This is a genomic window from Blautia sp. AF34-10 (genome assembly GCF_003477865.1).
In the GTDB taxonomy this organism is placed as follows: domain Bacteria; phylum Bacillota; class Clostridia; order Lachnospirales; family Lachnospiraceae; genus Fusicatenibacter; species Fusicatenibacter saccharivorans.
The window spans coordinates 1-115343 of the sequence record NZ_QUED01000011.1 but is presented as its reverse complement, the minus strand read 5'-3'; the positions used below and the strand labels follow the sequence as shown (position 1 = coordinate 115343).

Below are 115343 nucleotides of genomic sequence, written 5' to 3'. Positions count from 1 at the left end.
TTCGAGGAACTGACGGCACAGGATGCGTCGGTAGCGGGATTTAATCCGTACGAACAGCCGACGGTTCGTGATCTTCTCTATGGTGTGCTGCTGCCATCCGGCGCAGATGCATGTGAGACATTGGCGAGAGCAGTCGGCGGATCGGAAGAAGGTTTTGTGGCCATGATGAACCAGAAAGCAGAAGAACTGGGACTTACCAATACGCATTTTGAGAACTGCACGGGACTACATAACGACAACCATTATTCTACCTGCCGTGATATTGCGGTGCTGATGAGTGAGTGTCTGAAGAGTGATACGTTTCGCGAGATCGTGACGAGGGAGGTTTACACAACGGAGGCTACCGCATCACACCCGGAGGGAATTACGCTGTATGATACGATGCTCCACCGGTTTACCAGCTATGAGATGAGTACGACACTGGAGAACGGGGCAGTCATTGAAGGCGGAAAGACCGGATTTACCGATGAGGCGGGTCAGTGCCTGGTCAGCTTTGCAGAATATGGAGGCGAAGAGTACATACTTGTTACGGCAGAGGCCATGACGGATTCGGGATCTGCGGTGGACAGCATCGCGGATGCGAGTACGGTGTATGGAAGATTACAGTAAATACAGGTGAAAGCGAGAGCTGGAAACGGGAGAAAATTCCCGGTTCCGGCTCTTTTTTTTACGTGAAGCAAGTCGAGAAAATAAGGTGTGGATAACATTGGGGATGTTTTGCACGGAATGCGCAGAAAAGAATTATGTTTTCCACAAAAGAAAGAAGCGCAGGGGAAAAATTGTGGATAACGGAAAGGAAAAATCCGGTTTTTGTGTATAGATCGCGCCGGATGGGAAATACTGCTTACTGTAGAAAAGCAGGAGGAGAGCGAGAAATCGAAAAACGCCTCTGAAATGCTTAAAAAGATATCAGCAGAGGTGGTAAGAACATGAAAAGAGACAAGTTGAGAATCGGCGTGATCACAGCGGCACTGGCAATGATGATTGCAGGCGGAGTGCTGACCTGGCAGCAGGATGCGAGAAACGGTAAGGCAGATCAGGCGAAACAGGGAGAGACGGCACAGCTTACAGAGGACGAAAGCACCGGAACTACAGAACAGCAGACGGAGGAGACGGCGGGAGATGCAGACGGAACGCGTGCCGTACAGGATCAGGCAGATGATGTGGAAAACAGTCTGGAACAGGTGCCGGAAATGGAAGCGGCGTGTGAAGAAGAGGCGGCGGGAAATCCAGAAGCAGATGCAGAGACGGCTCAGAATACACCGGAAGAATCAGATGGGAATACAGAAAGACAGGACGCGCAGGCGGTAAACGGAACAGCGGCGGATCAGAACGGAGAAACAGGATCAGGAGAAACAGCGGCGAATGAAGAAACGAGTGCAGCATCCGGAACTGTGGATTCTGCAGAAAATCAGGAAACGGCAGTTGAGACAGCAGGGGCTGCACAGGATCTGATGTTCAGCGAAGCGACAATCATGGAACTGCCGGTTACTGGAACAGTTCTGATTCCGTATAACATGGAAAATACCGTTTATTTCCCGACACTGGATCTTTACCAGTGCAATCCAGGCGTTGTTTTCTCGGCGGCAGAAGGAACTCCGGTTTTGGCGGCAGCGGACGGAGAAGTTGTGAGTGTGGAAAATGATGCAAGAACCGGCCTCACCGTCACCATGAATCTTGGAAATGGATACGAAGCCATCTACGGACAGCTCACAGACGTTTCCCTCGAGGCAGGCCAGAAAGTTCAGAAAGCAGCACGGATCGGAGCAGTTGCAGCACCGACGAAATATTATGTAAAAGAGGGAAGCAATCTTTTCTTTGAGATGAAAAAAGATGGAAAAGCCATTGATCCTATGGTATATCTCCCGGCAATTTCGGAATAAAAAAGAGGACCTGCACGAAATGGGATGCGGGAAAGTATTATAAAGTGTAGGATTCGCAATCGAATCTTTTTTACAGGTTTTGAATACAAAAAAGGCGGCGCAGACCGCGGATGGTAAAATACCGTTTTTCGATTGCTTTTTATAAAAAAGGCTGGCTGAAAACAGTCAGCTTTACATATAACAAACAGGATTGTTTTGATATAGAAAAAAGGCGGAATAAAAGGAAAGTAACCGGTTACAGAAAATGTGAAAGTTTGTCATTTTAGGGGTTTCGTTTTTGAATGTTATCGGTTAAAATAGATGTAGTGGACAGATCCTGAAAACAAGGAGGATTAGAAAAATATGGAGCTTTTATTTATGGACCGGTGTTCAAAGAAGCAATCTGGGGTGGAACAAAGTTAAGAGACGTATTTGATTACGAAATTCCGAGCGATACAACCGGCGAGTGCTGGGCGATCAGCGGACATGCCAACGGAATGAGCCGTGTGGCAGGCGGAAGATTTGATGGAAAAACATTAGGTGAGCTCTGGAAAGAGGAGCCGGAAATTTTCGGAAATTACCCGGGAAGCCAGGTTCCGCTGCTGATCAAGATCATTGATGCAAAAAATGATCTGAGCATCCAGGTTCATCCAGATGATGCTTATGCAGGAGAGCATGAGAATGGATCTCTTGGAAAGACCGAGTGCTGGTACGTGCTGGACTGCGAACCGGGTACAGAAATTGTTATCGGACACAATGCAAAAGACAAGGCAGAAGTGGAGAAAATGATCCGCAATCATGAGTGGAGCGATTTCATCCGCAAAGTGCCGGTACATAAGGGAGATTTCTTCCAGATCAATCCGGGATGCGTACATGCCATCAAAGGCGGCACACTGATTCTGGAGACACAGCAGAGCAGCGATATCACCTATCGTGTATACGATTATGACAGACTGCAGAACGGCAAACCGAGACAACTTCATGTAGAGCAGAGTATCGATGTTATCGAGGCTCCGTTTAAAACGGCAGATATCGATACCTTTACAGAGGAAATCCCGGGCGCGGTACATACCCATTTTGTAACATGCAAGTTCTACTCTGTAGATAAATACGACATCGACGGTGTATTCACCTTGGATGCGAAAAAATATTATACTAATGTAAGTGTAATCGCCGGAGAGGGTACTGTAAACGGTATTCCGGTTAAGAAAGGTACTCACTTTATTATACCGGCTAATTTTAATGGATGCAGATTTGAAGGAAAACTTTCTGTAATCTGCTCAAATCCAGAAGCATAAGAGAGGAGAAAAACACAATGAGACTTGGAGCATTAGAAGCAGGCGGAACAAAGATGGTCTGCGCAATTGGAAACGCAAATGGAGAAATTTATGAGAGAATTTCTATCCCGACCGAGACACCGGAAATTACCGTTCCGAAAATGATTGAGTATTTCAAAGAGAAGGACATTCAGGCACTGGGAATCGGTTGCTTTGGACCGATCGACCTGAACAGAAAATCCGAAACATATGGTTACATTACCACAACTCCCAAATTAGCATGGAAGAACTACAACATCGTAGGCGCTTTCGCAGATGCACTGGACATCCCGGTTGGATTTGATACCGATGTAAACGGTTCTGCACTGGGTGAGGCTACCTGGGGAATCACAAAAGGTCTGGACAACAGCATTTACATCACCATCGGAACGGGCGTTGGAATGGGAATTATTTCCAATGGCAAGCTGTTGCACGGCATGCTTCATCCGGAAGGCGGACACGTTCTGCTGACCAGACATCCGAAAGATACTTACGGCGGAAAATGCCCGTATCACAGCAACTGCCTGGAAGGCCTTGCTGCAGGTCCTGCCATTGAAGCACGCTGGGGCAAAAAAGGTATTGAGCTGGCAGACAAAAAAGAGGTATGGGAGCTTGAGGCTTACTATATCGGACAGGCACTTGTAGACTGCATCATGCTGCTCTCCCCGCAGAGAATCGTTTTGGGCGGAGGCGTTATGCATCAGGAGCATATGATGCCGCTCGTAAGAGAAGAAGTAAAGAAACAGCTGAACGGATATCTTGTAACAAAAGAACTTGAGGATCTCGACAGCTACATTGTACTTCCAAGCCTGAACGACAATCAGGGTATCATGGGCGCATTGAAACTGGCGGTAGATGAGCTGGCAATGCAGTAAAAATAAAAATGAGAAAACCGTTCGGAGAAATCCGGACGGTTTTTTGCTTACAGGAAACTTCGTTGAATTTTCCTGCGAAGCAGGACTCTTTCTTATTTTTTGGATTGCGCCTAAAAGAACCGAGTGTTAAAGTTACATAGAATACAGATGAACAGAAGGAACGGAATTTGAAATGGAACAGGGGAATTTTACATATATTCTGGAATGCAGCGATGGATCTTTTTATACAGGCTGGACCAATAATTTGGAACGCAGAGTAAAGGCACACAATGCTGGAAAAGGAGCGAAATATACAAAGAGCCGCAAACCGGTAAAACTGGTGTATTTTGAAACCTTTTTAACAAAACAGGAGGCTATGCGGAGAGAATGGGAAATTAAGCAGCTTTCGCGGGTAGAAAAATGGAAGCTGATTCAAGCGAAGAAGCAATAAAAATACAAAAACAGACAGCTCAAACAGGCACAACGGTATGCGTAAGCGAGCAGTCTGTTTTTTTGTGTCAAAGCAGGTCAAACATTTTCAAAAGAAAATAGATATTTTGACTTGAAAAATAATTTTATCCTGCTATAATAAAAGAAACGATGATAAGTAGTAATCAAAACTACATAAAGTAGTAATTGAAATACACAGTGTTTCTGACAGGAAAGGAATGAGCAGGATGAAGTATATCAGAAAAAATGGAATCAAGGATCCTGGCAGTGCGATTACACATGGAACTGCGCTGATCCTGGCGGTGGTGGGAACGCTGCCGTTGCTTTTGAAGGCGGCACGGGAGCCGGATCATCTGCATGTGGTCGCAATGGCAGTGTTTATGCTGAGTATGATTTTGCTGTATCTGGCGAGCACCGTGTATCACACGTTTGATGTAAATGGGAAGGTAAACCGTCGACTGAAGAAGTTTGATCATATGATGATTTCCGTGCTGATTGCGGGAAGCTACACACCGATCTGCCTGATTGCACTGCATGGACGGACGGGAATTGCACTCTGTGCACTGGTGTGGGCGGCAGCGATTGGCGGGATTCTCGTCAAGGCATTCTGGATCAACTGTCCGAAGTGGTTTTCTTCGGTGCTGTATATCGCAATGGGCTGGCTGTGCGTTCTGGCGTTTCATCCGCTGTTTCTGGCCCTCTCGCGGCCGGCGTTTGGATGGCTGCTGGCCGGCGGAATTATTTATACAGTCGGCGGGGTGATTTACTCCTTAAAAATGCCGGTGTTTAATGCAAAACATAAAAAGTTCGGAACACATGAAATTTTCCATCTGTTTGTGATGGGTGGCAGCTTCTGTCATTTTATTGTGATGTATTATTTTGTGGCGGCGATGCCGGTATAAAAACTTGTTTGAAGATAAAACAGTAATGCAAAAATAAAATACTGCGGAACGTATTTTCGTTATACCCGGGTATTAACATTTATTTGGGAAAACTTTACGCTCCGCAGTACTATTTTTGCATTATTTTTTCTTTTGACGGTATTCACTCGGAGAAATTCCGTAGACTTTTTTGAATACCTGTGTAAAATAAGAAAAATTCGTGTAGCCGATATTCGTTGCAATTACACTGACCGGGAGATTGGTTCCCTCAAGCAGGGAAATCGCAATTTTCAGTTTTTCCTGCACGATATAGTCAGAAAGTGAAATTCCTTTTACCTTTTTGAAAAGCCGGGAGAGGTATTCCGGGTTCATGTATACCTGATGTGCGATTTCGGTGCGGGTAACATTCTGGTGAATATTTTTCTGAATAAAATTTATCACCTGGTCGATCTGTGAAACACCTGGTTCTGCGCTAATTTGAAGGCTTTTTAGATAATCAACGGAAAAATCAAGCAGTTTATGCATCTCTTCTATGGAATGACAGGAGTTGTTCAGAGCGTGAATATCGTATTCTTTTTCAAAAACACCGTGTGCACCGATGTGGTGATGGTTCAGAATCTGATAGAAGATCTGAAGAAAATCCTGTAAAAAGAGACTGAGCATTTTCTGGTTTACATGACCGGATTCTTTTTGGCGGAGCAGATAATCATGCATGTCTGCACGGACGGCATCGTAATAACCAGAGGAGAGCATGACATTCCAGTGGACAAAATCCGGAGGGGTGTAGGGAACCTGGGAAATGCTGGATTTCTGATAAAAAATACCACTATAGTTTGCCGCATTTTCACTGCGCTGTTCCAAAAGTTGCTGTATTTTATCTGGTAGCAGAAGAAAATTTGCAGAATGAGCACAGTAGCATGCTATTTTAAAGTGGAGATACTGTGAAGCGGCTTCCACAAAAGTATGCAAATAAATTTGCACCTGATCTTTTGTAAAATTATCGGTTTCGTATAAAATAAGGGCAAAAACCTGTTCGTGGACATGGCAGAAAAGCAGTTTTTTAGTGAACGGCTCAAACAGCTCGAAAACGACATTCTGCAGGATAGAGCGGAGGAGAGAAAGGTCACGAACTGGATGTGGCGTGTCCTGTTCGAGAATATCAATCAAAGTCAGAACACAGGAACAGTCGGGATCGAGTTTTATGGAGATCGTGTCCAGAAAACTCAGGATATTCTGCGGTTCTGCAGGCTGTTTCTGCAAAAATTCATTTAAAAGCACATCAAGAAGATCCATTTCGCGTTTGCTGAAATAGTTTCCATATTCACTGTAAAATTTTTCCTTTCTTTCCTTTTGAATTTGCAGGACTGCTTTCTGAATGGAAACCTCAATTGCACTGTAGGGAGCGGGCTGAATCAGATAATCGAATCCGCCGAGTTGCAGTGCTTTTTGTGCATAGGAAAAATCTTCATGTGAGGTGAGAAAAATACATTTGATTTCTGGAAAATGCTCCGCAACCCATTCATAAAGTTCAAGACCGCTGCCGAGCGGCATTTCGATATCGCAGAGCATGATATCCACGGAATTGTTTGAAAGAATTTCACGCGCACGGATAATGTCGTTAGCACAGAAAACCTGTCGGATGGAAAGCGCATCCCAGTTGATGCCGGAATGAATACCGGCGACAACATCGGGTTGGTCATCAATAATCAATACATTCATTCGGGATTCCTCCTCTTTCTAGGATAATGAAAACAAATTTTCGTTTGAGAGTAAGCTACTTTTAGTTTCTGAACTGGTATTTGGTTCTTCCTGGATGGGCAGGATAATTTCTGTCATGGCGCCGGAGGAATTGTTCATACAGATCAGTCCGGCCTGGTCACCGTAAAGTAAGGTAAGTCGTTGACGGAGATTGTGTATACCGATGTGCTGTCCGGTTACTGCATCTTCTGTATGTTGCAGAAAGGACTGCAGAAATTCGTCCGGAAATCCGGTTCCGTTATCCTGAATACTGATATTTAAATAATTTCCTTCTTCAGTCTCTGTCAGCTGTACGGAAATGTGTACATTGAGCGGCTGGCTGGAGATTCGCCCATGCTTAAAAGAATTTTCGACGAATGTCTGAATGCAGAGCATGGGAACCGGAAACTTTGAAACAGCGGGATCGGCAGAAATGGTCAGCTCAGAAGAATCTCTTGTGTTTAGCTTCTGAAGTTTATAATAATTCTGTACCTGATTCAGTTCCGTCTGCAGTGGCACAAGACTGCTGTTGTCGCGGAAGGTATAGCGGATATACTGGGAAACATATAAAATCATTTGCTGTGCATCGTTTCCTTTATTCTGTTGAATCATACCGTAAAGAGTTTTCAGGCAGTTCAGATAAAAATGAGGCTTCAACTGAATTTGAAAATATTGCAGCTGAGATTTTTGAATGGTCAGCTTATTTTCATAAGTGCGGATTTTCAGATGGTGAATTTCATCCATCATTCGGTTAAAAGTGGAATTAAAGACGGAAAATTCACGGATAAACTGTGTTTCCTGCAGTTTTGAGTTCAATTTACCGTTTCGAATATTCTCCATGGTAGTGATTGCATCTCTTAATGGAGAAAAGTAAATTTTGATGGCCAAAAAACACATGAACGGAATCAAAAGCAGTGCCAGCACAGAGGCAATGATGGCAAACATCTGTGTCGCATTTAAATAAAACTGGCTTCCCTGGTAAGAGGAAAGGTAAAGCATGGTAATATCAGCATATTTTAAGCGATCCTGTACAACAAAAAAGTTTTCTTTTTGTCCTTTTTTGACGTGGTTATTGTCTTCAGGCGAAAAGGTCAGTTTATTTTCTGTAATGGTTTTAGAAGGATTTAATACGGTTCCGTCATTGGAAAGATAGACGAGTGAACTAGTTTTATGCGTTTGTGTGGCGAGGCGAGATGGAGCCATGACCAGGTCAAAATCTACTAGAGAAACACTGTAGGCATTGGAAAAACCGAGAAGGCGAACCAAAAAGTATTTATCACCGACTTTATCGTAAAACCAGGATTTGGAAGTTGATTCAAAATCAAGGGATTTTACATAATTCTGCATTGTTATTAATTCTTCATAGGAATAGCAGTCCTGATAGGCACAGCGGCAGACATCATTGGGAGCAGAATAAATATAGACAGCACCGAGACATTCTGTCAGAGCAAGCTGTTCCCGTGCTTTATTCACAATGGAGAGTGTATTTAAATGAACATCGAGCGGATCAAGTTTATATTTTAGTTTCTGATAATTCCAGTTCTGAGCCCAGTCCTGTGCCATTGAGGTTTCTATCTGGGAAAGATCTGCTTCTAACTGTTCCTGATAGAGAAACAGAGCATTTCGGTTTGCAGAAGCGATTTCGCGGTTCAGCAGGCGAAGCGAGTAGAAATCAAAAAATATCGTCAGAAATGTAAGCGGAATAAGCATGATAAGGCTTATAAGGGTGAAAAAAATTTTTGATGAGATGTAAAAATTTTACGAGATAACATAAGAGCCTCCAAGAATATAACAATATAAGAAAAATCGTGTGAGCGTTCCAATTGTTGGAACATGCCATTTATTCTAATATAGATGTCGTGTGTTTTCAAGAAATAAGTATACAGATTCGTTAAAATAACGAAAGTTACAGTGGTATGTCACAATATATAAAGAGAAAGTCACAGATTTTATAGAGAAAGAGATACTTCTTTGATAGGATATAGCTATTCGTAAAACAAAGAAAAGAACAAAGGAGAGAAATGTAATGAATAAGAAAAAAGCAATGACATTTTTACTTGTTTCTGTTATGGCGGGAAGTATGCTGGCAGGTTGCGGAAGCGATGCAAGCTCTGCACAGGGTTCATCTTCTAAGAGCGCAGAAAGTAGCAATAATGACAGCTATACAGTAAAAATTCTGGCACCTGGTGATGCAAGTACAGATGACTGCGCAAAAATTTCTGAAGCAGCAAGCAAAATCACAGAGGAAAAATTCAATACAAAAATTGAAGTAACAAGAGTTGGTTTTGGAAGCTATGATCAGCAGGTAAACCTGACATTGGCATCTTCTGAAAAATTGGATCTGATGTATGAGTATTGTGGAAATGTAACATCTGCAATCAGCAGCGGACAGATCCTTCCAATTACGGATTATCTGGACAGCTATGGCAGCGATATGAAATCTGAGATCAGCGAATCCGACTGGAAATGTGTAACCTTTAACGGCAATATTTATGGTGTTCCGTCCAATAAAGAGAAAGCAACGGGATGGGGATTTGCTATGAATAAAGAGATGGCAGATGCAACCGGAATTGACTATAGTTCTATTAAAACAGAAGAGGAGTTGGAGCCGCTCCTTGAAAAAGTAAAAGAAATGTATCCAGATGTATATCCCATTGTTTCTCATGTGGGTTCCATGAGCCTTATGGCAAATTCAGATGACCTTGGTGGAGACATCGGATCTTTAGAAAGTGTATCTTCTGACAGCACAGAAGTTATTAATTACTACGCAACAGATAAATATATGAACGAAATGAAACTTCGCTATGACTGGGCGCAGAAAGGTCTGATCATGCCGGATGCTTCCACTTCTACTGAAATGGCAAATAGTCTGATTGGTTCTGGTAAAGGTTTTGGACGTTTTACAAATACAAAACCAGGTATCGAGCAGGAGATCGAAAAAGAGTCCGGAAAAGAAATCGTTGTTTTGGATCTGGTAGAACCATATACTACCACAACACGTGTTGACATTGTATGGTATGTTCCGCATAACAGTGATAAACCGGAAAGAGCTGTACAGGTATTAAACGAAATCTACACAAACCCGGATTTGGCAAATATTCTTATCAATGGTCTGGAAGGAACTCATTATGAGTTTACAGACAAAGACAACGGTGTCATCAACTACCCAGACGGTGTAACAGCAAGTAACACAGGTTATACCAGTCTTCCATGGGCTTGGCCGAATGAGGCAATTTCCTATGTATGGGAAGGAAATGATCCGGACATCTGGGATCAGACCCAGGAGTTCAACAACAATGCGGTTGTTTCTCCGGCCAAAGGTTTTGCATGGGACAACACAGATGTACAGAACGAAGTAACTGCATGCGCAAACGTAACTGCCAAATATGGTCCTGCACTGGAGTGCGGTTCCCTGGATCCAGAAACTACCATTCCGAAATTCCTGGATGAGTTGAAAGCAGCAGGAGCAGATACCATCATCGCTGAGAAGCAGAGACAGTTAGATGATTGGCTGGAAGCCAACAAATAATGGAGGCTGGGAAGATGAAAAGAAATTGGGGTAAAATTCGCAGATTTATTCCCATGTATCTGATGCTGCTTCCGGGGCTTGTATACTTATTTATCAATAACTATATGCCTATGGCTGGAATTATCATTGCATTCAAGAAATATAATTACAGTCTGGGAATCTTCAAAAGCCCGTTTACAGGTCTTAAAAACTTTGAGTTTTTGTTTAAGACAAAAGATGCTTGGACAATTACAAGAAATACACTGGGATATAACATTATTTTTATCGTGCTTGGAACAGTCCTTGCAATTGCAGTAGCAATTCTGCTGAATGAGATCCGTTCCACGATGGGAAAGAAAGTATACCAGACCCTAATTCTGGTACCGTTTCTGATTTCTATCGTCGTTGTCAGCTATTTGGTATATGGATTCCTGAGTACAGATGCGGGATTTATTAACAACAGTATTCTGAAACCGATGGGAAAAGAGGCAATTGGATGGTATTCCAATGCGAAATATTGGCCATTCATTTTGATTTTTGTCAATATATGGAAAAACCTGGGATATAACTGCATTATCTATTATGCAACGGTAGTAGGATTGGATGCCAGTCTTTACGAGTCTGCATCTATCGACGGTGCAAACCGCTGGCAGAGAATTGTACATATCACACTACCGGGATTGAAAACAACCATTATCACCTTGACGCTGATGAGTGTAGGACGTATTTTCTATTCAGATTTCGGACTGTTCTATCAGGTACCAATGAACAGCGGACCGTTGATCGATGTGACTAACACCATCGATACTTACGTATATCGTGGATTGATGGAGCTGAATAACATTGGTATGGCATCTGCCGCAGGTCTTTATCAATCACTGGTAGGATTTGCACTGGTACTGATTGCAAACCTGATTGTTCGAAGACTGGACGAAAACAGTGCATTATTCTAAGCGAAGGGAGAGTATGAAAAATGGTTGAAAGAAATAAAAGCTTTCAGATTGCAGCTAATGTGATTATGATCTTACTGTCCGTTATGTGTATCGTCCCGTTTATTCTGCTGATTATGTCATCAATCACCAAAGAGAACATTCTATTAAAATATGGATATTCTTTCTGGCCGCGTGAAATCAGTTTTGATGCATACAAAACACTGCTGGTAGATTCAGGCAGTATTGTAAGAGGTTATATCATTTCCGCACTGGTAACGGTAGTCGGAACCGTGGCAAACCTGACTCTGACAACATTGTTTGCCTATCCACTGTCAAGAAAAGAGCTTCCGGGAAAAGCATTTTTCTCCTTTATGATTTTCTTTACGATGTTGTTCAACGGTGGCTTGGTACCGTCCTATATGATGTGGACTGGAATCTTTCATATTAAAAATACCATCTGGGCACTGATTGTTCCAAATCTTCTGATGGGAGCTTTCTATGTCATCATGATGAGAACGTATTTCACCACCAACATTCCTGATGCGGTCATCGAGGCTGCAAGAATTGACGGAGCAGGTGAGTGGAGAATTCTGGCAAAAATTGTTCTTCCGATGTCTACGCCGATTATTGCTACACTGGCACTTCTGGTCGGCCTCGGATACTGGAATGACTGGTTGAATGGTCTGTACTATATCAACAACGATAAACTGTACAGTATTCAGGTTCTGCTGAATAAGATGCTTCTGGATGTGCAGTATCTAATGAGCGGTGCTTCAGGAGGAGCATTGACACAAAGCATTACACTTCCGGCAACTGGTATCAAAATGGCCGTTGCAGTTATGGGAGCACTTCCAATTCTGGTTGTGTATCCATTCTTCCAGAAATACTTTGTGAAAGGTATTGTGATTGGAGCTGTAAAGGGCTAATAGAATTCTTATAATAGAAAGCAGACTTTCCAGATACACGCAGGAATGCGTGAGAATGGAAAGTCTGTTTTTTGATGCAACTTTAGTTCAGCTTAATATTTTTAAACAGCGATCCCAGTGTCGTTGTCACTTCCTCTGTCTCCGGGAGTTCGATGGTTTCTTCCTGAATTTCTTCGGCGGCAACGTCGTCGAGTGCCTTCATGGAGAGACTGAGTTTGCCGTCTTTGATGGCAATGACTTTTACTTTGACTTTGTCGCCGACTGCCAGAACTGCGGATGGATGTTTGATTCGTTTGGCGCAGATCTGGGAGATGTGGACGAGGCCGGAGAGGCCGTTTCCGAGGTTGATGAATGCGCCGTATGGCTGCAGGCTTTCCACGGTTCCTTCGGTAACAAGGCCGACTTCTACGTTGGAAATTTTCTCTTTGCGGTCCTCATCTGCTTTTTCACGGAGAAGCTCGCGGGCGGAGAGGATCAGGCGGTCTTTTTCTTTGTCGAGGTCAAAAACCTGTACCTGAATGTCTTTGTTTAAGTATTCATTCAGATCTTCCACGTAGTTCAGGGAGAGTTTGGAAGCCGGGATGAAGCCGCGGATTCCTTCGACGTAAGCGATAACACCGGCGTTTACGATTCCTTTGACTTTTACATCCAGTACGGTTTTCTCTTCTTTGTACTGTGCGAGTTTTTCCCATGCGAGGATATCGTTTGCCTCTGCGCGGGAGAGAAGAATGTTGCCGTGGCCGTCGTCTTTGCGGATCACGGTTGCGGTGATTTCGTCACCGACCTGAACAGCGTCTTTTAAGGAGAAGCCAGGCTCGTTGCTGAAGTCCTCGGCGCGGATGACGCCCTCTGCGTAGTATTTCAGATCGAGAATCACCTCTTTTTCATCTACGGAGATGACGGTTCCGGTGAGCATGTCGCCTTCCTCAATTTTTTTGAAGGAAGCTTCCAGCTCTGCGGAGAAGTCATCCATGGTTAATTTTTCTTCTGACATAATGAAACACCCCTTTTTCGTAAGAATAACAGGAAAACGAGAGGAAAATTGTGGATTTATGAAAAAATCGGGTTCAATTTTGCACGTTTTTCTATCTGCGTTTATCTTAACATAAAAGATTTTCTTTGACCAGATGAAAAAAGGATGGTAATATGTGTGTAGTCGTTACCAAAATTACTGAGACGCGCACTTGCTGCGCGGCTGCAGGAGAAAGTGATTCAGGTGGCCGCCCGGAACTTCGCGGAGCGAATTTGCATGTGCAGGGCGGCGGTTACTGGTCACGAAGTGAGCAGTAACTGTAGTCGTTACAAAAAAAGAAGTAAAACTACCGGGACGAACTTACTGTATACCACAAACATACAGAAGGGAGGAGTACTATTATGAAATCAAATTCAAGAGTTTATGTAATTGGCCATAAAAATCCGGATACGGATTCCATTTGTTCGGCGATTGCCTATGCGGATATCAAGAACAGGACAGATAAAACCAAAACCTACATGGCGCGGCGTGCCGGTCAGATCAATGAGGAGACCGAGTATGTGCTGAAACGCTTTGGGGTGCGTGCGCCGGGCTACCTGCCGAATGCGGGAACGCAGGTAAAGGAAATTGAAATTCACGAGGTGCCGAGCGTGCCGGGTACGATTTCCGTGAAAAAAGCGTATTCCATGATGAAAAACAACAATGTAGTCACACTGCCGATTACTTCGCCGGACAATGATCTGCAGGGCGTGATCACGGTCAGTGATATCGCGGAATCCTATATGGATTCTTATGACAGCCATGTCATGTCACTGGCAAGGACGCAATACCGCAGTATCGCGGATACGCTGGACGGATCTGTCATTGTCGGAAATGAGCATGGATATTTTATCCGCGGAAAAGTCGTTGTCGGCGCATTCCATCCGGATACGATGGAGAACTACATCGAAAAAGATGACCTTGTCATTCTCGGAAACCGTGCGGAAGACCAGCTCTGTGCAATCGAGATGGATGCAAGCTGCATTATCGTCGGACTTGGCGCAAAGGTGACGAAAACGATTCAGAAATTTGCAGAGGAAAAATGCTGTGTGATCATCAGCAGTCCGCATGACACGTATACGATTGCGCGTCTGATTAACCAGAGTATTCCGGTCAAATATCTGATGCGCAGAAGCAATCTGATCACGTTCAACACCGAAGATTTCCTCGATGATATCAAAGAAGTTATGAAAAATCAGAGACACCGCGATTTCCCGATTCTGAACAAGAAAGGAAAATATGTGGGAACGATTTCCCGTCGGAACCTGATCGGAAATGCAGGAAAGAAACTGATTCTCGTCGATCACAATGAGGAATCACAGGCGGTCGATAACGTCAAAGAGGCGGAGATTCTCGAGATCATCGACCATCATCGTCTGGGATCACTTGAGACGATGGCGCCGGTTATGTTCCGCAATGAGCCGGTGGGCTGCACGGGAACGATTATGTATGAAATTTATAAGGAAAAAGAGCTGGAGATCGCGCCGAACATCGCAGGACTGCTCTGCGCAGCCATCATTTCCGATACGCTGATGTTCCGGTCGCCGACGTGTACGTTTCTTGACAAAGCGGCAGCAGAGGCACTGGCGGACATTGCAGGCATCAGCATTCCGGAGTTTGCATCCGAAATGTTCCGTGCAGGAAGCAACCTGAAAGATAAATCACCGGAAGAAATTTTCTACCAGGATTTCAAAAAATTCATCATGGGCGATGTTACGTTTGGTGTCGGCCAGATTACATCCCTCGATGCGGGCGAGCTGGAATCCATCAAGGAACAGCTTCTGCCGCAGATGGAAAGCGAGTGCGGAAAACACGGCATCGAGATGGTATTCTTTATGCTGACCAATATTATAGAAGAATCTACAGAGCTTCTGTATTATGGAAGCGGGGCAAAGGAAGTCATCGAAAAAGCTTTTGAAGATCTTCCGGTCAACGAGGTCAGCTGCGAGCTGAAGGGTGTTGTATCGAGAAAGAAACAGCTGATTCCGGCATTTATGATGGCGCTGCAGAATCAGTAAAAACAGAAAAAATAAAAAAGCGTGGTTCCGGGCCTGAAAACAGATCCGGGGCACGCTTTTTTCGGTCATAAAAGGGTGAAAAAGAGGAAAGGAAAGAAATAAGAATGGGAAAACAGACATGGAAAGCGGGAAATATGCTGTATCCGCTGCCGGCGGTCATGGTGTCGGTGCGCGGAAAGAACGGGGAGGACAACATCATCACCGTTGCCTGGGCCGGCACGGTGTGTACGAATCCTCCGATGGTATCGATCTCGGTGCGGCCGGAACGCTACAGCTATCAGATGATCAAAGAGAGCGGTGCGTTCGTCATCAACCTGACGACGGAGGACCTCTGCTATGCGACCGACTACTGCGGCGTGCGCTCGGGAAGAGATGTGGATAAGTTCAAAGAGATGAAACTGACGAAAGTCGAGGCGGAGGAGATTTCCGCACCGATGATCGGGGAGTCGCCGGTTAATATCGAGTGTAAAGTGGAGCAGGTGCTCGAACTGGGCTCGCATCACATGTTTCTTGCAAAAGTTGTGGCTGTCCATGCGGATGAGGCATACATGGATGAGCGCGGCCGCTTCGATCTGAACCGCGCGAAACCGATTGTGTATTCCCACGGAGAGTACTTTGGAATCGGGAAAAAGCAGGGAACCTTTGGCTGGAGCGTGAAGAAAAAATCGAAAACACCTAATATAAAAACAAAAAACCGCAGCTAATCTTTATTTTCTAAAGAATCAGCACGCGAAATTTTATAGTACTTTCGGTAAAAATATACAAAATCGACAAAAATACTGGGTAAATATTAGAAAACGCTACAAAATCATGATTTATTAGGAATTTTTTGCGTGAAATATTGCAAAAACCGGATATTTTATGCTATAATATCAACCAATCGTTGACCTTATAAAATTAAGTGTTCCGGAGGACGGGAGAATCCACCGGAGACGCGAGAGAGTGCGGAAATGATTTTCTCCACGCTTTAAGGCTGATGAGAACCGCAGATGGATCTTTTAAAGAAATCTTTCTGCACTACATTAAGGGAGAAATTTCAAGGAGGAAACTAACATGTCATACGTAGATGAGGTTATTGAGTCCGTAGTTGCAAAAAACCCAGCTGAGCCGGAATTCCATCAGGCAGTCAAAGAGGTTCTGGAATCTCTTCGCCCTGTTATTGAAGCAAACGAGGAAAAATACAGAAAAGTCGCTCTTCTGGAGAGAATGGTAGAGCCAGAGCGTCAGATCAAATTCCGTGTGCCGTGGGTAGACGATAAAGGACAGGCTCATGTAAACACCGGATATCGTGTACAGTTTAACAGTGCAATCGGACCTTACAAAGGAGGAATCCGTCTGCATCCTTCTGTAAATATTGGTATTATCAAATTCCTGGGATTCGAGCAGGTATTCAAAAACTCACTGACCAGCCTTCCGATCGGCGGAGGTAAAGGTGGTTCTGACTTCGATCCGAAAGGAAAATCTGACAGAGAGATCATGGCATTCTGCCAGAGCTTTATGACAGAGCTTTGCAAATATATCGGCGCAGACACCGACGTACCGGCTGGTGACATCGGAACAGGCGCAAGAGAGATCGGCTTCATGTTCGGACAGTACAAGAGAATCCGCGGCGTATACGAAGGCGTTCTGACTGGTAAAGGTTTAAGCTACGGCGGATCTTTAGCAAGAACAGAGGCTACCGGATACGGACTGCTGTACCTGACCCAGGAGCTGCTGAAACTGAACGGCATCGACATCGCAGGCAAGACCGCTTGTGTATCCGGTTCCGGAAACGTTGCAATCTATGCAATCGAGAAAGCTACTCAGCTTGGTGTGAAAGTTCTCACCTGCTCTGACTCCAACGGATGGGTTTACGATCCAGACGGAATCGATGTAGCTGCATTAAAAGAGATCAAAGAAGTAAATCGTGCCCGTCTGACCGAGTACAAGAAATATCGTCCAAACTCTGAGTACCACGAAGGACGCGGCGTATGGGTTGTAAAAGCAGACCTTGCTCTTCCTTGCGCAACTCAGAACGAGCTGCTGCTTGAGGATGCAAAAGCACTTGTTGAGAACGGATGCACTGCAGTATGCGAGGGCGCTAACATGCCTACTACTCTGGAAGCAACCAAATATCTGCAGGAGCACGGCGTAATCTTCGCACCTGGAAAAGCTGCAAATGCAGGTGGTGTTGCAACATCCGCACTCGAGATGTCCCAGAACTCCGAGCGTCTGTCCTGGACCTTCGATGAAGTTGATGCAAAACTGAAAAATATCATGATCAACATCACACACAACATGGTTGATGCTGCAAAACGTTACGGCCATGAGGGCGACTATGTTATGGGCGCTAACATCGCAGGCTTTGAGAAAGTAGCTGACGCTATGATGGCTCAGGGAATCTGCTAATCTGATTTTGAGAAATCCAAAGGGATCTCCGGTTAAGACCGGGGGTCCCTTTTTGCATAAAAGATAGAAGAAACACAGAAAAATAACGAAAATTACAGTGTACAAAAAACATTACATTTTGCAACGAGACTAGACAGAAGAAATAGACTTTCACGCGGTACCGTGTGAATAAAACGACAGAATATGCGAGTAAGTTGTATTATTATGCATGAATGCAATATACAGGTAAGATAAAAACGTAAGAAAAACGTAAGAAAAAAGATGTTTTATGTTCAGAAATAGAGCGTATAGTAAACAAAAATAATGCAAAAATAATGAAAAGCAGAAGTTGACAAGAGCTTGCGTGAGAAATATAATTATTTATGTATTGATAAAGAACTTGTTTGCATTAATATGTAATGAATTTGCATACAGGGAAGAGGAAGAGAAGATGACATTAAAAGATTGCTACATGCAGATGGGAGCAGATTACGAGGAAACCGTTCAGCGGCTTCGCAGTGAATCTCTAATTCAGCGGATCATTTTAAAATTTCCGCAGGATCCGAGCTATCAGGAGCTTTGCCAGGCACTGGCGGACGGAAATATTGAGGTTGCATTCCGTGCAGCTCATACATTAAAAGGCGTGTGCCAGAATCTTGGCTTTAACAATCTGTACGAGCCAAGCGCCGAGCTGACCGAGCGGTTAAGACCGCTGCAGGAGACCGAGACGGATGATCTGATGCAGAAGGTGACGGAAGAATATAACCGCACCGTAAAAGCGATTGAGGATTTCCAAAACGCTTAAATTGAAGGAAGAAAACAAGGAGACATTGATCTGTGAGATGAGGAACACAGACCGGTGTCTCCTTTTTTATGGAATTCTGTACAAGATGCGGGTTGACGGGAAAAAAGAAACATGATAATCTTTTTACATAAAAGCACAGCTTATGAAGAAGAATTGCTTAAAAAGAAAAACTTATAAGTATCTATAAGAAGAAACAAGGACGCTTTGCCGGAAAAATTCCGGCTGTGCAGGGCATATTCCATACCGAAAGGCAAGGCAGCCCAAATCTACAAAAGCAGGAGAAAAGCAATGAAAAAAGAAAAAAGTTCAGCTATGGGAACCCCGTACACCTTTGAAGGACGGATTCCGCTGAAGCAGGCGATTCCGCTTGGATTGCAGCACGTAATGGCGATGTTCGTAGGAAACCTCACCCCGCTTCTGATCATCATGGGAGCGTGCGGTCTGACGGCGGATGCGGGCTACGGTGCACTTCGTACGGCTCTTTTGCAGAATGCAATGACAGTAGCCGGTATTGTAACACTGGTACAGATGTTTTCGATTGGACCGATCGGCGGTAAAGTGCCGATTGTTATGGGTACATCTTCTGGATTCCTCGGCGTATTCAAGAGCGTGACAGCCGTGCTGGGACAGGGCGCGCTGACGTACGGCGCTATCCTTGGTGCGACAATTGTCGGCGGTCTGTTTGAGGGCGTGCTTGGCGTCTGTTTAAAGCCGCTTCGTAAATTTTTCCCGTCGGTTGTTACCGGCTGTGTCGTTATGGCGATCGGTCTTTCGCTGATTCCGGTTGGAATCAATTATCTCTGCGGCGGTTCCGGAACGAACGATTACGGTTCCATACAGAACCTGTTCCTTGGCATGGTCGTTCTGATTGTAACGCTGGCACTGAAGCACTTTACAAATCCGAAGGGAATCTTAAGCACGGCTTCAATTCTGATCGGTATTTTAGTCGGCTACGTGGTAGCTATTATTATGACCATGGTTCTGCCGCATACCGGAACGGCGGTTCTTGAGGATGGAAGCACTGTTTCCTATACATATTCCTGGGTTGTCAATTTCCAGCAGGTAAAAGATGCGTCCTGGTTCGCACTCCCTGGTATTGCAGGCTTTGGAAAACTGGCTGAGGTAAAACCAGTCTTCCGTGTGGAGGCAATTCTCCCGGTAGCGATCATGTTCATCGTAACAACCGTTGAGACGGTCGGCGATATCTGCGCCTGCGTAGAGAGCGGTATGGACCGCGAGGCAACCGATTCTGAGCTTTCCGGCGGTATCATCTGCGACGGTCTCGGATCCAGCTTTGCAGCAGCACTCGGCGTTCTCCCGAATACTTCTTTTGCACAGAACGTCGGCATTATTTCGATGACAAAAATCGTAAACCGTATGGCACTTTCCTGCGGAGCCATTTTCCTGATCCTCTGCGGACTCTGCCCGAAGATTGCAGCATTTGTATCCATTATGCCGCAGTCCGTACTCGGCGGTGCAGCCGTTATGATGTTTGCGTCAATTCTGGTTTCCGGTATCCAGCTCATCACAAAAGAGCCGATTACGAGCCGTGAGATCACGATCGTTTCTGTTGCACTGGGTCTTGGCTACGGCCTTGGTTCCACAGCGGGAGCAACTTCTGAGCTTCCTTATTATATCCAGCTGATTTTCGGCGGCTCCGGTATTGTTCCGGCAGCTGTTGCGGCGATTGTACTGAATATTATTATTCCAAAAGAGAAGAAAAAAGCAGAATAAAGAACAAAAAAAGAAAAAGAACCTCTTATGTTTCCGGAAAGAAGTATTTCCGGGGAGAGATAAGAGGTTCTTTTTTATTGTGCTGCCCGGCATTCGGAGGGAACTGCCGGTAGAAGGCTCTGCAGGTAAAATGTCTGAAAATACGAGAAATATACAAAATGACGGAAAAAGCACAAAAAATCCGTCAATAGATAAAAGAATAACGAAAAAGAAAAAGTCAAGATTGACTATAAATTTTAAAATAGTGTACAAAATCGACAATATGAATTAAAAAAACGAAATAAATTGTGAAAAATACATAAAAAATGCTTGTCAAAACGGGTGGAAGAGAGGTGTAATTATTGCATAAAAAAGTGTGACGAAAATGTGAAAGTTTTAGGCAAAACGTATGATTAAAAACAATGGATTCTTCGTAAGCCTGGACAAAAGCAACAACGGAGCACGCAAAAAGAACGTAAATCACAAGGAGGACACCAAATGAAAAAGAAAGTAATTTCTGCATTACTGGCAAGCACCATGATCGTAAGCCTGGTAGCATGTGGCAGCACTGGAGGAGACAGTTCTGACACAAACAGCAAGAGCAGCGGCACAACAGCATCAAGTACGGCAGGCGGCGATGAAGCAAAGGATACCTCATCGGACAGCGGCTCCGGCGATGCAGCAGGTTCTGGTGACTGGGTTGCAGCAGCTGATGAAGCAGATGATGCAGTACCGGGTGAAAATGACGATCGTGCGTTTGCAAAATTTGATCATGTCGTAGAAGTACATTATGGATATCAGATCGACCCGAAGGATACCACACTTCCGGACGGCGATTCCGTAGATAACAACCAGTACACCAGATACCTTCTGGATAACTACAACATCAAAGTTGTCTGCGACTGGACTGCAGGTAATGCATCTGACTTCCAGCAGAAAGTATCTCTGGCAATCGCATCTGCTTCCCTTCCGGATGCAGTCGTTGCACCAACCCGTAACTACCTGGTACAGGCAGCAAGAGCAGATCTTCTTGCAGACCTCTGGCCGGAGTTCAACCAGTACGCATCCAAACAGGTAAAAGAAATCATCGAGACTACCGAAGGACGTGCGATCAACAATGCAACCGTAGACGGAACCTTCTGTGCACTGCCAAACATATCGGTAGATACCGATGGTGTTTACCTGTACTTTATCCGTCAGGACTGGCTGGATCAGTTAGGACTGGAAGTTCCGAAGACCGTAGATGAACTCGGCGAAGTAACTCAGAAATTTAAAGACGCAGGTCTCAGCCCGGATTATGCAATCGCAGGTATTGATAACGGCGGAAGAACCTACTCCAACTTCCTGAACTCCTCCAACAACGGATACGGTTTCGATGCTGTATATCAGGCATTCAATGCAACACCGGGGTATTTTCTGAAAGATGATTCCGGCGAACTGTACTGGGGAACTACAACAGATGAAATGAAAGAAGCCCTTACCACCTTACATGACTGGTATGAAAAAGGCCTCATCAACCCGGAGGTTGGAACCACAACCAACGGCGACAATGCAAACTGGCAGGCATATCCGCTGTACACCAAAGACGGTGAGTGGAATATTCATATGAAAGACGTTGGAACCACTTATACTATGGTAAACAAAAACGCATCGGATGATGTGAAGAAAGCCATTGTTATCATGAATAACGTACTCGTTCGTGATGAGTCTACCTTCGATACTTCTGTAGCAATCGGCTGGTATCCGCTGCGTAACACCATGGCAGCTACCGACGAGTGCGAGTATGAGTATGATGCACTGATGGGAATCATCAAAGGCGAAGCAAGCGCAGATGATTATCAGCAGGGCGGAAGCAAATTCAACGGTCTGTACAAGAACCTGGCAAACGATGCCGCAACTCTGAAAGACGTTATCTCTGAGGACTATGACGGATCCAGAGATCTGGCAGTAACCGATATGGATGTCAACACCAACAACGGACAGTTCAACAGATTCTATGCACTGCTGATTGGTGATCGTCCATACGCAACACTTGAGCCGGATCACAAGATCTATTCTGAACTGTACTACACCATCGACGGAATGGATACCTACTGGACCCAGATTTCTGACCTGGAAGACAAGAGTATCCTTCAGTTCATCACTGGTGCGAAGAGCCTTGACGAGTGGGATCAGTTCTGCACCGACTGGCATGTACAGGGTGGTGATCAGATCCTTGAGCTGGTAAAAGATTACCTGGCTGAGTAACTAATGTAAATGTATGATGTGGAGGGTGGGGTACAGGAAAGCCTGTACCCCACTACTTTAAAAAAATGACATCAAAGGAGGAGCTTGCCGTGAAGAAGAAAAAAGGCCATCTCGGGCTGTCAAATTCCTTTCACTATACGTTAATGGTTCTGCCGGGTTATATCTGGCTGTTTATGTTTTCTATCGTTCCGATGGTTGGTATTGTAATGGCATTCCAGGATTACAATCCGAGCAAAGGATGGTTCGGCTCTCCGTGGGTAGGTTTGAAATGGTTTAAATACCTGACCGTTATCCCGGATGCAAAACGGGCACTTGTCAATACTCTGATTATTGCAATCGCAAAGGTTATCCTGAATATCATCATTCCGCTGGTGTTCGCACTGCTGCTGAATGAGGTAAAGAATATGAAGTTCAAAAAGACGGTTCAGACGATCGTATATCTGCCGCACTTCGTATCCTGGGTTATCCTTGCAAACATCATCACCAATATCCTTGGCGCAAACGGAATTTTCAACACGGTCCGCAGCGCAATGGGTGCAACGGATACCGTTCTTCCGATGACCATGCCTAGCATCTTCCGTCAGTTACTGATCGGAACTGATGTATGGAAAGAGTTCGGTTACAACGCAGTTATTTATCTTGCAGCGCTGACCGGCATCAGCCCGAGCCTTTACGAGGCAGCTGCAATCGACGGCGCAAGCCGCTGGAAACGTGTATGGCACATCACCATCCCGGGACTGGTTCCGACCATCGTTCTTCTGACCACACTGGCAATGGGCAACGTTCTGAATGCAGGTTTCGACCAGGTATTCAACATGTACAACCAGCTGGTTATTGAAACTGGTGATATCATCGATACATACGTATACCGTATTGGTATTACAAACATGCAGTTCTCGCTGGCTACTGCAGCAGGTCTCTTTAAATCTGTTGTCAGCTTCGTGCTGGTTGTTACTTCTTATGTTTGTGCTTACAAGTTTGCTGATTACAAGATTTTCTAAGGAGGGCAGAAATTATGATAGAAAGCAAGAGTTTTGGCAGCAAAGCGTTTAAAGTCATAAATGCTATCATCCTGATTCTCCTGGCATTCAGCTGTTTTTATCCGTTATGGTATACGTTCTGCGTATCTATTTCTTCAAAAGCAGCCGCTGAGGGCGGTCTTGTAACGATTTACCCGATCGGATCAAACGTAAAATCCTACAGCCTGATTATGGGTGATTCCGCATTCTGGAATTCCTTCTGGATTTCCATCAAGCGAGTTGTGATTGGAACCATATGGACCATGGTTGTCCTGATTATGATGTCCTATCCGCTGGCAAAGAGCAAAACAGAGTACAAACCGAGAAACGTCCTGATGTGGATCCTGGTATTCTGTATGCTGTTCAATGGTGGTACCATTCCGTGGTTCATCACCGTTAAAAATTATGGTATGATCGATACGATGGCAGCACTGGTTCTGGCTGGTTCTGTTCCGGTATTCAACGTACTCCTGATGATGAACTTCTTCCGCGGCATCCCGGGAGACCTCGAGGAGGCAGCCCGTGTAGACGGCGCCGGCCCGTGGCGTATCCTGTGGCAGATTGTAGTTCCGTGTTCCAAACCGGTTATCGCAACCATCGTCCTGTTTACATCCGTTGGTTACTGGAACGAGTATTTCCAGGGCCTGGTATTAATGAACAAAGAGACGAACTATCCGTTACAGACCTACATCCGTCAGATCTCCGTTCAGATCCCGGTAGGCGTAACCCTGACTGCAGAGCAGTATCAGCAGTTAGCACAGAACTCTAACAAATCACTGGAGGCAGCAAAGGTATTTATCGCCCTTGTTCCTATGCTGATTGTATATCCGTTCCTGCAGAAATACTTCGTAACCGGTATTACACTGGGAGCAGTAAAAGAATAATGAAATACACGAAAAGAGGCTTTCTGAAGAGAAACAGAAAGCCTCTTTTTTGTGCTTTTCTGCGATGGAAAACGGGGGTGGTTTCCGCAGGTTTTTCTTGCGTCCGTGGGGAAAACAGCGTAAGATAAAGAGGTATTGAGACAAAAAAGCAAATTGCTTTTGGAGGGGATTTTAGTATGAAGGTACTTACTTTTGGAGAAGTGATGCTGCGTCTGAAAACACCGGAGCATCTGAAAATTTTACAGGCAGATACATTTGAAGCCAATTACGGCGGCGCGGAGGCGAATGTTGCGGTTTCCCTGGCGACACTCGGGGACGATGTTTCGTACGTGACAAAAGTGCCGGAGCACCAGGTGGGACAGGCAGCCGTCAATGAGATCCGCCGGTTCGGCGTCGATACATCCCGTGTGCTGCGGGGCGGCGGACGCGTTGGTATTTACTATTTTGAAAAGGGAACGAATATCCGCCCGACGAGCGTGGTTTATGACCGCGCTTACAGCGCAATTGCAATGGCAAAGGCAGAGGAATTTGACTGGGAAAAACTGCTTGATGGCGTAGATCTCTTTTATTTTTCCGGTATCACGCCTGCCATCAGCACAGAGATTGAAAAAGCGCTGGAGAACGCTCTGGCGCTCTGCAGAGAGAAAAAAATCCAGGTGGTATGTGATCTGAACTACCGCGGAAAAATGTGGTCCACGAAGGACGCACAGCGCGTTATGCGCCGTCTGATGGCGTATGTGGATGTCTGCATTGCAAACGATGAGGATTTTGAATCATCACTTGGCATTCCGGCGTACGACGGAGATATGTCGCGCGGCATTGAGCAGATCGAGTCTTACAAAGAGGGCATGCTGGAAATCCAGAAGCAGTTCCCGAACTGCAAAGCGGTTGCGAGTGTGCTGCGCAATCTCTACACCGTGGAGGACGGCGACTGGATGGGAATTTACCTGAAAGACGGAAAATTCTACGAGAGCCCGGTTCGTAAAGTACACAGCTTTGAGGCAGTCGGAGCCGGTGATGCATTTGGCGCGGGACTGATCCATGCGATGCTTCATGATTTTGAGCCGCAGAAAGCCATCGACTTTGCGATTTCCGCAAGTGTTTTAAAGCTGATGATCCAGCACGATGCCAATGTGGCGAGCGAAACAGAGATCGAGCAGATCATGAAGCAGGGCGGAACGAATCTGCAGAGATAGGATAGAGAAAAATTTACGAGACAGCAGGAGGAATAAATCTTGAATAAACGGAATATTATCTTAATAGGAATGCCGGGAGCCGGCAAAAGCAGCGTTGGTGTTATTCTTGCAAAGGTGTTGGGATATGAGTTTATTGATACGGATCTTGTGATCCAGCATCGGGAGAAACGTCTTCTGCGCGAGATCATTGCGGATGAAGGAAATGAAGGCTTTCTTGCGATTGAGAATGAAGTCAATGCGACATTGGAAGCCGACAAAAGCGTCATCGCGCCGGGCGGCAGTGCCATTTACGGAAAAGAGGCGATGGAGCATTTTAAAGAAATTGGAACCATCGTTTACCTGAAGCTGTCGTATGAGGATCTGGCGAAACGTCTCGGAAACCTGAAGGGACGCGGCGTCGTGCTGAAAGAGGGCCAGTCGCTGAAGGATCTCTACGATGAGAGAAGTAAATTATATGAGCAGTATGCCGAAATTACGGTTGACGAGAGCGGAAGGGATATCCAGGGCACGATCCTGGCGCTCCGCGAGCAGATCGGCATGTAAAACAGAATTGGTGGAATATTCAGGGAAATTTTGAAAACATACGATTATATCATAATAAGGGAAATGTTCTGAAAGTTAGAAATTACATATAACGTTTCTCTGAATATTCCTGACCGGAAACGATGGAAAAAGACGGAAATAGCACAGAATGTATTAAAATTGATTTACAAAGTATTAGATTTGAGTTAAGATAAGGGGAGACTGAAAAATAACTGCGGGGAGCAGTGCGTTTCAGCGTATCTGGAGTGTGTAAAAAACAGGAAAAAGACTTTGATTCGTTAGATATTGGATAAAACACACTCTTAAGTATGAGAAAGAAAATTTGAGGTGAATATATGGAACAGTATGTCATCAGAGGTGGAAATCCTCTTGTGGGCGAAGTGGAAATCGGGGGAGCAAAAAACGCGGCGCTTGCAATTCTTACGGCAGCAACGATGACCGATGAGACGGTCCTGATCGAAAACCTGCCGGATGTCAGTGATATTAATGTACTTCTGGAAGCAATCGCAGAGATCGGAGCCACCGTGGACCGCATCGACCGCCATACCGTGCGGATCAATGCAGCAACCATCGGAGATCTGAGCGTTGATTATGAATATATCAAAAAAATCCGTGCGTCTTATTATCTTTTAGGCGCGTTGCTTGGAAAATACAAAAGAGCGGAAGTTCCGCTTCCGGGCGGATGTAACATTGGAAGCCGTCCGATCGACCAGCATTTAAAGGGATTCCGCGCACTCGGTGCTGAGGTAAGCATCCGTCATGGCGCAATCGTGGCAAGTGCGGCAGATCTGCATGGAAGCCACATTTTCCTGGATATGGTTTCCGTTGGAGCCACCATCAACATCATGATGGCAGCTTCAATGGCAAGAGGAAATACAACGATTGAGAATGCAGCGAAAGAGCCGCACGTTGTCGATGTGGCGAACTTCCTGAACAGCATGGGAGCAAACATCAAAGGAGCAGGAACCGATGTGATCCGGATCAAGGGTGTCGATACCCTGCACGGAACCAGCTATGCGGTCGTACCGGATATGATCGAGGCAGGTACGTATATGTTTGCAGCAGCAGCTACAAAGGGCGATGTGCTGATTAAAAACGTGATTCCAAAGCATCTGGAAGCAACAACCGCAAAGCTCGAGGAGATTGGCTGCGACGTAGAAGAGTTTGACGATTCCATCCGTGTGAGCGCAAGCAAACGTCTGGGCAGAACACACGTAAAGACACAGCCGTATCCGGGTTACCCGACCGATATGCAGCCGCAGATTGCGGTTACACTGGCACTGGCAAACGGTACGAGTATTGTAACAGAGAGTATTTTTGAAAATCGTTTTAAATATGCGGATGAGCTGGCACGTATGGGCGCCTGTATTAAAGTAGAAGGCAACACGGCGATCATCGACGGCGTAGAGAAATTTACCGGAGCAGAGGTTTCCGCACCGGATCTTCGCGCCGGAGCAGCACTTGTTATTGCAGGTCTTGCAGCAGAGGGTGTTACCGTGGTGGATGATATTGTATACATTCTGCGCGGATACGAGGACTTCGACGGAAAGCTCCGTGGACTCGGCGCTGAAATTGAGCGTGTGAATAATGCAAAGGACATCCAGAAATTCCGGTTAAGAGCGTAAAAACAGTATAAAACAAATGTTGACAAAAAGGACGGTCCAATAAAAGGTACCGTTCTTTTATTTTACTTTATTGCGAAAAAATTGGCTTAAATTTTACTACTATTATTGTGAATTGTTTTTTACCTTTCAAAGCTGAGGCGGTCAGTGTTGGTAAAAAAAGATATTTAAAAAGGTACAAATTTATCCAATGCGTCGTAAAACCCTTGCTTCAGCTATGGGGATATAAGACGCGTCCATCGAATTTACGCAAGTAATTGAGATGGACAAAATAGTAGTCGTATGAAATAAAAAAATATGATATCCTATTCCTATACTGCTGGAAGCAGTAAAACAGTATATTGGAAATCAGAAAACACCGCGGAGACCAAAGGATAAGATGGAATCATGCAAAAAGGGATAAAATTCAGGATCTATCCGAATAAAGAACAGAAAATCTTCATTCAACAGACGCTGGGATGCTGCAGGCTCATCTACAACCGGGGACTTGCCATGCGTAAGGAAGGCTATGAAAAAGGAGAAAAAATCGGCTACAGCCAGACTTCTGCCATGCTGACGGAATTGAAAAAGCGGGAAGAGTTTGCCTTTCTGAAAGAAGCAGATTCCATTGCATTGCAGCAGTCTTTGCGGGATCTTGACCGGGGATTTGTAAATTTCTTTCAAAAAAGAGCTTCCTATCCAACTTTTAAAAGCAAACATAACCGGTTTCAGTCCTACAGAACGGTGAATCAAAAAGACAATATTCGTATTGTAGGAAGATATGTCAAACTTCCGAAACTCGGATACGTTAAAGTGCGTCAGTCGATGGAAGTGGGAAAAATCAATTACGCAACGATTGAGCATACACCATCCGGAAAATATTTTGCGGTGCTGAATGTTGACTTTGAACCGGAACCACGCCCCAATCAGGGTGGAACGATTGGGATTGATGTCGGAATCAAAACATTCTATTCTGACAGTAACGGAAATGCCGTATCGAATCCCAAATATCTGGAACGCGCGATGCAAAAGCTTGTAAGGGAACAGCGCAGACTTTCCCGAAGAGAGAAAGGTTCCCATAACCGCGATAAGCAGCGGATCCGGGTTGCCCGGGTACATGAGAAAGTAACGAATCAAAGGAATGATTTCCTGCAGAAGCAGTCAACGATGCTGGTGCGTGAAAACCAAACCATCTGCATCGAAGACCTGCATGTGAAGGGAATGATCCGGAATCATAAACTGGCAAAATCCATAGCCAGTGTTTCGTGGGCAAAGTTTTTTGAAATGCTGGAGTACAAAGCTGTCTGGTATGGCAATGAACTCCGCAGGGTGCCAAACATGTATCCAAGCAGCCAGACCTGCAGTGCATGCGGATATCAGAATCCGCTGGTGAAAAATCTGCGCATTCGTATCTGGGAGTGTCCAATCTGTCATGCAGTTCATAACCGGGATACGAATGCAGGCATCAATATTCTAAAGAAAGGACTGCAGATGCAGTCTGCATGAAGATAAAAAACTGTACCGCAGGGCATGCGGGAACAGGATAAATATAGCTTGTGGACACTGTGTAAGACATTGCAGTACCGTAAGGTATTTGCCAATGCAGTAGTGGAAGAAACAAGAATCCCCCTGCTTTAGCTGTGGGGAGTGTCAAAAAAAATAAAGAAGGGCATCCTGCAATGTTTAAAGCGACTGCAGATTCAGAGTTTTTGTGTGCCTGCTTTGATTTCACAAATCCGGAATTTCTGGCATGGTATGAGGAACGTGTGAAAAAAATCGTCAGAATGGGTGTATCAGTGATAAAAACAGATTTCTCTGAAGCAGTACCTGAAGATGTTGTATTTTACAATGGCATGAGCGGGCGAGAAGGACATAATCTTCTGACGTATCTGTATGCAAAAAATATTTACACATGGATGAAAGAAATTTGCGACGAACATGGGGAATTGCCAATGCTTTGGGGACGCAGTGGTATGTGGGTTCTCATACGATCCCGGCAGCATGGGCAGGAGATTCTTCCAGTGATAAAGCAAGTCACAGTGCAATTCTTCAGGCCGGACTTGGGATGGCTATGTCTGGTGTATCTTTCTGGGGTTATGATCTTGGCGGATTTTATAACACAGGTTATATCGGAAATGAGGAACGTCCGAATATAGAAGATTACCTTTCCTCTGTGCAGATGGGATTGTGGATGCCATTATCCAGAGCGCACGGTAAAACACCGCGGGAACCATGGCAGTATGGAGATATGGCATTAAAAGAAGTAAAAAAATGGATTAACTTCAGACATCGACTTGTGCCATATCTTTATCACACCGCCTGCCAGAGTCATCAGTCTGGTATTCCAATGATTCGTCCGCTTGTGATGGAATATCCGAAAGATCCAATCGCAAAGACACAGAATCTGTCTTATATGCTTGGTGATGCATTGCTTATTTCACCCGGATTTGACAGAGATGAATATGAACTGTATCTTCCGGAAGGCCGGTGGCAGGATATTGAAAGTAAAGAAGTATATGAGGGAATGACATTTGTTCATATAGAAAACAAAGCTTTTGCTGATGGTGGTACATCTCTTCGGGTTTTCCAGAAGGAAGGAACAAGTATACCGTTGTTTGCTCAAAAAGAAGTATTGCATGTGCCTGCACAACTATGGAAACAGGAAGATCTTGAATTTATGACATTTCAAAAAAAGATGTTGATTAGCTATTGTGCACAAAATAGATGCATAAGAATGTGAAAAATGGATAAAAAGAAAAAAGCTGAAATCATAAGAACTGACTTGACAAAAGAGATTTATCTGTGCTATATTCAACTACAGTTGTAGTGTGTAACTCGATTTTTGGAGGCATTAACTATACATAACAGGAATTGTTTATGTGGGTTAGTGTCTCTTTTTTGTACTCTGTTTCAGAAAAAGAGTACAGACCGGCTAAAAAGATGCAAAACCGCAGAAACTCTTCTTGTAAAAAGTATAAACTACACAAGGAGTAAAAAAATGAGGACAAAATTTTTAGTGTTCTGCAGCGAGTGGGAAGAAGCTTTATGCTCCCGATCGCAATTCTTCCGGTAGCCGGACTTTTACTGGGAATCGGAAGCTCATTTACCAATGCAACCACAATTGAAACGTACGGGCTGACAAGTTTGCTCGGCAACGGCACAATTCTTCATGCACTGCTGGTGATCATGAACAAAGTAGGAAGTGCAGTGTTTGATAACCTGCCTCTGATTTTTGCGGTAGGTGTTGCAATTGGTATGGCAAAAAAGGAAAAAGAGGTTTCTGCCCTGTCAGCCGTTATTGCATATTTCGTTATGAATACAGCGATTAACGCAATGCTGACTATTACGGGTCAGATTCTGGAAAACGGAGAAATTGCAGAATCCGTTCTGGAAGGAACCATCACTTCTGTCTGCGGTATTCAGTCGCTGCAGATGGGTGTGTTTGGCGGTATTATTGTCGGTCTTGGAGTCGCAGCACTTCATAATCGATTTTACCGGATCCAGCTTCCGAATGCACTTTCTTTCTTTGGAGGTACTCGTTTTGTACCGATTATTTCTACGATCGTCTATATGTTTGTGGGAATTTTAATGTATTTTGTATGGCCGGTTGTACAGAACGGCATTTATGCGCTGGGTGGCCTGGTAACCGGCTCCGGTTATGTCGGAACGCTGATTTTCGGTCTGATTAAACGGGCACTGATTCCATTTGGTCTGCATCACGTATTTTATATGCCGTTCTGGCAGACGGCAGTCGGAGGTACCATGGAAGTGGCAGGACAGATGGTGCAGGGCGGACAGAATATTTTCTTCGCACAGCTTGCGGATTCTGCGAATATCGCACATTTCAGTGCAGATGCAACGAGATATTTCTCCGGAGAATTTATTTTTATGATTTTCGGACTTCCGGGAGCGGCACTTGCCATGTACCATTGTGCGAAACCGGAGAAGAAAAAAGCAGCAGGCGGTCTGCTTCTTTCCGCAGCACTTGCGTGTATGGCAACCGGTATCACAGAACCGCTGGAATTCTCGTTCCTGTTTGTTGCACCGGCATTGTTTGTCGTGCAGGTTATTCTTGCGGGAACAGCTTATATGATCGCACACATCCTGAATATCGCAGTAGGTCTTACCTTTTCCGGCGGACTTCTGGACTTCTTCCTGTTCGGTATTCTGCAGGGAAATGAAAAGACAAGCTGGATGAGGGTGATTCCGGTCGGCATTCTTTATTTCTTCCTGTATTATTTTATCTTCAAATTCATGATTAAAAAGTTTGATTTTAAGACACCGGGTCGTGAGGATGATGATGTGGAAACCAAGCTTTATACGAAAGCAGATGTAAAAGCAAGAAAAGAGGCGCAGAACGATGGGGTGGCATCGGAAGATGCCATGAGTGAAGCAATCACAAAAGGTCTTGGCGGAAAGAAAAATATTTCGGATGTGGACTGCTGTGCAACAAGACTGCGCTGTACTGTTCATGATGCAGCGAAAGTCAGCGATGGTATTTTAAAGGCGACAGGGGCATCTGGCGTTGTGCATAAAGGAAATGGTGTACAGGTTATTTACGGACCGAATGTAACTGTGATAAAATCAAATTTAGAGGATTATCTGGAAAAAGCTCCGAATACGTATGCGGAAGCAGAAAATGCAGAAGCAGAAAATGCACCAGCCCAAAAAGAGGCGGAGCCAGCGCAGGAAACAAAAGAACAGAAGGTTGTGGATACCATTACTGTCTGCAGTCCAATGAGCGGACTGGCAGCTGATCTTTCTACTGCGCCGGACGAAGCGTTTGCGGAAAAGATGATGGGAGACGGCGCTGTTGTAACACCGGAAGATCCTTATGTGCGTGCTCCGGAGGACGGAGAAGTTGCGTTTGTTTTTGACACAAAACATGCGATTGGATTTGTAACCGATTCCGGGGTCAGCCTTCTGATTCATGTCGGAATTGATACAGTAAAACTGAACGGAGAGGGATTTGAGGCACTGGTAGAAAGCGGTCAGACCGTGAAAAAAGGTGATCCGATGCTGAAGCTGGATCTGGAATATCTGAAAACACATGCGCCGTCGGTTACATCACCGGTTCTTTGCACAGAGCTGGAGGAGAACCAGAGAATCCGTCTTTTGACAGACGGACCGGTAAAAGCAGGAGATCCTTTATTTGCGATTGAGATTCTCGCGTAAGCTGTGCCTTAAAAACGGGTGAGAAGAATGTACAGGATAGCAAAAACACTGAACCACAATTCATTTATTGGAGTGGAAGAAGAAAATAACCGGGAATATCTGGTCATGGGGAAAGGAATTGCATTTGGGAAAAAAATGGGACAGCGTGTACAGCCGGGAGACGATGCCCGCATTTATTCCCTGACAGAGATGACGGAGCGAGGAAATGCCAGAACCATTGTACAGGGCGTTTCTCCGCTCAGCCTGGAGCTGGCGAGTGCCGTGCTTGACGAGGCAGAAAAGGAATTTGGAAAAATTGACCGTTCCATCGTCTTTCCAATGGCAGATCATCTGGATTTTGCTGTCCGGCGGATTCAGAACGGTGAGCAGATCAGCAATCCGCTCACCGACGATATCCGTGTGATGTTTTACAAAGAGTATAAAGTTGCTTCCTGTATCAGGGAGCTTTTAAAAGAACGGCTTCAGATCGAAATTGATGAACATGAAATCGGCTATCTTGCACTTCATGTTCATTCGGCAATTGTGGAGGAAAATGTTTCACAGGCCATGGAAGTAGCAAGAGCAGTCCGGGAGAGCATTTCTTTGGTGGAGCATATCACCGGGCATACCATCGATGTGATGTCGTTGTCGTATAACCGTATGATGAACCATATCCGCTATATGGTTGCAAGAGCGGTCAGTGGGGAAAAACTGAAAGTAAATATGAATGACTACATGTCCGTAAAGTTTCCGAAAGCCTTTCAGGCGGCGAAACGAATCTGTGAGGAGATGGAAAAGAGGCTGAAACTTCCGATGGAGGAGATCAAAATTGGATATCTCGCTATGCACATAGAACGGATTATGGACAGAGAAGAAGGAGAATAAAAGCATGAAATCATTTGAATATACCATTAAAGATGAACTGGGAATCCACGCAAGACCGGCAGGAATGCTGGTAAAGGAGGCAAAAAATTTTGCATCGGAATGCACCATCACAAAAGATGGAAAAACGAAAAAACTGACTCAGCTGATGATGCTGATGTCACTTGGTGTAAAGCAGGGAGATACCGTAACCGTTGCAGCAAACGGAGAGGACGAAGATGCAGCGATTGAGACGCTGAAAGCGTTTTTCGAAGCAAATCTGTAAAAAGTACGCTCGGAGGATAAAAAATGCAGTATTTTCAGGGGAAATCCGTATATAAAGGAATTGTTATGGGACCGGTTGCGGTTCTGAAGAAAAATGATTACCAGGTTAAAAGAGCCCGGATTGAAGATCCGGAAGCAGAAGTAAAACGTGTGAAAGAAGCCGTGGAGATTTCGAAAAAACAGCTTGGCAGACTGTATGACAAGGCAGTCCGGGAAGTTGGAGAGGCAAGTGCGGCGATCTTTGAAGTCCATCAGATGATGCTGGAGGATGAGGACTATCTGGAATCAATGGAGAACATGATCCGGACAGAACTGGTAAATGCAGAATATGCAGCGGCAGCAACCGGCGATAATTTTGCAGAGATGTTTGCAGCTATGGATGATGAATATATGAAAGCTCGTTCCGCAGATGTAAAAGATATTTCCGAACGTCTGGTCCGCAATTTAAGCGGCGAGGGAGATAACGACCTGAGTTCTATGGAACCATCTGTTATAGTGGCAGACGATTTAAGTCCGAGTGAAACTGTACAGATGGACAAAGAAAAAATACTTGCGTTTGTGACTGTGCATGGATCTACCAATTCTCATACTGCGATTCTTGCGCGAATGATGAATATTCCGGCATTAATCGGCGTCCCGATGGATTTAAACGGTCTGAAAACAGGCATGACGGCCGTTGTAGACGGTTTTTCAGGTCAGGTTATCTTTGAGCCGGAGGAGGATGTGCGGAAGGAAACCGAAAAAAGAATGCAGGAAGAAGCAGAAAAACAGAAGCTTCTTGAGGAGTTAAAAGGAAAAGAAAATATTACGCCGGATGGCCGTAAGATCAACATCTATGCAAATATCGGCAGTGTTGGTGACCTTGGCTATGTGATGGAAAATGATGCCGGTGGAATTGGACTTTTCCGAAGCGAATTCCTCTATCTTGGAAGAAATGATTTCCCAACGGAGGAAGAACAGTTTCAGGCATATAAACAGGCCGTGCAGACCATGGCAGGCAAAAAAGTGATTATCCGTACGCTGGATATCGGGGCAGATAAGCAGGTAGAATACTTTAATCTTGGAAAAGAAGAAAATCCGGCGCTTGGGTACCGTGCAATCCGGATTTGTCTGAAACAGCCGGAAATTTTTAAAGCGCAGCTTCGCGCATTGTTCCGCGCAGCCGTTTACGGAAACCTTTCTGTCATGTATCCGATGATCACATCAACAGAAGAGGTAGAAAAAATCTACGCAATTGTTGCAGAGGTAGAGGAAGAGCTGAAAGCACAGGAAGTGCAGTATAAAATTCCGGAGCAGGGCATTATGATCGAGACACCGGCAGCCGTGATGATCAGCGACCGTCTGGCGGAAATGGTGGATTTCTTCAGCATCGGAACGAATGACCTGACGCAGTATACCCTGGCGATTGATCGTCAGAATGAACAGCTGGATGATTTTTACAACCCACACCATGAAGCAGTTCTTCGGATGATTCGCATGGTGGTGGAAAATGCACACAAATGCGGAAAATGGGCAGGAATCTGCGGGGAGCTCGGTGCAGATCTGACATTGACGGAGCAGTTTGTACGAATGGGAGTGGATGAGCTTTCTGTTGCTCCGTCCATGATTCTGAAGCTGCGGAAGATTGTCCGCGAGATGAAAGCAGAAGAGTAGAAGAAAAGATACAGCAGATAAGAAAACTCTCTGTTCTGGAGAGTTTTTCTTATCTGTTCACAAATAGCAGAAGATACAGCCAAAAAATCAGAAAAAAAGAAACAGTGTTTGGGACAACAGTAAGAAAATGTCTCAATTCCTTTCATTTCCTCTTGACGAATGACGTATTTTGCGATAGTGTATCAGAGGAACAAAAAACAAAATCAAAAATTCAGTTGCTTTTCTCTTATTCAGAGTGGTGGAGATACATAGGATCTGTGAAACCACGGCAACCCCCAGACAGAATGCTCTGTACGGGAAGGTGCCAGCCTGAGCGAAACTTTCGAACAATAAGGGGATTTGAACATTACTATTCAGGTCCGCTAAAAATTGCGGATCTTTTTTTACGAAAAAATGTTCAGGGAAAGCCAAAGCCCACGAACGAAAAGCAAAAGAGAAGAGAAGAAAAAAAGGAGAAAAAGAATGGAAAAAAGACTGTTTACTTCTGAGTCTGTAACCGAAGGACATCCGGACAAAATCTGTGATGCCATTTCTGACGCGATTCTGGATGCGCTGCTTGAGCAGGATCCGATGAGCCGTGTAGCTTGCGAAACCTGTACTACAACAGGATACGTTATGGTAATGGGTGAGATTACATCCAACGCACACATTGATTTCCAGCAGGTTGTACGTGATACCGTTCGCGAAATCGGCTACGACCGTGCAAAATACGGATTTGACGCAGATACCTGCGCTGTTGTAACTGCAATTGACAAACAGTCCACCGACATCGCTATGGGTGTAGACAAAGCGCTCGAAGCAAAAGAGAACAATATGAGCGATGAGGAGATCGATGCCATTGGAGCAGGAGATCAGGGAATGATGTTCGGATTCGCAACCAACGAGACCGAAGAGTACATGCCATACCCGATCTACATGGCACACAAACTGGCTCGCCAGCTGACCAAAGTCCGCAAAGACGGTACTTTAACATACCTGCGTCCGGACGGAAAAACACAGGTAACCGTAGAGTACGATGAGAACGGCAAACCGTTCCGTCTTGATGCGGTTGTTCTTTCCACTCAGCATGATCCGGAAGTATCCCAGGAGCAGATTCATGAGGATATCAAAAAATACGTATTCGACGAAATCATTCCGGCAGACATGGTAGATGAGCACACCAAGTTCTTCATCAACCCGACCGGCCGTTTTGTAATCGGCGGACCTCACGGAGATTCCGGCCTCACCGGACGTAAGATCATCGTAGACACCTACGGCGGATACGCTCGTCACGGCGGCGGAGCTTTCTCCGGAAAAGACTGTACAAAGGTAGACCGTTCTGCAGCTTATGCAGCACGTTACGTAGCAAAGAATATCGTAGCAGCAGGTCTTGCCGACAAATGCGAGGTCCAGCTTTCCTACGCAATCGGTGTCGCTCATCCGACCTCTATCATGATCGACAGCTACGGCACAGGAAAACTGTCCGACAACAAACTGACCGATATCGTTCGTGAGAACTTCGACCTTCGTCCGGCTGGAATCATCAAAATGCTGGATCTGCGCCGTCCGATCTACAAACAGACTTCCGCTTACGGCCACTTCGGAAGAAACGATCTGGATCTGCCGTGGGAGAAACTGGATAAAGTAGAAGACCTGAAGAAATACCTCTAATTTCAGGCTTTTCTGTTTATAGAAAGTTTAGAAAGATTCATCTAAGTTAATGAAAAATCCTCAGGCGTTGTGCTATAATAAATTTAGACTGCGTACTGGGGATTTTTTGTGCGCAAAAGTACGAAATATGTGTTGGAAAACAGGTGGATCTTATATGGAAAAAAAGAAGAAAAGCATGAAATTAAGGACGAGAGTAATCATTTCTTTTTTCATCATCATACTGGTTCCGATCGTGATGTGTGCCTTGACGTTTTACTTTTTTGTAGGGTATAAAGCAAAGATTATCGGTGAAAAATACGGTCTTGCGAACGCAACATACCGGACGATTTCGAACAACACCCTGCTGCTGAATGCGATGACATCAGAAGAGTACGACGAAGTAGAGGATACCGCGAAATCGGATACGGCAAAGCTGGAAGAAACGAATTATCTCTCTGTTCTGAATGCAAGACTGCAGAAAAAACAGTCGTTTATCGCGGTGCGCGAGGATGGTGTTATCATTTACAATGGCTCGGAGGAGCTGTCGTCGGAGGAGCTGGAAAATGAGCTGCCGAAATACGGTGACCCGGGGGCCAATTTGAAGGGCGGCGTTTATTTCCGCAATGAAAAACAGTGGATGGTCAAACAGGTGGACTATGAGAACTCGGACGGAAAAGAATGCAGTGCGTTTATCGTCACCAAGACAGACCAGATTGCGCCGCAGATTACGGGCATGGTAAAAGAGCTAGGCATCGTGATTGTGCTGATTCTGGTGCTCACCAGTCTGGGCCTGAGCTTCTGGATTTACCGCGGTGTGATCGGACCGCTCGAGCAGCTGAAAAAGGCGACACAGAATATCAAAGACGGAAATCTGGATTTCACTGTTGAACCGTGCGGCGTGGCGGAGATTAATGACCTCTGCGAGGACTTTGAGGAGATGCGTATCCGGCTGAAAGAGACGGCGGAGGAAAAAGTCGAGTTTGACAAAGAGAATAAAGAGCTGATCAGTAACATTTCGCATGATCTGAAAACACCGATTACCGCGGTCAAGGGTTATGTCGAGGGAATCATGGACGGTGTGGCAAATACGCCGGAGAAGATGGACCGCTACATCCGCACCATTTACAACAAAGCGAATGAGATGGACCGTCTGATCAATGAGCTGACGTTTTATTCCAAGATTGACACGAACCGCATTCCGTATACGTTTTCCAAGATTCACATTGCGGATTATTTTGATGACTGCGTGGAGGAACTGAATCTGGAGCTTGACGCGCAGCATGTGGATCTGACATACTTTAATTATCTCGAGGACGACCCGGTCGTCATCGCGGATGCGGAGCAGATCAAGCGTGTCATCAATAACATTGTAAGCAATTCCATCAAATATATGGACAAGAGCCATAAGGTCATCAACATCCGTCTGCGTGATGTCGGAGATTTTGTGCAGGTGGAGATTGAGGACAACGGAAAGGGAATTGCGACGAAGGATCTGACGAAGATTTTCGACCGTTTCTACCGCACCGACGCGTCCCGCAACAGCACGAGAGGCGGCAGCGGCATCGGTCTTTCCATCGTGAAGAAGATTCTCGAAGATCACGGCGGAAAAGTGTGGGCCACCAGCAAAGAAGGCGTGGGCACCACGATGTACTTTGTATTAAGAAAATATCAGGAGGTACCTGTTTCATGAGTAAGATACTGATTGTTGAGGATGAGGAATCCATTGCGGATCTGGAGAAGGATTATTTAGAACTTTCGGGCTTTGAGGTAGAGATTGAAAACCAGGGAGACACCGGTCTTGTGCGGGCGGTCAAAGAGGATTTTGATCTGTTGATTCTGGATCTGATGCTGCCGGAGGTGGATGGCTTTGAGATCTGCCGTGAGGTGCGTGAGAAGAAAGATATTCCGATTATCATGGTTTCGGCAAAGAAGGATGATATCGACAAAATCCGCGGACTCGGCCTTGGTGCGGATGATTATATGACGAAGCCATTTTCTCCGAGTGAGCTGGTTGCACGCGTGAAAGCGCATCTGGCACGGTACGACCGTCTGGTCGGAAACGGCAAGAAAGAGAATGATGTTGTGGAGATCCGCGGCATCAAGATTGACAAGACGGCACGCCGCGTGTGGGTGAACGGAGAGGAGAAGCAGTTTACAACGAAAGAGTTCGATCTGCTGACCTTCCTTGCGGAGAATCCGAACCGCGTTTTCACGAAAGAAGAGCTGTTCCGTGAGATCTGGGATATGGAGTCCATCGGAGATATTGCGACGGTTACGGTGCATATCAAGAAGATCCGTGAAAAAATAGAGTTTAATACGGCAAAGCCGCAGTATATCGAGACGATCTGGGGCGTTGGATATCGGTTTAAGGCATAAAGAATCTGTGTTTCGGGGAGAGATAAAATGGGAAAAATTTACTATCTGATGGGAAAAAGTGCGTCAGGGAAAGATCATATTTATGAGCATCTGATCCAGGAGACGGCGCTGGATTTAAAACCGTTTGTCCTGTATACAACACGGCCGATCCGGAGCGGGGAGCAGGACGGAAGAGAGTATTTCTTTGTGGATGAAAAACGGCTTTCGGAACTGCGGGAGGCCGGAAAGATTATCGAGGAGCGCATGTATTCGACGGTGCAGGGGCCGTGGTATTATTTTACGGCGGATGACGGGCAGATTGATCTTGTGAAGCATGATTATCTCGGAATCGGGACACTGGAATCGTATCTGAAATTAAAGGCATATTTCGGGGAGCAGGCGATGGTTCCGCTGTATGTCGAGGTGGACGATGGGCTGCGGCTTTCGCGGGCACTGGAACGGGAAAGAAAACAGACAGAGCCGAAATACGCGGAGATGTGCCGGAGATTCCTGGCGGACTGTGAGGATTTTACGGAGGAGAAAATTGCGGAAGCTGGAATTGTCCGCAGATTTTCCAATAATTCTACGCCGGAAGACTGTTTTTCCGAAATTCAGAATTTTGTGGAACAACAGAAAAAGTTGTGATATACTTAATACAGTATTAGTAAGAAATACAAAAGAACTCCAGGGGGTGATTTTATGCAGGGTTTTCAGAAGGTTGTAGGACATCAGGAAATCATAACGCATTTACAGAATGCCATTTCGATGAATAAAGTATCTCATGCTTATCTTTTTGGCGGAGAGAGTGGATCGGGAAAGAAAATGATGGCTTCACTGTTTGCGATGACGCTTCAGTGCGAGAAGCACGGGGTCGAGCCCTGTATGGAATGCCCGTCCTGTAAAAAGGCACAGAGCCAGAATCATCCGGATATCATTTATGTGAAGCATGAAAAGCCGAACACCATCAGCATCGATGAAATCCGTGAGCAGCTCATTAACGATGTGATGATCAAGCCGTACAGCAGTCCGTACAAGATTTATATCATCGACGAGGCGCAGAAGCTGACACTTCAGGCGCAGAACGCGCTGCTGAAGACGATCGAGGAGCCGCCGGCATACGCAGTTGTCATGCTTCTGGCAGACAACCCGGATGCGCTGCTTCCGACGATTTCGTCACGCTGTGTGCAGTTAAATTTAAAACCGGTGGGAGACCAGCTTGTGAAAGATTATCTGATGAACGAAATGCATGTGCCGGATTACCAGGCAGAGGTTGATGCGTCCCTGGCGCAGGGAAATATCGGAAAAGCAGAGCGGATTGCCCGTTCTCCGGAATACGAGGAGACGCTGGAAAGTGCACTCCGCATGGCAAAGTACGCCGACAGTATGCCGCTGTATGAAATCGTGGAGACGATCAAAAAACTGACGGCCGAAAAAGACAATATTGATGATTACTTCGATATCTTTTCTTTATGGTTCCGCGATGTTCTGCTCTTTAAGGCGACAAAAGAGGTCGATTCCCTTGTGTTCAAGCAGGAGCTGAATGGAATCCGTGAGAGAGCAAATAAGAGCTCATACGAAGGCCTGGAGAAGATTATAGAGGCGATTCAGAAGGCGAGAGCCCGCCTGAACGCGAATGTTAATTTTGATTTAACCATGGAGCTTATGTTCCTGACAATGAAGGAAAACTGATAGCATGATAACAATTATAGGAGTACGTTTTCGAAACGTAGGAAAAGTATATTATTTCTCGCCGAGAGAGCTGGACATCTGCGTGGGCGACCACGTTATCGTTGAGACGGCGCGCGGCGTAGAGTATGGTTTCGTTGTGCTGGGGCCAAAAGAAGTTGACGATTCCAAGGTGATCCAGCCGTTGAAAGAAGTCATCCGCATTGCAACGCCGAAGGATGATGCGCGGGAGGAGAGCAACCGCAAGAAAGAAAAAGAAGCGTTTGAAATCTGCCAGAAGAAGATCCGGGCGCACAACCTGGAGATGAAGCTGATCGATGCAGAGTATACGTTTGACAATAACAAGATGCTGTTTTACTTTACCGCCGACGGAAGAATTGATTTCCGTGAGCTGGTAAAGGATCTGGCGGCTGTCTTTAAGACGAGAATCGAGCTTCGCCAGATCGGTGTCCGCGATGAGACAAAGATCCTCGGCGGAATCGGCATCTGCGGCAGACCGCTTTGCTGCCATACGTATCTGTCCGAGTTTGCACCGGTTTCGATCAAGATGGCAAAAGAGCAGAACCTGTCCCTGAACCCGACGAAGATTTCGGGTGTCTGCGGACGACTGATGTGTTGCCTGAAAAACGAGCAGGAAACCTATGAATACCTGAACCGCAAGCTGCCGGGTGTCGGCGATATCGTAACGCTGCCGGACGGCATGAAAGGTGAGGTTTCCGGTGTGAATGTGCTTCGTCAGCTCGTAAAAGTGCTGGTGGATGTGAACGATGAGAAGGAAATGCGGGAGTGCCCGGTGGAAGAGCTCAAGTTCAAGCCGAAGCATAAGAAGGAAAAAGGCAAAGAGAAGAAAAAAGACAGAAACAGCTCCGGGGAGCAGGCTTCTTCGGAAGAGGCAAAACAGCCGGAATAAGATTGATTTGGAATGCATTTTGAAAAAAGTAAGCGCCGGGTAAAACTGACGCTTCTTTTTGTGTGATGCGGCGCTGGGCGGTCAGCAGGAGGAGGGACTTTCATTGGATAGAAAAGAAGAATTTTTGAAGCCGGGTGAGCGGCTCGATGATCTGCAGAACGGTTACTGGATGATACAAAATCCATCCCTTTTCTGCTATGGCATTGACGCGGTGCTGCTGGCATCCTACGCGAAGGTGAAGCGCGGGGAGCGGGCGATGGATTTCTGCACGGGATCGGGAATTGTGCCGATTCTGCTGAAGGCGAAGACAAACGGAGAGCATTTTTCCGGGCTGGAAATTCAGGAGTACAGTGCCGAGATGGCACAGCGGAGTGTGCGGTACAATCATCTGGAAAATGATGTTGAGATTTTCCAAGGAGATGTGAAGACGGCATCGCAGCAGTTTGGAAAAGAAGTGTTTGATGTGGTAACGTGCAATCCGCCGTACATGACGGGGCAGCACGGGCTGACGAATGCGCTTGAGGCGAAGACGATTGCGCGGCATGAGGTGCTGTGCTCGTTTGATGATATTGCGAAAGAGGCATCGGCGGTTTTAAAGACGAAAGGACGGTTCTATCTGGTGCACCGGCCGTTCCGGCTGGCGGAGATTTTTTCGACGCTGAAAAAATATCATCTGGAACCAAAAAGGATGCAGCTGGTATATCCGTTCGTGGACAAGGAGCCGAATATGGTGCTGATTGAGGCGATGAAGGGCGGGAATCCGAGAATTACCGTGGAGAAGCCGCTGATTGTGTATGAGACACCGGGCGTGTATACAAAGGATATCCGGGAATTGTACGGTGATGGAAGGTAGAAACCCGTACAGACACGCTCTAATACATCGTTATTAAATAGGACACTTGGGGACAGAATTTGCAGGAGTTTTGAAATAGAAAGAAAATTGCCGGAAAAGATCTGGCAAAGAGGAATCAATATGGCAGGGAAATTATATTTGTGTGCAACACCGATTGGAAATCTGGAGGACATGACCTTCCGTGCAATCCGTATTCTGCAGGAAGTCGATCTGATCGCGGCGGAGGATACGAGAAACAGCATTAAGCTGCTGAATCACTTTGAAATTCACACGCCGATGACAAGCTATCACGAATACAACAAATACGACAAGGGACGCGAACTGGTGCAGAAGCTGCTGGCGGGAACGAACATTGCGTTGATTACGGATGCAGGAACGCCGGGAATTTCCGATCCGGGAGAGGAACTCGTAAAAATGGCGTATGAGGCGGGAATTGAAGTAACAAGCCTGCCGGGCGCGTGCGCGTGCGTGACGGCACTGACGCTGTCGGGACTTTCGACGAGAAGATTTGTGTTTGAAGCATTTCTTCCACCGGATAAAAAAGAGCATAAGCTGGCGCTGGAGCGGCTGAAAAATGAGACACGAACCATGATCGTGTACGAGGCGCCGCATCATCTGCTGAAGACATTGCGAGAACTGCTGGAAACGCTCGGAAATCGCAGACTGACGATTTGTCGTGAGCTGACCAAAAAGCACGAGACGGCATGGCAGACTACGATGGAAGATGCCATCACACGCTATGAGCAGGAAGATCCGAAGGGCGAATGTGTTCTTGTGATCGAAGGCAGAAGCCAGAAAGAAATCGAGGACGAAGCGAAGGCTGCGTTTGAGGAGATTTCGATTGAGGAACATATGAAACGGTATGAAGACCAGGGGATTACGCGGAAAGAGGCGATGAAGCTCGTGGCAAAAGACCGTGGCGTGACGAAGAGAGATATTTATCAGTATTTACTGGGAAAAGAATAACGATATGCCGGCGGGCAGGAAAGAGAGGAAGAAGTATGAAAATCTATTATCAGCATCCGAATACCTGGTTTGGAGATTGCATGCCATTTGGAAAGGATGACACCTTTTATCTGTTTCATCAGAGAGATACCAGAGTGCCGTGCCTTTCGGAGAGCCGTTTGGCTGGGATCTGGCAACAACAAAGGACTTTGTGACATATGAGGATTGTGGAGCAGCAATTCCAAGAGGAACCGATGAAGAGCAGGATCAGTTTATTTTTGCCGGAAGTATCTGCGAGGATCGGGAAGGAAAATATCACGCATTTTATACCGGCTACAACCGGGATTATCCCAAACAGGGAAAACCGTCACAGGTACTGATGCATGCGGTCAGCGAGGATCTGAAACACTGGACGAAAACTCAGGATACGGTAAAATTTGCTCCGCAGCCGGGATATGATCCGGATGACTGGAGAGATCCGTTTGTACTGTGGGATGATGAATCGGAAAAATATATCCTGATTCTGGGTGCACGGCTGGAAGGCGACAAGCATAAAACAACAGGAAGAACGGTTTACTTTACATCAGACAATCTTGTGGACTGGGAGTTTCAGGGAGACTTCTGGGCACCGGATCTGTTTACGATGCATGAGATGCCGGATCTGTTTAAGATGGGTGACTGGTGGTATCTGATTACAACAGAATATTCTCATGCTTCCACACAAGTGTATCGAATGGCAAAGAGTCTCAAAGGACCGTGGATTGCACCGGATGACGATGCGTTTGACGGAAGAGCTTATTATGCCGGAAGAACCTTTATGTTAAATAATCAGAGAATTTTGTTTGGCTGGGTTCCTACACGTGCGAATGAGACAGACAGCGCAAATCTTCGCTATACGCCGGATTCGGACAAGGAAGATTTTATCTGGGCGGGAACGTTTGTTGCACATGAGCTGTACCAGAGGAAAGACGGCACACTTGGATGCCGGATCCCGGATACCGTATGGAATGCATTTAAAGATGAGAAAAAAATTGATGATGTAAAACTGGAAAAAGAATCGGGAAGAGCACTGAAACATGTGCTGACACACACCGGTGACTGTTATCGATATGAAGCAGATGTTACGTTTACAGAAGGTACGCGTGGATTCTCGATCGGGGTAAGAGCACAGGAAGCAGATGATGAATTTTATTCCTTTACCTTTGAATGCCCGAAGGATCGTGTGATTTTCGAAAAATCTCCGAACTGGCCATGGCCGCAGATGAACAATATGGGTCTGGAACGTCTGATCCGTCTGACACCGGGGAAAAAATATCATGTACAGATTATTGTGGATGATACAATTGCCACATTATATGTGGATGGAGTTGCCCTGAACACCCGCATGTATACCAGTCCGGGAGAAGGAATCTGTCTGGGAGCCATAGATGGAAGTGTGGTATTTGAGAACCAGAGTATTGCATATCGCTAAAGTGGGAAAAGAATAACAAAAACGGAGGCAGATGCAGGAATACGATTACAGTTCACTTTGCAATGAAGCACTTGTTATTTCACTGCGTAAGAAAGTGATTCAGGCGTGAGCAGCTCTCCATTTGCGAAGCAAAAGGAGGGCTGCGAATGTTACAGTTTGCTAGATATCAGTGAACTGTAACGGATTGCTTCTGGGAAAGAGACAGATCATGGACGAAAAGCGGTAAAAGTTTTGTATTATTATATTTTTTTACAGAGTTGGAGATTTTCCTTGCCCGGTAGCTCCTCCCGTCTGTTATAATGGGCGTAATGAAGTTTTTTTGAGGGAGGAAATTTTTTATGTCACAGTCACAAACTCAGCGGAGTTCCCGGGTTGATCTGCTTCACGGATCGATTCTGAAATCTCTGCTTCTTTTTGCACTTCCGATCATGGCATCCCGTGTATTTCAGCAGATTTACAACACGATGGACACACTGATTGTCGGCCATACACTCGGCGATTCGTCGATTGCAGCTATGGGTGCCTGCTCGTCGATCTATGAAATGATGACCGGATTTACGTTCGGCGTCGGAAACGGGCTCGCGATCGTCACGGCGCGATGCTTTGGAAGACAGGAGACGGAACGGATGAAAAAATCCGTTGCATCCTGTATCGTTATTGGTATTACCGTTACACTGGTGGTCACCGTTCTTGCAACGATTTTCATGCATCCGCTGTTGCGGCTGCTGAAAACACCGGCAGAAATCCTCGAAGAATCCTACAGCTACATTTCAATTCTATCCGTTTTTCTGTTTGTCATGTTTGCCTACAACCTGTGCTCCGGTCTGTTGGGAGCAATCGGAAACAGCTTTATGCCGCTTGTTTTCCTGATTATTTCATCGTTGGTAAACATTGTACTGGATTTGCTGTTTATCCGTTCTTTCGGCATGGGTGTTCGCGGTGCTGCAATTGCAACCGTGATTGCGCAGGGAATTTCCGTCGTGCTCTGCCTGATTTATATTGTTACCAAAGCAAAAATTCTGCTTCCGGAAAAACGTCATTTTGAACCGGATCGCGGACTGTACATGGAGCTTCTGGCACAGGGATTTTCGATGGGATTTATGAGCAGTATTATCTATGTCGGTTCCATCGTTCTGCAGCCGGGCATCAACAGCCTTGGATATGAAACGATTGCCGGACATACAGCTGCGAGAAAGCTGTTTTCCTTCTCGATGATGCCGCTTTCCTCGATGGCACAGGCAGTCAACACGTATGTGGCACAGAACCGCGGCGCGGACAACTGGGAGCGCGTACGGAAAGGCATTCGCTATGCTTATATTTTCTGCTTCAGCGTGACCGCATGCCTGATTCTCCTTGTCACGCCGCTTGCACCGACAATGGTTCATCTGATCTCCGGCTCGTCCGACCCGACTGTCCTCGGAAACGGAGCCCGCTACCTCCGTGTAGCCATTCCGTTCTTCTTTGCACTTGGCCTTGTCAACTGCAGCCGCCTTGCACTGCAGGCGCTCGGAGAAAAGATTCTTCCGCTGCTGTCGAGTTTTATTGAGCTTTTCGGAAAAATTATTTTTGCGATGGTGTTTATCCCGCGCTACCACTACAGTGCCGTGATCTGGTGCGAACCGATCATCTGGTGCTTCATGGCAGCAGAACTTGTGATTTCGCTGTATCGAAATCCTTATATGAGAAAAGGGAAGTCTGGAAACTGATTTTTTTCAAAAACAGAACCCGGGGCAGTCTACAAAAAACGGTAGATTGCCCCGGGTCTGTTTTTTGACTAAATAAAGGAAGTCCCCTGCTTCTATTGCGAAAAACAGCAGATTTACTCTGCCCAGGTACCATTTACAAAAATATCGGTTTCGCTTCCATCTTCGCGGATACCTACGATGTGCAGGTCATCCGATCCAACCATAAAGTCAACGTGGATCAGAGAATCATTCACACCTTTTTCCAGAATTTCCTCGTTGCTCATCTCCAGAAATCCATCGAGCACCTCAGGGAAACCGGCGCCAGCGGCAACGTGGCAGCATGCGTTTTCATCGAAAAGGGTATTAAAGAACATCAGCCCGGACTGGTTAATCGGAGATTCTTTCGGAACGAGTGCAACCTCGCCGAGCATTGCAGCACCGGCGTCCATGGCGAACATTTTTTTCAAAACCTCTTCGCCCTGCTCTGCATGGCAGTCAACGACTTTTCCATCCTTGAAATCGACGGTAAAGTTGTTGATGATCTGTCCCGACCAGCTTAAAGGTTTTGTGGAAACGAGACGGCCTTCACATTTTCCTCTCATCGGGCTGGTGAAGACTTCTTCGGTCGGCATGTTTGGAACGTAGAAGGTGTTGTTCGTATGGTTGATATCACCGGCGCCGCTCCATTTTGCGCCCGGAATCAGCTCAACGGTGAAATCCGTACCGTTTTTGCTGGTGTAATGCAGCTTGTGGAATGCCTGCTCATTCAGCCAGCTGGCTTTCTGGGTCATGAGGTCGCAGTGTGCCTGCCAGATCTTTTCTGCATCTTCGCCGTCTTTTAAGTAAACACAGTCGAAAATAGCATCCCACAGTTTTTCAACAGCAATATCCTCCGGCTCGCCCGGGAATACTTTTTCTGCCCATTTTGGAGAAGCGGCGGCAACGATCAGCCACTGATGCTTTCCATCGAGCTGGTCACGGTATTTTTTAATGACCTTTCCACGCATCTGACGAACGGTGGAGAGCAGGTCCGCAGGAATGCCGGCGAGCTCGTCCGGATCGGAGGAGTCGATGAAAATGCGAACCGGCAGATCAACCGTCATCTGTTTGAAACGCTCTTCTTCCCAGTGCGGAACCGCGCCAAGCGTTTCTGCGGTGGCATACTGATAATGCATTTTGTTGATCTCACCGCATTCCCAGATCACTTCCACATAGCTTGCGCCCGCCTGATAGCACTCCTCTGTCACCATCTGGGTAAGCAGAACCTGATCGACGCCGGCCTGGAGGCGGACACGCTGTCCTTTCTGTACATTTGCGCCGATTTTTACGATCAGCTTTGCATATTCTCTTAATTTTGCCTGAAATTTTGCTTCATTCATGATAAAAGACTCCTTTTTGTGATTTTTAAAACTGAAATGGATCATTAAAGGCTCCATAGTACGAAACCGGTTCGCCCGCGGAAAGCAGATGATGGACATCGCCGACGGTCTGGCAGCGGAAGTATACTTCGCCCAGCTTGCGTTCCTCGCTTCCGACGATTGTGACGGAAGTCGGTGCCAGGAACATGCCCTGCCAGAGCTGTACCGGCGTCATATTCAGCAGATGCGACAGTGCCACACAGGTGACGCCGAGATGGCAGAAGCAGACGATGACGGCTTCGCGGTTTGTTTCATCCGAAGCGTGATAGCGGTAACCGTCGCGTACATAGCCGTAGCGCGCAAGCAGTGCATCGAGTCCGTCGGTCACAAAATGGTAATTCTCGTCCATGTTTCCGGTCTGCATAATCGGATTTTTCGTCCAGAGATCCTGGTCATAGAGATCCCGGTTTGCATCGAGCACATCCGGCAGAAAATCCCATGGAATCCGGCGTTTTCCCGTTTCCGGGTCAATGACAGGTGCATCAAATTCCCGCAGCCATGGAAGAATTTCGGCTTCGCGGCCTGCATTTTTCAGTGTAAAAGAAGCCGTATCTTTCGCACGGCCAAGCGGAGAACAGTAAAAATCGGTGACATTCCATTTTGCTGTGCGTTTCGAAAGCAGCTCGGCCTCGCGCCAGCCTTTTTCGGTCAGAGAATCAATTTCATAATTTGGTTCGCCGTGGCGGATAAAAATAATTTTCATAACGTTCCTTTCTTCGTATGTCGAAAAAATGGTGGATTTCGACATAGAAAGTAAAATTTCGTCCCGAAAGATCTGTGCCGGAGCATAAAAGAATTCAGAACTAAGAGCATTTCATTCAGTATATCATAAATAGTCAGATTTGTGTGAATTTCTTATCGGCCTCTCCCCCAGTTCAGCTCCCCGTTGGTAAACTCAGCCCAGTTGTACTGCGCCATGTATTCGCCATGGTACTGGTTGATCGCGGAAAGTTTTCCCTCGCACCAGTCAAAATAGTCACAGGAGACTTCTTCCGGGCAGATCCACAGGCTTCCTCTGGCGGACGCAACGAGCGTTTCACAATGATACACTTTTAACGAATAAAAATTTGTGAAGCGGAAGCTCCCTTTTTGATACGCTGCATCTTGAGAGAGTAGCTAGTAGCAGTCCTGTAGGTAGGTGCAAACAGGAGAAAAATATGCTATAGTAAAAACAGCGTAAGGGGAAACAAAAAGTAATGCAGCAAGAGGAAAGAGGATGATAAACTGTCGGTCATCATGGTCTGTCTGAACGCTCAAAAAGAAACCGATGATGTATTTCTTCAGATGATGAAGACACTACTTGGTGTTGAAATGCCGGAGAATGAATTTTTGAAATTGATGCATACGTAAAAAAAACAGGCACGATTCCCGAAAAAGGTGATTCGTGCCTGCTTTTTTTACTTTTCTACTTCTTCATACTGTTTGCCTTCCGGGTCACGCAGGTTATCATTTACATAAATTTTTCTTCCTTTGGTATCCAGTCTTTCTTTGTAGTCCATAGAGAAGGCGCCTAGTGAAGCGGCCAGAAAGCTAAAAACAATCGTCGCTTTAGAAAGGTTCTGTAAAAATTTGAGGGCGCCATAAATAATCAGGTTTTTGTAATACTCCAGCCGCAGTCCTTTTTCAACACCCCGTGCAGTGAGGCGGCAGATAAGCAGAACAACGGCCAGCATAAATGCACCGATAACCAGAAGAAAAATTCCGGCTTCATGATATTTTCCAGGTAAATAGCAGGCGCCGATTACGATCATGATCGGGGCAATTAAGGACATGGTAAAAACCATTTCGGCACGAAAGGTAAAAAATCGATACATCAAAAAGATTAAGATTAGGATAGCGATGAAAAGCATATTAGTTTTCTCCTTCGTAATGTTATAAATGATATAAAGCTTTTTTGCAGAAAAAGCAGATGAATTTGTGTGAAAAATTTTGCATATTTTGGCTTTTTCCTGTATACTTAGATCAATGTCGACAGGAAAACAGCATTCTGCCCAAGCCATCGGATATTTGCTGTTGTCCGGAAAGGAACTTTGATACTACATGAGCGATTTTTCACAAAGGCTTGAAAAGGAAATAAAAAATACAGGAAAAACTTTATATTATCTGTCTGAGGCCAGTGGTATGCAGCTGGATTACATTTCTAAAATGAGTAAAGGAAAACGTATTCCAAAAGAAGAAGAGCGCCTGACCTGTCTTCTTGATGCGATGGAATGCACCGGAAATACAAGAGCAGATCTCCTGTTCCTTTATCGCCAGGAAAAAATGGGAAAGAGCCAGTGGCAATGTATGGAAGAACTGATCCGTATTATCCAGCAGGATGTGGTTGAATTTCCTCAAGTCTCTGTTTCTCCAAGTGTTTCAGGAATTCCGGATACGGATATGACGCTGGACAATATCTTTGCAATTATGCGTGTATTCGAAAAGCAATGATAAATGCTTCCGATTCCACGATTTGCTTATGTACTCCGGAAATTTCACTGGAACATTTACGATATCTTGTTCAGATTATTCATGAAGTGCCCTATCGCAGATTAGAGCATCTTTTTCCTTTGCTGCAGAATCAGACAACGGAAAATACACTGGATAACCTTCGGAAAATATGCAGTCTGAAACCGGCAATGAACTATGAAAACTACAAACCATTTTATTATTACGTTTCTTCTGCTGAGTCCGAGGCGAAAAAAGCAGGCTTACTTCCCAACTGGCTGATCACAGACCATATTGCAATTGGAATCAATTTTCATACGGCGAAAGGAATTATTCTCAGAGATGCGCAACAAATACAATTACTGAAGAATTCCTTTATTCAGGAAAGAAAAATAGCAAAGGAAATGTTGTTTTGCTCTGATTTAAATGCTTATGTAAAAGATGTCAATGTTATGATGAATGAAGGTTATGTAACGCATAACTATTATATTGAATATTCACCATGTCTTCTGCATCTGATTCCGTTAAATGTACTGAAACAGCAGATCATCCTGGATGGAGTGGAAAAAGAACAGCTCTTATCTTCTCTCTTTCAGCGGATCCGGCACATGGAAACGGAAAGTATGGTACATATTTTCTGCATATCTGGCTTACGACAATTAATGGAGCAGGGACGCATTGCAGGCTATCCGGATATGCTTTATAAGCCTCTTGATCCTGCGATGCGCCTGTGGCTGTTGAAAAGTTATTATCAATATATGCTGCACACACCTCATTCCTGCATTTGTGTAAAAGAAAATTTCGTCCAGCTGCCGAAACATATCTCCATTGTATGTAGCTCTAATGTTCATAATGGAATTGCATTTTGGAACAATACAAGTCATGGATTGCAATATTACATTTTAAAAGAATCCGGCTTCTCACAAAAACTATATGAATTTTGCCAGTTTCTGGAGAATGGAAACATGGCATGGTCACAGGAGGAGACGCTGGATATTATTCGAAACATGATTGTGGAATATGGAGGCACCTTATAAACCGCGCTTCCAGGAAAATAAAGGATTCTTTCGGGACAGCTTTTCTCCTGCTATCTCTGGAAGAGCCGGGAGAAAAGCCCCTTCTTTTTTGCCGGGCGGGATGCAGCAGGTACATTTTGATTGATATATTGCTGAAACATGTTTTTTGAATCCTGAATGAGACCATTTAATTGCGCATTCTGACCAGCAGAAAACAGATCACACAATACAACTCCTTTTTGGGCATAGTACAAGGCATTTTCCTTTCGCTCCAGTCTCATATTTGCAATTTGGAGCGTTTGATAGATAGGGATTTGATAGACCGGCATTTCTTCCGGAAGCAAAAGATCGCTGTAATGATACAGAAGTAATGAGATTTCTTCCGCTGCTTCCTGGATCTGCTCGGGATTTATATGTTCTTCCTGTACATTCTGAAGATACATAGATCCACATCCGATACAAATGCGGATGAATGCTTTGGACACAGTTTCTCTGATTTGTGGATTTAGAATTTCTGCATTCCATATATATTCGATACTTTCTGCCAGACGCCAGCTCTTCTCGGCCAATTCGGTGCATTTGTGTCCCTGTATTTTTTCTGCTGTTACGACGGAAATGCATGCCAGCATACATTTCAGTTCATTCATCAATAAAATTTCAGCAGTTTTTTCTTTTGGGATTTTTAACTGCATTTCCTGTTCCAGCTTTTCTTGCTGGTGTTCTGTAAAATCCTGTAATTCTTTGATGCTCTCCGGATCGCTGAACTGAGATTCCTCCAAAGTTATTTTGCAGATCATTACCCGGAGCAGATTCTGATAGGTTTCTTTCCAGATTCCCGGTTCTTCTGATTGATTACTGATGGCCATGCATCTTCTGAAAAGATCTGTTTTATCAAAGGCCGACAGATATGGATTGTTGGAAAATTGCAGAATCTGAAAGGCTGTACAATGAAAATTTTCTTTTGCAGCTGCCTGCATCAGGAGCTCGGGATATTTTCGGGCATTCATAGACGCAACAGAAAATTCCTCTGCCTGTTTTTGAGCAGAAAGCAGCATTTTCTTTGGGGCTTTCTGTAGCAAAAATCCATTTTCCGGAAAGAGATTTCCAAAGATATTTTTAAAAATAGCTTGTTGTACTGCTGCTTTCAGTGTCATTGCATGAGAATGCATCTGCGGGCAATCCAGATTTCCGGCGACTGCTGTAATTTCATATTTTTCTTTGAGTGAAAGCAGCGCCGGAACAAGCAGATATTCTGTATCTGTCAGAATTTCCAGACGATGATAGACATCATGGTACGGCGCACCCGCGAGATCTCCCTTGGAAAACAGGAGCTTCGGGAAAAAATTCCAGCAGATACCTTCTAAGGTATGGTCTGTTACCTTTGCCTGCGCCAGCTCATAGATAGAATCATATCCTTCCTGATTGCTTTTTACTGTAACATGGGTATCGGATTGCACAGAATATAATTGACGTTCATAATAATTGGACAGAAAAATTCTGTCGCCCAAGTGATCCCAGGAATACATATAGTCCATATAGGATTCATACACATGATTTCCAAACATACTTGTCGTTGGTCCGACAAACAGAGAGTTCCACGCTTCGTAAGTATCAAGTTTTTGATTAAAAGCATTTACCATTTTTGCCTGTTCTTCTTTTGTATATTTGGAAATTTCCGTTCGTTCATTTGTCTTTTGCACAGAAGTTCCGCCTTTGCGGCGTCCGTGCTCAACCAGGAGAAGAAAGATGATTTCTTCTTTTTCCAGAAATTCTATTTCAAAAGAAATATCCCATGATTTTTCATCACAATAGGTTCTGTAATTACTACCTGAATTTATCGCTTTTTGTAATATTTCGGGATCAAGAGTTTCCCATGGAATCGAAACAGGAAAGTCCATATTTTATTTCCTCCAGGTGTCTGCTGATAAAATGATGTTGGAGGCAAAAAATATTTTGCCTCCCTTGTCATCCGATTGCTTTGCATGATATGCTTTGGCAATTCTTATTTTAATACTTTGATAGATACTTTTCCGCCAATTCCGGCCTGACACTGAACTTTTAAGATATCTCCGTCTTTTAAATCCAGATCCAGGTAACCATCACCAGTTTTAAACATGGCACCGGCTAAGGATTTTCCTATTTCGCCGACGGATATTTGTTCTGCGAGGCCGCTGCCTGCAGAAAATCCAATGATGGACCCCATCAGATTGACATTCCCTTTTTTGCTGTCTTTTGCCGGATCTATCATAGAAATACGATGAACGCCAGGAGTTAAGCTGATTTCATATGGAGTCTTAGATGCCTCATATAAAGTTCCTTCTTTTTCGTCATCAATAAAGATGCCTATTTTTGCTTTGGAATTCATCATTTTATTGTACTTGAGTGGATGAAACATTTTGTCCATGACGCTCATGGAAAGATCTTTTGCCATTCGATTGGAATCTTTTACTGTTAATACTAATCTTGCACTCATATTTTCCCTCCTGAAGTCAAGCGTTTCAAGTGATGCGCTTTTGTATTTTGGGTATCGGATTGTTGTTTTGGTATGGAATAGAATGATCCGATTCCGGCTAAAATTTGTGTTTATTATACTATTATTTGAAAAACTATATGAAATAGGCATAAAAATTAGACAAAAAATCAGATGAAAACATAAATTAAACTTTTAATGATTCCTATGATCCGATTTTTTTAAAAGAAAATTGATTTTATGGGAAAACAAAACTTATTTTGGAATGGAGAGAAGCGCAGGAGGCTGTGAACGACAGAACAAAAGAAAGAAATGACAGAAAACAGATACCGCGGTGGCAAAGCTGTTCACAAAGCTGGCGGGCGTGACAACGGCGTCTTATCTGTGGGTTGAAACAAAATATCATGAAAAACAGAAAAGAAGCATATCGTATAAAGATAACGGATGAACGCAGGTGAATCCATGAACAGACTCTGGAGCGGTATGCTTCTTCTTGGCATTGCCTACGGTGCTTTTTGCGGAAAACTGCCGGAGGTGACAGACGGTGCGCTGCGCGCTTCAAAAGAGGCAGTTGTGCTGGCAATTTCTCTTCTGGGTGTGACGGGCCTTTGGAGCGGGCTGATGGAGATTGCAAGGAAAGCGGGAATGATCGACAGCCTGGTAAAAAAGATGGGACCGGTCATGCGCTTTTTGTTTCCAAAGGTACCATCGGATCACCCGGCCATCCAATCGGCTGCCACAAATATGATCTGTAATGTATTCGGTCTTGGCGCAGCGGCAACGCCGCCGGGCCTTCTTGCCATGGAACAGTTCGAAGAGCTGGAAGAGGAACGGCGGAAAAACAAAAATCCGGCCGCTGTTCCGAAAGGAACTGCAAACCGGGAAATGTGCACCTTTCTGATTTTAAATATTTCTTCCCTGCAGCTGATACCGGTCAACGTGATTGCATACCGCAGCCAGTATGGCAGCGTGCATCCAACGGCCATTGTCGGACCGGCACTGGCGGCAACGGCAGCAAGCACGGTAGCGGCTGTTTTATTCTGCAAATGTATGGAAAAATGCAAAAGCTGAGAATGCGGTCTGCCCAGGAACATTTATAAAAAAACAGTAAATTCGCCTTCTTAGGACTAGCCGCCGCGGCAACGGCTTGGTACAATAAAGGAAATGAGGGATATTGAATTTTACATAGGAGGAACACAAGAGCATGGCAGGATATGTGAGTCTTCAGGATGTAACCAAGACATACAAAATGGGTGAAGTCACCATCAAGGCCGCGGATGGAATCAGCTTTGATGTGGAAAAAGGTGAGTTTGTGATTGTTGTTGGACCGAGCGGTGCGGGTAAGACGACGGTGCTGAATATTTTAGGCGGAATGGACACAGCGACTTCCGGAAAGGTGCTGGTGGACGGCGCGGAAATCAGCAAATACCGCGGCAAGAAGCTGATCCAGTACCGGCGGGAGGATATTGGATTTGTTTTTCAGTTTTATAATCTGATGCAGAACCTGACGGCGCTCGAGAATGTGGAGCTGGCGATGCAGATTTGTAAGCATCCGCTGGATGCGTCGGAGGTGCTTGCGGAGGTTGGGCTGGAAGAGAGAATGAATAACTTCCCGGCGCAGCTTTCGGGCGGAGAGCAGCAGCGTGTGGCGATTGCGCGTGCGCTGGCGAAGAATCCGAAACTGCTGCTCTGCGATGAGCCGACCGGCGCGCTCGATTATGTGACGGGAAAAGCGATCTTAAAGCTGCTGCAGGATACCTGCCGGGAGAAGGGGATGACGGTCATTGTCATCACTCACAACTCGGCGCTGACACCGATGGCGGACCGCGTGATTAAAATCCGAAACGGAAAAGTGGCGGGCATGAAAACAAATGAGAACCCGACACCGGTGGAAGAGATAGAATGGTAGGTGGACGATGAGAGCATTTCGAAAAGACTTTATCCGGGAAATCACAAAGAACAAGGGGCGGTTTCTGTCAGTCTTTTTCATCGTGCTTCTTGGCGCGGCGTTTTTCTCGGGCATTCGGTCGGCGGAAGGAGATATGAAGGTTTCGGCGGACCGGTATTATGATGAAGTAAATTATATGGATTTGAAAGTTCTTGGAACGCTGGGGCTGACAGACGATGATCTGGCGGATATCGCGAAGACGGATGGCGTGAAAGCGGTCTACGGCGGAAAAACGGTGGAAGTGCTGCATGACATCGGCGAGAGCGAGCAGGTTGTGAAGCTGATTGCGCTGACGGACGGTGTGAATGAGCCGCGCGTGGTCGAGGGACGGATGCCGGAGAAAGAGGATGAAATTCTTGTTGATACGCAGTTTCTGAAAAGTTCCGGCTGTGAGATTGGGGATCAGGTAACGTTCACTTCCGGAACGGAGGATCCGCTCTCAGATTCGCTGACCGGGGACACGTTTACGATTGTTGGTTCGGCGACACTCCCTTATTATATGGAGCTGAACCGGGGAACGGGCTCGATTGGAAACGGAAGCATCAACAGTTTTGCACTGCTGCTTCCGGAGACATTTACCTCGGATCTCTATACAGAGATTTACGTCCAGGCGGACGGCGCACAGGAAGAGGCGAGCTACAGCGATGCGTATGATGAGACGGTGAAGGCTGTACAGACGAAGATTGAAGCGCTCGAGGATGCGGCGTGCGACCGGCGGTATACGGCAGTCAAAACCGAAGGACAGGAAAAGATTGATGATGCAAAACAGCAGGTCGCTGATGCAGAGCAGAAATTAGCGGACGCAAAAACAGAGCTGGATGACGGTGCACAGCAGCTTGCCGACGCGAAAGTGACGATTGCGGACAAAGAGCAGGAACTTCTCGACGGCGAACAGACGTTAAAGGACAAAGAACAGGAGCTTCTTGACGGAAAGCAGACGATTGCTGAGAAAGAACAGGAACTCCTTGACGGAAAACAGACCATTGCAGACAAAGAGCAGGAACTTCTCAGTGCGAAAGCAACCATCGCCGATAAAGAGCAGGAGCTGGCATCCGGCAAGGCAACGCTGAAAGACAAAGAGGCGGAACTTGCGAGCGGAAAAGCGACGCTGGAAGCAAAGGCGGCAGAGCTGGAAAGCGGAAAAGCGGAGCTGAATCAGAAAGCCGATGAACTTGCAAGTGGAAAAGCCACACTTGAGGCAAAAGCGAAAGAACTTTCCGACGGAAAAGCACAGCTTGCAGAGAAAGAAACAGAACTGGCATCCGGCAAAAAAGAGTTAGAGGAAAAAATGACGCAGCTTTCGGCGGCAAAAACCGAACTGACTCGGAAGCAGACGGAGCTGAATACTGCAAAAGAGCAGCTTTCCGAAAAAGAAACGGAATTGAATATTGCAAAGGAGCAGCTTTCCGCTGCACGCGAGGAACTGGACAACAAGAAAGCAGAAACCGCTGCAGGACGCACACAGTATGAAGCGCAGAAGGCAGCGTATGAAGAACAGAAGAGTCAGTATGAGACAGCCAAGGATCAGTTAGCCCAGATTTCCAGGCAGCTTCCGATGGTGGAGGCTGCGCAGACAGAAGTGACTGGTCAGATCGAGGTGATTGAGGCTCAGCTTGACGGACTGACGGAGGAAGATGAAGCATATGTATCCCTGTTGGAACAGAAAACTGCGCTGGAAGCAAAGCAGACAGAGTTAGCACAGCAGCTTTTCACGATGCAGGAGCAGAAAACATTTCTGGAACAAAACATCGCAGCGTTTGAAGCAGCAAGCGCTGATGCGGAAGCCCGGCTTGCGGCTGCAGAGCTCAGATTACCGACGCAGAAAGTCAGCTTGCCGCTGCAGATGCACAATTAACAGAAAAAGAGCAGGAATGCGCCGCAGGCGAGGCACAGATTGCTTCTGCAAAAGAAGAACTGGAAAGCGGCGAAGCTCAGATTACAGAGGCTCTTGCCCAGCTTCAGGATGGAGAAGCACAAGCAGAAGCTTATCAGAAACAGATTGAGGATGGCGAAGCCCAGCTTGCATCCGCCAAAGCAGCGATTGCCGACGGAGAAGCTCAGATTGAGACGAACCGCAGTAAATTAAAAGACGGAGAAACTCAGCTTGCGGCTGCCAGAGCCCAGCTTGCTGATGGGGAACAGCAGATTGCATCGTACCGACAGACGATTCAGTCGGGTGAGGCCCAGCTTGCCGCTGCAAAGCAGACAATTTCCAGTGGAGAAAGTCAGCTCGCCGACGCGAAACAGACGATCGCCGATGGCGAAACCCAGTTAGCAGAAGCAAAGCAGACGATCGCCGATGGAGAAAGTCAGCTCGCCGAAGCCAAGCAGACGATTGCCGACGGAGAAACCCAGCTTGCCGACGCGAAACAGGAAATCGCCGACGGAAAAATCTCCCTTGCGGATGCGAAACAGGAAATTGCCGATAAAGAAAAGGAACTTGAGGACGGCAAAGCCGAATATGAAAAAGCAAAAGCCGACGCCGAACCAGAAATCGCGGATGCGAAGCAGGAAATTGCGGACGGTGAGAAAACACTCGCAGACCTGAAAAAACCAACGTGGTACGTCTGGGGACGGAATAAGGTAACGTCAACTGAGAGCTTCGGTCAGGATGCCGGCCGTATCTCGAATATCGGAAAATTCTTCCCGGTTATCTTCTTCCTCGTGGCTGCTCTCGTCAGCCTGACGACGATGACACGAATGATCGAGGAACAGCGTCAGCAGATCGGAACGTTAAAAGCCCTCGGCTATTCCGACGGCGTGATCGCCTTTAAATATTTCGCATACGCGATGCTCTCCACCGTATCCGGCGCTCTCGCGGGCGTGGTGGTTGGAGAAAAAATCCTGCCCTGGGTTATTATGAATGCCTACGGCATGCTGTATACCGGACTCCCGTATTACATGACCCCGCTGAACTGGGAGCAGGGAGGCCTTGCGATTCTGGCGAGTGCAGCCTGCACCGGCGTGGCGACGATCGCGGCATGCTACAAAGAACTCGCCGCAGGTCCGGCAGAGCTGATGCGGCCGGAAGCACCGAAAAACGGCAAACGGATTTTCCTGGAACGCATCGGCGTACTCTGGAAACATCTGAACTTTACGCAGAAATCAACCGTGCGGAATCTGGTGCGGTATAAAAAACGATTCTTCATGACCGTTATCGGAATCGGCGGATGCATGGGTCTGATCCTCGTCGGTTTCGGCCTTCAGGATTCCATCACCGCGATTGCGAAAAACCAGTTCGTCAGCCTCTTCACCTATCAGGCGAATGCTGTGCTGAATTCAGATGTGGATGAATCCGAAAAAGAAGCATTGCAGACCGATCTGGAAAACTACAGCGGCATCGATGAGCTGCTGGAAATGTACTGCCAGAACATCGAACTGCAGACCGACAAAAAGACCGTGGATGCAGTGCTTGAAGTGCCGAAAGAACTGACGAATTTCAATGACTTCTATGCCTTCCGAGACCGGAAAAGCGGAGAAGTTTACGAATTCCCGACCGACGGCGGCGCAGCCATCAGCGAAAAGACAGCAACGATGCTCGGCGTAAAAGCAGGCGACACGGTTCAGCTGAAAAAAGGCGACGATATTGTGGACGTAAAGATTTCGATCATCGTCGAAAACTACGTGCGCCATTACCTGTATCTGGCCCCGGATCTCTACGAGGAGCTGTTCGGCGGAGCGCCGGACTACAACCAGCTTCTGATGAAATACCAGGACACGTCGAGCAATTATGAGACAGCACTCGGAGAAAAAATCATGACGTACGACGGTGTAGCGGCAATCTCGTTCACATCCGACCTGATTGATCAGATTGACAACATGCTTCGTTCCCTCGACATCGTCATCGTGGTGCTGATCGTATCGGCGGGCCTGCTGGCGTTTGTGGTGCTGTACAACCTGAACAATATCAACATCACCGAACGACAGAGAGAGCTGGCAACGCTGAAAGTGCTCGGCTTCTTCGACGGCGAGGTGGCATCGTACGTGTACCGGGAAAACATGGTGCTGACACTGTTCGGCGTTATCGCGGGCATGGGAATTGGAACGTTTTTACATCATTGCGTAATTCAGACCGTCGAGGTCGATATGATGATGTTCGGACGAAACGTGTTCCCGCGGAGCTACGGCTGGAGCGCCTGATTACCCTGGCGTTTGCTCTGTTCGTCAATTTTATGATGTTCTACCGGTTAAGAAAAATTGATATGATTGAATCGCTGAAAAGCGTGGAGTAAACAACAGAAAAAGGCCGTCCGCGGTGATGCAGAGAATCTGCAGAAACCGTGGGCGGTTTTTTCATTTTGAAAGTGAAATATGAGCCGGAATGCTTGTTTTTTCAGACATTTCGTTGTATAAAAAAGATAAGGGTTTTTATCAGAACAGAATCAAAAAACAAAGAGTAAAGGGGATTTTTACAAATGGGAACAACAGAAACGAAAAAAATGAGAGTCGGCGTTGTCGGCTGCGGAGCGATCAGTGATATTTATCTGACGAACATGATTCATAACTTTGAGAATCTTGAGGTAGCAGCATGCTGTGCAGGCCATCTTGAACATGCGAAAAAGAAAGCAGAGCAGTATGGCATCAAGGGCTGTACCTACGAGGAAATTCTGGCAGACCCGTCGATTGAAATGGTAGTCATTCTGACACCGGCACCGACCCACGAGGGGCTGATCCGTCAGGCACTGGAAGCCGGAAAACACGTTTACACTGAAAAAACAATGACCCTCGCACCGGAAACGGCAGCGAAACTGATCGAGCTGGCAGAGGAGAAACATCTCTATCTCGGTTCCGCACCGGACACCTTCCTTGGATCGGCACTGCAGACCGCAAGAAAAGCGATCGACGACGGGCTGATCGGCGAGGTGACATCTTTCGAAGCATGCGCAAACCGCGATCTTGATTTGCTGGCGAGCATCTTCCGTTTTCTGCGGATGCCGGGCGGCGGAATCTGCTATGATTTCGGTGTTTATTATCTGACGGCAATTGTGAGTCTTTTTGGTCCGGTGGATCGCGTTGTATCGTCCGTGCGAAACCTTGCGGCGAAGCGTGTGAACATCATTCCGGGCAGCCCGGAATACGGACAGGAATTTGACTATACAAACGAAAGTCAGGTCTTTACCATTCTGGAAATGAAAAACGGTGTGACCGGTACATTCTGCATCAATGGTGACAGCGTCATCAATGATCAGGCGGTATTCACCATTTACGGTAAAAAAGGTATCTTAAAGCTTGTTGATCCGAACAATTTCGGCGGCGATGTTGTCTATATTCCGGGTGTAAAAGACTGGACACAGCAGGCTGTTCCGGAAGTTTTACATTATGGTTTTGATTACAGCGAAAACAGCCGTGGTCTTGGTCCGTCTGAGATGGCAGAAGCAATTGCCGAGGGCAGACCGAACCGTGCGAACACAAAAATGGCATATCACGTGCTCGACACGATCGATCAGATTATGAAGAGTGCGGAAACGGGTGCATTTGAGAAGGTTCCATCCACCTGCGAAAGACCGGAGGTCATGCCGAATTCATAGTCTATTTCTGATAGGATTGCAGGTACATCTGACGGAAGTCGGTAGGGCTTACATTTTTTGATTTCAAAAAGACTCTGTTAAACGTAGAAATACTGTTAAAACCGGATTCGAGCGACACTTCGGTGATCGTGAGATCCGGTTTTTTTAACAGGTTTTCGGCGATATGGAGCCGTTCCCTGGTGACGAAATCCGTGAAGGAGAGGCCGGTGTATGCGCGGAACAGCTTGGAAAAATGACAGCGGGAGAATCCGGCGACCTTTGATGCTTCTTCCAGGGAAACCGGTTCGGTGCAGTGACTCGAGATCCAGGTACATGCAGCAATCATCTGGCGGTGTACCTGTGCGGAATGGCCTGTTTTTTGCGGTGCGGCAGTTTCGGTCGGCACGGAGAGATTTTCGCCGAGCAGAATAAAAAACTGATACAGCAGAACGCAACCGCGCAGCTCGGAAAAACTGATACCGGAGAGGGAGAGCCTGCGAAGCTCTGTCAGAAATCCGCGAAGCTTTTCGATTTCCGGGAAGTTGTTCTGATTCAGAAGACGGATCTGATAAAAAAGATAAGCAACAGACTGGAAATCCACGCGTTTTTCCAGAAAATCTGCATCGAGCTGAAGCATGATCAGGCGATGTTCTTTGTTGGTTGTGGAAACAGCGTGCAGCTCGCCGGGCCAGATAAAAAGAAGATCACCGGGCTTTAGCGGAAAGGTTTCTCCATTTACTTCATAGATAATGCCGTTATCCTGTGCAAGCACAATTTCGATATAGTGATGCCAGTGCAGACCGAAATAGGCGGGGACATGCGAAATGGAGATATCGTAAACATAGCTGTTGGCAAAATGATTGTTTTCGAAAAAAGAAGTCGAATCGTTTTTCATGGTAAAAAAAACCTCCGTATCTGATAAACGGTATTATACAACAGAACAAAGAAAAAATATAGAAAAAATCGAAACATCTGGGCAATGATCGGCAATATATAAGTAGTGTTTTACGAGGATCTGTATTATGGTTAAGATATGAAAATTGTGAAGAACGGCAGAAATTGAAAAAAGAGTGATGCGGTTTTGGCGAAAATTCACAAAAAAACAATAAAAATTTATGAAAAGTGAAGAAGTGGGAGGTAAGCAAAAAATGCAGATTTATGTAGATGGAAATGCTGTGCGAAGCGGAAATGGGCAGAAGGAATATCCATTTCAGACGATTTCCGAGGCGGCAAAAATTGCAAGGCCCGGCGACGAGGTGCTTGTAGCGCCTGGCGTATACCGGGAATATGTAGATCCGGCGAATGCGGGATGTGAGGATGCAAGAATTGTGTACCGTTCTGTGGAACCGGGAAAAGCTGTGATTACCGGTGCGGAAATTGTGGATAACTGGGAGCATTTGGAAGGTGATGTGTGGACAGCGCGCGTTTCGAACGGATTGTTTGGGGATTACAATCCATATACGACACTGGTCAGCGGTGACTGGTTTATCGCATCCTACACGGCACACACCGGAGAAGTGTATCTGAATGGAAAATCCATGTATGAGGTGACGAGCCTGGACAAGGTGAAAAAGCCGGAGATCTATAAAAAATCCTGGGATCAGGCATTCACGGTTTACACCTGGTATGTGGAGCAGGACGAAGAAAAAAATGAGACCGTTTTCTATGTGAATTTTCAGGGAAAAAATCCGAACGAAGAAACCGTAGAAATCAATGTACGTGAGAATTGCTTTTATCCATCGAAGGAGGGCATCGGTTATATCACGCTGGCCGGCTTTGTTGTAAAACAGGCGGCAACTCAGTGGCTCCGCCGACGGCATATCAGGAAGGAATGGTCGGTCCGCACTGGTCAAAGGGATGGATCATCGAGGATTGTGAAATTTCAGATTCGAAGTGCTCGGGCATTTCACTTGGAAAATACAGACAGCCGAACAATGACAATAAATGGCTCAAATGGAAATTCAAAGATGGTACACAGACGGAGCGTGACTGTATCTGCCAGGCGCAGCGAGAGGGATGGACGAAGGAAAATATCGGAAGCCATATCATCCGCCGGTGCAACATCCACGACTGTGGACAGACAGGTATTGTAGGCCACTTAGGCGGTGTGTTCTCGATTATTGAGGATAACCACGTTCACCATATCAATAATAAACAGAACCTTGCGGGTGCGGAGATCGGCGGCATCAAGATGCATGCAGCAATCGATGTGATCATTCGAAGAAACCATTTCCATCACTGTACGAGAGGCCTCTGGCTTGACTGGCAGGCACAGGGCACACGTGTTACGCAGAACCTGTTTCATGACAATACGCTGCCGAACGAGGAGAATGCAAATCCGGAGGGGATGGACGGCATCGGCGAGGATATCTTTATTGAAATTTCCCACGGACCGACGCTGGTGGACAATAACGTACTGCTTTCGGACCGCGCGATGAAGCTGGCAACGCAGGGTGTTGCGGTAGTACATAACCTGATCGCGGGATCGTTTACTGCTGTCGGCCGAGGTGTCAACAATGGCTCCGACAAGCTGCCGTCGCCGCGCTACACACCGTACCATGTGCCGCATCGCACGGAGATCAACGGATTTATGACAGTTCTTCACGGTGACTGCCGGTTCTACAATAATATCTTCATCCAGAAGCCGGTTCGTGCGGGAATGGAAGAAATCCGTAAACTGACCGGAGATAATGAGTGGGATGACGGAAATCTGACAGCAGGAACCGCACCGTACAGCGGATATCCGACATTGGAGGAGTACGTGGCAAGATTTGAGGGCTACTGCGGAATGGGCTCCGGAAAGTCACCGGATCTGTATTACGAGAAGCTGCCGGTATGGCTTGGCGGCAACGTTTACTTCAATGGGGCGAAGCGGCAGAGCAGGAACAGGACGCTGTAGTGGATACCGAGCATGAAATCACCATCGGTGTAAAAGAAGAGAACGGAAAATGGAAACTGGAGACTAATGTTTACGATTATCTGCCGCAGAATGCCTGTGCAGTGATCTCAACGGAGACGCTTGGCATGGCATTTGAGCCGGAACAGAAATATGAGAATCCGGATGGAACGCCGATCGTGTTCCGATATGACTACTTCGGAAACCGTCAGGGCATTCATCCGCTGCCGGGCCCGTTTGCATCAAAAGAGGCTGCGGAAGAAGCATTATCGTAAAGAAATTCTATAGACCCGCAAAAAAATAGCGTAAAAAATTCAGCGCCGCAGAGAGTGAATGATTGCGTCACAGCCTTTTTTGCAGTGTTTTCGGGTTTTACTATAACAAAAAGGAGTATAGAGAAATGATTTACTATGTCAATAATTCCGCTCCGAAGAATGGAAACGGAACAAAAGAGATGCCGTTCAAGTTCATCAACGATGCGGCAAAAATTGCAAAGGCAGGAGATGAAGTTCTGGTTGCACCTGGTATTTACCATGAATATGTTGATCCGGTCAACGGCGGAACCGAGGATGCGAGAATCGTCTATAAGAGTGAGAAGCCGCTCGGCGCAAAGATCACCGGTGCGGAAACGATGAATGACTGGGAGCATTACAAAGATAATGTGTGGGTATGCCGTGTAGACAACGGAGTTTTTGGCAATTATAACCCATACACGACAATGGTCGGCGGTGACTGGTATTTTGCACCGGTGGTACGCCATACCGGCGCGGTTTATCTGAATGACCGCCAGTTATACGAGACAGAGACGCTCGAGGAGTGTATCAAGGGCGAGGTTTATGCGCCGTCCTGGGAGCCGGAGTGGTCGGTTTACAAATGGTATACCGAGCAGGACAAAGAGAAAAATCAGACGGTCATCTACGCAAACTTCCAGGGTAAAAACCCGACGGAGGAAAAAGTAGAAATCAACGTGCGCCGGAACTGCTTTATGCCGTCGAAAACAGGCGTAAATTACATTACGTTCAGTGGATTTGATGTCAGCAAGGCAGCAACGACATGGGCGCCGCCGGCTGCTTATCAGGATGGTATGATCGGTCCGCACTGGTCGAAGGGATGGATTATTGAGGACTGTGAGGTCAGCAACAGCAAGTGCTGCGGTATTTCGCTCGGAAAATATTACGATCCGGAGAACGACCATTACTTTACCAGAAAACACGTAAAAAGCCCGACCCAGATGGAGCGTGATGCTGTGTGCCGCGGCCAGTATCACGGCTGGACGAAGGAGAACATCGGAAGCCATATCATCCGCCGCTGCCACATCCATCACTGTGAGCAGACCGGTATTGTCGGACGGATGGGCGGTGTGTTCAGTATTATCGAGGACAACCACATTCACAACATCAACAATATGCAGCAGCTTGGCGGAGCCGAGATTTCCGGTATCAAGATGCATGCAGCGATCGATGTTGTGATGAGAAGAAATCATATTCATCATTGCACGATGGGCATCTGGTGCGACTGGGAGGCACAGGGAACACGCCTGACCCAGAACCTGCTGCACGACAACTGCCCGCCGGAGGGAACACCAAAGGCAGAGGGCGCAATGATGAGTCAGGATATTTTCATCGAGGTTGGCCATGGTCCGACACTGATCGATAACAATATTATGCTCTCACCGGTCAGCGTTCGTATGGCGACCGATGGTATTGCCTGCGTACACAATCTGATGCTTGGCTCATTAACTGCAGTTGGCGGCGGAACAGGAGACCGTTACACGCCGTATCACATCCGTCACCGTACCGAGGTTGCCGGATTCATGACATTCCTGCATGGCGATGACCGGTTCTACAACAACATCTTTATCCAGAATTACCCGGTTGAGGAAACAGAAACGGTTGAGGACATGGGCTTCAAGATGGAGGATAACCAGGAGGTCGGAACGCATGTGTTCGACGAGTATCCGACCTATGACGAGTGGATCAGCCACTTTGAGCTGGATAAACCGGCCGACATGAGCAAGCTGGAGCCGTATCACAACAAGTGCCATCTGCCGGTTTGGGTAAACGGAAACGCTTACTTTAACGGAGCAAAGGCGTGTGTGAATGAAAAAGAGAATCTTATGGATAACGAGAACCAGGTTAAGGTGGAACTTGTGGAAAAAGACGGCCACTATTCCATCAAGACGAACGTGTATGAGTTCCTGAAGGATTTCCGGACGGGAATTATCAACAGTGATATTTTAGGATACGCCTTCGAGCCGGAGCAGAGATTCGAAGATCCGGACGGAAGCACGATTATCTTCGATCAGGACTATCTTGGCGAGCACCGCGGCGTGGCAGCAATGCCGGGACCGTTTGCGGATGGAGCTGAGGCAGAGAAGATTCTGTGGTAGAAAAAATCAGAACTTACCGGTTGATATGAAAAAAACAGGGCGCTGTGCAGGAAATGGCACAGCGCCCTGTTTTGGTAAAAGGAAAGTCAGGATGCCTTTGCAGAATCTTTTGCCGTCGGCATTTTCTCGTATAAGATTTTCAGCATAATCGGTGTTGCAATACTCGAGAAAAGAATCAGCAGAATCACGGCACTGAAGAAATCGCCGGATAAAAAGCCTGCATTCAGACCCTTTTGCGCAACGATCAGACAGACTTCACCACGGGTCATCATACCGACACCGATTTTCAGGCTGTCGCCCCAGGTAAAGCCGCATCCCTTTGACATCAGGCCACAGCCGATAATTTTTGCGGCAAGGCCGACGATGACGAAACAGATGGCAAAGAGTACGAATTTCTCGTTCATGCCGCTGAGCGTTGTTTTGAGTCCGATACTTGCAAAGAAAATCGGTCCGAAAATCATATAGGAGCTGATATCCATTTTTTCTTCGATGTAATCGGAAGAATCGAGGGAACACAGGATAACGCCCGCAACGTATGCACCGGTAATATCGGCGATGCCGAAATATTTTTCGGAAATGTAGGACAGTCCGAAGCAGAGTGCAAGACCCAGAATCGGGAGACGGCGGGTGTGCGGAAATATGGAGTTCATGCGGTTGAACAGCTTAAAGCAGAGAAAACCGAGCACAATCGCAAGGGCAAAAAACAGAATGGTGGAGGCTGCTACTTTCAGCGGATTGGATGTCGGATCTTTAAAACCGATGACAACAGTCAGCACAATGATACCAATGACATCGTCGATGATGGCTGCATTTAAGATGGTTGTTCCAACCTCTGTTTTCAGCTTGCCGAGTTCTTTCAAGGCCTGTACGGTGATGCTGACCGATGTCGCAGTCAGAATAACACCGATAAAAACAGCGTGGTAAAATTCTTCCGTTCCGACAGCAGAGAAGCCATAAAAGCTCATGTATAAGATGGCTCCAAGAACGAGAGGAACAAAAACACCGGCACAGGCGATCAGCAGGGATTTCACTCCGGTGCGGAGCAGATCCTTCAGGCTGGTGCCAAGACCTGCGGAGAACATCAGCAAAATGACACCGATCTCCGCCATTTGTGCGAGAAAGTCAGATTGCTGAACGAGTCCCAGCACACTGGGTCCAAGGACAATACCGGCAATCAGCTCGCCCACAACCTGCGGAGCCTTGCATTTTCTGGCAAGAATACCAAACAATTTTGCGAATACGATAATGATTGCCAGGTCTTTTAAAATGACATACGTATCCATGAAAAAGATACCCCCTTTTATGAAGTTTATGTATGTGTCGGCAGCTTGAAAGAGCAATGCCGGAGTTTGATACGCATACATTTTCAGTATAGCAAAAATTGAGAAAAAATACTATCGGCAAGAAAGAAAAAATAAAGTAAAACGGAAAAAGAGATATAGAAAAGAGCATGTAGATATAGTATGATCAAAGCAGCAAATAAATTTTACATGGAGTTCAAAAAGCGGGATCAAAAAAACGAAAGGGGAAATAAAAAATGAGAGTTGGGAACGTGAAAGAAATTGTATTTTCCAAAGATCCAAAACAGATGAACTGGCTGCGGGAGGATTTCCCATACGCCGAGGTGAAATGCCCGCCGGAGTTTTCGGCTGAGGTGCAGAATGAGAAAGACGGAGATGTGCTGACAACGAAGATTGTGGTTTCTTACAACGGTGCGCATCCGTATTTTACAAATGCCGGAAGTATTGGGGTTTCATTTCCGTTGCAGGACCGCTACACGGACAGTGTGACCTGCCGTGACTATCGGTGTCATGCACATGTTTTCTGTGGGGAGAATACCAGTTATATTATGGCGCTCCGCATGGGCGGTGCGGCTCCGCATCTGGGAATGGTGCTCACAAAAGGCAGTCTTTCTGCTTACAGTATTGAGCGCGATCTGAAACTGCAGAGCAATGACAGAGGCTGCTTCTGGCTGCACCCGTCCGCACAGGAATTTGCGCCGGGAGATACAATGAAGCTGGAGTGGAAAGTATTTCCGCATCAGGGACGCGAAGATTTCCGGGAGAAATTAAGAGCATTTTCCCAGGTGATTCTGGTGGATGCGGAGCAGTATGTGATTTATCCGGGAGAGACGAGTAAGGTAACCATTGAACCGGTATTTCAGGCAGAAAATGTAACGGTAAACGGAACATCGCTGGAAAAGACGGAAAATGGTGTTTATGAATATCTGTTTGAAAATGAAAAAACAGGGGAGTATGTACTTTCGATCTGTGCCGACGAGGTGAAAACCATCTGCCGTCTTCTCGTGCAGGAGCGGCCGGAAACACTGGCGGCAAAACGGTGTGCGTTTATCGTCGATCACCAGCAGTATCATGGAAAGATCAAAGAACTGCAGGGTGCCTATCTGCCGTATGATAACGAAGAAAAAATTCTCGTCTGCACGCCGGAAAACGATTTCAATGCCGGACGGGAGCGTACCGGTATGGGTGTGCTGATTGCACGGGCACTGCAGCAGAATCTTTTAAAAGACCGGGAAAAAGCGGAGCAGAGTCTTCGTGAGTACCATGCATTCTATCTTCGCGAGCTGGTAAATGCAGCAACAGGTCTTGTTTGCAACTGTTCCGGAAAGGACAACAGCTATTTCCGGCTTTACAACTACCCATGGGCAGTGACATTCTTTCTTGAATGCTGGAAGCTGTGGGGAGAAAAAGAAAATCTGAAGACAGCAGTTCGTATCACAGAAAAATTTTATGAACAGGATGGATTCCGTTTTTATCCGATTGAAATGCCGATTGTGATGCTCTGTCAAGAGCTGAAAAAAGCAGGAGAACAGGAGGATCTGAAAACAGTAAAAGATCTGTTCCGACGTCATGCCGACCAACTGATTGAGATCGGAACGGCTTATCCGGCTTCGGAGGTAAATTACGAGCAATCGATCATACAGCCGGCGGCCGAAGTCATTCTTCAGGTTTACGAGGTGACCGGGGAAGAAAAATACCTGCGCGGAGCCGAGCAGCAGATCGCCGTCCTCGAACTCTTCGACGGCCAGCAGCCGGACTACCATCTGCATGAAATTGCAATCCGCCATTGGGACGGCTACTGGTTCGGAAAACGCAGAGTCTTCGGAGACACCTTCCCGCACTACTGGAGTGCAGAAAACGGTCGAACCTTCAAACGCTACGCTCGCCTGACCGGAAACGAAGAATATAATATTCGCGGTGAGCATTCCCTGCGTGGCGTGCTGTCCATGTTCTTTGAGGATGGAACAGCGACCTGTGCGTACGTGTATCCGTATTCCGTCAACGGCCAGAAAACCGATTTTGCCGATCCGTATGCCAATGACCAGGACTGGGGTCTGTGCATGAATCTGGAATGAAACCAGAACCGGACAAAAGATTTTTGAAAATCAAAAGGGACTGTAAAACATTTCCGGAAGCTGAGGAACAAAAAAATGTTGACGAAAAAAAAGAAATTTGATAGACTGAAAAAATAAAAGGGAGTAGCTAGCCAACCGTGTTCACTTCTTCGTCAGTACAGCTATTGATATTCAATAACTCGGAAAGTGATTAAATAGCGAGACTTTTACTGTAGATGCAGTAGGAGTCTCTTTTTTGTGCCTATAACACCTACTGCAAAGATGCAAAAGAAAGAGAGGAAGATACGTATGATGTTACAGGCAGGAATTTTGATAGTGGGTTTCCTTTTTCTGGTAAAAGGAGCAGACTGGTTTGTGGAAGGGTCTGCAAGCATAGCAAGAAAGTTTGGAATTCCCCAGCTGATTATCGGACTTACCATTGTTGCAATGGGAACGAGTATGCCGGAGGTGCTGTGAGTATTACTGCAGCGATGCAGCAGAACGCAGGAATTACGATAGGAAATGTGGTTGGAAGTAATATCTTGAATATTTTTATTATTCTCGGACTTACGGCATTGATAACAAATGTGGCAATACAAAGGTCTACCTTGTTTTATGAAATACCGTTTATGATGTTTGTTACGGTAGTTTTAATGATATGCGGAATCACAGGAGGAAAAGTAACGTTTGCCGAGGGCATAGTCTTATGGGTACTGTTTCTTGTATATCTTGGCTATTTGTTTGTAATGTCGAAAAAAGGGGAAAATCCGGAAGAGGAGGAAGCGAAAAATTATCCTGTCTGGAAATGCCTTCTTTTGATGGTGGCAGGCGGCATCCTGGTTGTAAAAGGAAGTGATTTTGCCGTCAGCGGGGCAACCGAGATTGCCCGATACTTTGGAATGAGTGAGCGGTTTATCGGACTGACGATTGTTGCTCTTGGAACATCTCTTCCGGAGCTGGTAACATCTGTGACAGCAGCAAAAAGAGGGAATGCAGGAATTGCAATCGGAAATATTGTCGGAAGCAATATTTTTAACATTTTATTTGTAATTGGAACAGCCGCACTGATCTGTCCGGTGCCATTTGAAACTAAATTTATCGTAGACACAGGAATCGCAATTCTGGCAGGTCTGGTTTTATGGATTGGGACGTACAAGAACAGGGAATTACGGAAAACGTGTGGTGTTGTTATGCTTTTATGCTATGCAGGATACTTTGCATATTTATGTGTGATATAGGATGAACCATTTTTGATGAAACCATTATTTAAGCACCGACCATTTGGCCGGTGCTTTTGAACGGTATTCAGAGCATTACTTTTGACAGGGATTTTGAGAAACAATAACTTTTGTCGGTCGATACAGTTTTTCACCGAAGAAGTAGCCTTTCTCAAGGATTCTCGCGCATTACGCCGACCAGTGCATGCGGGACATATGGCTCTTCGAGATAAGCAATCTCATCCGGTGTCAGCTGTACACCGATGGCTTTGACGCCCTCTTCAATATGCGATACCTTTGTCGCCCCGACAACCGGAGCAGTAACTTTTGTGAGCAGCCATCCGAGCGAAATCTGGATTCTCGTCAGCCCCTTCTTCTTTGCAAGTTCACCGACGCGGTCGATAATGATGGCGTCTTTTTCTTTCGTCGCATCATACTTTCCTTTTGCGTACATATCTTCCTGCAGCCGTTTGGAAAGCTCCGACGGTTTTTTTGCCAGGCGGCCGGAAGCCAGCGGGCTGTACGGTGTCAGTGCAATATTCTGATCCTTGCAGAACGGAACCATCTCGCGTTCCTCCTCGCGGAATAGCAGATTGTAATGTCCCTGAATCGAAACAAATTTGGCCCAGCCGTTCTTATCCGCAATATAATTTGCTTTTGCGAGCTGCCATGCAAAGCAGTTGGAAATACCGATCGCACGTACTTTTCCGGAAGTAACCGCGGTATTCAGCGTTTCCATCACTTCCTCAATCGGCGTGTGGTAATCCCACATGTGGCAGATGTAAAGATCAATATAATCCATGCCAAGATTCGTAAGACTCCGGTCCAGCAGCCCTAAAATATGCTCTTTTCCGCTGACTCCGTTCGCGATCTCCTCCGCACTGCGCGGGAAAAATTTCGTTGCAACGACAACCTCATCGCGCTTCGCAAAATCCCTCAGTGCGCGTCCGAGATACTGCTCACTCGTTCCGCCCTGATAACCGGCTGCTGTATCAAAAAAATTCACCCCGAGCTCCAGTCCGCGTTTTAAAATTTCCCGGGAATGCTCCTCGTCAACCGTCCACGAATGCATTCCGCTCTTCGCATTGCCAAACCCCATACATCCCATGCAGATCCTTGACACATTCAAATCCGAATTTCCAAGCTTTGTGTACTCCATAAAAATACCTCCCTGTATGTGCATTGTTTTTACCCTAAGATACCTTCATTGTAAATCCAACACGAAAATTTGTCCAATACCTGAGGCAAAAATCCGGCCATGCAAGCTACGTCGATCTGCCGCTGGAACTCATTGCGGATACCGACGATGAGAAGCTGGTGGATGAGAAGTTTGCGAAATACATCATCAAATAGAAAATAAGCATGGAAAAGGGACGGGAGCTTCGGCTTCCGTTCTTTTTTTGTCCGGGGATGAAAAGAGTCCAAAAAGTGCAACAAAAAAGTCAAATCAGAACATTTCCTTTCCGCGCAGGATATGCTAAACTTTTTTTATAATAAGAAAAAAGGATGTACGAACAGGGGTTTTTACGTACGGTCTGGAAAGAGGAAACTTCATGAAAAAACAGTATTTCTGCAATCCATTAAACATGGACTACCGTTACCAGTTTATCGAGGATATGAGAAGCGGCGAGGACAAGATTTCCCGCGAGGCCGCCGATCCGTCGATGATTTTATTTCAGGGAAAATATTATATTTTTGCATCCATGACGTTGAGCGTATGGGTTTCGGAGGATATGGTTCACTGGGAGAGCCACCGGCTGCCGGACAGCCTGCCGCTGTATGACTATGCGCCGGATGTGCGTGTGGTCGGCGACTACGTGTATTTCAGCGCATCCCGTCGTGGCACGATCTGCGATTTTTACCGCACAAAAGATATCCTGAACGGGCCGTTTGAGCGCATTCCGGGAACCTTCGATTTCTGGGATCCGAACCTGTTTCTCGATGATGACGGAAAGCTCTATTTTTACTGGGGATGCAATAACGTGACTCCGATCTGGGGCGTGGAGCTTGACCCGGAGACAATGATTCCAAAGACAGAGAGAAAAGAACTGATCTACGGTCAGCCGGAAAAAATTGGATACGAGCGCGTTGGAGAAAATCATTCCAAAATGCCGCTGAGTGAAGAAGAAGCCGTTGAAAAATTCAAAGAATTTCTGAAAGCACAGGGAAAAGATGCGGATCATCTGACGGAGGAGCAGATCGGGTTTGCCAAAATCATGTTCAGTCAGAGACCGTTCATTGAGGGCGCATGGATGACAAAGTACAATGGAATCTATTACCTCCAGTATGCCGGTCCGGGAACGGAATACAACGTTTACGGTGACGGTGTTTACGAGAGCGATTCCCCGCTTGGCCCGTTCCATCTGGCAAAGAGCAATCCATATTCCTATAAACCGGGCGGATTCCTGCGCGGTGCCGGTCACGGTTCGACGATGGAGGACCGCTATGGAAACTGGTGGCATACCGCGACAATGCAGATCAGCAAAAACCACGATATGGAGCGTCGTGTTGGCATCTGGCGGGCAGGCTTTGACGAAGATGGTGTCCTGTTCTGCAATCAGCAGTTCGGCGACTGGCCGATGGCAGTGGAGCAGGCAAAAGAAGATCCATGGGCAAAACCGGAGTGGTATCTCTTAAGCTATCAGAAAGCAATGAGTGCATCGTCCTCTGAAGAAGGCAGAGAACCGTCGTTTGCGGCAGATGAAAATATCCAGACCTGGTGGCGCGCCGCCGGAAATCAGCCGGGCGAGTGGATTTCGATGGATCTTGGTGAGGTAAAAGATGTCCGCGCCGTACAGATCAATTTTGCGGATGATAAAATCGATGTACCCCTGCCGGGCGAGCGTCAGGGCGAACGATATATCGACCCGAGCCAGCATAAGACCAGATGGCTGCTTGAGGCATCCGCCGATGGAACAAACTATTTTGTTCTGGCAGATAAATCAGACGCAGAAACCAATTTGCCGCATGATTTCGTCGTAAAAGAAGAGGGTGTACAGATCCGTTATCTGAAACTCACCGTTTTTGAAGTGCCGTACCATCAGAATCCATGCATCTCCGGTCTTCGCGTCTTCGGATTCGGTAACGGCGAAAAACCGTCTGCACCGCAGTACCAGGCACAGCGGATCGGAACTATGGATATGCGCATCACCATCGAGCCACAGACAGACGCTGTCGGATACAACGTCCTTTGGGGTTTTGCTCCGGACAAGCTGTATCACAGCTGCATGACCTTTATGCCGGAGCAGAATATTGGTGCGCTGGTCGAAGGCGAAACGGTATATGTGAGAGTCGATGCGTTTAATGAAAATGGAATTACGGAAGGAACCGTAAGGCCGCTTGTATGATACAATTATATTGAAAAAGCAGAAAAACAGCTCAGGTGCTCTTTGGAAAAATGAACATTAGAAATAAACAGATTGAACATAAGGAGTATTTATGGAAATACATGAATTACAGCAATTGCTGTCAGAAATGTCTTTGCAGGAAAAAATAGGACAGATGGTGCAGCTCACCGGTGTATACTTCGATAAAGAGGCAGTACTCACAGGTGTTGTTGGCGAACAGTTACCACCGGAATGGATCATTCAATATGCCGGTTCAGTGCTAGGAGTGATCGGTAAAGATAAAATTTATGATATCCAGAGCAGATATATGGAACAGCATCCCCATCATATCCCGCTTCTCTTTATGGCAGATGTTATCCATGGATGTCGGACGATTTTTCCGATTCCGTTGGGGCAGGCGTGTTCATTTCATCCGGAACTGGTGTCTGAGGCGGCTTCTATAGCTGCCTTGGAGGCATCTTCAGAAGGGCTCAGAGCAACATTTTCTCCTGTGATTGATGTTTCAAGAGATCCCAGATGGGGAAGAATGATGGAATCCTTTGGAGAAGATCCATATGTAAATGGGATCATGGGAAAAGCAATGGTAGATGGCTATCAGCAGAAAGATGATACTGGAATAGCGGCATGCCTGAAGCATTTTGCGGGTTATGGAGCAGTGAATGCAGGCCGGGAATATAATGATGTTGAAATATCCAAGCGGACATTTCTGGAACAGTATGTAAAACCTTTCCGTATGGCATTAAAAGCAAAGCCTGCTATGGTCATGACAGCTTTTAATGCTATTGACCGTAAACCAATAAGCGGAAATAAGGAACTTCTTAAAGGGCTTCTGCGGGATAAGGAAGGATTTGAGGGAACTGTAATTTCAGATTGGGGCTCCATAGGTCAGCTGGAAGAACAGGGAGTGGCAGCTGATATGGAAGAAGCAGCAATCCAGCTTCAGAAGCCGGTGTAGACATTGATATGATGAGTCCTGCTTATATGCTGTGTCTGGAAAAACTGGTAGAAAGCGGAAAAATACCGGAAGCGTTTGTTGATGAAAGTGCATTCCGGGTCCTGATGATGAAAAATCAGCTGGGGCTTTTTGAAAATCCGTTTGCAGGTCTTGGAAAGAGTGGAAAACTGACTCTGCATAACCGGGAAAAGGCATATCAGCTGGCTGGCGAAAGCTGTGTCCTTTTGAAAAATGAAAAGCTGCTGCCATTAAGCATGAAGAAGAAAGTTATCTGGGCAGGTCCTTATACAGCATCAAGAGAATTCTTAAGCCGCTGGTCAATTTTTGGAGAACATGAGGCAGTTGAAACAATAGAAGATATTTTACAAAAAAAGCAGATAGAAGCAGAATGTATTACAGGATGCAATATTCTTTCTGATGAAGAGTGTAAGGTATGGCAGGTGGAACAGGAATTGTCTGACAAGCCAAGGGATGAGCAGTGGCTGGAAACGATAACCCATGAAGATACGGTTGTATGTGTACTGGGTGAACATGAGTCCCAGTCAGGAGAGGCTGCCAGCAGGGCATTTCTGACTTTGCCGGAAGAACAGCAGGTGTTATTTGAAAAAATAGCAGAACGTACAAGTAATATTGTGACTGTGGTAATTACAGGAAGACCATTGGACCTGCGGAGGATATCAGAAAAATCCAAGGCTGTCATTATGGCATGGAGACCCGGCACTATGGGAGCTGAAGCAATCATAGATCTTGTGTATGGCAGAATAAACCCTTCCGGCAAATTATCTGTGAGTATTCCATGGTGTGTGGGACAGGTGCCCATAAGCTACTGGGATGTAAAAACCGGACATATACTTACAGAAGATAATTCAGAAAATCGTTTCGCCAGCAGATATATGGATATCCCAAATACGCCGTTATATCCATTTGGCTATGGATTGTCCTATACAGAGTTTGATATTTCGGACATTGATGTGCAGACAGGACAGGATAAAAAAGTACATATACATTGTAATGTGTGCAATACAGGGAATGTTGCGGGAGCAGAAGTAGTCCAGTGTTATTATGAAACATTATATGCATCTGTAGTACGTCCAAAGAAAGAACTTGTCCGTTTCCGAAAGGTTTTCCTGGAGCCGGGGGAAAAGAAGAATGTAGATTTCTTTATTGACCAGGAAGAATTCTCATATTATGGCAAAAACATGGAAACCGTCAGCAGCGGAATGAAACTGCGTATCAGTATTGGAAACAGTAGTGACCACCTTGTTTCTGAGAACATTATACAAGTATAGGAGAAAAGAGACATGAAGGATTTTGAAAATGATTTGATTTATTATCCTAATCCGGACCCGGTCAAGGAACCGAGATTTATTTTAAATTCTGTAGATGAATTGGAAAAATCAGCAAAATACAGTGTTACCTGCAATGGAACAGAGCGAGTGGTATACCATACAGATTCGTTTGACTATGTTGTTGTAGTAGATAACGAAGCGTATGATCTGGAGATTTCAATCCATGCATCATATGAAAAACTTGAAATCCGTCCGTCCAGCTTTGGCATAGTTCCTTCTGTAAAAGGAGAAACAATCCATATCCATCTTGATGAACCGAGAAAGTTTACTGTAGAGACAGATGGTGGTCTTCATGATGCATTGTTTGTACTTTGCTCGCACAGGATTGAGAAACCGGCAGATACCACCATCTGCTTTGAAAAGGGCAAGGTATATAATGTAGGAGTTCTTACCTTAAAGTCCAATGATACGGTTTATATTGAGGAAGGTGCGGTTGTATCAGGGTGTGTATATGCAGACCACTGTGACAATATTTCCATTGTAGGAAACGGAATTATCAACGGAGCCTGCTGGCATCTGCCGGACAGTAATGCACACCGTTTCTTTATCTATGCCAAGTGGTGTAATAATGTACTCTTAAAAGGCTTTACGGCTGTAGACGGACCTTCCTGGCATGTAGTTCCTGCGGCGTGTGACCATGTTGTGATTGATAATATGAATATTATGTCGAGGATTGTAACGGGAGACGGTATTGATATTACGAGCAGCCAGGATGTAGAGGTAAAAAATTGCTTTATCCGTTCCACAGACGACAGTATCTGCATCAAATCCCAAAGATTGTTTGAAGATCCGTCAACGGTACGTGATGTAACAAAAGTGCGTGTTCACAATAACGTAATCTGGAATGCAGAACCCGGTAATGCCATAGAGCTTGGTTATGCCCTCCAGAGCGAAATCCACGACCTGGTATTTGAAGACTGTGACATCATACACTGCCAGTATGAAGGAAACATGGGTGGTGCGGCGATTTCCATACATCAGGCAGATGGAGGTCATGTTCATGATATACATTATAAAAACATCAGAGTAGAGCAGGCAGAACAGAAACTGTTCGATATTAAGGTTCTGCTTTGCAAATATACGGAACAGATTGCCAAAGGAGAGATTAATGATATCTATTTTGATAATATCCAGGTGCTGAACGGAGATGTCCCGGTTTCCGTAATCCGGGGGTACCAGACACCGACAGAAGAAGTACGTGTTCATGATGTCCATTTTGATAACATTACTTTTATGGGGAATAAGTGTGAAACCTGGCAGGATATGCGGCTAGTCACAGAACTGGCAAATGATATTTACGTTAACGGTGTCAGAACATGCAGACAGATGAAATTCTGAGAATATTACCATATAGGGAAGATTCAACAAATAATGGCAAGGATTCTCCCGCCGATAGGTGGTGAGATGAATTGCAAATAAGAAAATTAACGGCAGTGGAGGGCGGAGAGAAATCGGTATCCCCCACTGACATGAGGCAAACCACAGTCAGCATCCGGTCAGGGAGCAGAATATTGGCGCGCTGGTCGAAGGCGAAACGGTATATGTGAGAGTCGATGTGTTTAATGAAAATGGAATTACGGAAGGAACCGTAAGGCCGCTTGCATGATACAATTATATTGAAAAAGCATAAAAACAGCTCAGGTGCAGAAATGCACTTGAGCTGTTTTTATGTTAGGCATATCAATGATTAACATAAAAGCTACTAGAATACGGATAAACGTCTGTACAGTATTGGAAGAACTGCATGCCTGCATGTCAGAAGAAGGAAAAAATTAGTTATTAAAGTGATGAACCTTTTTGGTGCTCGCTGCATTGATCCCTATATTGTTTTGGCGTGAGTTCGTTCACTTTTTTAAACATCTCGATAAAAGCGCGAGAACTGGAAAAACCACTTTCTTCTGAAATATCAGGAATAGAAGAAGTAGTAGTTTCAAGGAGGTGGGTCGCATGGTCTAATCGGAGCGAAGAAAGATAGACATTAAAATTGCGTCCTGTTTTTTTTGCAAACATTCTGGAAAAATAGGTCGGATTGAAGCCAAAATGTTCGGAAACACTTTCCAGAGTAATATGTTCTTTATAATGTGCTGCCAGATATTCGGTAAAAGAAATTGAATCCTCTAATTTTGATCGGGGGGGGGTAGTACAAGTCGGAGTAGCCATGCTTTCAGAGAGAAGGATATGAAAAATTTGGAGAACGCAGGCATTCATCCCAAGGAGATCAACTGGTTTTTCGGATCGCGAATATCGGTAGATATCCATAAGAAGTCCCATGATTTCTTTTCGATGTCTGTTCACAACATCCTGCTCTATAATAGGGGAGTTTTTATCATCCGGGTTAAAAAAAAACTGTAGGATAGCAACAGGAACAAGCACTGCAAATCCGAGAAAGGAGGCAGAATTTTCAAGTGATTTATGAATAACATTTGGATTCACAAAAAGAAAATCATTATCTTTTACATAAGCCATAGTAGAACCGATTTCACAGAGCAGTGTTCCCGAAATAGAACAGTTAAATTCAAAACTGTTATGCCAGTGAAAATGCGGTGCTAAATTTACATCTTTTGGTTTTTCTAACTGAATCCAGTCAGAATGAAATACTTTGCAAAAGCGTCCGTCATACAAATTGATTGGTTCATATTCGATAATTTCCATATGTTTTGCCCTCTTTTGAATTGTACATTAACCATGAATAAAAAAGGAAAAATGAGTATATGTCATAAAATTTGCACAATAACATATTATTCGAAATTCGTTAAAAAGTCCATAAAAAAGTGATATAAAGTAAAAATACTGTATAGATTAGATAAGAAAGCGTCTTGAGAAAAGATAAGAAAAAGTATAAAAATAGATTATAACAAAAACGAACTTTTCTAAAGGAGGAAAAGAGATGAAAAGAAAAACATTAGCAGTTTCACTATCAGCAATCCTTGCAGCGTCCATGCTTTTTGGATGCGGAAGCAATTCCAAAAGTGGGGATACAAAGAGTTCTTCTGGCAATGGTAGTGCCAGCGCCAGCGCATCTGATGCATCCAACGCAGGCTCAGATGCTTCTGGTTCAGGTATCCAGTACGATGGAGACGATGTAACGATTACCTATTGGCATACACATGGTGATTCCGAGGAAGAGGTTCTTGTGGATACCATTATTCCTGAGTTTGAAAAACAGTATCCAAATATTCATGTTGATGCTGTAAGAATGCCATATGATGGATTGATGCAACAGATTATTACCAGCCTTTCCAGTGGAACAGGCCCGGATCTGATGCGAATGGATATTATCTGGGTTCCAGAACTTGCTGAAATGGGAGCACTTGCAGCAGTTGATGATCTGGAAGGATTTGCAGATCTGAAAGATAATCTGTACGAAGGACCGCTGAGTACTAATTATTACAATGGAAAATATTATGGATTGCCATTGAACACAAACTGTCTGTCAGGCGTTTACAGTAAGACCATGATGGAGGAACTGAATATTGACAGTATTCCGACAACTTACGATGAAGTTGTTGCATTGAAAGACAAACTTGGTCCGGATCAGTATCTGATCGCATGCGAGGAGGCAAACTCTTGGGCTATGGCTCCATTGTTTCACTCTTTGGGCGGTGTTTATACCAACGAGGATTATACAAAAGCATCTGGTTATATCAACAGTGAAGATAGTGTAAAGGCACTGGAGACTATCGTTGAGTGGTATGATGAAGGAATTATTGGACCTTGCTTCACAGGTGGAAAGCCGGATGCAGCAAATGGTCTTTACGATGGAAATTATCTGTTTAGTTATCAGGGTCCATGGTTCTTCACAAATGATGATGAAGAAAATCTGGCAAAAGTAGAAGTAGGACTTCTGCCGGCTGGCAAAGCCGGATCTCTTACCGTTAACGGTGGCGAGGATCTGGTTATGTTTGAGAGTAGCGATAAGAAAGAAGCATCTTGGGTATTTGCAATGTTCTTAATGAGTGAATTCTCTCAGACAGCACAGGCTGTAGGCGGTGGACATCTGATCCCGACTGTAAAAACAATTGCCGAATCTGAAGAAGTACAAGCAGTACCGAATATGAGTACGTATATTGAACAGCTTGAGGGAGCTGTATCCCGTACCCCATCTCCGGCATGGGAGAAAATTTCAGATAAACTCTCTGTAGCATTCCAGAGCGCAGTTCTTCATGAGGATACGGCACAGTCCGCACTCGATAAGATTGCTCCGGAACTGGATGCATTGCTTGCAGGTGAGGCATCATAATTCAAGAAAGATGAAACAAATTTCCACAGGCTTTCTTGCCTGTGGAAATTGTTTATAGGGCGATAAAAAGCAGCCCGGAAAGGTATCTGTTATGAAAAAACCTTTATCAGAAAGATTTTCCAAAGGTCTGAAACAATGGTTGGCCGTTTTGCCCTTCCTTGCAGTGGGAATGACCTTATTTATTGTCTTTGTATTATATCCACAAATTAAGAATATTTATATTGCACTAACAAATTATAGCATTATGCCAGGTTCGGAAAATACATTTGTTGGAATAAGTAATTTTGCTAAAATGTTCAAAGATATTTCAACAAAAGGATCTGATGCCTATTTTTTCTGGATTGCATTTCGAAATAATATTTTAGCAGTTCTGGTTACTGTGCCAGGACAGTTGGTTCTTGGCCTGATCGTTGCCGTTTTGATTCATAACCTGAAAACAGGAAAAAATGTATATAAAGTACTCTTATATATTGCAGTTATTTGTGACTGGGTTGTTTTCTGTAATATCATTGATTATATTTTCCAACCGGATGAAGGAAGTCTTGTAAACTACTGTCTGACTACCATCGGAATCTTAAAAGAGCCGGTAGCATGGCTGCAGAATACATGGACAGGAAACTTTGTTATCTGGATCTGCTCAATCTGGAAGGGCTATGGCTGGGTTATGATCATTTACACCGCCGGTCTTCATGGAATCCCATCAGATCAGTATGAAGCTGCAACGATGGATGGAGCCAATGCGGTTCAGAAATTCTTCCACGTTACACTTCCTGGATTAAGAGGAACTACGCTTTACCTACTGATTAATCTGATTAACGGTGCGATGAATATCTTTATTCAGGTATTCCTGTTGACGAAAGGAGATCCGCTCGGAACAACAGATGTTGTTATGGATTATATTTACCGGAGAGCGTTTAATTATTTCGATTTTGGGTATGCGGCCGCTTGTGGTATTGTCATGGGTATTGTTGTATTTGCTATTTCCATGGGACTGAAGAGATTCCTTCGCTATGGTGAAAATCTTTAAGGAGGAGAGCAGTAATGAAGAAAAAGAAAATAATCAGTCAGATCTGTATTCATGTGATTTTAGTAGCGTTGACAGCAATATGTCTTCTTCCTTTTTTGTCGATGATTTCGACTTCATTTATGAAGGTAAAGGGTGTTCTGCCGAACGAGCCAATTTTATTTCCGAATTTTCCACTTTATCTGGAAAACTATGTAAAAGCGTGGACTGCAAACCATTTTCAGACATACTTTTTCAATACACTGTACGTGTCTGCGGTAGGTCTTATCGTAAATCTGTTGATTTCGATCACGATGGCATATTCTTTCTCACGATTCCAGTTTCCGGGAAAGGAGCCTATTTTTAATGTGCTGCTGCTGACAATGATGATTCCGGCACAGCTGGCTATGATCTCTCAGTATACCGTTTTAAACGGATTGAAACTGATTGATACATATAAAGGAATTTGGTTGCTGTGGGGAGGCACTTGTGTGGCAGGAAACACCTTCTTCTATAGAGGTTTTTTTGAAGCAGTGCCGAAAGAGCTGGAAGAGTCCATGTACCTTGATGGTGCAACCAGGTTTCAGACCTTGTTACATTGCATTATTCCGTTAAGTAAACCGGCAATTGCAACACAGGCAGTATTGGCGTTTAATGGATACTGGTCGAACCTGTTTGATATTCTTACCTTTACAAAATCGACAAACAAGAGAACGCTTTCCGTTGCACTGCAACTGTTCCGTGGACAGTATACGACGAACTATGGACTGATGTTTGCTGCCAGTGTTATTGTTATTATTCCGATTATTGTATTGTTTGTTATTTTCCAGAAACAGTTTATGCAGCAGGGCATTACAGACGGTTCCATAAAAGGATAATATCGGATTCTCTGCAAAATTTTAACCTGGAGGTGAAGTATGATTACAACTAGAAAAAAACAGTCGTTTGGTATTGCAGCAGTTGAACTTGGTGCACCGGTTTCGACAGTACCTTCCATTCCGGTGAATTTAAATGAATGGGAACATGCGGTGTTAATGGATACTTTTTACAGCGCAGGCGGAAGAGAGACCGTTTCAAGTACAAACCTACGGATGATGTGGGATCAGAAAAATCTGTATTTGTATCTGATTTGCTATGAAAAAGAGGCAAGGGTTTCCCGTCCGTCCGATGAAAATGTGCTGAAGACAGAATGGATGCTTCGCAAAGATAAGATAGAAATTGCATTGAGCAGCGGAAATTTTGGAGAGCGAGACTACGCAGTATTTTGTGCAGACACAGAGAAACAGGCGGGAGCCAGGACGGAAAAGGGAATGACCTATTTCGGTGGCGATAAAGCAATTTTAAATGATTACTTTACCGAAAAAAATGATGCGGTAAAAACAGAAATCCCATCATGGAAATATACATGCAAAATTGCTGTAGAAAAAAACTGTTGGCGTGTCATGTTTGGAATTCCATGGGAGCTGTTCGGTGGATTTCCGGAAAAATATTTTAAGTTTCAGGTTTACCGGAAAAAGAATCAGACCAGTGAAGTTTTGGCTTTAAATCCGTTGGATTTAAATGCAAATTACGAGTCCAGATTTGATTTTGATCCGGAAAGCTTTATTGAGTGCACACCTGGAGGAACATCGCAGGTTATCTATTCCAACAGTGCTTGCGTGATCCTACCAGATGGAACGATGCATTGGCAGCGGCCGGCGACATTGGAATGGCCATCTACAAATGAGCGGCTGAGATTCTGCATCTGCAGAAATCGCTGACGCCTACAACACCGGATGAATTGCCAGATCGGATTATAACCGTACAAAGATGGCAGGATGTGTTAATGTTGGAAGGAATGGATTTCTTCCCAAATGCACGATGTGAAAACTCTTTTGATAAGGTGGATCCTTGGGTACAGAGACGTCTCTGTAACGAAGCACTTCGAAAAGGAGATACTGCGACAGCCTGCAGAGAACTGGACGTATTGATTGGTTATTTCCGAACGCTCACGGCATGGTGGTATGCAGATCACACACTTGGAGATGCAGACGAAGACAACTGGATTGGATTCACACATCTGAAATCTGTTTCAGATCAGGGGAATAAGATCGTATTAAAGTACGAATATGGTTTGAACACCTGCGATGCCGTATTGATTCCACAGAATCGTGGTTTTCGCTTTTATACAAGAGAAAAAGGAGATTTTGACAGCGAAGCAGTTTCGTATACATTTTCAGAAATAGAGGGAAAATATCAGATCAAAACAGCACATTCTGTGATTGTGATTACAGCGGGAGATGATTGGAAAATCTGTGCAGATGAAAAATTTGTATTGGATGCAGATAACTTCAAGCTCTATGATTATGCAGGAAGCAAAGGTTTCGATGTGTGCCAACCACTTCTGGAAAGAGAAATGGTGTATGGATTCGGTGAACGATTTGATGCCGTAAACCAGAGAGGTCGGGTACTTTCTTTGTGGCACAGAGATGCATTTGAAGGTTGTAATTGTTCTATTGGAAATCAGTCCTACAAAAATGTATCATTTTTACACTCTACAAAAGGTTACTCTTTGTTTATTAACAGTTTTTACAGAATTAGAGCAGATATTGGAAGAGTCAGTAAAGGGCTTCGAATCACAACAGCAGGACCCAAAGCAGATATTTATGTTTTTACGGGAAGCGTCTTAGAAAACATGGAGGAATATACAGCCTTAACCGGAAAACCGCTGCTTCCGCCTGCGTGGGTGTTTGAACCGTGGGCCGGCGGTGGGGTAGGCAGATGGATGGACGGACCGACGCACGATGTAATCCAGGAGATGGAAGGTGTTGTACGGAAGTTTAAAAATCTTGATATCCCACATTCTGGCCTGTATGCAGAGGGTGCTGGTTGGAAATGGGAAGACCATTACAACAAAGAAGAAATTTATAAGATTGCTGCGTTTACAAAACAACAGAAGATGCGGGTTTTTTCGTGGCAGTTTTCACATCTGGATATGGAGCAGGCAAAGGAACTTCTGCCGAACTGTGCGGAAGAAGATCTGCCAATTACAAGAACGCCGGGTTATCATGGAGAAAAAGTTCTTCCATGTGCTATTGATTTTTCACATCCAAGAGCAGAGGAACTTCTGGAAAATCAATGGCATGATCGAATGGATGCAGGTTTTGATGGAACTATGGTGGATTTTGGAGAAATTATTCCAGATGAAGCAGTGTTTTACGATGGTCGTACGGGAGATGAAATGCACAACGCTTACGCGCTGGATTATACAAAAGCGTATCGAAAACTCTTTGAAAAATATAAAGGAGAAGATCACGTGCTGTTTTCAAGATCTGCGGCAGCGGGTGTTCAAAAGTATTCCTGCCAGTTTGGTGGAGACCAGCTTTCAAGCTTTAGAGGCCTGACTTATGCAATGAATGGAGGTCTGACACTGGCGGCTTCCGGTTTTCCATTCTGGGGTGTTGATGCAGGAGGTTATTCAGGATTTGCAGACGAAGAAACGTATCTCCGTTGGACGGAATTTGCAGCCTTCTCACCGATTATGCGTTTCCATGGAGTGACCCCAAGAGAGCCGTGGGTTTACAGTCGATATGCAGTGTCTGTTTATAAATTTTATGCATGGCTAAGAGAAAATCTTCTGAAATATTCGGTTCATACAGCGGAAGAGGCACATAAAACAGGCATACCAATGATGAGACCGTTGCCAATGGTATTTCCTAATGATAAAGAGGCTGTCTATTGGGAAGATGAATATTTTTATGGTTCAGATCTGTTAGTTGCTCCGGTTCATCAAGAAGGGGAACAGAGAAGAATTTACTTCCCAGCAGGAAGATGGATCAATTTGTTGGATTTCAGAAAGATGGTTGGTGGAAACCGAATTCTTCAGGTGGATGTTCCAATTGACAAAATTCCTGTTTATATTCGGGAAGGAGCGTGCATTCTGTCTGTTATGAATGGAGAATTGCAGCTTGGACAAAGCATGACATATGAAAAAAAGAATACAGTTCTTATGAGCCGAGCTTTAAATGAAACCTCAGGCAAACGGTATGCGGATGGAAAAGAAATTGAATACAATATTTTGGGCCAAACGGGTGAAGATTTCTTTATGCTTCGCCATGCATCCGAGACAGAATTTATTGTTCTTCTTGGTTTTGACAGAAAGCCAGAAAGTCTGGAGTTGAATGGAGTTTCTCTTTCAGAGAGTGCATCCTTGAATGCATTGAATTATGGCTCCGGTTGGTATTGGAGAGAGGATGCAGCAGTTGTTGTCAGTGTTCCGAAATTGGAAAAAACAGAAATCCATGTAATTCATAAAAAACAATAGTATCAAAATGACGAAGTGATCCCTGCGAAGATTCTTGAGAGAAAGTCCCGTCTTCGGTTTAATTTCGAAGAGGGGACTTTCTCAAAAACAAACGAAACATTTCATGGAAAGAGAGGGTGGAAGATGGAAAATACAGGGTTTTATGTAATACCTAATAAAACGCAGTATGAAATTGGGGAAAGAGTCTGGCTGGAAATAAAAAAAACAGGGCCGACGAAAGCAAATCACGTGAAAGTTTCGTTGTTTACGTATCAGGGAGAAAATCTGAAAATGGAATGTACCCTGGAACAAGGAGTGTATATTCCACTTGCGGAAAGCATTTCAGAAAAAACGGGTGGATATCTGGTAAAAATAGAATTCTTTCAAAAGACTGAAAAACTAGGGAGCTGTTACACGGCATTTGATGTTGTGAATTGCTGGACAGAAGCTCCAAGATATGGATTTCTTAGCAGTTTTTCTGAGGAAGATAAACAAAAAGAAGAGTATCAGGAATTTTTCAGGGAAATGCACTTGAATGTGATTCAGTTTTATGACTGGATGTACCGCCATGATGAGTTTTATCCGGAGAGTGATATTTATACAGATATCATGGGAAGAAAAGGTTCGATGACTGCTGTTGCGAAAAAAATCGAAGGAGTGCACGCTTGCGGTGCCAAGGCAATAGCATATGGCGCTGTTTACGGTGCAGAATCATTTCAGGAAGAACATCCGGAATGTATCTATCGGTACGATAATGGAGAACCAATGATTTTCATTGACAAAATATGGTTGATGGATATTCACAGGGGAACGGCGTGGAGAAAACGGATTTTACAGGAATATGGAAAAGCGCTGGAAAAAGGTTTTGATGGCGTACATATGGATCAATACGGAGATCCGAAAGAGGCATTAATTCTGGAAAATGGAAAATATGTCATTCGAGATCTGGCAGATGATTTTGGTGATTTGATCAATGAAACAAAAGAAAAATACCCGGAAAAACAACTCATTTTTAATGCAGTAAATAACTGGCCGGTAGATTCGGTAAAAAAGAGTCGCGAAGATTGTATTTATATAGAGGTCTGGTCGCCGAATGATACTTATAGAGATCTATATCGTTTGATTGCGCATGCTCGGGAAACAAAAGATGAGAAGAGGGTGATTCTGGCAGCGTATTTGAATCCGTTTAAAACAGAACCAGAAAGAAATCTGAAGGGATCTACAGCGCAGCTTGCAATGGCAACAATTTTCGCTTCTGGCGGATACCATCTTCTATTGGGCGAGGAAGGAAGTGTTCTGACAGAGGCATATTATCCGGACAACTGCAGAATTGGGGAACATTCGTTCCGAAAAATATTGAAAAAATATTATGATTTTATTACCGCGTACGGCGGACTTTTATTTCCGGAAAGTTGGACGGATCTGACGATGCAGTATGCAGGAGGAATCAACTCAGAATTTATATTCGAAAATGTTGATTGGTCACCGTATCCGGAAGCAGGAAAGGTATGGATTCAAATTTATAAGAGAGGACGAGAATTTTCAATACGATGTGTGAATTTTACGGGAATTTCGGACATGAACTGGAATAGAACACATGAGGAATTCCCACAGCGTGTAGAAAAGATAAAAGTGAAGGCAAAACTTCCGGGAGAAAAGAAACAAATATACGTTGTGACACCGGACGGTGAAATTCAGGAGCCAGAAGAAGTGTATTATAAAGTAAAACTAGGGGATGATCAAAGACAGGAAATTACATTTGAATTGGACAAATTATTGGTGTTTTCTGTTATATATCTGCGTTTGGAATAGGATTCTGAGAGTAGGTAAAAAAACAGGAGGGTTTTTACATGAGATTGAAATTAGATAAAAGAACAGGACCCCTTTACTGGTGTACCTATGAGAAACAGTTTACTGAAAATACTTTTATGCCAGAAGAACGGTTCAAAGAAAATATTGATTGGGTAGCAAAGGAATTTGTTCCATATGGATACGAGATGGTATGCACAGATGGATGGATCGAGGATTCTTTCTGCATCAATGAAAATGGATATCTAACTCGTCATCATGATTCATGGAAACATGATTGGAAATATTGGGCAGACTATCTGAATGAGAGAGGAATGGCTCTCGGCGTTTACTACAATCCGACCTGGATCAGCCCGGCAGCGGTAAAGAACAAAGAAATTTTGGTCAAAGGAACAAATATTCCGGTGCGGGAAATTACAGATTTGTCGTATGTTTATAATGGAGAAAATGAGAAAAAAATAACGGGGGATCGTTTTTCTTATCCAAATGGAGAAGATCGAGCATTGTATTGGGTGGATGTAGATCGTTCTGGAGCAAAAGAGTATGTGCAAGGATATGTAAAGTATTTTATTGACTGCCATGTAGCTTTTTTGCGAATTGATTTTCTTTCCTGGTACGAAGATGGAATGGATAAAGGAAAGCAGATTGGCAGAAATCATGGATCAGCAAATTACCGAAAAGTTCTCGAATGGATCAAGGAAGCAGCAGGGGATCAGATAATGATCAGTCTTGTTATGCCGCATTTGAAAAACAATGGTGAGAATGAGTTTGGCATGGGACAGATGGCGCGTATTAACGAAGACTCCGGTACGGGAGGCTGGGATACTTTTAGTGATCGAAACAGAGGACTGCATTTTGATTATTGGTCTCAGTGCACGACAGCATTTGAAGGCCTGATTTACTGGTCAAAAATTTTTGCTGACCACAACATGATCATGGATGCGGATATGCTTCGCCTGAATACCTTTGCAAATGATGAGGAGTGCAAATCGGCTGTATCGCTGGAACTGATTGCGGGAGCGCCGCTGGATATCGCAGATCAGTATGATACGATCAAAGATCGGGCATGGATTTATCAGAATGAGGAACTTCTTGCGTTGAATAAAAAAGAAATTTTATCCTTCCCATTGTCAACGGATACCAAAAATCCGGACAGTACCATCTGGATTGGAAAAGAAGCAACAGGAGAGATTATTCTTTCCGTATTTAATAGAGATGCAGAAGAAAAAGAAGTAGAGATTGATTTTAAACAAGTGTTATTGTGCAGAGCTGCCAATGTCAGGGATCTTTGGATGCATGAAGATCTTGGAGAAATGAAGAGCTTTCATACCATGCTTCCGCCACATGGATGCCGGGTACTGAAACTTTCGGAAAGGAGTTAGTATGAATCTGGCTGCTTTTTATCACAGTGGGATGTACCCGGAAATTTATGCACCGGATCGGTTTCATCTGAGATTTTCTTTCCGGGCAGCGAGTGGGGACATAGAACGTGTACGTTGGTTTATTTTCATAAGAATCAGAGAGAAGAAACAACGAAAGAAGAAAGGATGTCAGAGCAGTACCACTTAGGAACATCGGTTGTCTATACGGCAGTGATTTCTTTTCAAAAGCCGGCGAGATATCTTCAATATTATTTTCGAGTGACGGGAAAAAACGGGGATACGTGTTGGTATAATGCGTGGGGAACAGTTGAAAAATGTCCGGATTCCGGCTTTTTCGAATATGCATATGCCAATAAGTGTATTGTAGAGTATATGCCACCCAAATGGAGTCAGGGAACGATTTACTACCAGATATTTCCAGAGCGCTTCCGCAAAGGAAATCCGTCTTATGCACCGGAGAATTGTGTGGCGTGGGGAAGTAAACCGACGGCTTCCAACTTTATGGGCGGAAATCTGGACGGAATCCGAAAATCGCTTAGCTATCTGGTAGAGCTTGGCATAGAATGTATTTACTTGAACCCGGTGTTTACATCTCCTTCAAATCATAAATACGATACGACAGATTACTATAAAGTAGATCCTCATTTTGGAATCAATGAAGATTTGCGAGTTCTGGTCAAAGAAGCACATGAAAAAAACATAAGGGTTATTTTAGATGCTGTGTTTAATCATACTGGAACAGATTTTTTTGCATTTGCGGATCTTTTAAAAAAGCAAGAAAAATCAGAATATCAGAGCTGGTATCATATTACTCGTTTTCCGGTAAGGGAAGAGGCAGACTGTTATGAATGTTTTTTTGGATTTGCTGGCATGCCAAAACTGAATACAGGAAACGAGAAGGTACAGGAGTATCTTTTGAATGTACTGGAATACTGGGTACGGGAAGTACAGGTAGATGGATATCGCTTTGATGTGATTGATGAAATTGATGAGAATTTTGTTCTCAAAATCAGAGATCGACTCAAACGCTTGAACCCGGAACTTGTTCTGATTGGTGAGACATGGGCAGAGGGAAAACGACTGCTGAATGGCTGTGAAATGGACAGTATTATGAATTATTCTTTCCGCCAGGCAATGCTGGACTTTTTTGCAGAACGGAGTATTAACGCCGAAACATTTGGCCATCGGTTGGAAACTGCATTGTCACGACATCCTGATGAAACGAATATGGCTATGTTTAATGCATTGGACACACATGATACCAAGCGTTTTATCAACAGTTGTAGTCATCGGTTAGATTCCTTTAAACTTGGTGTTGTTGTGCAGATGATGTTTCCGGGTTCGCCGTCCATTTATTATGGGGACGAAGCAGGAATTGACGGAGAAAATGATCCGGACTGTCGAAAGTGTATGACGTGGCAAGAAAATCCGGGAGAAAAAGAGAGTTTCCGTTTTTATCAGAGACTGATTCAGTTTCGAAAAAAACATTCTGCCATACGAAACGGTTCGTTTACAACAGTTTTGGCAGATGGACGCGTATATGGTTTTGCGCGTGAAAATGAAACGGAGATAATAGAAATTTTTGTAAATGACAGTGATGACACAGTAGAGATTACAGTCGAAAACGCTAGATCAATTTTGATTTCAAAGGGAAATTTTTACATTGTGTGCAGAAAAAATGGAGAAATAATAGAAGAAATCTGCAGTTGAAAAAACTGCGGGAAAGGAGTTCTTTATGGGAAAACTGAAATTTGGGGTTTCATCAATTATTCTGGGAAAAGAACAGAAAACGGAGAATCTGAAATATGATTCTGCGGAGTGGGGAGAAGCGACTACGATACGGGATTTTTTCCGTGCGGGAGGAAATCCGTCTCCAGTTACACCAACAAGATGTAAACTTCTGTATACAGCAGAAAAGCTGTTTGTTTTGTTTGAAAACATGGAAGAAAAAAATCATCATATCTTGAAAGAAGAAAATACCGTTACAGAGCTAACAGTAAAACGAAAAGATCAAGTAGAAGTTGCACTTTCAGGAGGAGAGTTTTCAAGAAGGGATTTTGCAGTTTTCACAGCAAAACGGGATGGCAGTAGCAGTGCTTTTGTAGAAAAAGGAATGACATATCTTAGCGGAGATCAGGCATATCTGGGAGAGGGAAAAGACCAGGGAGAAAAAACGGCAATTTCGAAAGAGCAGTATTCTGTAACAGTAGATATTCTGCAGGACAGATGGTACGCTTTATTTGCAATACCGTGGATGCTTTTTGGTGGAAAGCCGGAGAAAGAGGAGGCTTTTGATCTTCAAGTCTATCGAAAAAAACATCAGTCAAGTGAAATTCTCTGCCCAACACCATTAGATCTGAATGTGAATTATTCGGATCGATTTGAATATGATCCAGAGACTTTTCTTGAGGTATCTTTTGGAGAAAAGGGGGAAACAAAAACGGAGAACGGCATTGTATTTGTCATGCCGTCCGGAATTTGCCACTGGCAGAGACCAGGAGTGTTGGAAAAAACTAGTACGGAAGAACGAAAGGAAATTTATCAGCTACAAAAGAGTGCAGAACCAACGACGAGAGAAAATCTGATAGATAGAATCCGAATTGCACAGCGCTGGCAGGACAGTCTGACATTGGAAGGTTTTGACTTTTTCTTTAACCAGGAAGTTGCAAATCCATGGAAGCCGATGGATCCATGGGTAGAAAAGCGTTTAGTGAATGAGCGGTTAAGAGAAAACCGATGGGAGGAAGCAGCTGCTGAGCTGGATCGTTATCTTACGTTTTTAAGAACTTGCAGTGCATGGTGGTATGCGGATCACAGCTTTGGAAACCAGGATCTGGAAAAATGGACATCATGTAGTGAAATTGGACATGTTCTGGAAACAAAAGATCATGTAACGATTTGTGTTGAATCAAAAGAGAGAACATGGGAGCTCATGATTTATCCTGTGGTCGGTGGTTTCCGAATGGTCTCTGGAAAGAAAGGCTTCTTTGATGGACAGCCGGAAGCATTTTCTGTGGAAGAATCAGAGCATGCATATATAATCAGAAGCAAAGAGCATGAGATGATACTCCAGAAAGAAACACTGGAAATTTCTATTGATAGAAAAGCAATCACAAATCTGAAAAATATTTCGTTTATATTTGAAAAGGAAAGTGTTTCGGCTTCGCGAATTCGATTTTCAATTCGGGAAAACAGTGCCATTTATGGATTTGGAGAACGTTTTGACAGCGTGAACCAGTATGGAAAAACCGTTGCACTGTGGCAGAGAGATGCTTGTGAGGGATGTCTTGCATCCATTGGAAACCAGGCGTATAAAAACATTCCATTGGTACACACAAGTGATGGTTTCAGCTTTTTTGCAAATACTTCATATCGGATGCGGATGGATGTGGGAGATGCTGTGCAAGACTATCTTTCGGTGGAAGCACTTGGAGATGTTTTTGATTTTTATATTTGGAGCGGAACACCGCGTGAGGCGCTGACTGCTTACGGAACGCTCACAGGGCTTCCGATTTTCCCACCGGAATGGGTATTTGAACCATGGGCTGGCGGTGGCGGCGGAAGATGGAGAAACGGTCCGTTACAGGATATTGCGCTGGAGCAGATGGCGGCAATGAAAAAGTTCCATGAACTCGATATTCCGCATTCCGGCTTTTATGCAGAAGGAGCAGGAGCTACCTTTTTTGGAGAATATAAAAAAGAGGAATTATACAAAGTTGTATCGTTTGGAGAACGTCATGGATTCAAGGTGTTTTCCTGGCAGTTCCCTAATATGACGCAGGAATTGGCGCAGGAATTGTTGCCGGAATGCCCGAAGGAGGAGCTTCCGATTACGAGAAATAAAAATGATGAGGAAGAAAAACTTCCGGTGTATATCGATTTCTCCCATCCGCGTGCGAAAGAGCTTCTGGCAGCACAGTGGAAGGATCGTATGGATGCAGGTATTCGTGGAAGTATGGTTGACTTTGGAGATGTTGTACCGGACGAGGCAGTTTTTTATGATGGAAGACGCGGCGATGAGATGCATAACGCGTATGCCTATCAGTATGCGAAAAATTATAGAGAGTTATTTGAACAAAAATATGGAGATGACCATGTTCTTTATACAAGAGGCGCTGCACCCGGATCTCAACACTTTGCGTGTCAGTTCGGCGGGGATCAGCTGACCAGTTTCCAGGGACTGAAATATGCGATTGCAGGAGGCCTTTCTGCAGCTGCTTCTGGACTTCCATTCTGGGGTGTTGATGCGGGAGGTTATGATGGATTCCCAGATCAGGAAACATATCTCCGGTGGACAGAGTATGCTGCATTTTGTCCATTGATGCGTTTCCATGGAACGGAGCCGAGAGAGCCGTGGGAATACGATGCTTTTACAGTGAAAGTTTATCGTTATTATACGTGGCTGCGGGAAAATCTTCGTCCATATATTGTAAGTGTAGCAGCAGAAGCTCACAAACTGGGAATACCGATGATGCGTCCGCTTGCGATGATGTATCCAGAAGATCAGGAAGCAACAAAGGTATGGGACGAATATCTTTTCGGAGAAGATCTTCTGGTTGCGCCGGTTTCTGATGAAACAGAAGAGCGGGAAATCTATTTTCCTGAGGGACGGTGGATTAGTCTGTGGAATTTAAATGATGAAATTTCCGGTCCGGTGCAGAGGAGCGTTGAGGTGCCAATTGATAAAATACCGGTGTACATTCGAGAAGGAAGTTTTCTTCCACTTCGACTGAATGAAAGTCTGAAACTTGGAGAAAGTATGAGCGAATCGGAAACCGAAATGATTTTGGCTGTGGTGCCGCAGAATGACAGTATCGTAAAAGAAACATTGTATGAGAGATCCGGTGCCAAAACATGTTGTGGCATGGAAAAAAATGGCGAAACTATACAGCTCCAAATTTCAGGAAGAACAGCAGAGCTTTATGTAATGCTGGCGGGAATTCATTGGAAAAATACAGAAGCTATCGTAAACGGAAGAACATTAACAAAAGTGACTGCGAGAGAAGGTCTGTATTTCACGGAAGGTTATCTGGAGTTGGAAGAGGGTATCTTGGTGAAGATTAATCCATCTGCCGAATCTGTGATAAAAATACAAAAAAAATAAGATAAACATTAAGGAAAATCTGATAAACAGTAGAATGAGAACAGAACATATAAGTCGCGATTTGAAATCGCCCCCCTTTTGTTTGGGATACATCGATCTTGGCGTAAAAAAATGTGCGTTGTCATCGTTTGACTGTAAAAAGTAACAGGTTTTTCCAAGGTATCTTAATAATTATGAAAAGGGCTGAACAGTCATACTGTACAGCCCTTTTCGATTGTAAAAAATTTACCGCTCTTTCTTCATCTCAAACACCAACGCAATCGGTGCGGAGCCACGTCTGTATCCTGCCGGGACAGTTATGCAAAGGCCGCCTTCAACTTCTTTAAACGCAACAGTTTCACCATTTTCCACCATACAGATCTCTGAAATTTTCGCCTCGGTATACGGTACGAAAATTTCCGCCTCTACCGATTCCTGTACCGTCGGATACAGTCGGAACACATAGACGGAATCTCCTTTCTGTGTGAACGAAAGGGTTCCGCTCTGGTACGGCGCGCAGACGCGGGTTCCGTAGATGGCATCGCCGAAGGTTTTCATCCACTGGCCAAAACCGTTCAGGCTGTCCCAGGCATCGACCGGGATGCGGCCGTCCGGCTGTGGGCTGACGTTCAGCGCCATGTTGCCGCCTTTGGCAACGATGTTGACAAGCATGCCGACAAGCTCACGTGGAGATTTATAATGGTCGCCGTATTCGTATGTAAAGTCAACGCCGAGGGTAAGGCAGCTTTCCCACGGAACGTTCAGCGGTTCTTCCGGAATGCAGAGCTCCGGTGTCACGTAGTTTTCGTAAGCACCGCCGATTGTACGGTCAACGGAGAGAATCCACGGCTGAATCTTACGTGCTTCCTCAACGATCTTTCCAAGCTCAATATCCTGGCCGTTGCTCTCAGAGACCCAGCCCGCGTCGAACCAGAGAATATCCAGTTTACCGTAATTTTCACAGAGCTCCAGAACCTGATTTTTCGTATATTCTTTAAAACGGTTCCACACTTCCGGATATTCCTTTGGATCGTAGGAAGGTCCGCGGGATGTCAGACCATCTTTTCTCAGATCTTCTTTCCAGTAGTCCGGGCAGTGCCAGTCGGCTTTGGAAAAATAAGCACCGATGCCGATGCCTTTTGCACGGAATGCATCAAACATGGATTTTACAATATCCGCATTTTTATGTTCATGGAACGGGCAGTCCTCTGCAGTTGTTTTATAATCTGTATATTTGGTGTCCCAGAGGCAGAATCCGTCGTGATGCTTTGTGGTCAGAAGAAGATAACGGAATCCGCAGTCCTCTGCCATCTGCGCCCATTCCTCCGGCTGAAAGCGGACCGGATTAAACGAACGATTCAGGCCGAAATACTGTTTTTTAAAGGTTTCGCCGTCCGTCCAGTTTACCTGGTGGCGGGACCAGTCGGAATCCTTGTCACTTAATGCCCAGGAAGCAACCATGCCGGGCTGGCAGTACAATCCAAAATGCATCATCAGCGCAAGCTTCTGATCCCGGAACCATTCGAGCTGCTGCAGAACAGCCGGATCGGTCGGGCACACATATGTTTCAGCGGCGCTGTAGTTGTGGACACCCTGGGAAACAATTTCCTGTTCTGGATCAGCGGGTGCTTCATTGCTCCGGATATCAATGGTCGGTTCCGGTGTTCTGTTTTGATCTTCGTGTTCTAAGTTCTCTGTGCTCATAAGAGAGTCTCCTTCTCATCAAGATAAAATTCACACCAATACTCGAAAATACAGCCAGAACCCGTAAAGAACCGGTTTTGGCACTACAATTAAGAAAGAATCCTGCTTTATGGGATTCTTTGGCTGCAGCGGGTTGAAAAAGCGACATAATTCCTCGCTTCCGCAGTGCGATCCTGCCCGGAGGGCTTTTTCTATAGAAAAAACCGCGGCGACCCGATGACGTGCAGGCGGCCGCGGATCGGACAGGAATCCTGTCCTCGAGATAGTGTGTGTACGGACTCCCGACACCGGGGTATCCGTCTGTGTTGTCTATAGAATACCATATAAATGTTAAAAAGTCACCCTTTAATTTTAAACAAAATGTTCATAAAAAATCGGTAAAAGTGAACAAAAAGGATCGCGGAAAAATCTGAAAAAATAACCCCCACGGGGGCTTGCAGGACGAATTTTAGCGTAGTAAAGTAAAAAAAGAAAAAAACAGAAAACGAAAAGGAGGAGAACATTATGCATATGGCTGATGCGCTGGTTGCGCCTGCAGTGGCTGCAACAATGTATGTCTGTTCCGGCGGAGCAGCTGGTTTTTCTGTAAAAAAAGTACGCCTGGAGAGCGACCCGAAAAAGATCCCAGTGATGGGAGTGATGGGTGCGTTTGTCTTTGCGGCGCAGATGATTAACTTTACAATTCCGGGCACAGGATCGAGTGGTCATCTCTGCGGAGGGATGATGCTGACTGCATTACTCGGACCGTACGCCGCATTTTTAACAATGATCGGTGTGCTGCTGATCCAGTGTCTGCTGTTTGCGGACGGCGGTCTTCTGGCGCTTGGGTGCAACATCTGGAATATGGCGTTTTATGGGTGCTTTCTCGGCTATTTCCTGTTCTGGTGTCCGATGATGAAAAAGGGAATGTCGCGCGGAAAGATTGTAGGTGCTTCCATCCTTGGGTGCGTGGTGACGCTGCAGCTTGGTGCTTTCAGTGTGGCGCTGGAAACACTTGCATCCGGTATTACGGATCTGCCGTTTTCTGTATTTGTGGCAACAATGCAGCCGATTCATCTCGCGATTGGTCTTGTAGAAGGCCTGATTACAGCGGCCGTTCTGCTGTTCGTCTATGAAGCGCGTCCGGAGATGCTTTCGTGCAGCGAAGAAAGGGCAAAGAGCCGCTTTTCTTTCAAGAAGACAATTGCGATTTTAGGCATCGCAGCACTGGTGATCGGCGGAGCTGTTTCTCTTGCGGCATCCTCCAATCCGGATGGACTTGAGTGGTCCATGGAGCGTCTGACTGGCTCGACGGAACTGGAAAACGACGGAACCGGCGCACATGCAGCGGCGGAAGAAATTCAGGAAAAAACGGCACTTCTGCCGGACTATGGATTTAAAAATTCGGATTCCACGTTTGGAACCAGCTTTTCCGGAATTGCGGGATCCGCAGTCGTTCTTATTGTCTGTGTCGGTGCATGCTATGCATTCCGTTTCTTTAAAAAGAAAAAGTCATAAGCTGCACGGAACAGGAGAAAGAAATGAATAAACTTGGCAATGCACTATATGAAATCCATCATATGGATATGCTTGCGGCGAAGGACCAGTGGGTGAACAGGCTTCATCCACTGGTTAAACTTGTTTTAACGATTGTTTTTCTGACCGTAACCATGTCCTTTCAAAAATACGATCTGACCGGCCTGCTGCGCATGGGAATTTATCCGATTGTACTCTTTATCGTCGGCGAAATTTCATTCCGCGACAGTATCCGGCGGCTTCGGATTGTCCTGCCACTTGTCTGCTTTGTGGGGCTGTTTAATCCGATTTTTGACCGTCAGGTAATCGGGTATATTGGTACCGTTCCGCTGACAGCAGGGATGCTTTCCATGGTGACGCTGATGATTAAAGGCATTTACAGCGTACTGGCGGCGTATCTTCTGATTGCGACAACATCCATCGAGAAAATCTGTTATGCACTGCGTCTGGTTCATATCCCTGCCATTCTGGTGACACAGGTGCTGCTGACGTACCGCTATGTCACGGTGCTTCTTGAAGAGGCAAACCGTATGACCCAGGCGTATAGTCTGCGCGCGCCGAATCAGAAGGGTGTTCATTTCAAGGTATGGGGAACACTGGCCGGCAGCTGCTTCTGCGCAGCATGGACCGCGCAAATGAGGTGTATGAAAGCATGACTTTGCGTGGCTATCAGGGAGAATTTTACTATACAGCGAAGGAGCCGTGCAAAGCGAAGGACTGGCTGTATATGGGTGTGTGGCTTGTACTTTTTGCCGTACTGAAAGTAACGGGATGAAGCGCTGCGTGGGAAGACATCTATTTGCAACAAGTCGGAAGAAGTAGAAAAGCAACCTGGTGCAGTTGCCTGCACGCGGGAAGAGAAAAGAATTGTCGGGAGATATCAAAAATGAGCCATATTCACATCAATTTTGAACATGTTAATTATTCTTACGAAAAATCAGTCCCGATTCTGCAGGACATCACGTTTACTGCACACGAAAATGACAGCATCGGACTGATCGGCGCGAACGGTGTTGGAAAATCGACGCTGCTGAAACTTCTGGTGGGACTGAATCTGGACTACGAAGGCAGCATCCGTGTGGAGGAAATGCCGGTTGTAAAAGAGATGCTTCCCAAAGTGCGCGAAAAAATCGGCTATGTCTTCCAGGATTCCGACAGCCAGCTTTTCATGTCGACGGTATTTGAGGATGTTGCATTTGCTCCGCGAAATTACGGGCTGCCGGAGGAAGAGGTGGAAAAACGTGTAAACCATGCACTGAAACAGATTCACATCGAGCATCTGCGGGACAAACAAATTTACAAAATGTCGGGCGGAGAAAAAAAGATGGTATCGATCGCGACGATTCTCGCTATGACACCGGATATTATCCTGATGGACGAGCCATCGATTGCACTCGATCCCAGAAACCGCAGATCACTGATCCACATTCTGAACGATTTTGAACATCTGAAAATCATCGCATCGCACGATCTCGACATGATTCTGGAAACGTGCAGTCGCGTGATTCTGATGTCCGGCGGGTGCATTGTCTGCGATGGAGATGCAAAAGAAATTTTGACGAACCAGGAACTTCTCGAGGAAAATGGACTGGAACTGCCGTTCTGCCTGCAGAAGCCGGTGTGGTAGAAAAGGCCGAAAAAAACAAAAGAAAACAACACCCGGGGATATCTGAAATCAAAAAATCAGATATTCCCGGTTGTTGTTTTTAAAAAGAATCCGAAGGTCGAATCGGGATTCGGATTTCTGTTACAAATTTTTCTGGATCGCTTGTCATTCCGTTGTCAATTAAGGTGATTTCCTGCGATCGTCTGTCATAAAGATATCTCCAAAGAAAATTTATACAGCAGTACGAATCGGTTTCTTCTTTAAGTACCGGAACACCAGCAGGCAGAGGATAATAGAGGTCAGAGATCCACATGCCGTTGTAATGCCCATCGGGAACAGCGTGTCCGGGAACCAGATGGAAGTCAGATACACACCGGGGATTCTAACAAGCAGAATGGCAATGATATTGTGCAGGAAGGAAAATTCCGACCGTCCGCAGGCACAGAAATAGCCGCTGAAGGTGAAGTGGACTCCAGCAAAAATGCAGTCCCAGATATAACCGCGGATATACTGACCGCCGAGGCGTGCAACCTCCGCATCTGTTGTGAAAAGACCGACCACAGGAACGGAAATAAACTGAATCGTAATAGCGACGATCAGTCCGAAAACGACAGCAATCAGTGCAGCACACCACATGGTCTGTTCGGCACGCTTCTGCTTTCCAGCACCGATGTTCTGCGCGCCGAGCGCCGAAACAGTGGAAAGCATGGAAGATGGAATCAGGAACAGGAAGCTGATGATTTTCTCTACAATACCGACTGCAGCCGCTGCTTCCAGACCGCGCCGGTTAGCGATGATGGTAATGATGATAAAGGCGATCTGAATAAAACCATCCTGCAGGGCGATCGGAACACCGATTTTAAGAATCTGTCCCATCACAGCTGTCTGAGGGGAGAGATCCGACCGGGTAAGACGGATGCCGGTATCACGTTTGCGGATCGCAATCAGTGCCAGAATGACGCTGAGTGTCTGGGAAAGCGTGGTTCCAAGCGCGGCACCGGATGGACCAAGATGCAGGGCGCCCATAAAGAGATAGTCGAGTGCGATATTGGCCGCACATGCGACTGCGATGAAGTACATCGGGCTTTTCGAATCACCAAGTCCACGGAAGATGGAACTGATGATATTATACGCGGTGATGAATGGAATACCAATGAAACAGATCGTCAGATAAGCGACGGTGCCGGAAACGGCTTCGGATGGTGTGGACATCACAAGTACGATCGGCTTTACCAGAAGAAGCAGGATTACCATCAGCACGACGGAAACACCGAGAAATAAAGTGATGGTATTTCCTGTGCAGCGTGATGCCTGCTTTTTATCTTTTGCGCCGACGGCCTGCGCGATGCTGACAGTCGTTCCCATGGCAAGTCCCACGATGATAACGGTAATCATATGCATAACCTGACTGCCGATGGAAACGGCTGTTGTACCGGCCGCACCGTCAAACTGACCGATGATGAAAAGATCTGCCATGCCGTAGAGCGTCTGCAGAAAATACGATAAGAGATAAGGCAGCGAAAAATAGAAAATATTTTTCCAGATACTGCCGGTTGTTAAGTTTCGTTCCATGATAGGGAAACCTCCTGTTGTAGAATGTTACGATTATAGTAAACCCTACAATAATTATAGAGTCAAGAATATAATTTTCTGCACTTTATAAAAATACTTTAGATTTATAAGTTCGAACGTTTTCCGTGTGCACTCCTTGACAAATGTTCAAAAAAGAACTATTATACAAAAAAGTTCAAAATAGAACAAATAAGAATATCAAGTTAAAAAAGAAGGTGAAAAAGTATGTTTGATGAACAATGGCAATTTGCAGTGGAGGTAGAACAAAAATACAACCAGTACCGAAAAAAGGTCATGGTGCGTTATGATCTGTCAGCTGCGGAAGTGGATGTTCTGCTGTTTCTTGCGAATAACAGCCAGTTTGATCTTGCAGTGGATATTGTGCGTGTGCGGAAAATGCAGAAATCGCATGTTTCACTGGCAGTGAACAAGCTGTGTGAAAAAGGATACATTCAAAAAGAAACAGATGCGGCGGATCGCAAGAAAGTGCATTTGAAGCTAGAAGAAAGTGCATCAGAAATTATCCGCTTTGGACAGGATTGCCAGAGAGCGTTTGGAGAATCGTTGTTTTCCGGAATTTCCAGAGAAGACAGGGAAGAATTTCTCAGATTATGCGAGCTGATTCGGAGGAACGTGACGGAAAAATAAAAACGCTGAAAGCCAGAGAGAAGAACATAATAGAAAAATAAGACAAAACAAAAACAGAAAGAGGAGGAAAACAGTCATCTGCCCCTAAATGGCAAAGTACAGGAAAAGTGCAACGGATCTAAGCGGATGACAGAAAAACTATGACAATAACACAACTTATCGTATGTATTGTGGCTGGTCTTGGCGCCGGCCTTGGCACGGGACTTGCGGGACTCTCCGCAGCGGCCGTTGTTTCACCGATGCTGATTACCTTTTTACACATGCCGGCTTATCAGGCGATTGGCATTGCGCTGGCATCGGATGTGCTGGCATCAGGAGTAAGTGCCTGGACTTATAAAAAGAATAAAAACATTGATATCCGCCACGGTGTGATTATGCTGATATCTGTTCTGATTTTTACACTGGTCGGCAGCTTCGTATCTTCGCTTGTGCCAAATGGAACCATGGGCGGATTTTCGAAAGTGATGACACTGTTTGTCGGACTGAAATTTATCATCCGTCCGATCATGACGACGAAAGAAGTACAGGCAAACAAATCAGAAAAACAGAAAATCCAGCAGTCGATTCTCTGCGGTGTTGTGATTGGATTTATCTGTGGATTTGTCGGAGCAGGCGGTGGCATGATGCTGCTTCTGGTGCTGACAAGCGTGCTCGGATATGAACTGAAAACAGCAGTTGGAACGAGCGTCTTTATTATGACCTTTACAGCTCTGACCGGTGCAATCTCTCATTTTTATATCGGCGCGCGCCGGACATTCCAATTCTGATTGCCTGTGTCATCAGTACCCTGGTCTTTGCACAGATTGGAGCGAAATGGGCCAACGGGGCAAATGTGAAAATGCTGAACCGCATGACGGGAATTTTGCTCTGTGCGCTGGGAGTGGTGATGCTGTTTTTCTAACTACGTCGACTGACACTTTAGAAGTTTTCAAATATGATTTAACCAAATCAAGGAAGTCCCTTGCTTCCATGGTGAAAAACAATAAGCAGCGAATCGGATTGAGAATATCTGCTGCTATATAGGAAAAAATCCTGTGGGACATGAACTGCCTCCCAATCTTCAAAATGGAAAGCGGAAGATTGAGAGATAGTTTAACGTCTTGCAGGATTTTTTCTATCATAAAACTATAGATTTTACGCAGATAACCTCAAAATCAGAAAATGGTGTACAACTGGATGAAAAATAAATCAGGATCTCATCGCACCATCCACGGAAAGAATTTCTCCGGTTACATACGAAGCCATATCGCTTGCCAGGAAGAGGAATGCGTTTGCAATGTCGTCTGCCTCACCAATTCTTCGAAGAGGAATGCGGTTGATGAGTGGATCAATCATTTCTTTTGGAAGTGCGGCAACCATATCGGTACGGGTGATGCCAGGTGCAACCGCGTTTACACGGATATGGAAAGGACCAAGTTCCCGTGCGAGGGACCAGGTCAGACCGTTGACCGCATATTTACTGGATGGATAGGCAACGCCGCCCGGCTGGCCGCAGATGCTGACCATTGAGCTGGTATTTAAAATACAGCCGCCGCCCTGTTCTTTCATAATAGCAACGGTTGGAAGGATGCCGTTCATCATGGCGTTGACATTTAGATCCATGACACTGGCAAAGCGCTCTGCGGTATACTTGTCAATTGGCGTACTGTCTGAGACACCGGCGTTGTTCACAAGAATATCGATTTTGCCGTATTTTTCTTTGACTTTGTTGATCTCATCTACCATGCAGCTGCATCGGTCAGCTTTGGCCATGCACCGGAAACTTCCCAGTCCGGGTTTTCTTCTTTTAAAGATGCAACCGCTTTTGCAACGGTCTCTTCCCGGGATCCGAACAGGACGACTTTCGCGCCGTTCTGCAGAAATTTGTGCACAATGGCATAGCCGATTCCTCTGGTTCCGCCGGTAACAATTGCAACTTTATCTTTTAACATCATACCATTCACCCGATCCCGTTTTTTCGTATCAATGAAAACTGATTATGCAGGCTGTAGTTTTTATTTTTTTAACGATTCGGAGAAAAATGAATTTTGCATGAAAAATCATTTGACTCTGAATGACGATTCGTTTTGGAGAATACAAAAAACGGGATATTTCCTTTCTCTTAAATTTTGTTGCAAATCTTTTCCTTTATTATACGGGATATCGTTGGTGGACAGTCAATGCAAATTTTTTCAGAAATAAACAGCATTCTTTTCTCAAAAGCAGAAGATTTCTATGGAAAAAGAGAATTGTTACGTGGCTTTTTGAGGGAAAACAGGATATAATAGGAAACAAAAGTATACACCAGGTGTATGCTTTTATAAAATCAAAACGAAAAAAGCGGAAAAACAGAAAGAAAAAGAGTGAAAAAAAAGAGAAACAGTCAGAATGCGGGGGAATGACTGGACAAAAGGAAAAACGGGGTGCAACAATGAGAATTCAGGAAGTAATCAAAAAAACAGGATTGTCTAGGAGGACGGTTTATTATTATATCGATCAGAAGATGATCTCGCCTGTTGTTGATGAACATAACGGTTACCATGATTTTTCAGAAGCAGATATTCAAAAACTTTTTATCATCCGCAAGCTGCGCGAGGCAGGACTTTCACTGGCGGATATCCGCGCGATTCTTCACAAGCCGCGCACAACACCATTTTATCTGCATAAACAGCTGAATGCACTCCAGTCGCAGATGCTTACCATTCAGCAGACGATCAGCGAAATGGATCGTCTGAGCGGACAGCTCCTGTGTGCCAGTCGCTTGAACAGCTTGCGGGGATGCTTGCAGATACCGATTTTTGCCCGGAGGATCCTACCCGGAATCAGATGGAATCCCGGGATGCCCGGCTGCTGGCACAGTATTTGTGGATGGCATATCTGGATACGCCGGTTACGGAATATCAGCAGTTTTTGTGGCAGAAAATCACACAGCATACGATTGAGCACGCAGGTACGGATTTGAAAATGATGTCCCGTTATTTACAGTACATTTCTCCGGAGCAGATTGATGCGACGAATATCAACCAGTATCTGCGCAATCAGAAAATTATCTCTCTGACGGAGGAAGATTATCCGGGTTTTATGGAAGAGCTGAAAGTTTCTTTGCTTGCGTTTGCGGTAGATCCAGTACAGCAGGAAAAATGGCGTCTTTTTTATCAGCCGGTGATCCATCCGACGGCGTTGTTCTGTGTATCCGTGAGCGGATGGATGCGGGAATTTCATCCGGCATACCGCCGCTATTATGAAAACACGCACACCTGCTGCCGGATGCTGAAAGATTTTATGGACAGTGATGAGGGAGCAGCGCTGAATGCGACACTGCGGGAGGCATTCCAGGGAAATTGTGATGTGCGTACAGGATATTACGGAGAACTGGAAGTGGCGGCAACATTCCATAAAAGTATTTATGCATTGCTGCCGCCAGAGAAGATCCGAAAATTTCTGGAAGAAAATTCAGATGAAAAATGATCTGGTTTTAGGATTCTGTTTTTATCATTCGAAGCGAGGATGCCCGGGGAACAAGTGTCACCGGCAGCACAATTTTTTCCGGTTCCGCCGCAGGGTTTTCCAGTGCGGAAAGGAGAATCCGGCTGGCTTCCCGTCCGATGCTTTCAAAGTCCTGATGAATAGAGGTAATTTCAAGACTCCGGCTGAGACTCGTGTCATCAAAACCACAGAGGCAGAGATCTTCCGGAGTCCTAAGGCCAATGGTACGGCAGGCGAGAAAGATGAGTTCGGCAACCTGATCATTTTCTGCGAGAAGTGCAGTAATTCCATTTTGCCGCAGGGTAAGGAGCTGCTGTTGAAAAGGTGTGATTTCTGTTGAAAGGGCATCTTCTGTAGAAAGTGCATGTGGCCAGGTGATAAGCTGCCGGGAATCGGGCATGATTCCGGCGGCTTTTATTTCGTGCAAAAATCCGCCGAAACGATCACGGACCGACGAGGTTTCGGAAAGGGGAGCTGTTGTGAAAAAGGCGATGTTGCGATGCCCCTGTTCCAGGAGGTGACGGGTGAGCTGCCGTCCGCCATCGTAATTGTCGCAGACAACATCGTTTAAATACGGACAGTCGGTCTGCTTGTCGATGATGACAACCGGGCGGTTTGCAAACAGGAAATCGTTTAACTGTTCCAGGTGGATATTGTCACGCTTGGGATAGTAGACAAGTCCGGCGATATTCTGAGAACGGAGCAGTTCCAGTGTGGCACGTTCCTTCGGAGAGGAAGAGCCGGTGATATGAATGCTTAAAAAGTATCCTTTTTCCGCCAGCGCGGCACTTAAGGAACCAATCGTTTCCGAAATGTTTCCCTGTGTTGTGGCAAAGGGAAGCAGCAGGGAAACCATTTTTGATTTGCTGTCGGTTTCTGATGCGGAGGAGGAAACCGGTGGGATTTTCTGCGAGACAAAGCTTCCAACGCCGCGTTTTCGATACAGAATTCCCTGCTGTTCCAGATCTTCAATCGCCCGCTTTGCTGTGATGCGGCTTACCTCATATTGCTCCGAGAGCATTTTTTCCGTGCAGAACACGGCATCGGAAGAAAACTGTCCGGTGCGGATGCGCTCTAAAAGAGCTTCTTTGATGATTTCATATTTGGGTTTCGTTATTCTTTTATTTCTATCCATGTCTGTAAAATTCCTCAAATAGTATGATTGGTGACAACTGTATTTGTAAAAGTGTGATATCGACTTGCTTTGTATTATAATCTCGGGAAAAAGATAAGTCAAACTAAAAATGATATATCAAATAAAAAGAAAATGATATAAAATCATGGAAAAACGTAGAAATACTTGACAGAAGCATTGCGTTTTTTATGATATGATATATCAAATCAACACGGCAATACAGGAACAAGACTTAAATAGAAAGAGTTTTAAGTTTGAAAATCATTTTTATAACAGGAGGAAACACATCATGAAAACAACTGTTCATATTATTTCCCATTCCCACTGGGACAGAGAGTGGTATCAGTCTTTTGAAAAACACAGAATGAAACTGATTGAGCTGGTAGACAATATTTTGGAAAAAGCAGAGAACGATCCGGAATTTGGCGGATTTTTCCTGGATGGACAGACGATTGCCCTGGACGATTACCTGGAAGTGCGCCCGGAAAAACGCGAGCAGGTGGAAAAATGCGTCCGTGAAGGAAAAATCCAGACTGGCCCGTGGTACATTCTGCAGGATGAGTTTCTGACCAGCGGTGAGGCATGTGTCCGCAATCTTCAGGTCGGCATGCAGGAAGCAGCGCGTTACGGAGCGATCGGAAATGTCGGTTATTTCCCGGATGCATTCGGAAATGCGGGACAGATGCCGCAGGTGCTGAAGCAGGCGGGCATGGATGCGGTTGTGTTCGGACGCGGCGTAAAACCGATCGGACCGAATAATGAGGTAACCGGAGGACAGTATGAGTCCACGTATTCCGAAATGATGTGGGCATCCCCGGACGGAACGAAACTGCCGGGTATTCTGTTTGCAAACTGGTATAACAACGGAGTGGAGGTTCCGGTGGATGAGGCAGAAGCAAAAGTTTACTGGGACAAAAAACTGGCCGATGCGAGAAGATTTGCGGCAACACATCAGCTTCTGATGATGAACGGATGCGACCATCAGCATTGCAGAAGGACATTACCGAGGCAATCCGTGTCGCACGGAAACTGTACCCGGACATTGAATTTATTCATTCGGATTTCAAAACCTATGTAAAGGCAATGGAAAAAGAAATTTCCGAGAATTTCTCTACGGTAAAGGGCGAGCTGACAAGCCAGGAAACAGACGGAAGATGGACCCTGGCAAACACCGCTTCTTCCTGGATGGGACTGAAAGTGGACAACCGTGCAGGCGAAACAGCGCTGGAGCGGAAAGCAGAACCGGCGGCAGCCATGGCAGAGGTGCTTGGCAAAGCATACCCGGAAGACCAGATGATTTACAGCTGGAAAAAGCTGATGCAGAATCATCCGCATGACAGCATCTGCGGCTGCAGCGTCGATGAAGTAAATGAAGAAATGAAAACCCGCTTTGCGAAGAGCAGACAGGTGCGGATGCGATTTACGATGAGAGTGTAGAATATCTGACCGATCAGGTGAATACCGCGGCACTTCCTGGAAACAGCGAAAAGATTCCGTTCGTTGTATGGAATACTTCTGGTACCGCGAAAAAACAGGTCATTGCAAAAGAACTGCACCTGTTCCGCGATTACAATCTGTTTGTATGGGATGGTTATGAGGCGGCGGAGGCGGTAGAAATGCCAAATCTGGTGCTTCGCGATGCAAACGGAAATGCAGTTCCGGCAAAAATCGAAAATGCAGGAATTTCCTTCGGATATGATCTGCCGGATGACCGGTTCCGTCAGCCATATATGGCAAAGAAGGTGCTGGTAACGTTTGAGGCAGAAGTTCCGGCGATGGGATATGCAACATATTATCTGGAGCAGGCAGAGCCGGATCAGAACCAGGAAACCTCTGCAGATTTTTCGAATGAGCGCGTTCTGGAAAATGAAAACCTGAAAGTTACGGTCAATGAGGACGGTTCCTACCAGATTTTGAATAAGGAAACCGGAAGAACGTATGAAAATCTGGGATTCTATGAAGATACCGGAGATATGGGAAATGAATATATTTATATTCAGGACTCTGGAAAACAGACAGTCACAACGAAAGGCATGAAGCTGAGATTCGCTGTGTGGAGAAAAATGCATTCCGCACGGTAGTTGAGATCTGTCACGAAATGATGATTCCGTCCGGTATGGGAGAGGAACTGCAGAGACAGCGTGAGATGTGTATTGACCCATATACGCGTGTGGCAAACCGTTCGAAGGAACTGGTTCCGATGGAAGTAAAGACGGTTCTGACACTGGAAAAATCGGGAAAAGGCCTGCACGTTGCAACGACAATCTGCAATCAGGCAAAGGATCACAGAGTCCGCGTTGTAATGCCGACGGGTCTGAATACGTCTACGCATCTGGCAGATTCTGCCTTTGAGGTTGTAAAGAGAAATAACCGTCATAATGATACCTGGACGAATCCCTGCGGATGTGAAAGACAGCAGTGTTTTGCTGCAATGGAAGATGAGACAAATGGTCTTCTTGTGGCAAACCGCGGATTGTATGAATATGAGGTTCTGGCGGATGAGGAGAATGCGATTGCGGTAACGCTGCTTCGCTCCGTTGCGGAGATGGGTGACTGGGGTTATTTCCCGACGCCAAAGGCGCAGCAGATCGGAACGTTTACCCTGGAGTTTGAAGTTGTGCCGTATGCAGCCGGTAAGACGGGCGAGGCATTTACCGAGGGTTACGCATTCCAGCAGGATCTGACAGCAGCACAGGCCGGTCTTTCGAAAGCATGGCTCAGAAAGCCGGGTCAGGTAAAACCGGAACTCGTATCGGGCGAGATGCCGCTGGAAATGAGCTTCCTCCGCTTTGAAGGGGAAGGAATTCATCTGACGGCGTTTAAGAAGGGACTTGCAAAGGACGATCTGTTTGTGCGGTTTGTGAACAATATGCCGCAGGATGAGGTGCTTTCCTTCCGAAAGGAGAGCTGGATGAAAGAGGTTTACCGCAGTAATGTAGTGGAAGAGAAGGGTGAGGTACTTTGCCCGGATGAGAACGGGGTGTATCATGTGACACTCCGGGAGTTTGAGATTGCGACGTTTGGGGTTGTGAAATAACGGCTGGCGCGTGAGATAGGAGTGAGAACGGGAGGAAAGTCTGGATCCGCCTGAAGGGCGGATCGGCGCAAGATGGTTGAAAAGAATAGGATGGAAAAAGCAAGAATGTGCTGGACTTTAGAGGGGACAAGTTATATGCTGGAAATATGAGAAAAATTTCCAAAGGAGGGTTTTTAAGATGCAGAAATGGACGAGCAGGATTGAGACCCCGATCAAGGCGGAGCTGATTTGTTATGATGTGAATGGAATTCATATTGTGTTTGGGGTGACGGAAGAGAATCAGCTGAAGCTGTTTCATTTTTCACATGCACCGTTTGACGCGGAGAATCTTTGCCGGAAGCCGGATGGAGTGTGGATGATGGAAGGAATGCGGGAAGCTCAGATTAAGGAGAGCTTCCAGCTGGTGCAGGTGAATTTTTCGGGGTATAACCGGCCGTATGAGAAGCATGGAAATAAGTATATTGTGACGGCTCCGGGATTTATGTTGAAGTTTGATTCCATTTCCGAGGAGAGAAATGGGAAGGGTGATGTGCTTCGGATTGTGCAGTCGGATGATGTGACGGGCGCGAAGGTGGAGTCTGTGATGCAGTTTTTTGATGGGATTCCGGTTGCGAGAATGTACAATACAGTGACGAACGAAGGAAAGGAAGACCAGACACTGGAGTACATTTCGAGTTTTAGTTACTGGGGTATTGAGAAGGAACAGAAAGAGGGAATTCCAGAGCTTGTCAGCTCGGATGACAAGATGTCGATGGTTGTGGTTCACAATGGATGGCAGAAGGAGCTGACGGTGAAGAAGTACCGGTTTGCAGATCTTGGCATGGCGCAGACGCAGCCGCATAATTATCAGAGAACTTCGAAGACGATTGAGATTACGAATACGGGCAACTGGTCGGCGAAGGAATATGTGCCGATGGGATATATTGGAAACAGTGCGGCAGATTCGAGTCTGTTTTTTGAGATTGACACAGTGGTTCCTGGCATTATGAGATCGGAGATCAGAACTGCCATTTTTATCTGGCGGTGAGCGGTCCGACAGAGATTCAGTCACACTGGTCGAAGAACCTGAAGCCGGGAGATTCCTTTACAACGGTTCCGGTGGCTGTCGGCGTAGGTCATGATGATTTCGAGGAAGCGATTGGTACTTTGACGAAGTACCGCAGAAAGATCCGCCGTCCGAACAAAGATAATGAAAATCTGCCGGTTATTTTCAATGATTATATGAATTGTCTGTTTGGAGATCCGACCACAGAAAAAGAGTTCCCGCTGGTGGATGCGGCAGAGAAGGCCGGATGTGAGTATTTTGTCATTGATGCCGGCTGGTATGCGGACGGCAACTGGTGGGACAGTGTCGGTGAGTGGCAGGAGAGTAAAAAGCGCTTTCCGAATGGAGTGCGTGAGGTGACGGATTATATTCGTTCGAAGGGCATGATTCCTGGTGTCTGGCTGGAGCTGGAGGTTATGGGTATCAACTGTAAGAAGGCTTCCATTCTGCCGGATGAGTGCTTCTTCCTGCGCCACGGCAAGCGTGTGTATGACAGAAGCCGTTATCAGCTGGATTTCCGTCATCCGCTTGTGATTGAGCATGTGACCGAAGTCATCGACCGTGTGGTACGGGACTACGGTGTCGGCTATATCAAGATGGACTACAATATTGAGCCTGGTATTGGTACGGAAGTGGATGCAGACAGTTTTGGAGACGGTCTTCTGGAGCATGAGAGAGCGTATCTGGCATGGCTGGATGGCATCTACAAAAAGTATCCGGATCTTGTCATTGAGAACTGCTCGAGCGGCGGTCTTCGGATGGACTATGCGATGCTGGCGCGAAACAGCATTCAGTCGACGAGCGATCAGGAGGATTACCGCAATTATGCGACGATTTCGGCGAATGCAGCCATCGGCGTGACGCCGGAGCAGGCGGCGATCTGGTCATATCCGCTGCGGGACGGCACAAAAGAGGAAGTTATTTTCAATATGGTCAATGCGCTGCTGCTTCGTATTCACCAAAGCGGTCATCTCGCAGAAATTTCGCCGGAGCGGTTTGAACTTGTAAAAGAGGGAATTGACTGCTACAAAGAGATCCGCAGCGGCATCAAGGACGGCGTTCCGTTCTGGCCGATGGGATGGGCAGACAATGAAGAAAAACACCTCGCAGCCGGAATCCGTGTGCCGGGAGATGTAATTTATCTTGGTGTGTGGAGACGCGGCGGAGAGGCCGGTTTTGAGGTTCCGCTTGACCGTGCATTCCCGGGAAAAGAGCTGGAAGTAAGCTGCATTTACCCGAAGCCTGCGGCGATGTGTTCCATTACGATGACTACAGCAAGACGCTGCAGATTCACTTCCCGGAGACGTATATGGCGCGTCTGTTTCAGATTAAAGTGAAATAAAGTTACATAAATCCCCGCCCGCGGAATAAATTGTATCGGAGTGTATCTGATAGGATTTTTCTGGGGAGGGGATTTTTTGCGTTTTCTTTCGGCGCTTTCAGATCTGATGGTTCCCGTGCTGATTTTTTATGTGGTCGGACTGGGGCTTTTGATGAAACAGGATGTGTTCGGCGATTTTCTGAACGGGGCGAAGGACGGCATGCGGACGGTGATCGGAATTGTGCCGACCTTAATCGGGCTGATGGCGGCGGTCGGCGTGCTGCGGTCATCGGGATTTCTGGAGGAATTTGGAAAACTGCTCGGAACGGTGCTGGAACCGGCGGGGATTCCATCTGCCTGGTGCCGCTTGGCATTGTGCGTCTCTTTTCCAACAGTGCGGCGGTGAGTTTGCTGCTGGATCTCTACAAAGAGGCGGGGTGTGATTCCTTCGCCGGACGGGCGGCTTCGATTATGATGTCGTGCACGGAGACGGTTTTTTATACGATGGCGGTCTATTTCGGAGCGGTCCACATCAAAAAAACGCGGTACACACTGGCGGGTGCATTGTTCTCTTCCCTGGTCGGAATGGCGGTCAGTATTGCGCTTGCAGGTCTGCTCTAACCATCTTTTCTGATCATATCAGTGAAATGTGTTGACATTTTAAAACGATTGGAATAAGATGGAAACAACTTAAAACATACAAACTCAATAGGAAATAGGGAAATAGAGAAAAAGCGAGCAAAAGTAAGGAGGAAATCAACGATGGCAAAGGTATATGACAGCATTCTGGATCTTGTAGGAAAAACTCCGCTGGTAGAACTGAAACGAATTGAAGAAAAAGAAGGACTGCAGGCGAAACTGATCGCAAAAGTAGAATCCTTCAATCCGGCAGGAAGCGTCAAAGACCGTATTGCAAAAGCGATGATTGAGGATGCTGAAGCAAAAGGTCTCTTAAAAGAAGGTTCCGTTATCATCGAGCCGACTTCCGGAAACACCGGAATCGGACTGGCAGCGGCAGCTACCGTAAAAGGGTATCGTATGATCCTTACGATGCCGGAAACCATGAGCGTAGAGCGCCGCAACATTGTAAAGGCATACGGCGCAGAGGTTGTTCTGACGGACGGAACAAAGGGTATGAAGGGTGCGATCGAGAAAGCCGATGAGCTTGCAAAAGAGATTCCGAACAGCTTCATCGCAGGCCAGTTCGTGAACCCGGCAAACCCGGCAACCCACAAAAAGACAACAGGTCCGGAGATCTGGGAAGATACCGATGGAGAGGTTGACATCTTCGTTGCTGGTGTCGGCACTGGCGGAACGATCACCGGAACGGGTGAGTATTTAAAAGAGAAAAAACCGGAAGTAAAAATTGTAGCAGTAGAGCCGGCATCCTCACCGGTACTGTCTGAGGGTGTTTCCGGACCGCATAAAATCCAGGGAATCGGCGCAGGTTTCGTGCCGGAGACTCTGAATACCAGCATTTACGATGAAATCATCAAGGTAGAAAATGAGGATGCTTTCGAGACCGGAAAATATCTGGCAGCCGAGGAAGCGATTCTCACAGGAATTTCCTCCGGAGCAGCTCTGTATGCAGCAATCCAGCTTGCAAAACGAGAGGAAAATAAAGGCAAAACCATCGTTGTGCTCCTGCCGGATAACGGAGACAGATACTATTCCACAGCCCTGTTTGCCAAATAAAAGGGAACAGCTTCAGATTTTAAAATAATAGATATCAGCGAACACTGCCATCCGCGGCATTTTCTCTCCACCGCGAATGGCAGTTTCGCATATTAATTTATACCAGAAAGGGAACTTTACTTATGACACTACAACAGCTTCGCTACGTAATTCAGGCCGCAGACTCCAGATCCATGAATGAGGCGGCAAAGGCACTCTATATTTCACAGCCGAGTCTCTCTGAAGCAATCAAGGAGCTGGAAAAAGAGATCGGAATTGAGCTGTTCAAGCGCAGCAGCCACGGAACAGTACTGACCCCGGAGGGAGAGGAGTTTCTGGGTTACGCACGTCAGGTCACAGACCAGTATCAGCTTCTCGAAAATCGCTATATTTATCGCACCAAGGGAAAGAAAAAATTCAGCGTGTCGATGCAGCATTACAGTTTTGCCGTAAAGGCGTTTGTGGAGCTAGTGAAGCAGTTTGGTATGGATGAGTACGAGTTTGCGGTTTATGAGACGAGAACGTACGATGTGCTGATGGATGTAAAAAACTTCAAGAGTGAGCTTGGGATTTTGTATCGGAATGACTTTAATGCGAAGGTGCTGAACAAGCTGCTGAAGGATAATAACCTCGAGTTTCACGACCTGTTTTCCTGTGGAACATACGTCTATCTATGGAAAGATCATCCGCTTGCAGATCAGGCGGAGATCACCATGGAGGAGCTGAAGGAATATCCGTGCCTGTCATTTGATCAGGGAAGCAATAATTCGTTCTTCCTGGCAGAGGAAGTGCTTTCGACGTATGAATATAAGAGAATCATTAAGGCAAATGACCGTGCGACCATGCTGAATCTGATGGTCGGACTGAATGGTTATACGCTTTGCTCCGGCATTATCTGTGAGGAATTAAACGGCAGTGACTACCGCGCTGTGCCGCTTCACGCGGAGGAAAACATGATGATCGGTTATATTTCCAGGAAGGGTATGTCGATCAGCGCACTGGGACAGCAGTATTTGGAAGAAATTCGGAAATATAAGGAGCTTGTGCTGTAAAAAAGGAGAAACAAGAAGACTTTAACCGAATCAAGTAAGTCCCCTGCTTCCATTGCGAAAAGCAATAAGCAGTGGGTGGGGACTTGCTTGTATCAGGAGTGGTACAAGCCCACTCCTG

The 115343-nt window shown here is 45.5% G+C and carries 87 protein-coding genes, 8 pseudogenes and 1 riboswitch (1 of these 96 running past the window's edge); of the genes and pseudogenes, 78 read left to right on the top strand and 17 right to left on the bottom strand.

The annotated features are described in order from the left end of the window. The 6 genes and pseudogenes from DWZ60_RS08815 to trhA all read left to right on the top strand — a co-directional run. A protein-coding gene (locus DWZ60_RS08815) for a D-alanyl-D-alanine carboxypeptidase family protein (RefSeq protein WP_117762164.1) crosses the window boundary here: on the top strand, positions 1–609 show its 3' portion. It extends 447 nt beyond the left edge of the window; 609 of the gene's 1056 nt are visible here — the last part of the coding sequence; the start codon falls outside the window, past its left edge; its stop codon occupies positions 607–609. A gap of 320 nt (positions 610–929) precedes the next feature. Then, positions 930–1883, top strand: a complete 954-nt coding sequence (locus DWZ60_RS08810; RefSeq protein WP_117762165.1) for a peptidoglycan DD-metalloendopeptidase family protein — start codon at positions 930–932, stop codon at positions 1881–1883. 342 nt (positions 1884–2225) lie between these two features. After that, positions 2226–3160, top strand: a pseudogene (gene manA / locus DWZ60_RS08805) (mannose-6-phosphate isomerase, class I). A gap of 17 nt (positions 3161–3177) precedes the next feature. Further along, positions 3178–4053: an ROK family protein gene (locus tag DWZ60_RS08800; protein WP_022461220.1), complete on the top strand. Its 876-nt coding sequence runs from the start codon at positions 3178–3180 to the stop codon at positions 4051–4053. 172 nt (positions 4054–4225) lie between these two features. Continuing rightward, positions 4226–4483, top strand: coding sequence for a GIY-YIG nuclease family protein (locus DWZ60_RS08795; protein WP_055220299.1), 258 nt, complete (start codon positions 4226–4228; stop codon positions 4481–4483). A gap of 226 nt (positions 4484–4709) precedes the next feature. Further along, complete coding sequence (gene trhA, locus DWZ60_RS08790; protein WP_118640817.1) at positions 4710–5384, top strand: PAQR family membrane homeostasis protein TrhA; 675 nt, start codon at positions 4710–4712, stop codon at positions 5382–5384. Positions 5385–5504: 120 nt separating this feature from the next. Here trhA and DWZ60_RS08785 read toward each other — a convergent pair whose 3' ends face one another. Beyond that, a complete protein-coding gene (locus DWZ60_RS08785; RefSeq protein ID WP_119188743.1) occupies positions 5505–7082 on the bottom strand; it encodes a response regulator in 1578 nt (525 codons plus the stop codon). A gap of 18 nt (positions 7083–7100) precedes the next feature. Beyond that, a complete protein-coding gene (locus DWZ60_RS08780; protein WP_119221533.1) occupies positions 7101–8810 on the bottom strand; it encodes a sensor histidine kinase in 1710 nt (569 codons plus the stop codon). Positions 8811–9126: 316 nt separating this feature from the next. On the opposite strand from DWZ60_RS08780, the gene DWZ60_RS08775 reads away from it, so the two are divergent. The 3 genes from DWZ60_RS08775 to DWZ60_RS08765 are packed head-to-tail and all read left to right on the top strand — an operon-like array spanning position 9127 to position 12466. Beyond that, a complete protein-coding gene (locus tag DWZ60_RS08775) occupies positions 9127–10629 on the top strand; it encodes an ABC transporter substrate-binding protein (RefSeq protein ID WP_118595203.1) in 1503 nt (500 codons plus the stop codon). Positions 10630–10643: 14 nt separating this feature from the next. After that, on the top strand, positions 10644–11561 hold the full coding sequence (locus DWZ60_RS08770; RefSeq protein ID WP_117801895.1) for an ABC transporter permease: 918 nt from the start codon (positions 10644–10646) through the stop codon (positions 11559–11561). Between the two features lie 20 nt (positions 11562–11581). Further along, positions 11582–12466: a carbohydrate ABC transporter permease gene (locus DWZ60_RS08765; protein ID WP_119221532.1), complete on the top strand. Its 885-nt coding sequence runs from the start codon at positions 11582–11584 to the stop codon at positions 12464–12466. Between the two features lie 82 nt (positions 12467–12548). On the opposite strand, the gene DWZ60_RS08760 is transcribed toward DWZ60_RS08765, so the two are convergent. Continuing rightward, the gene (locus DWZ60_RS08760) at positions 12549–13460 is read right to left on the bottom strand and encodes a 30S ribosomal protein S1 (protein ID WP_117804507.1); all 912 of its coding nucleotides are present in this window, start codon (positions 13458–13460) and stop codon (positions 12549–12551) included. A gap of 380 nt (positions 13461–13840) precedes the next feature. Here DWZ60_RS08760 and DWZ60_RS08755 point away from each other — a divergent pair, with 380 nt between their 5' ends. The 28 genes and pseudogenes from DWZ60_RS08755 to DWZ60_RS08620 all read left to right on the top strand — a co-directional run bounded on the left by DWZ60_RS08755 (position 13841) and on the right by DWZ60_RS08620 (position 47379). Continuing rightward, positions 13841–15496: a putative manganese-dependent inorganic diphosphatase gene (locus DWZ60_RS08755; RefSeq protein ID WP_117762172.1), complete on the top strand. Its 1656-nt coding sequence runs from the start codon at positions 13841–13843 to the stop codon at positions 15494–15496. Between the two features lie 104 nt (positions 15497–15600). Next, on the top strand, positions 15601–16200 hold the full coding sequence (locus tag DWZ60_RS08750) for a flavin reductase family protein (RefSeq protein WP_117510675.1): 600 nt from the start codon (positions 15601–15603) through the stop codon (positions 16198–16200). A 349-nt stretch (positions 16201–16549) separates the two neighbouring features. Continuing rightward, a complete protein-coding gene (gene gdhA, locus DWZ60_RS08745) occupies positions 16550–17884 on the top strand; it encodes an NADP-specific glutamate dehydrogenase (RefSeq protein WP_055220308.1) in 1335 nt (444 codons plus the stop codon). 430 nt (positions 17885–18314) lie between these two features. Then, positions 18315–18668: an Hpt domain-containing protein gene (locus DWZ60_RS08740; protein WP_117801782.1), complete on the top strand. Its 354-nt coding sequence runs from the start codon at positions 18315–18317 to the stop codon at positions 18666–18668. 288 nt (positions 18669–18956) lie between these two features. After that, the gene (locus DWZ60_RS08735; protein ID WP_117762173.1) at positions 18957–20402 is read left to right on the top strand and encodes a uracil-xanthine permease family protein; all 1446 of its coding nucleotides are present in this window, start codon (positions 18957–18959) and stop codon (positions 20400–20402) included. Between the two features lie 477 nt (positions 20403–20879). Further along, positions 20880–22628 carry an extracellular solute-binding protein gene (locus tag DWZ60_RS08725; protein WP_119221531.1) on the top strand — a complete coding sequence of 583 codons (1749 nt, stop codon included), beginning with the start codon at positions 20880–20882 and terminating at the stop codon, positions 22626–22628. Between the two features lie 89 nt (positions 22629–22717). Further along, on the top strand, positions 22718–23629 hold the full coding sequence (locus DWZ60_RS08720) for an ABC transporter permease (protein WP_243038266.1): 912 nt from the start codon (positions 22718–22720) through the stop codon (positions 23627–23629). 14 nt (positions 23630–23643) lie between these two features. Continuing rightward, positions 23644–24531 (top strand): carbohydrate ABC transporter permease, encoded by an 888-nt coding sequence (locus DWZ60_RS08715; RefSeq protein ID WP_117510684.1) that lies wholly within the window; start codon positions 23644–23646, stop codon positions 24529–24531. A 176-nt stretch (positions 24532–24707) separates the two neighbouring features. Next, a complete protein-coding gene (locus tag DWZ60_RS08710) occupies positions 24708–25727 on the top strand; it encodes a sugar kinase (protein ID WP_117813155.1) in 1020 nt (339 codons plus the stop codon). A gap of 39 nt (positions 25728–25766) precedes the next feature. After that, positions 25767–26270: a shikimate kinase gene (locus DWZ60_RS08705; RefSeq protein WP_330422204.1), complete on the top strand. Its 504-nt coding sequence runs from the start codon at positions 25767–25769 to the stop codon at positions 26268–26270. Between the two features lie 335 nt (positions 26271–26605). Further along, the gene (locus tag DWZ60_RS08700) at positions 26606–27895 is read left to right on the top strand and encodes a UDP-N-acetylglucosamine 1-carboxyvinyltransferase (RefSeq protein ID WP_117510690.1); all 1290 of its coding nucleotides are present in this window, start codon (positions 26606–26608) and stop codon (positions 27893–27895) included. A gap of 384 nt (positions 27896–28279) precedes the next feature. Further along, positions 28280–29377, top strand: a complete 1098-nt coding sequence (gene tnpB, locus DWZ60_RS08695; RefSeq protein ID WP_118700618.1) for an IS200/IS605 family element RNA-guided endonuclease TnpB — start codon at positions 28280–28282, stop codon at positions 29375–29377. Between the two features lie 173 nt (positions 29378–29550). Beyond that, positions 29551–30125 (top strand): annotated as a pseudogene (locus DWZ60_RS21200) (TIM-barrel domain-containing protein); the annotation flags it as partial. Further along, the gene (locus tag DWZ60_RS21195) at positions 30120–30611 is read left to right on the top strand and encodes a hypothetical protein (RefSeq protein ID WP_442857797.1); all 492 of its coding nucleotides are present in this window, start codon (positions 30120–30122) and stop codon (positions 30609–30611) included. The pseudogene DWZ60_RS21200 and the gene DWZ60_RS21195, both read left to right, overlap by 6 nt. Before the next feature lie 305 nt (positions 30612–30916). Continuing rightward, positions 30917–33046, top strand: a complete 2130-nt coding sequence (locus tag DWZ60_RS08685; protein ID WP_119221529.1) for a PTS transporter subunit IIABC — start codon at positions 30917–30919, stop codon at positions 33044–33046. A 27-nt stretch (positions 33047–33073) separates the two neighbouring features. Then, the gene (locus DWZ60_RS08680) at positions 33074–33910 is read left to right on the top strand and encodes a PRD domain-containing protein (RefSeq protein WP_119221528.1); all 837 of its coding nucleotides are present in this window, start codon (positions 33074–33076) and stop codon (positions 33908–33910) included. A gap of 4 nt (positions 33911–33914) precedes the next feature. Then, positions 33915–34172 carry an HPr family phosphocarrier protein gene (locus DWZ60_RS08675; RefSeq protein WP_117801790.1) on the top strand — a complete coding sequence of 86 codons (258 nt, stop codon included), beginning with the start codon at positions 33915–33917 and terminating at the stop codon, positions 34170–34172. A 23-nt stretch (positions 34173–34195) separates the two neighbouring features. Next, complete coding sequence (ptsP, locus tag DWZ60_RS08670) at positions 34196–35824, top strand: phosphoenolpyruvate--protein phosphotransferase (RefSeq protein WP_119221527.1); 1629 nt, start codon at positions 34196–34198, stop codon at positions 35822–35824. A 223-nt stretch (positions 35825–36047) separates the two neighbouring features. Continuing rightward, positions 36048–36160: riboswitch (SAM riboswitch) on the top strand. 126 nt (positions 36161–36286) lie between these two features. Further along, positions 36287–37474, top strand: coding sequence for a methionine adenosyltransferase (gene metK / locus DWZ60_RS08665; protein WP_055267252.1), 1188 nt, complete (start codon positions 36287–36289; stop codon positions 37472–37474). 175 nt (positions 37475–37649) lie between these two features. Continuing rightward, positions 37650–39143: a sensor histidine kinase gene (locus DWZ60_RS08660; RefSeq protein ID WP_055267274.1), complete on the top strand. Its 1494-nt coding sequence runs from the start codon at positions 37650–37652 to the stop codon at positions 39141–39143. Then, positions 39140–39829: a response regulator transcription factor gene (locus tag DWZ60_RS08655; protein WP_022461272.1), complete on the top strand. Its 690-nt coding sequence runs from the start codon at positions 39140–39142 to the stop codon at positions 39827–39829. Before DWZ60_RS08660 ends, DWZ60_RS08655 begins: the two co-directional genes overlap by 4 nt. 27 nt (positions 39830–39856) lie before the next feature. Next, positions 39857–40453, top strand: a complete 597-nt coding sequence (locus tag DWZ60_RS08650) for a guanylate kinase (RefSeq protein WP_118640825.1) — start codon at positions 39857–39859, stop codon at positions 40451–40453. Between the two features lie 54 nt (positions 40454–40507). Continuing rightward, positions 40508–41497: a DNA polymerase III subunit delta' gene (holB, locus tag DWZ60_RS08645; RefSeq protein ID WP_022461270.1), complete on the top strand. Its 990-nt coding sequence runs from the start codon at positions 40508–40510 to the stop codon at positions 41495–41497. A 4-nt stretch (positions 41498–41501) separates the two neighbouring features. Further along, entirely contained in the window at positions 41502–42404 is a 903-nt protein-coding gene (locus tag DWZ60_RS08640; RefSeq protein ID WP_055226011.1) for a PSP1 domain-containing protein, read from the top strand. A gap of 169 nt (positions 42405–42573) precedes the next feature. Beyond that, on the top strand, positions 42574–43257 hold the full coding sequence (locus DWZ60_RS08635) for a tRNA1(Val) (adenine(37)-N6)-methyltransferase (RefSeq protein ID WP_055226320.1): 684 nt from the start codon (positions 42574–42576) through the stop codon (positions 43255–43257). Positions 43258–43377: 120 nt separating this feature from the next. Continuing rightward, the gene (gene rsmI / locus DWZ60_RS08630) at positions 43378–44223 is read left to right on the top strand and encodes a 16S rRNA (cytidine(1402)-2'-O)-methyltransferase (RefSeq protein ID WP_055220333.1); all 846 of its coding nucleotides are present in this window, start codon (positions 43378–43380) and stop codon (positions 44221–44223) included. Positions 44224–44362: 139 nt separating this feature from the next. Next, entirely contained in the window at positions 44363–45673 is a 1311-nt protein-coding gene (locus DWZ60_RS08625) for a family 43 glycosylhydrolase (RefSeq protein WP_243038265.1), read from the top strand. Positions 45674–46011: 338 nt separating this feature from the next. Further along, the gene (locus DWZ60_RS08620; protein ID WP_055220337.1) at positions 46012–47379 is read left to right on the top strand and encodes an MATE family efflux transporter; all 1368 of its coding nucleotides are present in this window, start codon (positions 46012–46014) and stop codon (positions 47377–47379) included. 113 nt (positions 47380–47492) lie between these two features. Here DWZ60_RS08620 and DWZ60_RS08615 read toward each other — a convergent pair whose 3' ends face one another. From DWZ60_RS08615 to DWZ60_RS08600, 4 genes are all read right to left on the bottom strand, one after another. Then, positions 47493–48737, bottom strand: coding sequence for an aminopeptidase (locus DWZ60_RS08615; RefSeq protein ID WP_117801896.1), 1245 nt, complete (start codon positions 48735–48737; stop codon positions 47493–47495). A gap of 25 nt (positions 48738–48762) precedes the next feature. Continuing rightward, the gene (locus DWZ60_RS08610; RefSeq protein ID WP_055220339.1) at positions 48763–49479 is read right to left on the bottom strand and encodes a histidine phosphatase family protein; all 717 of its coding nucleotides are present in this window, start codon (positions 49477–49479) and stop codon (positions 48763–48765) included. Positions 49480–49631: 152 nt separating this feature from the next. After that, positions 49632–49826 carry a hypothetical protein gene (locus tag DWZ60_RS08605; protein ID WP_055220341.1) on the bottom strand — a complete coding sequence of 65 codons (195 nt, stop codon included), beginning with the start codon at positions 49824–49826 and terminating at the stop codon, positions 49632–49634. A gap of 347 nt (positions 49827–50173) precedes the next feature. Continuing rightward, positions 50174–50776 carry a hypothetical protein gene (locus DWZ60_RS08600; protein WP_147397737.1) on the bottom strand — a complete coding sequence of 201 codons (603 nt, stop codon included), beginning with the start codon at positions 50774–50776 and terminating at the stop codon, positions 50174–50176. Positions 50777–50816: 40 nt separating this feature from the next. Here DWZ60_RS08600 and DWZ60_RS08595 point away from each other — a divergent pair, with 40 nt between their 5' ends. Then, the gene (locus DWZ60_RS08595) at positions 50817–51206 is read left to right on the top strand and encodes a hypothetical protein (protein WP_119221525.1); all 390 of its coding nucleotides are present in this window, start codon (positions 50817–50819) and stop codon (positions 51204–51206) included. 119 nt (positions 51207–51325) lie between these two features. Then, complete coding sequence (locus DWZ60_RS08590) at positions 51326–52240, top strand: hypothetical protein (protein WP_119221524.1); 915 nt, start codon at positions 51326–51328, stop codon at positions 52238–52240. 50 nt (positions 52241–52290) lie between these two features. Here DWZ60_RS08590 and DWZ60_RS08585 read toward each other — a convergent pair whose 3' ends face one another. Further along, positions 52291–53919, bottom strand: coding sequence for a hypothetical protein (locus DWZ60_RS08585; protein WP_147397736.1), 1629 nt, complete (start codon positions 53917–53919; stop codon positions 52291–52293). 302 nt (positions 53920–54221) lie between these two features. After that, complete coding sequence (locus DWZ60_RS08580; RefSeq protein WP_117510709.1) at positions 54222–54692, bottom strand: hypothetical protein; 471 nt, start codon at positions 54690–54692, stop codon at positions 54222–54224. Positions 54693–55151: 459 nt separating this feature from the next. Between DWZ60_RS08580 and DWZ60_RS08575 the strand changes: the two genes are divergently transcribed. The 5 genes from DWZ60_RS08575 (at position 55152) to DWZ60_RS08550 (ending at position 62165) form a co-directional block, all read left to right on the top strand. Then, positions 55152–55760: a nucleoside recognition domain-containing protein gene (locus DWZ60_RS08575; protein WP_055267272.1), complete on the top strand. Its 609-nt coding sequence runs from the start codon at positions 55152–55154 to the stop codon at positions 55758–55760. A 133-nt stretch (positions 55761–55893) separates the two neighbouring features. Then, on the top strand, positions 55894–56598 hold the full coding sequence (locus DWZ60_RS08570; protein WP_055220354.1) for an ABC transporter ATP-binding protein: 705 nt from the start codon (positions 55894–55896) through the stop codon (positions 56596–56598). Positions 56599–56605: 7 nt separating this feature from the next. Beyond that, on the top strand, positions 56606–58492 hold the full coding sequence (locus DWZ60_RS08565; RefSeq protein ID WP_119221523.1) for a hypothetical protein: 1887 nt from the start codon (positions 56606–56608) through the stop codon (positions 58490–58492). Continuing rightward, complete coding sequence (locus DWZ60_RS19725) at positions 58447–60777, top strand: FtsX-like permease family protein (RefSeq protein ID WP_330422206.1); 2331 nt, start codon at positions 58447–58449, stop codon at positions 60775–60777. Before DWZ60_RS08565 ends, DWZ60_RS19725 begins: the two co-directional genes overlap by 46 nt. 275 nt (positions 60778–61052) lie before the next feature. Next, positions 61053–62165 (top strand): Gfo/Idh/MocA family protein, encoded by a 1113-nt coding sequence (locus tag DWZ60_RS08550; RefSeq protein ID WP_119221520.1) that lies wholly within the window; start codon positions 61053–61055, stop codon positions 62163–62165. 1 nt (position 62166) lies between these two features. Here DWZ60_RS08550 and DWZ60_RS08545 read toward each other — a convergent pair whose 3' ends face one another. Further along, positions 62167–63039 carry an AraC family transcriptional regulator gene (locus DWZ60_RS08545; protein ID WP_118720306.1) on the bottom strand — a complete coding sequence of 291 codons (873 nt, stop codon included), beginning with the start codon at positions 63037–63039 and terminating at the stop codon, positions 62167–62169. Positions 63040–63292: 253 nt separating this feature from the next. Here DWZ60_RS08545 and DWZ60_RS20750 point away from each other — a divergent pair. Together DWZ60_RS20750 and DWZ60_RS08535 are read left to right on the top strand one after the other, a co-directional pair. After that, positions 63293–65315 (top strand): annotated as a pseudogene (locus DWZ60_RS20750) (right-handed parallel beta-helix repeat-containing protein). A 125-nt stretch (positions 65316–65440) separates the two neighbouring features. After that, entirely contained in the window at positions 65441–67429 is a 1989-nt protein-coding gene (locus tag DWZ60_RS08535) for a right-handed parallel beta-helix repeat-containing protein (protein ID WP_118640839.1), read from the top strand. A gap of 86 nt (positions 67430–67515) precedes the next feature. On the opposite strand, the gene DWZ60_RS08530 is transcribed toward DWZ60_RS08535, so the two are convergent. Beyond that, positions 67516–68712 (bottom strand): cation:proton antiporter, encoded by a 1197-nt coding sequence (locus DWZ60_RS08530; RefSeq protein WP_118700630.1) that lies wholly within the window; start codon positions 68710–68712, stop codon positions 67516–67518. A gap of 254 nt (positions 68713–68966) precedes the next feature. On the opposite strand from DWZ60_RS08530, the gene DWZ60_RS08525 reads away from it, so the two are divergent. Both DWZ60_RS08525 and DWZ60_RS21190 read left to right on the top strand, forming a co-directional pair. Next, positions 68967–70805: a six-hairpin glycosidase gene (locus DWZ60_RS08525; protein WP_119221519.1), complete on the top strand. Its 1839-nt coding sequence runs from the start codon at positions 68967–68969 to the stop codon at positions 70803–70805. Positions 70806–71093: 288 nt separating this feature from the next. Beyond that, positions 71094–72022, top strand: a pseudogene (locus DWZ60_RS21190) (calcium/sodium antiporter). 151 nt (positions 72023–72173) lie between these two features. Here the strand turns inward: DWZ60_RS21190 and DWZ60_RS08515 are convergent. Further along, positions 72174–73160 (bottom strand): aldo/keto reductase, encoded by a 987-nt coding sequence (locus DWZ60_RS08515; RefSeq protein WP_119221518.1) that lies wholly within the window; start codon positions 73158–73160, stop codon positions 72174–72176. A gap of 394 nt (positions 73161–73554) precedes the next feature. On the opposite strand from DWZ60_RS08515, the gene DWZ60_RS08505 reads away from it, so the two are divergent. The 4 genes from DWZ60_RS08505 to DWZ60_RS08490 all read left to right on the top strand — a co-directional run bounded on the left by DWZ60_RS08505 (position 73555) and on the right by DWZ60_RS08490 (position 78990). After that, positions 73555–75348, top strand: coding sequence for a family 43 glycosylhydrolase (locus tag DWZ60_RS08505; protein WP_119221517.1), 1794 nt, complete (start codon positions 73555–73557; stop codon positions 75346–75348). 91 nt (positions 75349–75439) lie between these two features. Further along, positions 75440–76303: a glycoside hydrolase family 3 protein gene (locus DWZ60_RS08500; RefSeq protein ID WP_119221516.1), complete on the top strand. Its 864-nt coding sequence runs from the start codon at positions 75440–75442 to the stop codon at positions 76301–76303. Positions 76304–76527: 224 nt separating this feature from the next. Further along, positions 76528–77592: a glycoside hydrolase family 3 C-terminal domain-containing protein gene (locus tag DWZ60_RS08495; RefSeq protein WP_158576365.1), complete on the top strand. Its 1065-nt coding sequence runs from the start codon at positions 76528–76530 to the stop codon at positions 77590–77592. Between the two features lie 12 nt (positions 77593–77604). Next, entirely contained in the window at positions 77605–78990 is a 1386-nt protein-coding gene (locus tag DWZ60_RS08490; protein ID WP_119188765.1) for a glycosyl hydrolase family 28 protein, read from the top strand. A gap of 441 nt (positions 78991–79431) precedes the next feature. Here DWZ60_RS08490 and DWZ60_RS08485 read toward each other — a convergent pair whose 3' ends face one another. Continuing rightward, entirely contained in the window at positions 79432–80304 is an 873-nt protein-coding gene (locus tag DWZ60_RS08485; RefSeq protein ID WP_119221515.1) for a helix-turn-helix domain-containing protein, read from the bottom strand. A gap of 235 nt (positions 80305–80539) precedes the next feature. Here DWZ60_RS08485 and DWZ60_RS08480 point away from each other — a divergent pair, with 235 nt between their 5' ends. The 9 genes from DWZ60_RS08480 (at position 80540) to DWZ60_RS08440 (ending at position 95472) form a co-directional block, all read left to right on the top strand. Next, the gene (locus tag DWZ60_RS08480; protein ID WP_119221514.1) at positions 80540–81892 is read left to right on the top strand and encodes an extracellular solute-binding protein; all 1353 of its coding nucleotides are present in this window, start codon (positions 80540–80542) and stop codon (positions 81890–81892) included. 379 nt (positions 81893–82271) lie between these two features. Continuing rightward, positions 82272–82919, top strand: a complete 648-nt coding sequence (locus DWZ60_RS08475) for a carbohydrate ABC transporter permease (protein ID WP_243038264.1) — start codon at positions 82272–82274, stop codon at positions 82917–82919. A 14-nt stretch (positions 82920–82933) separates the two neighbouring features. After that, positions 82934–83773: a carbohydrate ABC transporter permease gene (locus tag DWZ60_RS08470; RefSeq protein ID WP_119221512.1), complete on the top strand. Its 840-nt coding sequence runs from the start codon at positions 82934–82936 to the stop codon at positions 83771–83773. A 39-nt stretch (positions 83774–83812) separates the two neighbouring features. Further along, on the top strand, positions 83813–84655 hold the full coding sequence (locus DWZ60_RS08465) for a hypothetical protein (RefSeq protein ID WP_119221511.1): 843 nt from the start codon (positions 83813–83815) through the stop codon (positions 84653–84655). A gap of 353 nt (positions 84656–85008) precedes the next feature. Then, positions 85009–87198: a TIM-barrel domain-containing protein gene (locus DWZ60_RS08460; RefSeq protein ID WP_158576363.1), complete on the top strand. Its 2190-nt coding sequence runs from the start codon at positions 85009–85011 to the stop codon at positions 87196–87198. A 123-nt stretch (positions 87199–87321) separates the two neighbouring features. Further along, the gene (locus DWZ60_RS08455; RefSeq protein ID WP_119221509.1) at positions 87322–88989 is read left to right on the top strand and encodes a glycoside hydrolase family 66 protein; all 1668 of its coding nucleotides are present in this window, start codon (positions 87322–87324) and stop codon (positions 88987–88989) included. A gap of 38 nt (positions 88990–89027) precedes the next feature. After that, on the top strand, positions 89028–90368 hold the full coding sequence (locus DWZ60_RS08450; protein WP_117801815.1) for an alpha-galactosidase: 1341 nt from the start codon (positions 89028–89030) through the stop codon (positions 90366–90368). Between the two features lie 165 nt (positions 90369–90533). Then, a complete protein-coding gene (locus DWZ60_RS08445) occupies positions 90534–92078 on the top strand; it encodes a glycoside hydrolase family 13 protein (RefSeq protein WP_147397734.1) in 1545 nt (514 codons plus the stop codon). 25 nt (positions 92079–92103) lie between these two features. Continuing rightward, positions 92104–95472 carry a TIM-barrel domain-containing protein gene (locus DWZ60_RS08440; RefSeq protein ID WP_119221507.1) on the top strand — a complete coding sequence of 1123 codons (3369 nt, stop codon included), beginning with the start codon at positions 92104–92106 and terminating at the stop codon, positions 95470–95472. Between the two features lie 225 nt (positions 95473–95697). On the opposite strand, the gene DWZ60_RS08435 is transcribed toward DWZ60_RS08440, so the two are convergent. Next, complete coding sequence (locus DWZ60_RS08435; protein ID WP_119221506.1) at positions 95698–97155, bottom strand: alpha-L-fucosidase; 1458 nt, start codon at positions 97153–97155, stop codon at positions 95698–95700. Positions 97156–97659: 504 nt separating this feature from the next. On the opposite strand from DWZ60_RS08435, the gene DWZ60_RS08425 reads away from it, so the two are divergent. From DWZ60_RS08425 to DWZ60_RS08415, 4 genes are all read left to right on the top strand, one after another. Further along, a complete protein-coding gene (locus tag DWZ60_RS08425; RefSeq protein ID WP_118666630.1) occupies positions 97660–98652 on the top strand; it encodes an energy-coupling factor ABC transporter permease in 993 nt (330 codons plus the stop codon). Positions 98653–98675: 23 nt separating this feature from the next. Beyond that, on the top strand, positions 98676–99326 hold the full coding sequence (locus DWZ60_RS08420; RefSeq protein ID WP_243038262.1) for an energy-coupling factor transporter transmembrane component T family protein: 651 nt from the start codon (positions 98676–98678) through the stop codon (positions 99324–99326). Continuing rightward, complete coding sequence (locus tag DWZ60_RS18105; protein ID WP_243036315.1) at positions 99323–99445, top strand: energy-coupling factor transporter transmembrane protein EcfT; 123 nt, start codon at positions 99323–99325, stop codon at positions 99443–99445. Before DWZ60_RS08420 ends, DWZ60_RS18105 begins: the two co-directional genes overlap by 4 nt. Positions 99446–99556: 111 nt before the next feature. Beyond that, a complete protein-coding gene (locus tag DWZ60_RS08415) occupies positions 99557–100297 on the top strand; it encodes an energy-coupling factor ABC transporter ATP-binding protein (RefSeq protein WP_118750194.1) in 741 nt (246 codons plus the stop codon). Between the two features lie 210 nt (positions 100298–100507). Here DWZ60_RS08415 and DWZ60_RS08410 read toward each other — a convergent pair whose 3' ends face one another. After that, positions 100508–101848 carry an MATE family efflux transporter gene (locus DWZ60_RS08410; RefSeq protein WP_117804471.1) on the bottom strand — a complete coding sequence of 447 codons (1341 nt, stop codon included), beginning with the start codon at positions 101846–101848 and terminating at the stop codon, positions 100508–100510. Between the two features lie 225 nt (positions 101849–102073). On the opposite strand from DWZ60_RS08410, the gene DWZ60_RS08405 reads away from it, so the two are divergent. After that, positions 102074–102496, top strand: coding sequence for a MarR family winged helix-turn-helix transcriptional regulator (locus DWZ60_RS08405; protein WP_119221505.1), 423 nt, complete (start codon positions 102074–102076; stop codon positions 102494–102496). Between the two features lie 140 nt (positions 102497–102636). Beyond that, a pseudogene (locus DWZ60_RS08400) lies at positions 102637–103397 on the top strand (sulfite exporter TauE/SafE family protein). Between the two features lie 287 nt (positions 103398–103684). Here the strand turns inward: DWZ60_RS08400 and DWZ60_RS08395 are convergent. After that, positions 103685–104430, bottom strand: a pseudogene (locus DWZ60_RS08395) (SDR family NAD(P)-dependent oxidoreductase). Positions 104431–104549: 119 nt separating this feature from the next. On the opposite strand from DWZ60_RS08395, the pseudogene DWZ60_RS21185 reads away from it, so the two are divergent. Together DWZ60_RS21185 and DWZ60_RS08385 are read left to right on the top strand one after the other, a co-directional pair. After that, a pseudogene (locus DWZ60_RS21185) lies at positions 104550–105098 on the top strand (MerR family transcriptional regulator); the annotation flags it as partial. 125 nt (positions 105099–105223) lie between these two features. Then, positions 105224–105943, top strand: coding sequence for a hypothetical protein (locus DWZ60_RS08385; protein ID WP_243038261.1), 720 nt, complete (start codon positions 105224–105226; stop codon positions 105941–105943). Positions 105944–105950: 7 nt separating this feature from the next. Here the strand turns inward: DWZ60_RS08385 and DWZ60_RS08380 are convergent, their stop codons facing one another. Beyond that, positions 105951–107096 (bottom strand): substrate-binding domain-containing protein, encoded by a 1146-nt coding sequence (locus tag DWZ60_RS08380; protein ID WP_119221502.1) that lies wholly within the window; start codon positions 107094–107096, stop codon positions 105951–105953. Between the two features lie 289 nt (positions 107097–107385). Here DWZ60_RS08380 and DWZ60_RS18100 point away from each other — a divergent pair, with 289 nt between their 5' ends. The 9 genes and pseudogenes from DWZ60_RS18100 (at position 107386) to DWZ60_RS08355 (ending at position 115225) form a co-directional block, all read left to right on the top strand. Next, positions 107386–108174 (top strand): hypothetical protein, encoded by a 789-nt coding sequence (locus DWZ60_RS18100; protein WP_243038260.1) that lies wholly within the window; start codon positions 107386–107388, stop codon positions 108172–108174. Next, a complete protein-coding gene (locus tag DWZ60_RS18095; protein WP_243038259.1) occupies positions 108084–108533 on the top strand; it encodes a hypothetical protein in 450 nt (149 codons plus the stop codon). Before DWZ60_RS18100 ends, DWZ60_RS18095 begins: the two co-directional genes overlap by 91 nt. Before the next feature lie 17 nt (positions 108534–108550). Beyond that, on the top strand, positions 108551–109177 hold the full coding sequence (locus tag DWZ60_RS18090; RefSeq protein WP_243038258.1) for a glycoside hydrolase family 38 C-terminal domain-containing protein: 627 nt from the start codon (positions 108551–108553) through the stop codon (positions 109175–109177). After that, entirely contained in the window at positions 109150–110133 is a 984-nt protein-coding gene (locus DWZ60_RS18085) for a glycoside hydrolase family 38 C-terminal domain-containing protein (RefSeq protein ID WP_243038257.1), read from the top strand. Before DWZ60_RS18090 ends, DWZ60_RS18085 begins: the two co-directional genes overlap by 28 nt. Positions 110134–110311: 178 nt before the next feature. Continuing rightward, entirely contained in the window at positions 110312–111160 is an 849-nt protein-coding gene (locus tag DWZ60_RS19690; RefSeq protein ID WP_330422199.1) for a hypothetical protein, read from the top strand. Beyond that, complete coding sequence (locus DWZ60_RS19685) at positions 111157–112515, top strand: glycoside hydrolase family 36 protein (protein WP_330422198.1); 1359 nt, start codon at positions 111157–111159, stop codon at positions 112513–112515. The genes DWZ60_RS19690 and DWZ60_RS19685 overlap by 4 nt, the downstream gene beginning before the upstream one ends. Positions 112516–112596: 81 nt before the next feature. Beyond that, positions 112597–113120 (top strand): annotated as a pseudogene (locus DWZ60_RS20745) (spore maturation protein). Positions 113121–113261: 141 nt separating this feature from the next. Beyond that, a complete protein-coding gene (gene cysK, locus DWZ60_RS08360) occupies positions 113262–114194 on the top strand; it encodes a cysteine synthase A (RefSeq protein ID WP_119221501.1) in 933 nt (310 codons plus the stop codon). 122 nt (positions 114195–114316) lie between these two features. After that, on the top strand, positions 114317–115225 hold the full coding sequence (locus tag DWZ60_RS08355; protein ID WP_118699705.1) for a LysR family transcriptional regulator: 909 nt from the start codon (positions 114317–114319) through the stop codon (positions 115223–115225). Positions 115226–115343 lie beyond the last annotated feature (118 nt).

Excerpts from the sequence above, each read along its gene's own strand:
- trhA (WP_118640817.1), top strand. The coding sequence starts at position 4,710 with ATGAAGTATATCAGAAAAAATGGAATCAAGGATCCTGGCAGTGCGATT.
- DWZ60_RS08715 (WP_117510684.1), top strand. The coding sequence starts at position 23,644 with ATGATAGAAAGCAAGAGTTTTGGCAGCAAAGCGTTTAAAGTCATAAAT.
- DWZ60_RS08740 (WP_117801782.1), top strand. The coding sequence starts at position 18,315 with ATGACATTAAAAGATTGCTACATGCAGATGGGAGCAGATTACGAGGAA.
- DWZ60_RS08735 (WP_117762173.1), top strand. The coding sequence starts at position 18,957 with ATGAAAAAAGAAAAAAGTTCAGCTATGGGAACCCCGTACACCTTTGAA.
- DWZ60_RS08545 (WP_118720306.1), bottom strand. The coding sequence starts at position 63,039 with ATGAAAAACGATTCGACTTCTTTTTTCGAAAACAATCATTTTGCCAAC.
- DWZ60_RS08775 (WP_118595203.1), top strand. The coding sequence starts at position 9,127 with ATGAATAAGAAAAAAGCAATGACATTTTTACTTGTTTCTGTTATGGCG.
- gdhA (WP_055220308.1), top strand. The coding sequence starts at position 16,550 with ATGTCATACGTAGATGAGGTTATTGAGTCCGTAGTTGCAAAAAACCCA.
- DWZ60_RS08485 (WP_119221515.1), bottom strand. The coding sequence starts at position 80,304 with ATGGAAATTATCGAATATGAACCAATCAATTTGTATGACGGACGCTTT.
- DWZ60_RS08810 (WP_117762165.1), top strand. The coding sequence starts at position 930 with ATGAAAAGAGACAAGTTGAGAATCGGCGTGATCACAGCGGCACTGGCA.
- DWZ60_RS19690 (WP_330422199.1), top strand. The coding sequence starts at position 110,312 with ATGCAGAAATGGACGAGCAGGATTGAGACCCCGATCAAGGCGGAGCTG.
- DWZ60_RS08780 (WP_119221533.1), bottom strand. The coding sequence starts at position 8,810 with ATGCTTATTCCGCTTACATTTCTGACGATATTTTTTGATTTCTACTCG.
- DWZ60_RS08750 (WP_117510675.1), top strand. The coding sequence starts at position 15,601 with ATGGGAAAACAGACATGGAAAGCGGGAAATATGCTGTATCCGCTGCCG.
- DWZ60_RS08570 (WP_055220354.1), top strand. The coding sequence starts at position 55,894 with ATGGCAGGATATGTGAGTCTTCAGGATGTAACCAAGACATACAAAATG.
- DWZ60_RS08765 (WP_119221532.1), top strand. The coding sequence starts at position 11,582 with ATGGTTGAAAGAAATAAAAGCTTTCAGATTGCAGCTAATGTGATTATG.
- DWZ60_RS08615 (WP_117801896.1), bottom strand. The coding sequence starts at position 48,737 with ATGAATGAAGCAAAATTTCAGGCAAAATTAAGAGAATATGCAAAGCTG.
- DWZ60_RS08425 (WP_118666630.1), top strand. The coding sequence starts at position 97,660 with ATGCATATGGCTGATGCGCTGGTTGCGCCTGCAGTGGCTGCAACAATG.
- DWZ60_RS21195 (WP_442857797.1), top strand. The coding sequence starts at position 30,120 with ATGGCATTAAAAGAAGTAAAAAAATGGATTAACTTCAGACATCGACTT.
- cysK (WP_119221501.1), top strand. The coding sequence starts at position 113,262 with ATGGCAAAGGTATATGACAGCATTCTGGATCTTGTAGGAAAAACTCCG.
- DWZ60_RS08760 (WP_117804507.1), bottom strand. The coding sequence starts at position 13,460 with ATGTCAGAAGAAAAATTAACCATGGATGACTTCTCCGCAGAGCTGGAA.
- DWZ60_RS08595 (WP_119221525.1), top strand. The coding sequence starts at position 50,817 with ATGAGCGATTTTTCACAAAGGCTTGAAAAGGAAATAAAAAATACAGGA.
- DWZ60_RS08470 (WP_119221512.1), top strand. The coding sequence starts at position 82,934 with ATGAAGAAAAAGAAAATAATCAGTCAGATCTGTATTCATGTGATTTTA.
- DWZ60_RS08445 (WP_147397734.1), top strand. The coding sequence starts at position 90,534 with ATGTCAGAGCAGTACCACTTAGGAACATCGGTTGTCTATACGGCAGTG.
- DWZ60_RS08435 (WP_119221506.1), bottom strand. The coding sequence starts at position 97,155 with ATGAGCACAGAGAACTTAGAACACGAAGATCAAAACAGAACACCGGAA.
- DWZ60_RS08440 (WP_119221507.1), top strand. The coding sequence starts at position 92,104 with ATGGGAAAACTGAAATTTGGGGTTTCATCAATTATTCTGGGAAAAGAA.
- DWZ60_RS08575 (WP_055267272.1), top strand. The coding sequence starts at position 55,152 with ATGAACAGACTCTGGAGCGGTATGCTTCTTCTTGGCATTGCCTACGGT.
- DWZ60_RS08380 (WP_119221502.1), bottom strand. The coding sequence starts at position 107,096 with ATGGATAGAAATAAAAGAATAACGAAACCCAAATATGAAATCATCAAA.
- DWZ60_RS08490 (WP_119188765.1), top strand. The coding sequence starts at position 77,605 with ATGAAGGATTTTGAAAATGATTTGATTTATTATCCTAATCCGGACCCG.
- DWZ60_RS08700 (WP_117510690.1), top strand. The coding sequence starts at position 26,606 with ATGGAACAGTATGTCATCAGAGGTGGAAATCCTCTTGTGGGCGAAGTG.
- DWZ60_RS08355 (WP_118699705.1), top strand. The coding sequence starts at position 114,317 with ATGACACTACAACAGCTTCGCTACGTAATTCAGGCCGCAGACTCCAGA.
- DWZ60_RS08635 (WP_055226320.1), top strand. The coding sequence starts at position 42,574 with ATGATACAAAATCCATCCCTTTTCTGCTATGGCATTGACGCGGTGCTG.
- DWZ60_RS08480 (WP_119221514.1), top strand. The coding sequence starts at position 80,540 with ATGAAAAGAAAAACATTAGCAGTTTCACTATCAGCAATCCTTGCAGCG.
- DWZ60_RS08515 (WP_119221518.1), bottom strand. The coding sequence starts at position 73,160 with ATGGAGTACACAAAGCTTGGAAATTCGGATTTGAATGTGTCAAGGATC.
- DWZ60_RS08620 (WP_055220337.1), top strand. The coding sequence starts at position 46,012 with ATGTCACAGTCACAAACTCAGCGGAGTTCCCGGGTTGATCTGCTTCAC.
- DWZ60_RS08580 (WP_117510709.1), bottom strand. The coding sequence starts at position 54,692 with ATGAGTGCAAGATTAGTATTAACAGTAAAAGATTCCAATCGAATGGCA.
- DWZ60_RS08535 (WP_118640839.1), top strand. The coding sequence starts at position 65,441 with ATGATTTACTATGTCAATAATTCCGCTCCGAAGAATGGAAACGGAACA.
- DWZ60_RS08725 (WP_119221531.1), top strand. The coding sequence starts at position 20,880 with ATGAAAAAGAAAGTAATTTCTGCATTACTGGCAAGCACCATGATCGTA.
- DWZ60_RS08525 (WP_119221519.1), top strand. The coding sequence starts at position 68,967 with ATGAGAGTTGGGAACGTGAAAGAAATTGTATTTTCCAAAGATCCAAAA.
- DWZ60_RS08755 (WP_117762172.1), top strand. The coding sequence starts at position 13,841 with ATGAAATCAAATTCAAGAGTTTATGTAATTGGCCATAAAAATCCGGAT.
- DWZ60_RS08550 (WP_119221520.1), top strand. The coding sequence starts at position 61,053 with ATGGGAACAACAGAAACGAAAAAAATGAGAGTCGGCGTTGTCGGCTGC.
- DWZ60_RS08450 (WP_117801815.1), top strand. The coding sequence starts at position 89,028 with ATGAGATTGAAATTAGATAAAAGAACAGGACCCCTTTACTGGTGTACC.
- DWZ60_RS08800 (WP_022461220.1), top strand. The coding sequence starts at position 3,178 with ATGAGACTTGGAGCATTAGAAGCAGGCGGAACAAAGATGGTCTGCGCA.
- DWZ60_RS08785 (WP_119188743.1), bottom strand. The coding sequence starts at position 7,082 with ATGAATGTATTGATTATTGATGACCAACCCGATGTTGTCGCCGGTATT.
- rsmI (WP_055220333.1), top strand. The coding sequence starts at position 43,378 with ATGGCAGGGAAATTATATTTGTGTGCAACACCGATTGGAAATCTGGAG.
- DWZ60_RS18100 (WP_243038260.1), top strand. The coding sequence starts at position 107,386 with ATGAAAACAACTGTTCATATTATTTCCCATTCCCACTGGGACAGAGAG.
- DWZ60_RS08660 (WP_055267274.1), top strand. The coding sequence starts at position 37,650 with ATGAAATTAAGGACGAGAGTAATCATTTCTTTTTTCATCATCATACTG.
- DWZ60_RS08505 (WP_119221517.1), top strand. The coding sequence starts at position 73,555 with ATGAAAAAACAGTATTTCTGCAATCCATTAAACATGGACTACCGTTAC.
- DWZ60_RS08420 (WP_243038262.1), top strand. The coding sequence starts at position 98,676 with ATGAATAAACTTGGCAATGCACTATATGAAATCCATCATATGGATATG.
- DWZ60_RS08565 (WP_119221523.1), top strand. The coding sequence starts at position 56,606 with ATGAGAGCATTTCGAAAAGACTTTATCCGGGAAATCACAAAGAACAAG.
- DWZ60_RS08680 (WP_119221528.1), top strand. The coding sequence starts at position 33,074 with ATGTACAGGATAGCAAAAACACTGAACCACAATTCATTTATTGGAGTG.
- DWZ60_RS08610 (WP_055220339.1), bottom strand. The coding sequence starts at position 49,479 with ATGAAAATTATTTTTATCCGCCACGGCGAACCAAATTATGAAATTGAT.
- DWZ60_RS08710 (WP_117813155.1), top strand. The coding sequence starts at position 24,708 with ATGAAGGTACTTACTTTTGGAGAAGTGATGCTGCGTCTGAAAACACCG.
- DWZ60_RS08795 (WP_055220299.1), top strand. The coding sequence starts at position 4,226 with ATGGAACAGGGGAATTTTACATATATTCTGGAATGCAGCGATGGATCT.
- DWZ60_RS08410 (WP_117804471.1), bottom strand. The coding sequence starts at position 101,848 with ATGGAACGAAACTTAACAACCGGCAGTATCTGGAAAAATATTTTCTAT.
- DWZ60_RS08640 (WP_055226011.1), top strand. The coding sequence starts at position 41,502 with ATGATAACAATTATAGGAGTACGTTTTCGAAACGTAGGAAAAGTATAT.
- DWZ60_RS08650 (WP_118640825.1), top strand. The coding sequence starts at position 39,857 with ATGGGAAAAATTTACTATCTGATGGGAAAAAGTGCGTCAGGGAAAGAT.
- ptsP (WP_119221527.1), top strand. The coding sequence starts at position 34,196 with ATGCAGTATTTTCAGGGGAAATCCGTATATAAAGGAATTGTTATGGGA.
- DWZ60_RS18105 (WP_243036315.1), top strand. The coding sequence starts at position 99,323 with ATGACTTTGCGTGGCTATCAGGGAGAATTTTACTATACAGCGAAGGAG.
- DWZ60_RS08465 (WP_119221511.1), top strand. The coding sequence starts at position 83,813 with ATGATTACAACTAGAAAAAAACAGTCGTTTGGTATTGCAGCAGTTGAA.
- DWZ60_RS08675 (WP_117801790.1), top strand. The coding sequence starts at position 33,915 with ATGAAATCATTTGAATATACCATTAAAGATGAACTGGGAATCCACGCA.
- DWZ60_RS08685 (WP_119221529.1), top strand. The coding sequence starts at position 30,917 with ATGCTCCCGATCGCAATTCTTCCGGTAGCCGGACTTTTACTGGGAATC.
- DWZ60_RS08500 (WP_119221516.1), top strand. The coding sequence starts at position 75,440 with ATGGAAATACATGAATTACAGCAATTGCTGTCAGAAATGTCTTTGCAG.
- DWZ60_RS08455 (WP_119221509.1), top strand. The coding sequence starts at position 87,322 with ATGGAAAATACAGGGTTTTATGTAATACCTAATAAAACGCAGTATGAA.
- holB (WP_022461270.1), top strand. The coding sequence starts at position 40,508 with ATGCAGGGTTTTCAGAAGGTTGTAGGACATCAGGAAATCATAACGCAT.
- DWZ60_RS08530 (WP_118700630.1), bottom strand. The coding sequence starts at position 68,712 with ATGGATACGTATGTCATTTTAAAAGACCTGGCAATCATTATCGTATTC.
- DWZ60_RS08770 (WP_117801895.1), top strand. The coding sequence starts at position 10,644 with ATGAAAAGAAATTGGGGTAAAATTCGCAGATTTATTCCCATGTATCTG.
- metK (WP_055267252.1), top strand. The coding sequence starts at position 36,287 with ATGGAAAAAAGACTGTTTACTTCTGAGTCTGTAACCGAAGGACATCCG.
- DWZ60_RS08600 (WP_147397737.1), bottom strand. The coding sequence starts at position 50,776 with ATGGCTTGGGCAGAATGCTGTTTTCCTGTCGACATTGATCTAAGTATA.
- DWZ60_RS08405 (WP_119221505.1), top strand. The coding sequence starts at position 102,074 with ATGTTTGATGAACAATGGCAATTTGCAGTGGAGGTAGAACAAAAATAC.
- tnpB (WP_118700618.1), top strand. The coding sequence starts at position 28,280 with ATGCAAAAAGGGATAAAATTCAGGATCTATCCGAATAAAGAACAGAAA.
- DWZ60_RS08415 (WP_118750194.1), top strand. The coding sequence starts at position 99,557 with ATGAGCCATATTCACATCAATTTTGAACATGTTAATTATTCTTACGAA.
- DWZ60_RS08655 (WP_022461272.1), top strand. The coding sequence starts at position 39,140 with ATGAGTAAGATACTGATTGTTGAGGATGAGGAATCCATTGCGGATCTG.